Raw genomic sequence first — 111,445 nt, forward strand, 5'->3', positions numbered from 1 at the left:
GGGGGGGGGGGCGGGGGGGGGGCCCCCCCCGGTGTTATCGGGCCCCCCCCCCCCCCGGTGGGGGGGGGGGGGGGGGGGGGCCCCCCCGGGGGGCCCCCCCCCCCACGCCCTGTCCGGCGGTCAGCCGCGTGCCCCCAGCAGGTGGTCCATGGCGAGCTGGTCGAGGTGCTCGAAGGCCATGCCGCGGGCGGCCGCCGCCTCGACGTCGAAGTCCTCGAAGGCCGCGCGGTCGGCGAGCAGGGCCTGAAGGCCGTCGGAGGCGGTGGGCTGGGCCAGCTGGTCCAGGCGGGCGTCGCGCAGGGCCTGCTGCACCTCGGGGTCGGCGCGGAAGGCGGCGGCGCGCTCCTTGAGGATGAGGTAGTTGCGCATGCAGCCCGCGGCGGAGGCCCAGACTCCGTCGAGGTCCTCGGTGCGCGGCGGCTTGAAGTCGAAGTGCCGGGGACCGGCGTAACCGGCGCTCTCCAACAAGTCGACCAGCCAGAACGCGGCACGCAGATCGCCGGCGCCGAAGCGCAGGTCCTGGTCGTACTTGATGCCGGACTGGCCGTTGAGGTCGATGTGGAACAGCTTGCCCGCCCACAGGGCCTGCGCGATGCCGTGCGGGAAGTTCAGCCCGGCCATCTGCTCGTGGCCGACCTCGGGGTTCACGCCGTACAGCTCGGGGCGCTCCAGGCGCTCGATGAACGCGAGGGCATGGCCGACGGTGGGCAGCAGGATGTCGCCGCGCGGCTCGTTGGGCTTGGGCTCGATGGCGAAGCGCAGGTCGTAGCCCTGCTCGGTGACGTACTCGCCCAGGAGGTCGAACGCCTCCTTCATCCGGTCCAGCGCCACCCGCACGTCCTTGGCCGCGCCGGACTCGGCACCTTCGCGGCCGCCCCAGGCGACGTAGACCTGGGCGCCCAGCTCGACGGCGAGGTCGATGTTGCGGATGGTCTTGCGCAGCGCGTAGCGACGCACGTCGCGGTCGTTGGCGGTGAAGGCGCCGTCCTTGAACACCGGGTGGGTGAACAGGTTCGTGGTCGCCATCGGCACCTTCATGCCGGTGGCGTCCAGCGCCTGCCGGAAGCGCTTGACGACCGACTCCCGCTCGGTGTCGGTGGAGCCGAAGGGGATCAGGTCGTCGTCGTGGAAGGTCACCCCGTGGGCGCCCAGCTCGGCAAGGCGCTGCACCGTCTCGACCGGGTCCAGGGCGGCGCGGGTGGCGTCCCCGAAGGGGTCCCTGCCCTGCCAGCCGACGGTCCACAGACCGAACGTGAACCTGTCCTCGGGGGTGGGCTGGTAGCTCATGCCACGGCTCCTTGCTCTTGCTCGCGACTATTTCGTCATGGCGCTTTACAAATTAGTATGCGCACGCACCAGGGGGAAAAGACAAGGGGCACGCCGTCCCGAGCCGCATCGAGAGGGAGAGCACGATGTCAGCAGCCGAGGGTCCGCTCGTCATCGGCGTGGACACGTCCACGCAGTCCACCAAGGCGCTGGTCGTCGACGCCTCCACCGGCCGGGTCGTCGCGAGCGGCCAGGCACCGCACACGGTCTCCTCCGGCACCGGCCGCGAGAGCGATCCGCGGCAGTGGTGGGACGCGCTGTGCGAGGCGCTGCGCCAGTGCGGCGAGCCCGCGCACGAGGCGGCCGCGGTCTCGATCGGCGGGCAGCAGCACGGCCTGGTCACCCTGGACGAGCACGGCGAGCCGGTTCGCCCGGCCCTGCTGTGGAACGACGTGCGCTCGGCGTCGCAGGCGCGCCGGCTCACCGAGGAGCTGGGTGGGCGGCAGTTCTGGGCCGAGCGCACCGGGAGCGTGCCCACCGCGTCGTTCACGGTGACGAAGTGGGCCTGGCTCGCCGAACACGAGCCGGAGGCGGTGCGCGCGACCAGGGCGGTGCGTCTGCCGCACGATTATCTGACCGAGCGGCTCACCGGCCAGGGCACCACCGACCGCGGCGACGTCTCCGGGACCGGCTGGTGGGCGTCGGCCGGCGAGGCGTACGACGAGGAGATCCTCGCGCGCGTGGGCCTGGACCCGGCGCTGCTGCCCCGCGTGGTGCGCCCGGGAGAGATCGCCGGCACGGTCCGCGAACACCACGATCTGCCGTTCTCCAAGGGCACCCTCGTCGCGGCGGGCACCGGCGACAACGCGGCCGCAGCCCTGGGCCTCGGCCTGCGTCCCGGAACGCCGGTGATGAGCCTCGGCACCTCCGGCACGGTGTACGCGGTGTCCCGGCACCGCCCCACCGACCCGACCGGCACCGTGGCGGGCTTCGCCGACGCCCGCGGCGACTGGCTCCCGCTGGCCTGCACCTTGAACTGCACGCTCGCCGTCGACCGCGTCGCCGCCCTGCTGGGCCTGGACCGCGAGGCCGTCGAGCCCGCCGCCGACGTGACCCTGCTGCCCTACCTGGACGGCGAGCGCACACCGAACCTCCCGGACGCCTCCGGCCTGCTACTGGGCCTGCGCCACGACACCACCGCCGGCCAGCTGCTGCAGGCCGCCTACGACGGGGCCGTGCACGCCCTGCTCGGCGCGCTGGAGAGGGTGCTGGACGAGGACGCCGACCCGGCGGCTCCCCTGCTGCTGATCGGCGGCGGCGCCCGCGGCACGGCCTGGCAGCAGACGGTACGACGGCTGTCGGGGCGCCCGGTGCAGGTGCCCGAGGCCAGGGAACTGGTCGCGCTCGGCGCGGCGGCCCAGGCGGCCGGGCTGCTCACCGGGGAGGACCCGGCCGCGGTCGCACGGCGCTGGGACACCGCGCGCGGACCCGTGCTGGAACCCGTGGAGCGGGACGAGGAGACGCTGAGCAGGATCTCCGGGGTACTCTCCGACGCGTCCCCGCTGCTCGGGCGGGAGGCCCACTGACGACATCGACCGAGGACCGGCTTCCGGCATGAGCGCACCCCTGCACGAGACCCACCCGGCGTCCCCGGGGCGCGCGCTGCCCGACACCCAGCAGGGCATGCGCCGCCGCAATCTGGCCCGGGTGATGCACACGGTCAGCGCGCAGGGTCCGCTCTCCCGGGCCGCGGTCGCCTCCCGCATCGGCCTGACGCGCGCGGCGGTGTCCACCCTCGTCGACGAGCTGATACGCACCGGGCTGCTGCAGGAGCTGGGCCCCGAACGGCCCGGGCGGGTGGGCCGGCCGGGATCGGCGCTCGCCGTCAGCGATCGCGGTCCCGCCGGGATCGGCGCGGAGGTCGGCGTCGACCATCTGGCGGTCTGCGCGGTGGACCTGCGCGGCCAGGTGCGGGCCCGGGCCGAGCGGCACGGCACGAACCGGGGCCGCACCCCCGAGCCCGTCCTCGCCGAGCTGGCCGGCCTCGTCCGGCGGGTCGTCGCCGAGGCCGAAGGTGAGGGTCTGTGGCCCGCCGGACTCGCCGTGGCAGTGCCCGGACTCGTCGCCCCGGACGGGCGCACGGTCGTCCGCGCCCCGAACCTGGACTGGCGCGATGCCGACCTCGGCGCGCTGGCCCCGAGCGGCGTCCCGCTGGTCGTGGACAACGAGGCCAACTTCGGCGGCCTGGCCGAGCTGTGGCTCGGCGAGGGCACTCCGCGGGACTTCCTGCACGTCTCGGCCGAGATCGGCATCGGCGCGGCGGTGGTCGTGGACGGGCGGCTGCTGCGCGGGACGCGCGGTTTCGCGGGCGAGCTGGGGCATGTGCCGGTCCACCCGGACGGTCCGGCCTGCGGTTGCGGCGGCCACGGGTGCCTGGAGCAGTACGCCGGTGAGGAGGCGGTCCTGCGGGCGGCCGGTGTGGAGCCGGGCGAGGACCGGGTGGGGCTGCTCGCCGAGCGGGCGGCGGGCGGCGACGAGGCGGTGCGGCGGGCCCTGCGGGAGGCCGGGGTGGCGCTCGGCATCGCCCTGACGGGTGCGGTCAACCTGCTCGATCCCGAAGCCGTCGTGCTGGGCGGCGCGCTGGCCGGTCTCGCGCCGTGGCTGCTGCCGGCGCTCCGTGAGGAACTGGACGGGCGCACGGCCGGACGTGCCTGCCCGGTCTCGGTGTCCCGGCTGGGGCCGCAGGGACCGCTGCTCGGTGCCGCGCACTCGGTGGTGCGGGCGGTACTGGACGACCCGGCGCAGGTGGCGGAGCGGGCCTGACGCGCGGGGAACCGGCACCCCCAACGCTCATCGAACTGAGGTGAGTTCGCCCGAACGGGTGAGCGCGTTGTCCACATTGCGTGTGCTGTCCACCGACCCGGCGCCGTCCTCTTCTGCGCGCCCTCGGACGGCCGTACCGTGAAACCCGGTCGTCGCCCGCTTCTCGCGGCGAACCCGCTTTCCCCGCCGTGCGCATGACGGAGCGTGACCCGATGAGCGACCCAGGATCCCCAGTGCCGCCCCCGGTCTGCCGTACGGCGGCCGGGCACCCTCCCACGCGTCGAAAGGCATCCGCCCATGGAACGGCCACGACCGCTTCCCAGCAGACGACGGCTCCTCACCGGCGCCGCTCTCGCCGCCGCCTCCTCCGCCCTGTTCCCGCCTGCGCGGGCCGGCGCCCAGGCGCAGGCCGTCGACTATCCGCCCGCCGAGTGGCAGCCGGCGAGCAGCTCCAACTACACGGCCTCCAGCCGGCCGTCCGCCTATCCCCTGGATTACGTGATCATCCACGTCACCCAGGAGACGTACGCCACGACCCTGTCCATCTTCCAGAACCCCCAGAAGAAGGTGTCCGCGCACTACGTCGTGCGCTCCTCCGACGGGCATGTGGCCCAGTGCGTCCGCGAGAAGGACATCGCCTGGCACGCGGGGAACTGGGACTACAACACGCGCAGCATCGGCATCGAGCACGAGGGGTGGGTGGACCAGCCGGCCTACTTCACCAACGCCCTGTACGAGCAGTCGGCGAGACTCACGGCGGCGATCTGCGACCGCTACGGCATCCCGAAGGACCGCACGCACATCCTCGGCCACTACCAGGTGCCGGGTACGGACCACACGGACCCGGGACCGGACTGGGACTGGGTGCGCTACATCCGGCTGGTCAACTTCGCCTGAGGTCACGGAGGCATGCACTGCACTCGGGCTCCGTGCCTGCCACGCGGGGCGGTGCCGTCTGGGGCGCTGCCCCGGAATCCTGGGACAGTTGACGTGACATCAGGGGGACTTGTGGCGACACGTCGGAAGAGCCCCGCGCGGGGCAGATCCGTCCTGACGCTCCTGGCGGCACTCGGCACGCTGACCGGAGCAGCCCTGGCGGGCGCGGCGCCGGCCGGTGCCGCCGAGCGGGGAACACCGGTCGCGCCGGGAGTGGTGTACGAGGAGCTGGACATCAAGGGAGCCCAGGGAGTCACGCACGCCCATGTACTGAGCGTGGACCTGCGCAACGCGAAGGTGCGCCTCGGGCTGCTGTACCCGGGCGCGGTGGCCGCGCGGGCGCCCGTCTCACAACTGGCCGACGCCGAGGGCGCCGTCGCGGGCGTCAACGGTGACTTCTTCAACATCACCGAGACGCAGCACCCGGACGCGAACGCGACCGGGGCGAGCGTGGGCCCGGCGATCGCGGCCGGTCACGTGCTCAAGGCGGCTGTGCCGGGCGGACAGCGGTTCGGGCCTGCGCTGCCACCCGGCACCACCACCGAGGAGGTCATCGGTACGGGGACCGACGGGCGGGCCCGGATGGGGCGGTTGAGCCTGCGCGGTTCGGTCCGCACCCCGGACGGCACGCTGCCTCTCGGCGGGCTGAACCAGTACGCCCTGCCGGTCGGTTCCGTCGGCGCTTTCACCGCCGAGTGGGGCAGCGCCTCGCGCAAGCGGGCTACCTGCGGTACGGACACCGAGCGGGCCGCACCGTGCAGCACCGACACCTTTGAGGTGACCCTCCGCCAGGGGCGGGTGGTCGCCGTGTCCGACACGCCGGGCACCGGACCCATCGCACGCGGGACGACCGTGCTGGTGGGCCGGGAGGCCGGTGCGCAGTGGCTGCGGAAGCTGACCGAGGGCGAGAAGGTGAGCGTGACGCACCGGCTGGTCGCCGCCGGGAGCGGGGTGCCGTACCACTTCGCGCTCGGTGGCTATCCGCTGCTCACCGGCGGGCAGCCGCTGCCCGGGCTGGACGACACCACGGCCGCCGTGCGCACCGCCGTGGGGCTTGCCGGCGGCGGTCGGCGGGTGCTGCTGTTCGCCCTGGACGGTGCCGCCGAGTACCGCACGGGGCTGACCGTCGCGGAGGTGGCCGAGGCGCTACGCGGGCTGGGCGCGCGTGAGGGGTTCAGCCTGGACGGCGGCGGCTCCACCACGCTGGTGGCCCGGGCGCCGGGAGAGACGGCCGTGTCCGTGCGCAACCATCCCACTGGTGGCGCCGAGCGGCCCGTCCCGAACGGCATCGGTGTGTTCGTCGGCCGGTGAGGGCCGGTGGGCTCACGGCCGGAGGCTGCCGACGATGTCGGCGGTGGCCGTGAGCCCGCTCTGGATGGTCGGCGCCATGCTGGTGCTGGCGAGGTAGAAACCCAGCAGCAGGCAGACCAGTGCGTGGGTGATCTTCAGTCCGCCGTTGCGGATGAAGATCACCGCCAGGAGCAGGAGCAGCAGCACCACTGAGATGGAAATCGCCATCGTCGGCCTCCTCCGCCACGACGCCGCATGACGCGACGCCACGCCCTTGCACGCCCGTCCGTTTCACGGCGTTCCGCCGCAAGTGTGGCGTAGGCGAGGGTTGACCCGGGTGGCTGACGTGTCCCCCGAACGGGTGGTGTCACCGAGTGCGGTGGGTATCCAGGAAAGTTTCCGCTCCGGCGAGGTCGTCGGTGTTGAGGTAATCGACGCCGGCGGCGAGCAGTTCCGTCCACAGGCCGTCGCGGGCGGGGCCGGGTGTGTCGGTGGTGGCCCAGAACCGCACCTGCTGCCCGCGCGCGTGCGCCTGCGCGACGATGCCCCGCAGCTTGGCCCGCTCGGTGTCGGGGAAGGCGCCGGTCCCCTGCCAGGTGAAGTTCAGCGTCCAGTTGTCGCTGATCAGCGGGATGAGGGAGGCGGTTGCTGAGCCGCCGAAGTCGGTGAGCCGGCCGTCGTAAAAGGCGTGCCGGACGGCCTGTGCCTCCATCGGGATGCGCGCCGCCCGGTCGCCGGAGACGACCGCGGTGACCGGGCCCGGGTGGACGCGGCCGTGGGCGTGGGTGGTGAACAGGTGCCGGTAGCGGCTGAGGTGGCGGTCGAGTTCCCGGTAGGTGGAGGAGCCCTCGGTCTTGATGTCGATGAGCAGTTGCAGCGGCTTGCGGTAACCGCGGTAGACCGAGCCGCCCTGGGCGCGGACGCGGGCGGCGAGCGGGGCGAGGTAGAGGGACTCCAGAGTGCGGGACGGGGCGAGGTCGCCCGGGTCATGGGCGACGAGGAGCTGGTCGCCGACGAGGAAGATGTCGGCCTCGACGCTGCCGAAGCGGTGGTCGAGCGCGTCCAGGAGGGGGCGCGGGTGCTCGTAGTCGTTGTGGGCGTGCGCGTGCCACAACGGGCGCGGGCCGCGGCGCTGTTCACCGGCAGACGCCTGCGTCGCGGGCAGCGCGAGGGTGCCGGCGAGGGCGGCGCCGAGAGTGGTGAGGGCTCTGCGGCGGGTGGTGAGGGCCATGCTCTGCCTCCCATGAGGTCGGATGGGACCGGGGAGAGTATGCGTGCCCTCACGCTGCAAGGTACGTGGGTGAGCGGGGAGTTGGCGCGTTGTTCACTTCTCGTGGCCGGACAGGCGAAAGCCCGCCCCCGGTGAGGGGACGGGCTCCACGCAAGGCGGGCGCGTCAGGGCGCCTGGAGGTCCACCAGAGCGGCCAGCGCCTCGCGGTGCGCCCCGGCCGTGCCGTAGGCGATCGCATCGGCCTTGGCCCGCTTGAGGTACAGGTGGATCGGGTGCTCCCAGGTCATCCCGATACCGCCGTGGAGTTGCAGCGCCTCCTCGGCGGCGTGCACGGCGACGGGCGCGGCGTAGGCCTGGGCGACGGCGACCGCCACGTCGGTGTCCGTACCCGTCGCGAGGGCGTCGGCGGCGCCGCGGGCGGCCGCCCGGAGGTTGACGACCTCCAGCCACAGCTGGGCGAGCCGGTGCTTGAGCGCCTGGAAGCCGCCGACGGGCCGGTTGAACTGCTTGCGCTCCTTCAGGTAGCGCACGGTCTCGGTCAGCGTCCAGTCGGCGACGCCCAGTTGCTCGGAGGCGAGCAGTCCGGCCGCGGCACGCAGGGCCCGGCGTACGGCGGGTCCGGCGTCGCCGAGCCGGCGGCCGGGAGCGCCGTCCAGCCGTACCCTCGCCACCGGGCGGGTCAGGTCAAGCGACACCTGGGCGGTGACCGTGGCGGCGTCCGCGTCCACGGCGTACAGTCCGCCGTCCTCGCCCGGCACGAGCAGGACGTCGGCGGCCGAGGCATCGGCGATGCCCGTCAACTCACCGTGAAGCAGGCCGTCTTCCACGCGTACGGCGGGGAAGACCGCGCCCGGCGCGAGATGCAGGCCGACGGCGAGGGCGCCGATCGTGCGGCCGGAGGCCAGGGCGGCGAGCAGCTCGGCGTCGCCGCAGGCCAGCAGCGCCTCGGTGGCGACGACGGCACTGGTCAGATACGGCACCGGCGCGACCGCGCGACCCAGCTCCTCCAGGACGACGGCCACCTCGCGGTGCGAGGCGCCCTGACCGCCCTGCTCCTCGGGCACCAGCAGTCCGGCCAGGCCCATCGACTCGGCGAGGGACTTCCACAGGGCGCGGTCGTGCGGGGTGTCGCTCTCCACGCGGGTGATCACGTCGGCCGGGGCGCAGTGGTCGGTGAGCAGGTCCCGGACCGCGGCCCGCAGCGCCTCTTCCTCCTCGGAGTAGAGCAGATCCGTCATCGGGCCAGGTCCTTCCAGGCGACGTCCTTGTCGGTGCGCGGCTCGGAGGGCAGCCCGAGGACGCGCTCGGCGACGATGTTGAGCAGGACCTCACTGGTCCCGCCCTCGATGCTGTTGCCCTTGGAGCGCAGATAGCGGTAGCCGGCGTCCCGGCCGGTGAAGTCGACCAGCTCGGGACGGCGCAGGGTCCAGTCGTCGTACAACAGGCCCTCCTCGCCGCGCAGTTCCACTTCCAGACCGCTGATCTCCTGGTTGAGGCGGGCGAAGGCGAGCTTCATGCCGGCGCCCTCGGGGCCGGGCTGGCCGGCGACGAGCTGCTGACGCAGGCGTTCCGCGGTGAGCCGGGAGACCTCGGCCTCGACCCACAGCTTCAGCAGCCGCTGGTGCAGGTCGTGCGTGCGCAGGCCAGGGCGTTCGCGCCAGGTCTTCGCGACCTTGCCGATCATGCCGCCCTCGCGGGGCAGGGCCATGCCGCCGATGGCCACGCGCTCGTTGTTGAGCGTGGTCTGCGCGACCCGCCAGCCGTCGCCGACCTCGCCGAGGCGGTGGGTGTCGGGGATGCGGACGTCGGTGAGGAAGACCTCGTTGAACTCGGCCTCACCGGTGATCTGGCGCAGCGGCCGGACGTCGACGCCGGGGTCGGTCATGTCGCAGGCGAAGTAGGTGATGCCGGCGTGCTTGGGCACGGTCGGGTCGGTGCGGGCGATGAGGATGGCCCAGCGGGCGTTGTGCGCGCCGGACGTCCACACCTTCTGCCCGTTGACGACCCACGTGTCGCCCTCGCGGACGGCACGGGTGCCGAGCGCGGCCAGGTCGGAGCCGGCGCCGGGCTCGCTGAACAGCTGGCACCAGACCTCCTCCCCGGTCCACAGGGGCCTCAGGAAGCGCTGCTTCTGCTCCTCGGTGCCGTACTTGAGGATCGTCGGCGCGGCCATGCCCAGGCCGATGCCGTTGCGGCGCGGCTCGTTGTCGGGGGCGCCCGCGGCGGCCAGTTCGGCGTCCACGACACCCTGGAGGGAGCGGGGGGCGCCGAGACCGCCGAGACCCTCGGGGTAATGGACCCAGGCGAGACCGGCGTCGAAGCGGGCCCGCAGGAAGTCGAGGCGGTCGGTCGTGGCGGGCGGGTGCGCGGCCAGGAACTCCCGGGTCCGGCGGCGCAGTTCCTCGGCGTCGGTCATGCTGCTCCCTCCATCACCACGGCGATCCGGCCGGTGCTCAGGCCGTCCGCCACCTTCTGCACGCCGGCCGCGGCTTCGTCCAGCGGCACCCGCTCGCTCACCAGCGGCTTGATCGCGCCCCGGGCGGCCAGCTCGGTGAGCTGCTCGTGGCACTGCTGCACGAGCTTGGGGTTCTTGGTGTTGTACAGACCCCAGTGCAGGCCGAGGATCGAGTAGTTCTTCACCAGGGCGTGGTTGAGGCCGGGGCTCGGGATGGTGCCGCTCGCGAAGCCGACGACGACGATCCGGCCCTCGAAGGCGACCACCTTGGTGGACTGGGTGTACGCCTCCCCGCCGACCGGGTCGTAGATCACGTCGGCGCCGCGACCGCCGGTGGCCTCCTTGACCGCGGCGACGACGTCCTCGGCGCGCCGGTCGACCACCACGTCACAGCCCAGTTCCCGGGCGACGGCGGCCTTCTCGGCGCCGCCCACGACACCGATGACGGTGGCGCCGGCGGCTTTGCCGAGCTGCACGGCCGCGCTGCCGACCCCTCCGGCGGCGGCGTGGACGAGCAGGGTCTCGCCGGCCTGGAGCGCGGCCCGGCGGTGCAGGCCGAACCAGCCGGTCTGGTAGCCGATGTGCAGGGCGGCCGCCTCCGCGTCGTCCAGGGCGTCGGGCGCGGGCAGCAGGGCGGCGGCCTCCGCGACGGCGTACTCGGCGAAACCGCCGTACGGCAGGGCCGGGTTGGCGATCACGCGGCGGCCGTCCTCGGTCTCGCCGCAGATCTCCACACCCGGCGTGAACGGCAGCGGCGGACGGATCTGGTACTGGCCCCGGCACAGCAGGGCGTCGGGGAAGTTGATGTTCGCGGCGCGCACCCTGAGCAGGACCTGGCCGTCGCCGGGCGTGGGACGCTCGACGTCCTCGAGGCGCATCACCTCGCTCGGCTCACCGTTCTCGTGCACCTGCCATGCCTGCATGCGGAGCCTCCACAAGACTGCGTCGTCCGATCGGTCACCCGCATACTAAGCGGTCGCTTGCCATCAGGGAACAGTCTCGTGCGTCACCCCCGCTTCGGCCTCGCCCGTACGTGCATCCGCTCGCCCTGCGGGCCGAAGAGGCTGAGGAACTCCACCGGCCCCTCCCCCGTCGAGCCGAACCAGTGCGGCACGCGGGTGTCGAACTCGGCGGCCTCCCCCGGCGTGAGCACGACGTCGTGCTCACCCAGCACCAGGCGCAGCTTCCCGGAGAGCACGAACAGCCACTCGTAGCCCTCGTGCGTGCGCGGATCGGGCCGTTCGGCGCGCTGCGGCTCGATCATCTTGTAGGCCTGGAGCCCGCCCGGCTGCCGGCTCAGCGGGTACAGGGTGCGGCCACCACGGGTGATCGGTTTCGCCCGCACCCGGGGGTCGCCGACCGGGGGCGCGCCGACCAGTTCGTCCAGCGGGACCTGGTGCGCCTGCGCGATCGGCAGCAGCAGCTCCAGGCTGGGTCTGCGCAGGCCGGACTCCAGCCGGGACAGCGTGGAGACGGAGATGCCGGTCGCCTCGGAGAGAGCCGCCAGCGTCACCTCCCGCTCCTTGCGGATCCGTCGCAGTCTCGGGCCGACGCCCGCGAGTACCTCGTCCGTCGTCATGCCCCCATTGTGTCTTGCCGAACCGGCAAAGACGTTTGTCGTTTCCGGACCCTCCGGGTCACTGTCGGGGGCGGAGGTGGTCACCATGACCGAGACGTACGAAGTGGTCGTCGTCGGGGGCGGCGCTCCCGGACTGTCCGCCGCGCTGGTGCTGGGCCGGGCCCGGCGCCGCACGCTCGTCGTCGACGCGGGCGAGCCGCGCAACGCACCCGCCGCACACATGCAGGGCTTCCTGTCCCGGGACGGGATGCCGCCCGCCGAGTTCCTGGCCGTAGGCCGTGAGGAGATCGCCCGGTACGGCGTGGAGCTGGTCCGTGACCGGGCGGTGGACGCGACGCGTGAGGACGGCGGCTTCGCCGTACGGATGGCCGGTGGCCGCAGCGTGCGCGCCCGGCACCTGGTGATGGCCACGGGGCTGAAGGACGAGCTGCCGGACGTTCCCGGCGTCGCCGAGCGCTGGGGGCGGGACGTGCTGCACTGCCCGTACTGCCACGGCTGGGAGGTGCGCGACCAGGCGTTCGGCGTGCTGGCCACGAGTGCGCTCAGCGGGCACCAGGCGCTGATGGTCACCCAGTGGTCCAAGGACGTGACGTTCTTCCTGCACCGGGTGGCCGAGGAGGAACTGTCCGGCGACGACCTGCGCCGGCTGGCGGCGGCCGGGGTGGCGGTGGTGCCGGGTGAGGTCGCGGGCCTGGTGATCGAGGACGACCGGCTGACCGGTGTACGACTCGACGACGGCTCGGTGCACGCGCGCGAGGTGGTCTTCGCCGCCCCCCGCGCGGTGCCGCGCACCGATCTCCTCCGGCGGCTCGGCGCCGAGCTGCGCGAGACGCCGTTCGGCTCCTACCCGGTGATCGACGAACGCGGCCTGACGACCGTCCCCGGCCTGTGGGCGGCCGGCAACGCCTCCGGCTTCGCCGAACAGGTCATCAACGCGGCCAGCCGCGGCTACCGCGCGGGCGCGGCGATCAACGGCGAACTGCTCTTCACCGACCTGGACGCGGCGGTACGACGCTGAGGGGGGCGCCGGTGGGGTGTGGCGGTACGACGCTGAGCGGGGCGCCGGCCCGGCCTGGTGGTACGACACTGAGCCTGGCGCCCGGCGCCGAGCGCAGCCGCTGAAGCCGACGCCCGCCGTGCAGGTGTAGCCCGGCCTCCCCCGGTGCACCATGACTGCATGCTGTTGCACCGGCTCGCCCGTGTGTCCCAGGAGGTCGCCGCCACCTCCGCGCGGTCCCGCAAGACGGCCCTGCTGGCCGGGCTGTTCCGGGACGCGGAGGCGGAGGACGTCCCGATCGTCATTCCCTACCTCGCCGGGCGGTTGCCGCAGGGTCGGCTCGGGATCGGCTGGAAAGTGCTGGGCCGGGCCGTCGAACCGGCCGTCGAGCCCCGTCTGACCGTCCGCGAGGTGGACGCCCGGCTCACCGAGCTGGGCACCGTGTCGGGGCCCGGGTCGCAGGCCGAGCGGGCCCGGCTGGTCGGGGAGCTGATGGGCGCGGCCACCGAGGCCGAGCAGCGGTTCCTCGTCGGGCTGCTGACCGGTGAGGTCCGCCAGGGTGCCCTCGACGCGCTCGCCGTGGAGGGGCTGGCGGAGGCCACCGGCGCCCCGCCGGCGGACGTGCGGCGGGCCGTCATGCTGGCCGGTTCGCTGCAGACCGTCGCCGAGGCGCTGCTGGCCGAAGGCCCGGTCGCACTGGAGCGGTTCCGGCTGACCGTCGGCCGCCCGGTGCTGCCGATGCTCGCGCACACCGCGTCCTCGGTCGCCGAGGCGGTCGGCAAGCTGGGCGCCTGCGCGGTCGAGGAGAAACTGGACGGCATCCGGGTGCAGGTGCACCGCGACGGCGACGACGTACGGCTGTACACGCGCACCCTCGACGACATCACCGACCGGCTGCCGGAGCTGTCGCGGGCGGCCCGGGAGCTGCGCGGCGAACGGTTCGTGCTCGACGGGGAGGTCATCGCCTTCGACGCGGACGGCCGTCCGCGCTCCTTCCAGGAGATCGCCGGGCGCGTCGGCTCCCGGGTGGACGTGGCGACGGCCGCCCGCGAGGTCCCCGTCTCCCCCGTCTTCTTCGACGTACTGGCGGTCGACGGCCGCGACCTGCTCGACCTGCCGTTCACCGAACGGCACGCGGAGCTGGCCCGGCTGGTGCCGGAGCCGATGCGGGTGCGGCGCACCGTGACGCAGGGGCCGGACGACGTGCCGGAGGCGGAACGCTTCCTCTCCGAGACCCTGGAACGCGGCCACGAGGGCGTCGTCGTCAAGGCCCTCGACGCTCCCTACAGCGCGGGCCGGCGCGGCGCCGCCTGGCTGAAGGTCAAGCCCGTGCACACCCTGGACCTGGTCGTCCTGGCCGCCGAGTGGGGCCACGGCCGCCGCACCGGCAAGCTGTCCAACCTGCACCTGGGCGCCCGCACCACCGACGGCGGCTACGCCATGCTCGGCAAGACCTTCAAGGGCATGACCGACGCGATGCTCGCCTGGCAGACCGAGCGGCTTCAGGAGCTGGCCGTCGAGCACAAGGGCTGGGGCGTGACCGTGCGCCCCGAACTCGTCGTCGAGATCGCCTACGACGGCCTGCAGCGCTCCACCCGCTACCCGGCCGGCGTCACGCTGCGCTTCGCCCGCGTCCTGCGCTACCGCGAGGACAAGCGCCCCGAGGACGCCGACACCGTCGACATCCTGCTCGCCGCCCACCCGGAGGTGCGCCCGTGACGGCGAAGCACAGCGCCGGACTGCTGCTGTTCCGCCGCACGCCGGACGGCCTCGAAGTGCTCCTCGGTCACATGGGCGGCCCGTACTTCGCGAAGAAGGACGCCGGCGCGTGGACCGTCGTCAAGGGCGAGTACGACCCCGACGAGCCCGCCTGGGACGCCGCGCGCCGCGAGTTCCGGGAGGAGCTGGGCATCGCTCCACCGGACGGGGAGGCCGTACCGCTCGGCGAGGTGCGGCAGACCGGCGGCAAGGTGGTCACGGTGTGGGCGGTCGAGGCGGACCTCGATCCGGCCGGCATCACCCCCGGCACGTTCGTCATGGAGTGGCCGCCACGCTCCGGGAGGATGCGGGAGTTCCCGGAGCTGGACCGGGTGGCGTGGTTCACCCTGGGCACGGCGCGTGAGGTGATCGTCCGCGCCCAGGCGGCGTTTCTCGACCGCTTGGCGGAGCACTCGACCTGAGCAGATGCGTACACGTTGCGGTCGCCCCGGCCGCGCGCGAAGGTCTAAGCACACCCGCTCCGAGGGAGGTCGGTCATGCCCATCGCAACGGTGAATCCTGCGAACGGTGAGACGCTCAAGACGTACGAGGCGATGGACGAGGAGGAGATCGAGCGCCGGCTCCAGCTCGCCGAGGCCACCTTCCGCACCTATCGCACCACCGGCTTCGCCGATCGCGCCCGTCTGCTGACCAAGGCCGCGGACCTGCTGGACGCCGACCAGCAGGAGGCCGGCCGCATGCTGACCACGGAGATGGGCAAGCCGATCAAGCAGGCGCGCGCGGAGGTCGCCAAGTGCGCCAAGGCGATGCGCTGGTACGCCGAGAACGCGGAGGCCCTCCTCGCCGACGAGGAGCCCGCCGACACGGACGTGAAGGACTCCGGGGCGGCACGGGTGCGGGTGCGCTACCGGCCGCTCGGCCCGGTGCTGGCGGTGATGCCGTGGAACTTCCCGCTGTGGCAGGTGGTGCGGTTCGCGGCGCCCGCGCTGATGGCGGGCAACGTCGGGCTGCTCAAGCACGCCTCGAACGTCCCGCAGACGGCCCTGTACCTGGAGGACCTGTTCCACCGGGCGGGCTTCCCGGAGGGCTGCTTCCAGACGCTGCTGATCGGTTCGGCGCAGGTCGACGACGTCCTGCGGGACGAGCGGGTCAGGGCGGCGACGCTCACCGGCAGCGAGCCGGCGGGGCGGGCGGTGGCCTCCACCGCCGGGGAGATGATCAAGAAGACGGTGCTGGAGCTGGGCGGCAGCGACCCGTACGTCGTGATGCCGTCCGCCGATCTGGACCGGGCGGCCGAGGTCGCCGTCACCGCGCGCGTGCAGAACAACGGCCAGTCCTGCATCGCCGCGAAGCGGTTCATCGTGCACACGGACGTCTACGACGCCTTCGCGGAGAAATTCGTGGGCGCGATGCAGGCACTGAAGGTCGGCGACCCGATGGACGAGGACACCGACGTCGGGCCGCTGGCCAGCGAGCAGGGCCGTGACGACCTGGAGGAGCTGGTCGACGACGCCACCCGCAGCGGGGCGAGCGCGCTGTGCGGCGGTCATCGGCTGCGCCGGCCCGAGCTGCCCGGCTGGTACTACCCGCCGACCGTGCTCGCCGGGGTGACGCGGGAGATGCGCATCCACCGTGAGGAGGCGTTCGGACCGGTCGCCACGCTGTACCGGGCGGGCGACCTGGACGAGGCGGTGCTGATCGCCAACGACTCGCCGTTCGGCCTGAGTTCGAACGTGTGGACGCGCGACGAGTCCGAGGTCGACCGGTTCGTCCGGGACCTGGAGGCGGGCAGTGTGTTCGTCAACGGCATGACGGCCTCGCACCCGGCGTTCCCGTTCGGCGGGATCAAACGATCGGGGTACGGGCGTGAGCTGTCCGGGCACGGAATCCGCGAGTTCTGCAACATCACCACCGTGTGGCAGGGTGCGTGAGGCTACGATCCCATTTGTGAACCGCGAAGTGACTCTGCCTCTGATCGTCGACGACCGCGGGAACCTCCAGGTGACCGCGGCCGACGTGAGCAAACTGCTCCGCACGGTCGGCACGCGGTGGGTGCGGCTCGTGGAGGCCGGGGAGAGCGGACTCGACGAGGACACGGTGGCCGCACTGACCATCGAGCTCGCCAAGCTCGCCGATCGCATCGACGTGGCCTGCATCGCGCACAGCAGCGGCGCGCCGTAAGGCTTCCTCGGACGGGCTGCCCGAGCGTCGTGACGGTTGCCCGGGCACCGTACGGAACATCGCCGCGTACGCCTCCGCGGACCCGGATCGGCCGCCGCGCGTTCGGCCGGGCAGCCGAAGACGCGGCGGCCGGCGGGGCCGTGACGTCCTTCCCCGCGGGCTGTTGCCGGAGCCGCTCAGCCGCACGCGTAGCTGACGGGCGGGATCCAGCGCTTGCCGTCGCCGGGTGTGCCCTGGGTGGGGTGGTAGGCGAGCGGGGCCAGCAGTGTTCCGGCCTGGGTCTCGTTGCGGGTGCCGCGCCACAGGTCGACGATCTGCCAGGGCTGCCCGTTGAGGACCGTGACGGTACGGGGCTGACCGCCGCAGGACGTGCCGTTGATGACACGCCGCCCGTAGACGGGGGCGCCCCAGCCGACGTTGCCGGGCGCGGTCCATCCGGAGTACAGCGAGGGCGCGGTGGCGTAACTGGTCGGGGTGCCGGCGCAGTAGCCGCAGCCCTGGTCGGAGTAGGTGAGCACGTAGGTGCGGTGTTCGGCGTTCCAGAAGCCGCCGGGGCCCTCGATGTGGGTGAGGCCGGCGACGCCCTGGACGCCGACGCCAGTGCCGCCGTCGCCCCTGGTGTTGAGTTCCTCGATGTTGAGGGCGGTCTCCCTCGGCATGGTGCACACGATCGCCGGGCGGGTGCCGGACCGTTCGATGATGCCGAAGTCGCCGTTGCCGGCGCAGACGTCGAGCGTCGGCTTGGTGTAGGTGCCGTTCGCGGCGCTCGGCCCGCACGGGCCGGCCGGGCCGGCGCAGGTCATGACGTTGTAGGCGTTGACCTTGAATTCGGTGTGGTGCCGGGGTGCGTTGAACCACAGCAGGAAAGCGCCGTCGTTCAGGCCCCAGCCGGTGCGCCGGATCATGCGCGGGTTGAAGCAGCCCTGTCCGGTCCCACCGCACGTGGCCTGCCAGCTGCGCTTCGCGTACGGGTCCTCGGAGTCGGGGGCGAACAGCGGCCTGGGCGCGCTCCACGGGCCCTGCGGGCGCCTCGCCGTAGAGACGCCGAAGCCGCACCAGGGCGTGTTGTTCACGTACCACTCGAAGCCGCAGGCGTACATCGAGCCGTACATGTAGTAGGTGTCGCCGAAGCGTTTGACGGTGGCGTCGTGCAGGTCCAGCCCCTCGATCACGAAGGGGCGAGGGGTGGCTGCACCGGCGAGCGCCGGGGAACCGGCGCCGAGGAGCGCGGCGGCGGCGAGGATGACCGTGGCCAGGATGGCGCGGACACGAGCGGGCACGCCTGACCTCCTTTCGGGAGGCCGACCCTACCGGCGCTGATCGCTGACTGATCGTCATGAACCGGCAACTGCACCCGTTCCAGCGATGCGTCAGGACTCCGGGGAACCCCGAAGCCCCCCGGCCGTGCCGAGGGGCTGTGGAGGAGGTGTCCGCTGACGGGTGGTCAGCGGATCGGCATCCCGGCGAGGGTGCGGGCGATGACCAGGCGCTGGATCTCGCTCGTGCCCTCGAAGATCGTGTAGATCGCGCTGTCGCGGTGCATGCGCTCCACCGGGTACTCCCGGGTGTAGCCGTTGCCACCGAGGATCTGGATGGCCTGGGCGGTGACCTTCTTGGCGGTCTCGCTGGCGAACAGCTTGGACATGGACCCCTCGGCCGCGGTGAACGGCTTGCCGTTGACCGCCATCCAGGAGGCGCGCCACACCAGCAGCCGGGCGGCGTCGATCTGGGTGCGCATGTCGGCGAGCTGGAAGGCGACGCCCTGGTTGTCGATGATCGGGCGGCCGAACTGCTCGCGGGTCTTCGCGTAGTCGAGGGCGACCTCGTACGCGGCACGGGCGGTGCCGACGGCCATGGCGCCGACGGCCGGGCGGGACGCCTCGAAGGTGGCCATCGCCGCGTTCTTGACGCGCTCACCGCCGCCCTGCTTGGCCTTCTCGCGGGCCCGGGCCAGGCGCTCGTCCAGCTTCTCCTTGCCGCCGAGCAGGCAGGAACCGGGCACGCGCACGTTGTCGAGGATGACCTCGGCGGTGTGCGAGGCGCGGATGCCGTGCTTCTTGAACTTCTGGCCCTGGGCGAGGCCCGGGGTGCCGGGCGGGATGATGAAGGACGCGTGGCCCTTGGAGCCCAGCTCCGGGTCGACGACGGCGACGACGACGTGGACGTTGGCGATGCCGCCGTTGGTCGCCCAGGTCTTCGTGCCGTTGATCACCCACTCGTCCTTGGCCTCGTCGTAGACGGCCCGGGTGCGCATGGAGGCGACGTCGGAGCCGGCGTCGGGCTCGGAGGAGCAGAACGCGGCGACCTTGACGTCGTTGGCATCGCCGTACATCTGCGGGATCCAGGTGCCGATCTGCTCCTCGGTGCCGTTGGCGAGGACGCCCACGGCGGCGAGGCCGGTGCCGACGATCGACAGCGCGATGCCCGCGTCCCCCCAGAACAGCTCCTCCATGGCCATGGGGATGCCGAGGCCGGTGGGGTCGAAGTACTGCTGCGCGTAGAAGTCGAGGGAGTAGATGCCGACCTTCGCGGCCTCCTGGATGACCGGCCAGGGAGTCTCCTCACGCTCGTCCCATTCGGCGGCCGCGGGGCGGATCACATCGGCTGCGAAGCCATGGAGCCATTCCCGGACCTCCTTCTGTTCGTCGTTGAGCTCCATGGTGAACTCGGCCATGTCCCCTCCAGCGGCGACGCACGTGCGTGTTACTTGCGGTAACGCGAGTCTGTTACCGGCGGGTAGGAAAAGTCAACTCCCGATGGCCCGTCGGCAGCCCGTTCGAGGCGAAGGGCGGAGGGTGTTAGTTTGCGCAGGCGTCACCGATTCAGGCATGGGTGGGGAGAGGACATGGACACCACGCAGCGGACCGAGCAGCAGCGGTCCGCCGACCGCCGGCGGCGGGAGCTGCTCGAGGCAGCCGACCGGGTGGTGCTGCGCGACGGCCCCCAGGCCTCGATGAACGCCATCGCCGCCGAGGCCGGGATCACCAAGCCCATCCTCTACCGGCACTTCGGCGACAAGGGCGGGCTGTACGCGGCGCTCGCCAAGCGGCACACGGACGCGCTCCTCGACTCGCTGCGGGCGGCGCTGGACGCCCCGGCCGAGCGCCGGGAGCGCGTGGAGTCCACGCTCGACACCTATCTGGCGGCGATCGAGGCGCGCCCGCAGGTGTACCGGTTCCTGATGCATCCCGCGGAGGGCGGCGGCGCCCCGGGCGACCAGGGTTTCGACGTCGGCAAGCACTCGGCGCCGCTGCTGCGGCGGATGGGCGAGGAGCTGGCCCAGGTCATCGAGGAGCGCGTCGACCTCGGCCCGGACAGCCGCCAGCTCGCCCGGGTCTGGGGCCACGGCATCGTCGGCATGATGCACGCGGCCGGCGACTGGTGGCTCGGCGAACGCCCCTGTGACCGGCGGCAGTTGGTCCGCTCCCTGGCCGACCTGCTGTGGGGCCGCCTGGCAGCGGCGGGCGACAAGGTGGGCGGCCCGGGCTTCTGACGGCACCGCAGGAGACGGCGCTCAGCGGCGCCAGGACGCACGGGCCACCTGGCGCATGAGCCTGCGCCTGCGCCACCCTGTGAGGTGGTCGGCGTACAGCGTCCCCTCCAGGTGGTCCGTCTCATGCTGCAGACACCGGGCGAAGAACCCCGTCCCGTGCACGGTGACCGGCTCCCCGGTAACCGTGCACCCCTCGACCACCGCATGGTCGTAGCGCTCGGTGCCCGCTTCCAGGCCCGGCAGGGACAGACACCCCTCCGGCCCCCGCAGCGACACCCCGTCGGCCTCGACCAGCCGTGGATTCACCATATGTCCCAGATGCCGGACATCGTCGTCGTCCGGGCAGTCGTAGACGAAGACCCTCAGGTCCACCCCGACCTGGTTCGCGGCCAGCCCCACCCCCCGCGCCGCGTACATCGTGGCGAACAAGTCCTCCACCAGGGCGGCCAGTTCCGGACCGAAGTCGGTAACCTCCCGGCACGGCCGGCGCAGAACCGGGTCGCCGAGCAGGGTGAGGGGCCGGACGTGCCCGCGGGCACCCGGGATCGAGCCGTGTCGCATGGCGGAAAGGGTACGGTCACCGGTAGCCCCCGCCCGCCGCGCAGGTGTGGGCCGTGGTTCGGGAGTGCGAATGGATCTCGATAGGCTGATGCCCACACCACGTGGCCGTCAGGCTTCAAAGGCTTCGAGGCGCGGCGCGTACGCAAGGAGGATCGAGAACTGATGGCAGGCAACTCGGACCCGCTCACGCCGCGGGCCAAGCTGGCCGTGACCGCGGGCAAGGCGGTCGCGGCGGCATCGCGCGCAGCGGGGCGCGGCAGCGGTTCGGTGATCGGCGGCCGGGTCGCCCTCAGGCTCGACCCCGACCTGCTCGCCAAGCTCGCCCAGAACCTGGACGTGATCCTTGTCTCGGCGACCAACGGCAAGACCACGACGACCCGGCTCATCGCCGAAGCGCTGCGCGCGGCCGGTCCGGTCGTCTCCAACGCGCTCGGCGCGAACATGCCGGCCGGCATCACCTCCGCCCTCGCGGGCGGTTCGGACGCCCGGTACGGCGTGATCGAGGTCGACGAGAAGTACCTCGCGGGCGTCGCCCGGGACACCGAGCCCAAGTGCATCGCGCTGCTCAACCTCTCCCGCGACCAGCTGGACCGCGCGGCCGAGACCCGGATGCTCGCCGAGAACTGGCGTGAGGGTCTGGCCGGCACGAAGGCCGTCGTCGTCGCGAACTGCGACGACCCGCTGGTGGTGTGGGCCGCGTCCTCCTCCCCCAATGTGATCTGGGTGGCGGCGGGGCAGATGTGGAAGGACGACGCCTGGTCCTGCCCGTCCTGCGGCGGTGTGATGCAGCGCCCCGGTGACGACTGGTTCTGCGGCGAGTGCGGCTTCCGCCGCCCCGCGCCCAGCTGGGCCCTGCACGGCGAGCACGTGCTCGACCCGCACGGCTCCGCCTGGCCGATCCATCTGCAGCTGCCGGGCCGCGCCAACAAGGCCAACGCCGCCAGCTCCGCGGCCGTCGCCGCCGTCTTCGGGGTGCCGCCGCAGGTCGCGCTGGAGCGCATGTACCAGGTGCAGGCGGTCGCCGGACGCTACGACGTGGTCCAGTTCGAGGGCCGTGACCTGCGACTGCTGCTGGCGAAGAACCCGGCCGGCTGGCTGGAGACGTTCTCGCTGATCGACCCGCCGCCGACCCCGGTGATCCTTTCGGTGAACGCGCGCGGCGCCGACGGCACCGACACCTCCTGGCTGTGGGACGTCGACTACACGCGGCTGACCGGGCACCCGATCGTCGTGATCGGCGACCGGCGCCTGGACCTCGCGGTGCGCCTTGAGGTCGCGAACCAGCAGTTCCAGGTGTGCGACACCCTCGACCAGGCCGTGCAGCTGTGCCCGCCGGGCCGTATCGAGGTCATCGCCAACTACACCGCCTTCCAGGACCTGCGCCGCCGCGTCGGCAACTGACACTTCAGGGGACTTTTGTGAGCGACAACAGCCTGCGGGTCGTGTGGGTCTACCCCGACCTGCTCTCCACCTACGGCGACCAGGGCAACGTCCTCGTCGTCGAGCGCCGGGCGCGCCAGCGCGGCCTGGACGTGGCCCGGCTCGACGTGCGCAGCGACCAGCCGATCCCGACCTCCGGCGACATCTACCTGGTCGGCGGCGGCGAGGACCGCCCGCAGCGGCTCGCCGCCGAGCGGCTGCGCCGCGACGGCGGGCTGACCCGGGCGGTGGACAACGGCGCGATCGTGTTCTCCGTCTGCGCCGGCTACCAGATCCTCGGCCACGAGTTCATCAACGACCTCGGCCAGCGCGAGCCCGGCCTCGGCCTGCTCGACGTGGTCTCGGTGCGCGGCGAGGGCGCGCGGTGCGTCGGCGACGTGCTCGGGGACATCGACCCGCAGCTCGGCCTGCCGCCGCTGACCGGCTTCGAGAACCACCAGGGCGTCACCCACCTCGGCCCCACCGCCCGCGCCTTCGCGCAGGTGCGCTTCGGCAACGGCAACGGCACGGGCGACGGCACGGAGGGCGCGTACAACGGCACCGTCTTCGGTACGTACATGCACGGCCCGGTGCTGGCCCGCAACCCGCTGATCGCCGACCTGCTGCTGAAGCTGGCGCTCGACGTCAACGCGCTGCCGCCGGTCGACGACCGCTGGTACGAGGCGCTGCGCGGCGAGCGCATCGCGGCGGCGCAGCAGCCCGCTTAGGTCTTGCCGCCACCCCGGTTTCGGCCGGGGTTCACCAGCCCGTCTGACGCCACGTCCGCACAGGTGAGCGGGGCGTTCCAGCAGGCGGACGCGTAGTGCTCCCCCGCCCCCCTGAGCCGCTAGGGTGGCGGGGATCGAGCCGGACAGCGCGGTCCGGTCCCAGCCCTGGTGGAGAAGGTTGTTTCGGGCTATGCGCATTGGTGTCCTCACGTCCGGCGGCGACTGCCCCGGCCTGAACGCCGTCATCCGGTCGGTCGTGCACCGCGCCGTCGCCGACCACGGCGACGAGGTCATCGGCTTCCGGGACGGCTGGAAGGGCCTCCTGGAGTGCGACTACCTCAAGCTTGATCTCGACGCGGTGGGTGGCATCCTCGCCCGCGGCGGCACCATCCTCGGCTCCTCCCGGGTCCAGCCCTCGCATCTGCGGGACGGTGTGGAGCGGGCGAAGGGGCATGTGGCGGAGCTCGGCCTCGACGCGATCATCCCGATCGGCGGCGAGGGCACGCTCAAGGCGGCGCGGCTGATGTCCGACAGCGGACTGCCGATCGTCGGCGTGCCGAAGACCATCGACAACGACATCGCTGTCACGGACGTCACGTTCGGCTTCGACACGGCGGTCGGGGTGGCGACGGAGGCCCTGGACCGGCTGAAGACCACCGCCGAGTCCCACCAGCGCGTGCTGGTCGTGGAGGTCATGGGCCGCCACACCGGGTGGATCGCCCTGCACTCCGGCATGGCGGCCGGCGCGCACGCGATCGTCGTCCCGGAGCGGCCCTTCGACATCGAGGAGCTGACGGCGCGGGTCGGCGAGCGGTTCGAGGCGGGCAAGCGGTTCGCGATCGTCGTCGCGGCGGAGGGGGCGAAGCCCAAGGCCGGCTCGATGGACTTCGACGAGGGCGCCAAGGACATCTACGGGCACGAGCGGTTCGCCGGCATCGCCCGTCAGCTGTCGGTCGAGCTGGAGCGACGGCTCGGCAAGGAAGCGCGGCCGGTGATCCTCGGGCATGTGCAGCGGGGCGGGACGCCGACGGCGTACGACCGGGTGCTGGCGACGCGGTTCGGGTGGCACGCGGTGGAGGCCGTGCACGCGGGCCGCTTCGGGCAGATGACGGCGTTGCGGGGCACCGACATCGTGATGGTGCCGTTGGCGGAGGCCGTCGAGACGCTGAAGACGGTGCCGGCGGAGCGGTACGTGGAAGCGGAGTGCGTTCTGTAGGGATGGGCATCCCTGACCCCGGTCACAGAGGTGGCCGGGGTTCGCCGTACCCTGAGTGCCGACAGAAAACGCACAACCCCCCACGAATCAGGAGCCGGCGGATGGAGCACAGCGGGCACGGCATGGTCATGGATCTGCCGCCGTTCACGCTGGGACGTGGTCTTCAGTGGTCGGCGGACCCCTTCTTCCTCGTGGCCTGCCTGCTCGGCCTGGCGCTGTACGGCTGCGGGGTCCTGCGGCTGACGCGGCGCGGCGACGACTGGCCGGTGACCCGCACCGTGTCGTACGTGGTCGGTGTGCTGACCGTCGCCCTGATGATGTGCACCAAGCTGAACGACTACGGCATGGTCATGTTCTCCGTGCACATGGTGCAGCACATGGTGATCAGCATGCTGTCGCCGATCCTCATCCTGCTCGGTGCCCCGATCACCCTGGCCCTGCGCGCGCTGCCGACGGCCGGCCGGGGCCGCAAGGGGCCCCGTGAGCTGCTGCTGATGCTGCTGCACAGCCGGTACATGCGGATCATCACGCACCCGGCGTTCACGATCCCGCTGTTCATCGCCAGCCTGTACGCGCTGTACTTCTCGCCCCTGTTCGACTTCCTGATGGGCTCCAGGACGGGGCACGTCGCGATGATGGTGCACTTCCTGATGGTCGGCGTGGTCTTCTTCTGGCCGATCATCGGCGTGGACCCGGGCCCGCACCGGCCGGGGCACCTGATGCGGATGCTGGAGCTCTTCGCGGGCATGCCCTTCCACGCGTTCTTCGGCATCGCGCTGATGATGGCGTCGGAGCCGATGGTGGAGACCTTCAAGAACCCGCCGGCCTCGCTGGGCATCGACGCGCTGTCGGACCAGAACGCGGCCGGCGGCATCGCCTGGGCGTTCAGCGAGATCCCGTCGGTGCTGGTGCTGATCGCGCTGCTCTTCCAGTGGTACGGCTCCGAGCAGCGGCAGGCCCGCCGCACGGACCGCGCCGCCGACCGGGACGGCGACAAGGAGCTGGAGGCGTACAACGCCTACCTGGCGTCGCTGAACGGGCGCACCGACTGACGTGAGCCGAACCGCCGGCACCGACTGATCGGTGCAGCGCCGGGCACCGTCGCGCCGATCGGGGGCACCATGGAGGGGAGCCGACCATGAGGAGGGTGTCGCGATGCCCGGTTCCGTTCCCGGTTCCACGCCCGGTTCCACCAAGGCCATGGGGGCCGTCACCCTGGGCGGGCTGGTCGTCGTGACGGCGTACACGGTGGCCCTCGGAAGCAACGGCTGGCTGTGGTTCGGCTGGGTCGTGCTGGGCCTGATCACCCTCGGGATGGCCGCCACCCGCACCACCTGATCTCCCCCGGCCGCTGAACCCCCGGCGGTCGCCCGCACCCTGGATACAGTGCGGACATGAACAGCAGGCCCACCCCGTTCGACGACCTCGACCGGAAGATCGTCACCGCGCTCATGGACAACGCCCGCACGAGCTTCGCCGAGATCGGCGCGGCCGTCGGGCTGTCGGCGACGGCGGTGAAACGGCGCGTGGACCGGCTGCGCGAGACCGGGGTGATCACCGGGTTCACGGCGACGGTGAAGCCGTCGGCGCTGGGCTGGCGCACGGAGGCCTACGTCGAGGTGTACTGCGAGGGCGCGGCCCCGCCGCGGCGGCTGGCGGAAGTGGTGCGCAACCACCCGGAGATCACGGCGGCCATGACGGTGACCGGTGGGGCGGACGCCCTGCTGCATGTGCGGGCACGGGACGTGGAGCACTTCGAGGAGGTGCTGGAGCGCATCCGTACCGAACCGTTCATCCGCAAGACGATCAGCGTGATGGTGCTGTCCCATCTCATCCCGGAGTCTCCCGAAGCGGGTGCCAACCAGGTCGCGCCGGACGGCGCAGCAGACGTGCGTTGAGCGGCCTCACAACGCAGTGATCCTGCGCGAACACGCAGCCGTTGTTGCTTGTCGTCCGTCCGCGTCAGTTTCTACCTTGGTGTCAACCCTCAGTCGACACCCCAGGAAGCGGAGGGACCCCTCTGTGACCGACACCCGTGTGCCGCGCCGGCGGCGCTTCCTCGTCTGCGAACCCAGACACTTCGCCGTGCAGTACGCGATCAACCCCTGGATGCATCCCGACACACCCGTCGACGTCGACCTCGCCCAGCGGCAGTGGCAGGACCTGATCGGCGCCTACGTGGCCCACGGGCACACCGTCGAGGCGGTCGCCCCCGTCCCGGGCCTGCCCGACATGGTCTTCGCCGCGAACTCCGCGGTCGTCGTCGGCGGCCGCGTCTTCGGCTCGCTCTTCCACGCGGCCGAGCGCCGCCCGGAGTCCACCCACTACGACATGTGGTTCAAGACGGCCGGCTACGACGTCCACCGGCCCGAGAACGTCTGCGAGGGCGAGGGCGACCTCGTCTGGACCGGCCGCTACGTGCTGGCCGGCACCGGGTTCCGCACGACCCGGGAGGCGCACCGCGAGGTGCAGGAGTTCTTCGGGCACCCGGTGATCAGCCTGACGCTGGTGGACCCGCGCTTCTACCACCTGGACACGGCGCTGTTCGTGCTGGACGACGGCCCCGAGGAGAACATCGCGTACTACCCGCAGGCGTTCTCGCCGGGCAGCCGTGAGGTGCTGCAGCGGCTGTACCCGAACGCGGTGCTCGCCACCGAGCAGGACGCCCTCGCCTTCGGCCTGAATTCCGTGTCCGACGGCCGCCACGTCTTCATCGCCCCGCAGGCCGAGACGCTCGCCGCCCGGCTGGACGAGCACGGCTATGTCCCCGTTCCCGTCGACCTGTCGGAGTTCCGCAAGGCAGGCGGCGGCATCAAGTGCTGCACCCAGGAGATCCGCTCATGAGCGCACCCGCCCGCGTCCATACCTCCGCCGAGCTGATCGGCGCGGAGGAGCCCGTCCTCGCGCACAACTACCACCCGCTGCCCGTGGTCGTCGCCCGCGCCGAGGGCGCCTGGGTGGAGGACGTCGAGGGCCGCCGCTATCTGGACATGCTGGCCGGTTACTCGGCGCTCAACTTCGGCCACCGCCACCCGGCGCTGATCGAGGCGGCGCACCGGCAGCTGGACCGGCTGACGCTCACCTCGCGGGCCTTCCACAACGATCAGCTGGCGGAGTTCGCCGAGCGGCTCACCGCGCTGACCGGCCTGGACATGGTCCTGCCGATGAACACCGGCGCCGAGGCCGTGGAGAGCGGCATCAAGGTGGCCCGCAAGTGGGCGTACGACGTGAAGGGCGTCCCGGCCGACTCCGCGACGATCGTGGTCGCGGCGGAGAACTTCCACGGCCGTACGACGACGATCGTCGGGTTCTCCACGGACGAGACCGCCCGCACCGGCTTCGGCCCCTTCGCGCCGGGCTTCAAGGTCGTGCCGTACAACGATCTCGCCGCGATCGAGGCGGCCGTGGACGAGACGACGGCGGCGGTGCTGATCGAGCCGATCCAGGGCGAGGCCGGGGTGATCATCCCGGACGACGGCTACCTGGCCGGTGTGCGGGAGCTGACCCGGCGGACGAACACCCTGTTCGTGGCGGACGAGATCCAGTCGGGCCTGGGCCGCACCGGCCGCACGCTGGCCGTGGAGCACGAGAACGTCATGCCCGACGTCCTGCTGCTGGGCAAGGCGCTCGGCGGCGGGATCGTCCCGGTGTCGGCGGTGGTGGCGACCCGCGAGGTGCTCCGGGTGCTGCACCCGGGGGAGCACGGCTCGACCTTCGGCGGCAACCCGCTGGCGGCGGCGGTCGGCACGGCCGTGGTCGGCCTGCTGGAGTCGGGCGAGTTCCAGCGCCGGGCCGCCGAGCTGGGCGAGGTGCTGCGCGCGGGGCTGTCCGCGCTGGTCGGGCGCGGTGTCGTCGGCTTCCGCGCACGCGGGCTGTGGGCCGGGGTCGACGTGGACCCGGCGATCGGCACCGGGCGCGAGATCAGCGAGCGGCTGATGCGGGAGGGGTTCCTGGTCAAGGACACCCACGGCTCCACGATCCGGCTGGCGCCGCCGCTGACGATCACCCGCGAGGAGCTCGAGTCGGCGCTGGGCGCGCTGGAGAAGGTCGTCGCGCAGTGACGTGAGCCGACGTCCCCCGGCACAGGCGGTGACCCGGATTCCACGTACACGGTGACCGGGTCCGCCCGGAGGCCCGAGGGGGCCGCTCGCTTCGGCGGGCGGCCCTTCACTCGGCATCACGGGCGGTCGTCCCCGTTCCTGGTGCGGTGGCCACCGCACCCCCTTTCAGGCAGGGTGAAGAGGGACGGGGGCGAGAGGTGGTGGACCACTGTCAGGGACAGAGAGGTCGCCGGTGGGTGCTGACGAGGAGCCGGACGTGGCCGGCCGGCGGTTCGACGTGGCGGACGCCGCGCCGGTGCTGCTCGACGCCCAGGGCCTCGTGACGGGCTGGACCCGCCACGCCGAGCGGCTGCTCGGCTACCCGGCCCCGGAAGTGGTCGGCAAGCAGCTCGCGGACCTGCTGACCGGCGCGGACGCGGAGCGCGCGCCCGAGGTGCTGGAGCGCTGCCGGGTGGACGGCGGCTGGGCCGGGCTGCTCACCGCCCGCTGCAAGGGCGGCCCCGCGACCCGGCTCATGGTGCGCGTCACCGCCGCCGAGGAGTCCCGCGGCCCGTCCCGCTGGCTGGCCCTGCTGTCGGAGGTCACCGGCGGCCCCGGCTGGGACATGAGCCGCACGGTGCTGGAACAGATGGTCAAGGGTTCCCCCATCGGCATCGCCATCGTGGACACCGATCTGCGGTTCGTGTGGTCGAACGAGGCGCTGGCCCGGTACGGCGGCGCCCCCGCCGAACAGCGGCTCGGTCTTCGCCTGGCCGACGTGCAGCCCGGCCTGGACACGGCGGCGATCGAGGAGCAGATGCGGCGCGTGCTGGCCACCGGCGAACCGGTGACCGGCTACGAGCACGTCGGCCGCGTCCGCGCCGCCCCACTGCGCGAGACCGCGCACATGATGTCGTTCACCCGGCTCGAGGACGAGCACGGCCGTCCGATGGGCGTGTACTACACGGTCGTCGACATCAGCGAGCGGCGCCGCGCCCAGCAGCGGCTGGCGCTGCTGGACCGGGCGGGCGAGCAGATCGGCCGCAGCCTGGACCTGATGCGCACCGCGCAGGAGCTGGCCGACGTGGCGGTGCCGGCGCTGGCCGACTTCGTCGCCGTCGACCTGCTCGAGGACATCCTGCACGGTGGTGAACCCGCGGGCCCGCCGGCGCCCGGCCAGGAGGCGGTGACGCTGCGCCGGGCCGCGCACCGCTCGGTCTCCCCCGGTGTGCCCGAGGCCGTCGTGGAGCTCGGGCGCGTCGCCTCCTACCGGCCCGGTTCCGCGCCGGTGCGGTGCCTGGCCACCGGCCGCTCGTGGCGGGAGGAACGGCTCGACCCGGCCGGCCGCCCGTGGGCGGCGGACGCATCCGGCAGCCGGGAGGCCACCTTCGGCGAGCTGGCCCTCCACAGCGCGATGGTGGTGCCCTTGCGCGCGCGGGGCGTCACCCTCGGCATCACGACGTTCTACCGGCGCCACCGCCCCGAGTCCTTCGACGCCGACGACCTCAGCCTCGCGGAGGACTTCGTCTCACGGGCCGCGGTCTGCCTCGACAACGCCCGCCGCTACACCCGCGAACGTCAAGCGGCCCTCGTCCTGCAGCGCAGCCTGCTCCCGCACCGGCTGCCCGAGCTGGACGCGGTGGACGTGGCCGCCTGCTACCGCCCGGCCGACGAGCTGACCGGGCTGGGCGGCGACTGGTACGACCTGATCCCGCTGTCCGGCGCCCGGGTGGCCCTGGTGGTGGGCGAGGTGCCCGGCCACGGCATCGACGCGGCCGCCGCGATGGGCCGGCTGCGCACCGCCGTACGGACCCTGGCCGCGCTCGATCTGCCGCCCGAGGAGGTGCTGGCCCACCTCGACGACCTGGTGGCACCGCGCCCGGCCCGCCAGGAGGGCGGCCAGGAGGGCATCGAGGGCGTGGACGGCGCGCAGTCCGTGGGCTCCGGCTGCGTCTATGTGGTGTACGACCCGGTGGACGGGCGGTGTGCGATGGCCGCCGCGGGACATCCGGCACCCGCCGTGGTGCTGCCCGACGGAACGGTGTACTTCGTCGATCTGCCGCAGGGTCCGCCGCTGGGGGCCGGCGGGCCGCCGTTCGAGTCGGTGGAGATGGTGCTCCCCGAGGGCAGCACGCTGGCGCTGCACACGGACGGCCTGCTGGCCGAGGGCCGGCACAGGGCGGGCCAGACCGACCGCTCCCGGCTGCGGCAGGCCCTGCGCCAGGCGGCGCCCTCCCTCGACGTGCGCTGCGGAGCCCTCGTCGACGCGCTGGCGCCGATCCGCCCGCACGACGACGTGGCACTGCTGATGGCCCGCACCAAGCGGCTCAGCGGGCGGCAGGTCGCCGGCTGGGAGCTGCCCCGCGATCCGGCGGCGGTCGCCGACGCACGCCGTACGGCGTGCCGGCAGCTGACGGACTGGGGCCTGGACGAACTGGCGTTCACCACCGAGCTGGTGGTGAGCGAGCTGGTCACCAACGCCATCCGGTACGCCGCGGGCCCGATCCGGCTGCGGCTGATCCGGGAGCGGGCCCTGGTCTGCGAGGTCTTCGACGGCGGCGCCACCGCGCCGCACCTGCGCCATCCGCGCGCGACGGACGAGGGCGGACGGGGGCTGCTGCTGGTCTCGCAGCTCACCCAGCGCTGGGGCACCCGGTTCGTGCCCGACGGAAAGATCATCTGGGCCGAGCAGCCCCTGGCGGGTGCGGAGGCATGACGTGGAGGACGGAATCGACTACGCCGCGGTGTTCCAGGCCCTGCCGGGAGCGGTCTCGATCCTGACGCCCGGGCTGGTCTTCGCCGACGCCAACAGGGAGTTCCTGCGCGGGGCCGGGCGCTCCCGCGAGCAGGTCGTCGGCCGCCACCTGTTCGACGTCTTCCCGGACAACCCCAACGACCCGACGGCGACCGGGCGGCGCAATCTGGCCGCCTCGCTGCACCGGGTGCTCACCACCGGGCAACGCGACGCGATGGCCCTGCAGCGCTACGACGTGGAGAGCGCCGAACGGCCCGGCGAGTGGGAGGAGCGCTACTGGAGTCCGGTCAACGCGCCGGTGTTCGGCCCGGACGGCGAGGTGGTCCTGCTGCTGCACCGGGTGGAGGAGGTCACGGAGCTGATCCGGGCACGCGGTGGTCACTCGGGCAGCCGGGCCCGGGCGCTGGAGGCAGAGCTGTACAGCCGCGCCCGGGAGCTGCAGGAGCTCAACGAGCGGCTGCGGGACGCGCACGCCCGCGAGCGTGAGGTGGCGCTCGCCCTGCAGGAGGCGATGCTGCCCGCCGGCCGGCAGATCCGGCACCGGGGCACCGCGGTGCGCTACCGTCCGGCGGTCGGCGCGCTGAACGTGTGCGGGGACTGGTACGACCTGGTGGACCTGGTGGGCGGCCATCGCCTCGGCGTCTCGGTGGGCGACGTGGTCGGCCACGGACTGGAGGCGGCCGGGGTGATGGGCCAGCTGCGCAGCGCGCTGAGCGCCGCCTCCCGGGTCGCGGCCGGGCCCGCGCAGGCCCTGGACGTGCTGGGGCGGTACGCGGGCGTCGTGAACGGGGCGGAGTCGGCCACGGCGGTCACCACCTTCGTCGACTTCGACACCCGCACCCTCACCTACAGCAGCGCCGGCCATCCCCCGCCGGTGCTCGTGCACGCCGACGGGCGGGTGGAGTTCCTCGACCAGGCCACCGATCCGCCGCTGGACGCGCGGCCCGACCCGCTGCCGCGCATCCAGGCGGCCACGGCGTACACGGACGGAGCCACGCTCGTGCTGTACACCGACGGGCTGATCGAGCGCCGCGGGGAGGACATCGACACCGGTCTGGCCCGCCTCGCCGACTCGCTGCGCCGCCACCGCGCGGACGACCCCGAACGCCTCGCCGACGCCATTCTGCTGGAGTGCCTGCCGCGGGGCGGCGCCACCGACGACACCGCTCTGGTCATCGTGCGGCTGTGACCGACCGTCCTGCCCGGTGACGCGTCCTGGGCCGGTTGCGGCCCGGTGCCGTGTCCCGTCGGACGGCGTCAGGCGGCGACGGCGCTCTCCCGGTCCGGGTGGATGGGGAAGATCTGGTCCAGTCCGACGATCCTGAGGACGCGCAGCGTGTGGGCGGGTACGGCGGCGAGGGCGATGTCCGCCTGCGCCTTCTGGGCGTGGTGGCGTGCGGCGATCAGGGCGGTGATGCCGCTGGAGTCGCAGAATTCCAGGCCGGTGAGGTCCAGGACGAGGCGCTGTCCCGGGCGCAGTGCGAGCGTGGCGACCAGCTCGCGCAGCTCGGTGGCGTTGGCGTAGTCCAGGTCGCCGCCGACGGCCAGCACGGGGCCGGTCGCGGCGTTCGCCGTCGTGATCTTCAGCGGGCTCATCGTCCGTCCGCGGGGCGGGATTCGGTGGCGGGGACGCCGAGGGCGAGCAGGGCGGTGTCGTCGTCGAGGCCGTCGCCGAAGCTGTCCAGCAGTCCGGTGAGGGCCTGGATGAGAGCGGCTGCGGGCCGGCCGGCGTGGCGGGCGGCGAAGGCGAGCAGGTTCTCGTCCCCGTACAGGCTCGTGCGATCGTCCCCGATCCGGGCTTCGGTGAGCCCGTCGGTGTAGAGCAGGAGCGTGTCGCCGGGGCCGAGGACGGTCGTGGCGGCGGTGAAGGGTGCCGAGGGCAGGACGCCGACCAGGACGCCGCCGGGCGTGGGCAGGAAGCCGGCCGTGCCGTCGGCACGCAGGACCACGGCCGGGGGGTGGCCGCCCGAGGCGAGGTGGACAGTGACCTGTCCGGCCTCGGGGCCGGGTTCGAGGGTGCCGAAGATCGCGGTGCAGTAGCGCGGGTCACCGTCGGAGGAGTAGCGCTCGTGCAGCGCCTTGTTCAGGGTCGACAGGGCGGAGACCGGGTCGGGGTCGTGCAGGGCCGCGGCGCGCAGGGTGTACCGGGTCAGCGAGGTGACCACGGCCGCCTGGGGCCCCTTGCCGCACACGTCACCGAGGAAGAAGCCGAAGCGTTTGCCGCCGACGGGGAAGACGTCGTAGAAGTCGCCGCCGAGCCGGTCCGGCGAGGCGGTGTGGTAGTGGGCGGCCGTCTCCACTCCCGGTACGGCCGGCAGGGAGTCCGGGAGCAGCGAGCGCTGGAGTACGGCGAGGGCCTCCTGGAGCCGGGCACGGTCGGCCTCCGCCTGCCTGTGGGCCGCTTCGGCCGCTTCCCGGCGGCGCAGCAGCTCCTCCTCGTAGGCGCGGCGGTCCCGTGCGTCGAAGACCGTGGTGCGGATCAGCAACGGCTCGCCCATGGTGCCGTGCTTGACGACGGAGGAGACCAGCGCGGGCATCCGGCCGCCGCCGGCCTGCTTGATGTCGAGCGCTATGCCGCTGATCTCACCCTGCATCCGCAGCAGCGGCGCGAAGTGCGTCTCGTGATACAGCCTGCCCCCCACGGTCAGCAGGTCGGTGAACCGCATCCGGCCGACCACCGCCTCGCGGTCCAGGCCGAGCCAGTCCAGCAGCGTGGCGTTGATCTTGGCGATGGTGCCGTCCATCAGGGTGGACAGGTATCCGCACGGGGCGCTCTCGTACAGGTCCTCGGCGCTGTCCTCCAGCAGCGCGGCGAACGCCGCTGCCTCGGCCTTGCGGCGGTCGGCGCCGTGGGGGTCCGGCTGCCGGCCGGCCCGGCACATCATCGCAGGCCGGCCAGGAAGGCGGTGATCGCCTCGTTGGTGGCTTCGGGCGCGGACAGGTGCGGGCAGTGCCCGGTGGCGTCGAGGGTGACCAGGGTGGAGCCGGGTATCGCACGGTGGACGAAGGCGCCGACCTCGCGGGGGGCGATGACGTCCTGGGTGCATTCCAGGATCAGCGTCGGCACCGTCACGCCCTTCAGGTCGTCCCTGGAGTCCGACAGGAACGTGGTCCGGGCGAAGACGCGGGCCATGTCCGGGTCGGTGGCGCAGAAGCTGTTCTTCAGTTCCTCGCCCAGCTCGGGCCGCTCGCCGTTGCCCATGATCACCGGGGCCATCGCCGCCGACCAGCCCAGGTAGTTCGCCTCCAGCGACTGAAGCAGCTCGTCGATGTCCTCGGCGTTGAACCCTCCGCGGTACCCGCCGTCGTCGATGTACCGCGGAGACGGGGCGACCATCACCAGCGCGCCGATCCGCTCGGGGGCCGCGCCGGCGGCGAGCACTCCGATCATCGCGCTGACCGAATGCCCCACGAAGACCGCCTCGCGCAGGTCGAGCGCCTCGCACACGTCGACGACGTCGCGGGCGTACCCGTCCAGGGAGGAGTACCGGTCCGCCGAGAACGCCGTCGGGTCCGCCCGGCCGGACCCGACGTAGTCGAAGAGCACGACCCGGTGGTCCTCGGCCAACGCGGGCACCGTCAGCCGCCACATGTTCTGGTCACAGCCGAATCCGTGCGCCAGCACCACCGTGGGCCCCTGCGGGTTGCCCGTTACGGTCACGTTGTTCCTGCGGGCGATGTCCATACCCACAGTCTCTCAGCCCGGAACGGGCTGCTCCGGCGCCCCGGCTTCCTTGCTGCAGGCTCTGCCAGGCACTGGCAGCGGCCGACGCTCTTGTGCCGGTGCTGCTCCAGCTCACCCCCGGGCACGGGAACGGCTCGACGCTCAGCTCGGGCGCTGACGTCCGCCCGCACCGTGCGTAGAGTGTGGTCGGGCGCGGCGAGATCACGAGGAGTCTGTCTTGACCGCGGTCAGCCTTGAGCATGCCACCGTCCCCGCCGACACCGGTGAGGTGACCCTGCTGATAGCCCGCCGGGTGGACCCCGGCCACGAAGCCGCATTCGAGCTGTGGGCGAGGGGCATCCTCGACACCGCGGCGACGTTCCCCGGCCACCTCGGACACGGCCTCTTCCGCTCCTCCGGCGGCGACGCCCCCTGGTTCCTCGTCCACCGATTCCGGGATGCGGAGGCCTGCCGCACCTGGCAGGAGTCGCCCGAGCGTGCCGCCTGGTTCGCCGACTGCGAGGGACACCACCACACGGAGATCGCCCGGCGGAAACTTACCGGCATGGAGACTTGGTTCGCCGAGCCGGGCTCCACTCGGGCCGCGCCGCCCCGGTGGAAGATGGCGATCAGTGCGACGCTGGCCATCTACCCGATCTCCGTCCTGGGCGGCCTTTTTCTCGTGCCCCACCTGACCGCGCTCCCCCTCCTCCTCAGCAGTGCGGTCATGGCCTGCGTCTTCAACGTGCTCATGACGTACGTCTCGATGCCGGCCGTCAGCAGACTCCTGCGCGGCTGGCTCACCTCGTAACGCCGCCCCCGACGTGCCGACGCTCGGCTACGGGTCAGCATGAGACCTGGCGTACCTGGTTACAGATGACTACAGGTGCGCATGGGCCAGTTGCCGTGATCCCCGCACTGACCTGCAGAGGAGAGAGCCGTGTTCTACTTCCTGCTCAAGTACGTGCTGCTGGGTCCGCTGCTGAGAGTGCTGTTCCGCCCGCGCATCGAGGGCCTGGAGCGCGTCCCGGAGTCCGGTGCGGCGATCGTCGCGGGCAACCACCTGTCGTTCTCGGACCACTTCCTGATGCCGGCGGTGCTCAAGCGGCGCATCACGTTCCTGGCGAAAGCCGAGTACTTCACCGGCCCAGGGCTCAAGGGGCGGCTGATCGCGGGGTTCTTCCGCAGCGCGGGCCAGATCCCGGTCGACCGCTCCGGCAAGGAGGCGGGACAGGCCGCCATCCGGGAGGGGCTCGGCGTGCTGCGCGAGGGCGAGCTGCTCGGCATCTACCCCGAGGGCACCCGCTCGCACGACGGCCGGCTGTACAAGGGCAAGGTGGGCGTGGCGGTGATGGCGCTCAGGGCCGGGGTGCCGGTCGTGCCGTGCGCGATGATCGGCACGTTCGAGGCGCAGCCGCCCGGCCGGAAGCTGCCCCGGCTGCACCCGGTGGTGATCCGCTTCGGCGAGCCGCTGGACTTCTCCCGGTACGCCGGCATGGAGAACGAGAAGGCGATCCTGCGTGCCGTCACCGACGAGATCATGTACGCCATCCTGTCGCTGTCGGAACAGGAGTACGTCGACGAGTACGCGGCCGTGGTGAAGGCGCAGCAGGCCGAGAGCGGCGGGCGCCGCTTCCCGCGGATGCCGCTGAGCTGACCTCTGCCGTCGGCAGAACACCCGTGCCGGGGCGGGGCCGGGCGCCTTACGGTCGGGGCATGAAACGTGCGCTGGTGATCGGAGCGACGGGCCAGATCGGACGCCCGACGGTACGGGCTTTGGCGGAGGACGGCTGGGAGGTACTGGCCGCCTCGCGTGGCGGTGGCCGGGACGCCGGATGGCCCGAGGGGGTGCGGCCTTCGCGGCTGGACCGGGAGGACGACGGGGCGCTGGCGTCGGCGGTCGGCGACGGCTGCGAGCTGGTGGTCGACCTGGTCGCCTACGGGGCGCGGCACGCACGGCAGTTGACCGCGCTGGCCGGCCGGGTCGGCTCGGCGGTGGTGGTCTCCAGCGTGGCGGTGTACGAGGACGACCGGGGCCGTTCCTTCGACACGCAGGACAGTCCCGACGGCTTCCCGTGCTACCCGGTGCCGCTGACCGAGGAGCAGCCGACGGTGGCACCGGGAGAGGCCTCCTACAGCACCGGGAAGGTGGCGCTGGAGCGCGAACTGCTCGCAGCGGGCGACAGGTTGCCGACGACGCTGCTGCGCCCGGCTGCGGTGCACGGGCCGTACAGTCCGCTCCCGCGCGAACTGTACTTCGTCAAGCGGAACCTGGACGGCCGGCGCCGCCGGGTGCTGGCCCACCGGGGCGAGAGCCGGTTCCATCCGTCGGGCGCGGGCACGATCGCCGAACTGGTACGGCTCGCGGCGGCCCGTCCGGGCTCGCGGGTGCTCAACGCCTGCGACCCCGAGGCACCCACCGTGGCCGAGATCGGAGCAGCGGTGGACGCGGCGATGGGGGTGGAGACCGACACGGTACTCCTGGACGGTGCGCCGCCCTCGCCGTCCGTGGGCCGCACTCCGTGGTCGACCCAGTGGCCGCTGGTGTGCGACATGTCCGCCGCCGCACGGGAGTTGGGGTACGTCCCGGGGGCGCCGTACGCCGAGAGCGTGCGCGCGTCGGTGGACTGGCTGGTGGAACGGCTGACGGGCCGGGACTGGCGGGAGGAGTTCCCGCTGCTCGCCCGGGCCTACCCCGAGCTGTTCGACTACGCGGCGGAGGACGCCTGGTTCAGGGCGTGAAAAGGGGCGGCCCCGTCGGCCGGGGCCGCCCCTCGTCGTCGTAGGCCTTACGGCTTGGGCGTGGCGTGCGGGCCGCACGTCACGTCGGCCGCGTCCAGCCTGCCGGTGAGCAGGTAGGCGTCGACCCGGGTGTTGATGCAGGAGTTGACCAGACCGGTCACACCGTGCGAGCCCGCGCCCTGCTCGGTGATCAGGCGGGAGCCCTGGAACCGCTTGTGCAGCTCGACGGCGCCGGCGTACGGGGTGGCGGCGTCATTGGTGGACTGCACGATCATCACCTGCGGCAGGCCCTTGCCGGTCTTGACGTTCACCGGGGTCTGCTGCTTGGTGTGCCAGGTGGCGCACGGCAGGTTCATCCAGGCGTTCGCCCAGGTCATGAACGGGTAGTCCTGGTTGAGCCGCGTGTTGTCGCGGTCCCACTTGCGCCAGCTGGTGGGCCACTTGGCGTCGGCGCACTCGACGGCCGTGTAGACGGCGTTGCCGTTCTCCGCGGAGATGTTGCCCGCGGTGTCCGACATGTCCGGAGCCGCGGCGTCGACGAGAGCCTGGGTGTCGCCCGCGAAGTACTTGCCGAACACCGTGGCGACCGGCACCCACGAGGAGTCGTAGTACGGGGCGCTCTGGAAGAAGGAGATCAGCTCGGCCGGGCCGACGACCCCGCCGATGGGGCTCTTCTTCGCGGTGGCACGCAGCTCGAGCCACTTGGCCTGGACGGCGTCGCGGGTGGTGCCGAGGTGGAAGGCGGCGTCGTTCTTGGCGACCCAGTCCTCCCAGTCCTTCCAGCGGCCCTCGAAGGCGACGTCCTGGTCCAGGTTGGCCTGGTACCAGATGTTCTGACGCGCGGGGTTGACCACGCTGTCCACGACCATGCGGCGCAGGTGGTCGGGGAAGAGCGTGCCGTAGACGGCGCCGATGTAGGTGCCGTAGGAGACGCCCAGGTAGTTGAGCTTCTTCTCACCGAGCGCGGCGCGGATGACGTCCAGGTCGCGCACGGTGTTCGGCGTGGTCATGTACGGCAGCATCTCGCCGCTGCGCTCGAAGCAGCCGTCGGCGTACTCGCGGGCCAGCTTGCGCTGGGCGAGCTTGTCGGCCTCCGAGTCGGGCACCGGGTCCATCTTGGGCGCCTTGACGAACTCCTGCGGGTCGACGCAGGAGATGGGCGCGGAGTGGCCGACACCGCGGGGGTCGAAGCCCACGAAGTCATAGGCCTTGGCCACGTTGGCCCAGATCGGGTTCTTGGCGGTGACGCGGGCCGGGAAGCGCATGCCCGACCCGCCGGGGCCGCCGGGGTTGTAGACGAGCGCGCCCTGGCGCTCCTGCTTGGTCCCGGTGTTGCCGATGTGGTCGACGGCGAGCTTGATCTGCTTGCCGAAGGGGTGCGCGTAGTCGAGCGGCACGCTGACCCAGCCGCACTGGATCGGCTTGGCCAGGCCCCAGTCGGCCGGGCAGTCCTGCCAATCGATGCCGGCCTGGGCGGCCCGGGCGGCGGCGATCGCGGCCCCTCGGGCCTCGCGGTCCTGTCCGTGCCCGGCGCTGGCGTTCGCCGCGGGCGCGGCGAACGCGCCGGCTATCAGGGTGGCTGCGGCGACGACACTCGCCGAACCGAGCGTCGCGTTCCGCTTCTTCGCTCTGATGTCCCTCAAGTAGAGCCTCCCCGTACCTTGTGAGTACCTCGTGACGACAGGTAAGGGGATCCTTGCTGCTGTAAGGGCTCTGAGAACAGGGCTTGTTGACCTTCTTTGCCAATCCGATAACCGGAAAATCGTGTACCGCTCAGCGGACCGGGGTCGCGGGCCGTTCGACGAGCGCCAGTGCCGCGTCCAGCGCGCGGCGCAGCAGCAGCCCATCGGGAGCGACGGCGGTGACGAGCGCGGCCGGCCCGGGCAGGGGGACGACGGCGCATCCCTCCCCCACCGTCATCGCCGGCACGGGTGCGTCGGAGAACTCCGGCCGCGCGACGAGGAGTTGTCCGACGGCCCGGTGTCCGGCCAGCACGGCCGGTCCGTCCCAGCCGCCGGGCGCGCCGGGACCGCAGGCCAGTTCCTGGTCGAGGACGGTGCGCCCGCCGATCCGCAGGGTGAGACGGCTGGAGAGCCGGCCGGGTTGCTCGGCGGCCCGGCCGAGGATCTGTTCCTCCCTGAAGACCAGCCGGGCGGACGGGGCCAGGTCCAGCCGGGTCGTGACGGCCAACTCACTGCCGGCGGCCGAGATCAGCGGCTCCGGCAGCCACACCAGCTCGCCGCCGTCGGCCACGCGCAGCTCCACGTCGTAGCGGGCCTCCCCGCCCCTCGCGCCGGGCAGCGCGATGGTGGCGGCGGCCGAGCCGAAGCTCAGCCGGGCCCCGGCGGCCACATCGGCGGCGACGGTGAGGTGGTCGCCGCCGAGCGGGGCGTTCATCGCGCCGACCAGCAGGACCCGCGCCGCGTCACCGGCGCCGCGGGTGCGGCGCAGCGCGAGCGGCCCCTCACCCTCCAGCACGGGCAGCGCGGTGCCGCCGCGCCCGGCGGGCCGGGCGTGGACCCGGGCGACGGCCCGGACCCGGTAGGCGCTCCTCCGGTCGGCGTGGGTGGCCCTGCCCGCGCCGGGCACCGTGTCGCCGTCCGGGCGGGCGGCAGGGCAGGTCGCGCCCGCTGCCCGGGTGGCCGCCCCGGCCCCCGTCGGCGTCACGCCGTCCACGCGGCGAGCCGGCCGCGCACCCAGGCGGCGACGTCGCCGACGCCCTTCTCGCCGCGCAGGGACTGGAAGACCACGGGCAGGTCACCGCGCTGCGCCTTGGCGTCGGCCGCCATCCGGGCGAGGTCGGAGCCGACGTACGGCGCCAGGTCGGTCTTGTTGACGATGAGCAGGTCGGCCGTGGTGACGCCCGGGCCGCCCTTGCGCGGGATGTCGTCGCCGCCTGCCACGTCGATGACGAAGATCTGCGCGTCGACCAGGCCCTTGGAGAAGGTCGCGGTGAGGTTGTCACCGCCGGACTCCACCAAAATCAGGTCGAGCGGGCCGACCTCGTCCTCCAGGTCCTCCACGGCCTCCAGATTGGCGGAGATGTCGTCGCGGATCGCGGTGTGCGGGCAGGCGCCGGTCTCCACGGCGGCGATCCGCTCCGGCGGCAGGACCGCCTCGCGCAGCAGGAACTCGGCGTCCTCCCGCGTGTAGATGTCGTTGGTGACGACGGCGAGGGACAGCTCGTCGCGCAGGGCCCGGCACAGCGCGGCGACGGTGGCGGTCTTGCCGGACCCGACGGGGCCGCCGAGTCCGACGCGCAGCGCGCGGCGGCTGCCGTCGGGGCGGCGGGCGTCCGCGCTGACGGCGGCGGGGCCGTCGTGGGAGTGGTCGAGGTGCATGTACGGCTCCTGTGGTTCGGGGTGCGCCGGGACGGTGGGGGTGGCCCCGGCGGGCGGTGCTGTGGTTCGCGTGCGCTAGGACGCGAACAGGCGGACCGGCCGGCCGGCGTGGGCCTCGGCGCCGATCTCCAGCAGCGGGGCGGAGGCCGCCGGGAGGGCGTCGACACCCTCGTCGGCGACCCGGCGGGCGGCGCGGACGGCCCGCTCGACGACCCGGTCCAGCTCCGGCGCCAGCCGCGCCAGCACGGCCGTGGCGTCGAACGGGTCCAGGCTCAGCAGCCGCACGGTCGCCGAAGCCGGCCCGCCCACGCTCTCGTAGGCGGCGCAGTACGCGGCGTCGTCCGGCCCGCATCCGGCCGCGCGCGCCGTGAGGCCGAGCACGACCGGCTGGTGGGCGCCCTTGGGGAACCGCGCCGCGAGGGCGTCGAGATCGGCGGACGGCCAGGTCGCCCGCGCGGCCCGCATGAGCTGCCGGCCGAGCTTGCGCGCGGCGGTGCGCAGCGCCGGTGAGGGGGTGCGGGCGTCGGCCGCCGCGTCGAGGGTGGCGGGGTCGGCGCCCAGGGCGGCCGCCGCGGCCAGCGCGGCGGACACCAGGCCCGTGGTGTGCAGCCGGCCGCGGCAGAACCGCTCCAGGCCGGCCGCGTCGGTGATCCGTCCGGCCCGGACCGCTTCCTCGGCCCCGCCGGAGTGCGCGTGCCCTCCGGCGGGGAACCGGCCGTCGGCCAGGACGAGTAGTGCTGCTCGTGTCATCGCGCGGCCGTCAGAAGAGGAAGTACCGCTGGGCCATGGGCAGCTCGGTGGCGGGTGTGGACTCCACCAGCTCTCCGTCGACGTGTACGGCGAAGCTGTCGGGGTCGATGTCCACGCGCGGGCGGGCGTCGTTGTTGCGCATGTCCGCCTTGCTCACGCCGCGGGTGGACTCGATCGCGGTGAACCGCTTGCCGAGGCCCAGCCGCTCCGGCAGCCCGTCCTCGAGGGCGAGCGGGGCGACGAAGTTGACCGAGTTCGACGCCGGCGCCCGGCCGATCGCCCCGTACATCGGGCGGGGCAGGATCGGCTGCGGGGTGGGGATGGAGGCGTTGGCGTCGCCCATCTGCGCGTAGGCGATCTGACCGCCCTTGATCACGAGCAGCGGCTTGACGCCGAAGAACGCCGGCTCCCACAGCACCAGGTCGGCGAGCTTGCCGGTCTCCACGGACCCGATCTCGTGGGCCATGCCCTGGGCGAGCGCCGGGTTGATCGTGTACTTGGCGACATAGCGACGTACCCGCTGGTTGTCGGCGCGGTCGTCGCCGGGCAGGGCGCCGCGGCGGCGCTTCATCACATGCGCGGTCTGCCAGGTGCGCATGATCACCTCGCCGACCCGGCCCATGGCCTGGGAGTCGGAGGAGATGATCGAGATCGCGCCCAGGTCGTGCAGAACGTCCTCGGCGCCGATGGTGGAGGGCCGGATCCGGGACTCGGCGAACGCCAGGTCCTCCGGGACGGCCGGGTTGAGGTGGTGACAGACCATCAGCATGTCGAGGTGCTCCTCGACGGTGTTGACGGTGAACGGCCGGGTCGGGTTGGTCGAGCTGGGCAGCACGTGCGGCTCGGAGACGACCGTCATGATGTCCGGTGCGTGCCCGCCGCCCGCACCCTCGGTGTGGTACGAGTGGATGCCGCGCCCGGCGATCGCGGCGAGCGTGTCGCCGACGAAACCGGCCTCGTTGAGGGTGTCGGTGTGGATGGCGACCTGCACGCCGGTCATGTCCGCCACGGTCAGCGCGGCGTCGATGACGGCCGGGGTCGCGCCCCAGTCCTCGTGGATCTTCAGGCCCGCGGCTCCGCCGCGGATCTGGGACAGCATCGCCTCGTGCGAGACGGTGTTGCCCTTGCCGAGGAAGCCGACGTTGACGGGGTAGGCCTCCATCGCCTCGAACATCCGGGCGAGGTGCCAGGGTCCGGGCGTGACGGTGGTCGCCTTGGAGCCCTCGGCGGGTCCGGTGCCACCGCCGACGAGGGTGGTGATGCCGGAGGCGAGGGCCTCGTCGGCGACCTGGGGGCAGATGAAGTGCACGTGCGCGTCGATGGCGCCGGCGGTCAGGATACGCCCGTTGCCCGCGATGACCTCGGTCTCGGGGCCGAGTACGAGGTCGGGGTGGACGCCGTCCATGGTGTCGGGGTTGCCGGCCTTGCCGATGCCGGTGACGCGGCCGTCGCGGATGCCGACGTCGGCCTTGATCACACCCCAGTGGTCGACGATGACGACGCCGGTGATCACGGTGTCGGGGGTGCCGTCCGCGCGGGTCGCCCGGGACTGGCCCATGGACTCGCGGATGACCTTGCCGCCGCCGAAGACGGCCTCGTCGCCGGAGCGTCCGGGGCCGCCCGAGCGGTCCTCCTCGATCTCGATCAGCAGGTCGGTGTCGGCGAGCCGGATGCGGTCGCCGGTGGTCGGGCCGAACAGGTCGGCGTAGGCGCCGCGGGAGATCTCAGGCATCGAGGGCACCTCCGACCTGGCCGCGCAGGCCGGACACCACGCGGGCACCGGCGAGGGGGACGAGTTCGACGTCGGCCGGCAGACCCGGCTCGAAGCGCACGGCGGTGCCGGCGGCGACGTTCAGCCGCTTGCCGTGGGCGGCGGCACGGTCGAACTCCAGGCCGGGGTTGGCCTCGGCGAAGTGGTAGTGGGAGCCGACCTGGACGGGACGGTCGGCGGCGTTGAGGACGGTCAGCCGGGTGACCTCGAGCCCTTCGTTGCACACGACGGGGTCCTCGGCGAAGAGGATCTCTCCGGGAATCATGGCGGGTCCCCCGTCAGATGATCGGCTCGTGGACGGTGACGAGCTTGGTCCCGTCCGGGAAGGTGGCCTCGACCTGTACGTCGTGGATCATCTCGGCGACGCCTTCCATGACGTCGTCCCGGGTGAGCAGCTTGCGTCCGGTGGCCATCAGCTCGGCGACGGTGCGGCCGTCCCGGGCGCCCTCGAGGATGTGGGAGGTGATGAGGGCGACCGCTTCGGGGTGGTTGAGCTTGAGGCCGCGGGCCCGGCGCCTGTCGGCCACATCGGCCGCCACATGGATGAGCAGTCTCTCCTGCTCGTGCGGGGTCAGTTGCACGTCCCACCTCACAGTCCTTGCTCCGGACCGTGCGGGGTCCGGCTGCCGCAGCCACCGCGACGGGACAGGTGTAACACACAGACAAATTTCCCGACCGCGCTCAATTGCGGGCAGAAAAGCCCCTGGTGGCATGGGTCGGGAGGCTAGCCCGCCAGAGTTTCAACGACGTTAACCAGCCTTTGATGATCACATGACCGGCGGTAGACCGTCCCCATACCCGACGAGGACCGCCGGGTCAGTGGGCGCCCTGCCGAGACGGACTGACCGTCTGCTCCTGCGCGGACCCCTCCGCCTCCCGCAGCTCCTCGAGTCGCTCCAGACCCCCGGCCTTCCGCCACTGCCCGCCCACACCCAAGCAGAGCGTGAGTTGATCGACCGTTATCTGGAGGTCGTCGACCTGCTCGGCGGATCAATTCGGCCTGCCCCGCGACACCTACCGGGGACTGCGTGCCGCGCGGGCGCTCGTCGCCGAGGCGGTGGCGCTGCGCGCCGTGCTGACGCTGATGCACCAGCGCACCGTGCCGCCACGGGACGGGAGTTGAGTATGCCCCGAGCTGAGTTCAAACCGACCGAACGACGTACCCACTGTCGGCCTATCCGCACGCCTTTTTTTCGGGGGGTCCGAGTTGCGCAAGAGGCGGGGCGAGAGGGCGGAATGAAGGGTTCCGCCGCTGGTCCGGGGCTCGCCGGACAAGTGGACTCCCCATCGAACACAGGGGTAACCACCCGAACGGGTGAGTGGTGAGGAACACCACAAATACCCGGTTCCGTTGGGATTTTCGGACAGTTGTGGGCCAAGATCCCTGACTGACGACAAGCCCCCGCCACAACGGCGGGGCGATCCGGGCGGACGCCGAGTCCTGCCGCCGCCCGGATGACCGGTCGACAGGAGTGGATCGGCAGGAGTGGAGGACCCAAGCACGACGGGTCGCCGGAACGGTCATGCCACGACCGGACCGAGCTGCCCTTGGGGTGAAGCCGCGTCAGCGGCCGGGCTACTTCGCCAGCCCGAATCCGACAGGTCATCCTTCACAGGCGGCTGACGAAGGGTTGCGCATGACTGCGCTCAATCGTGTCCCGTCGCTCATGGCCCGGGCCGGAACGGCTTCCGCCCTGACCATCGCCGCGTTGGGCGGCTCGATCGTGGTCCCGGGCCTCGCCTCGGAGGCCGCCGCCGCGACGCCGGCGACCAAGGCGCTGCAGATCGCCGCGTCCAAGAAGGGCGCGCCGTACCAGTGGGGCGCCACCGGGCCGCGCCGGTTCGACTGCTCGGGACTCACGCTGTACTCGTTCAAGAAGGCCGGCAAGAAGCTGCCGCGTACGGCCGCCCAGCAGTACAACAGGACGCGCCACATCCCGGCCCGCAGCCGTAAGGCCGGAGACCTGGTGTTCTTCCACTCGGGGTCGAACGTCTACCACGTCGGCATCTACGCCGGGAAGAACAAGATCTGGCACGCCCCGAGGACGGGTGACGTGGTGCGCCTGCAGAAGATCTGGACCAGGAGTGTCTGGTACGGCCGGGTGAGCTGACCGGCCGGCCCTCCTCGGTCGTGCCGTCCGCCGACGCGCCGTGGCTCAGCCGAGGAGGGCCGGCAGCGGCTCCCAGCCGTGCTCAGCGCGTTCCTGCCGCCCCGCCGGACGTCGACGACAGCCGCCCGGCGGGGGGTCCATAGGGCCGATGTGACGTGCCGTCGGCTCAGCAGGGATGTGGCTTCGGTTCCGCCTGGCCCGGCGAGGGGACCGGCTCCGGGGGGAGCGCCCAGGGCAGCTCGATGGCGACCGTCTTGCCGCCCTCGCGGGTGGGGCGGACGCGGAGTCTGCCGCCGCACTCGGCGGCCAGCCAGCGGATGATGACCATGCCGCGGCCGTTGTCCTGCTGGACGGCCGCCGGCAGCCGCTTGGGGAAGCGGGGGTGACTGTCGGTGACGCCGATCCGCAGCAGTTCGTCGCGGTCGAGCACGACGTCCACCGTGAACGTCGGGGATTGCCCGAACGTGTGCTGAACGGAGTTCGTGGCCAGTTCGGAGACGATCAACCGGATGCTGTCCGCCAGCTCCGCGTCCGACGGCAGACCCCATTCCGCCAGGGTGCCGGCCACGAAGCCGCGGGCCGCGGACACCGAGGCGGGATCGCTCGGCAGAGTGATGGATGCTTCCAGGTGGTCTGCCATGGCGACGTCGTCCCTTTCCCACGGGACCGCAGTCCGGCACGGAGCCGGTGGTTCGAGTACGGTCCCGGACTGGTGCTTCGCCGCCAGACTGCCATCACCGCACCGCTCCCGGAGGCGATCCACCGAGTTATGCATATATCTGTCGCTCGAAGCGGTGAACTCTGCCACGGCGGACCGTGTCCGGGCGGCTCGGACGGAGTAAGGAGGGGCGCATGCAGCATGGTCCCGCGGTGCGCCGCCGGAAGCTGGGCGCCGAACTGCGCGCGCTGCGCGCCCGGGCGGGACTCACCAGCGGGGAGGCGGCCCGGCTGGTGGGCTGGCACCAGTCGAAAGTCAGCCGGATCGAGACCGGCTCGAGTGGCGCGAAACCGTCCGACGTGCGCTTACTGCTGGACGCGTACGGCGTCGACGACGACGAACTGCGTGACCTGCTGCTGGTGCTGGCGGGCTCCCAGGTCGGCGGCCGGGAGCACTGGTGGCATGCCTACCGCGGGGTGCTGCCCCCCACGTACCGCGACTTCATCAGTCTGGAGTCGCAGGCCAGCGCGATGCGCACGCTGGAGACCTCGGTCGTGCCGGGGCTGCTGCAGACGCCCGCCTACGCCCGCGCGGTGACCCGGGCGGCCGTCGGCGCGGTGGACGAGGAGCGGCTGGACGCGCTGGTGGAGGTGCGTCTGGCCCGCCAGGACGTGCTGCACGCGCATCCTCCGCTGAGGCTCAGCGCCGTGCTGGACGAAGCGGTGCTGCGCCGGGAGGTGGGCGGTCCGGAGGTGATGGCCCAGCAGTTGCGGCGGCTGCTTCAGGCGGCGCAACTGCCCCAGGTGCGGTTGCAGGTGCTGCCGTTCTCGGCGGGGGCGCATGTCGGCATCACCGGGCCTTTCGTTATTTTCTCATTTCCGAGCACTTCTGATCTGGACGTGGTTGTTCTCGACAACATGACGAGTAGCCTCTACCTCGAACGGAAAGAAGACCTCGGGGCCTACGCGGAGGCCTTCAACTCCCTTCGGATCCACGCCCTTTCCCCCGAGGACTCGTTGGATTTCATCGCCTCACTAGGTGACGGCGCGTAAGGAGGCACCATGACCGCACTGCCTCGGGACGTCTTTTCCAGTACCGATCTGCGCGACGTGCGCTGGCAGCGCAGCAGCTACAGCACCGGAGCGAACAACTGCGTCGAAACAGCCCGGCCGGCCTCGGGGCCATGGGCCGGGCTGCTCGCCGTACGCGATTCCAAGGCCCCGGACGGGCCCGCGCTGCTCTTCTCCCCCGGGAGCTGGGCGACGTTCACGGCCGCCGTGCGCCACGACTGAGCACGGCACACACCGGGCGAGGGCACGGCCGTGCACGCCGACTCATGGCCGCGTCTCGCCGATCACCTGTACAGCGCGTTCGATCTGATCCCCGGTCAGGTCCGCACGGGCGGTCAGCCTGAGCCGTGAGATGCCGTCGGGTACGGAAGGAGGTCGGAAGCAGCCCACGGCCAGGCCGGCCGTTCGGCAGTCGGCCGCCCAGCGCACGGCCAGCTCCGCGGACGGGGCGCGCACCGAGACCACGGCGGCGTCCGGCCGTACCGCCTGATGACCCGCGGCCGTCAGCCGGGCGTGCAACTCGGCGGCCACCGTGCGCGCCAGCGCCGCCCGCTGCGGCTCGCGGCGCAGCAGCCGCAGGGCCGCGAGGGCTGCGCCCGCCGCGGCCGGGGCGAGTCCGGTGTCGAAGATGAAGGTCCGGGCCGCGTTGAGCAGATGCTCGATCACCCGCGCGGGCCCGAGCACGGCCCCGCCCTGGCTGCCGAGCGACTTCGACAGCGTCACCGTCACGACCACGTCGTCCGCCCCGGCGAGCCCCGCCGCGTGCGGCGCGCCGCGCCCGCCGTCGCCCAGGACACCCAGGCCGTGGGCGTCGTCGACCACCAGGCCCGCGCCGGACTCCCGGCACGCCGCGGCGAGCTCGGCCAGCGGCGCGGCGTCGCCGTCCACCGAGAACACGGTGTCCGACACGGCGATCGCGGTGCCCTCGTGCGTGCCGAGCGCCTTGCGTACGGCGTCCGGCTCGGCGTGCGCGACGACCTGGGTGGTGCCGCGGGCCAGCCGGCAGCCGTCGATGAGGGAGGCGTGGTTGCCCGCGTCGGAGACGATCAGCGAGCCGTGCGGGGCCAGCGCGGTGACCGCGGCGAGGTTGGCGGCGTAGCCGGAGGAGAAGACGAGGGCCGCCTCGAAGCCGCAGAACTGCGCGAGCTCACGTTCCAGCTCCGTGTGCAGTTCGGTCGTGCCGGTGACCAGGCGGGAGCCGGTCGCGCCGCCGCCCCACGTCCGCGCGGCCCGTGCCGCGCCCTCGGTGACCTCCGGATGGCGGGCCAGACCCAGGTAGTCGTTGCTCGCCAGGTCCAGCAGCGGCGTGTCGGCGGGGCGGGGACGCAGGGTGCGCACAAGTCCCGCACGGCGGCGCGCGTCCGCCTGCTCGTCGATCCAGCCGAACGCCATGGGTCCTCCGGAGAATTTGTAGGCAGTGGACAGACACTAGCGGGACACACCGCAGCTCAGGATGTGGCAATACCCACACCTCGAACGGCCTTGTTTGTGCGAACTCTCCTTGGCCTGACCTACCCCCGTAAGACAGGATCAGCTCCCATGGACCTGCTGAACACGCTGGTGGACAAGGGACTGCGGCGCGAGCTGCCGACCCGCGAGGAAGCCCTGGCCGTCCTCGCCACGACCGACGACGAACTGCTCGATGTGGTGGCCGCGGCCGGCAAGGTGCGCCGGCACTGGTTCGGCCGACGGGTGAAACTCAACTACCTGGTCAACCTCAAGTCCGGCCTGTGCCCCGAGGACTGCTCCTACTGTTCGCAGCGCCTGGGCTCCAAGGCCGACATCCTGAAGTACACCTGGCTCAAGCCCGACGAGGCCTCCCAGGCCGCCGCCGCGGGCCTGGCCGGCGGCGCCAAGCGGGTCTGCCTGGTGGCCAGTGGACGCGGCCCGACCGACCGGGACGTGGACCGGGTCTCCGAGACCATCAAGACGATCAAGGAGCAGAACGAGGACGTCGAGGTGTGCGCCTGCCTCGGCCTGCTCTCCGACGGTCAGGCCGAGCGGCTGCGCGAGGCGGGCGCTGACGCCTACAACCACAACCTCAACACCTCCGAGGGCACGTACGCGGACATCACGACCACCCACACGTACGCCGACCGTGTCGACACGGTGACCAAGGCGCACGCGGCGGGCCTGTCGGCGTGCTCCGGCCTCATCGCCGGCATGGGCGAGAGCGACGAGGACCTGGTGGACGTGGTCTTCTCGCTGCGCGAGCTGGACCCGGACTCCGTTCCGGTGAACTTCCTGATCCCGTTCGAGGGCACCCCGCTGGCCAAGGAGTGGAACCTCACCCCGCAGCGCTGCCTGCGCATCCTGGCGATGGTCCGCTTCGTCTGCCCGGACGTGGAGGTCCGCATCGCGGGCGGCCGCGAGGTCCATCTGCGCACGATGCAGCCGCTGGCACTGAACCTGGCCAACTCGATCTTCCTCGGCGACTACCTGACCAGCGAGGGCCAGGCCGGCAAGGCCGACCTGGAGATGATCGCGGACGCCGGGTTCGAGGTGGAGGGCGCCGGCGAGGTGACCCTGCCGGAGCACCGGGCGGCCACGGCCGGCGGCTGCGGGTCGCACAAGGCGGCGGGCGGCTGCGGGTCGCACGAGGGCGCGGAGGGCTGCGGCTCGCACGCCTCGGCCGGCGGCTGCGGGTCGCACGAAGGCGGCGGCGTCTGCGGTACGGCCGCCCCCGCGCCGGCGACGGGCGAGCCCCGCACGGACCTCGTCGCCGTGCGCCGGCGCGGCGCGGGCACGGACCTCGCGCCCAATGCCTGACCTGAGCGTGCCCGAGCTGCTGGAGCTCGACCGGCGGCATGTGTGGCACCCGTACGGCCCGATGCCCGGGCAGGTGGAACCGCTCGCCGTGGAGGCGGCGAGCGGGGTACGGCTGAAGCTCGCGGACGGCTCGGGTGAACTGGTCGACGGCATGTCGTCGTGGTGGTCGGCCATCCACGGCTACAACCACCCGGTGCTCAACGAGGCCGCGACCCGACAGCTGGGCCGGATGAGCCATGTGATGTTCGGCGGGCTCACGCACGAGCCCGCCGTGCGGCTCGCCAAGCTCCTTGTCGACATGTCGCCCGACGGCCTGGAACACGTCTTCCTCGCCGACTCCGGTTCGGTCGCGGTCGAGGTCGCGGCCAAGATGTGCCTGCAGTACTGGCGTTCGCTCGGCCGCCCGGAGAAGCACCGGCTGATGACGTGGCGGGGCGGCTACCACGGTGACACCTGGACGCCCATGTCGGTGTGCGACCCCGAGGGCGGCATGCACGAGCTGTGGTCCGGCGTCCTCCCGCGCCAGGTCTTCGCCGACGCACCGCCCGCCGACTACGACGAGGCGTACGCCGGGCATCTGCGCTCGATGGTGGAGCGCCACGCCCATGAACTCGCCGCCGTCGTCGTCGAGCCGGTGGTGCAGGGCGCGGGCGGGATGCGGTTCCACTCCCCCGCCTATCTGCGGGTGCTGCGCGAAGCGTGCGACGCGCACGACGTGCTGCTGGTGTTCGACGAGATCGCGACCGGGTTCGGCCGCACGGGCGCGCTGTTCGCGGCCGGGCATGCGGCGGTGTCCCCGGACGTGATGTGCGTCGGCAAGGCGCTCACCGGCGGATATCTGACCATGGCGGCGACGCTGTGCACCGCGCGCGTGGCGGACGGGATCTCGCGGGGCGAGGTGCCGGTGCTGGCGCACGGGCCGACGTTCATGGGCAATCCGCTCGCCGCCTCCGTCGCCTGCGCCTCGATCGAGCTGCTGCTCGGGCAGGACTGGCTCGCCGAGGTCAAGCGGATCGAGGCCGGACTGCGCGAGGGGCTCGCGGCGGCCTCGGACCTGCCCGGCGTGACGGACGTGCGGGTCCTCGGCGCGATCGGCGTCGTCCAGCTGGACCACCCCGTGGACATGGCCGCCGCGACTCGCGCCGCGGTGCGCGAGGGCGTGTGGCTGCGGCCGTTCCGCGACCTGATCTACACGATGCCGCCGTACGTCACGTCGGACGCGGACGTGGCGCGGATCTGCCGCGCGGTGTGCGCGGCGGCTCGGGAGGGATGACATGCCGGTACTGATGATCACGGGCACGAACACGGACGTCGGCAAGACCGTGGCGACCGCGGCGGTGGCGACCGCGGCGCTCGCGGCCGGCCGCTCGGTGGCCGTGCTGAAGGCCGCGCAGACCGGGGTGGGCCCCGACGAGCGCGGGGACGCCGACGAGGTGGCGCACCTCGCGGGCGCGGTGACGGTGGCCGAAGTCGCCCGCTACCCGGAGCCGTTGGCGCCGGCCACCGCAGCGCGGCGGGCCGGCCGTGCGCCGGTGCATCCGCAGGAGATCGCCGAGGTGGCCGCCAAGCTGGCCACCGAGCACGATCTCGTGCTGGTGGAGGGTGCGGGCGGGCTGCTGGTGCGGTTCGACGCGGCGGGCGGCACGCTCGCGGACGCGGCGGCGCTGCTGCGCGCGCCGGTGCTGCTCGTGGCCTCGCCGGCGCTCGGCACGCTGAACATCACGGAACTGAGCGCGCGGGAACTGCGGCGACGGGACGTGGAACTGCTCGGCGTGGTGATCGGCAGCTGGCCCCGCACACCCGACCTGGCCATGCGCTGCAACCTGGAGGACCTGCCGGTCGTGGCCGGCGCCCCCCTCCTCGGCGCCCTCCCGGAGCGCGCGGGCACGCTGCCCCCGGCCGACTTCCGCACGGCTGCCCCCGGCTGGCTGGCCCCGCGCCTGGACGGTACGTGGGACGCGGAGGCGTTCCGGGTCCGCGAGGCGCCCTGACGGGCAGGGACCGGGCGGACGCGGGGACGCGGCGCGGGCAGAGACGCCCACGGCCGCCTGACCGCGCCGGGACGCAACGGCTGCCCCCGGCCCGCCCCGCCCCGCGTGTCCGGCGGGCGGCAGGTCAGGGCCGTACAACGGATGGGATCCGGTTCGGAAGGGGTGCGTCCGGCCGGGGCGGGGGAGAATCGGCGTAAGGCCCGTCCTGCCGAGGAGGTCTCCCATGCCGTTGCGAGCCGCCGGCTCCGGCAAGGCGCCACCTGACGCCGTCCACCATCCGCTGTTCGCCCGCTACTACGCCCGCGTGAGCGTCGCCATGGAGTCCCGGGTCGGCATGGCCGGCATCCGCCGACGGCTGCTGGCCGGGCTGTCCGGGCGGGTGATCGAGGTCGGCGCGGGCAACGGGCTGAACTTCGCGCACTACCCGGAGACGGTCGCCGAGGTCGTCGCCATCGAACCGGAGCGCACACTGCGCCAGTTGGCGCAGCAGGCCGCCCTGCGCGCCGAGGTGCCGGTCGACGTGGCGCCGGGCGCGGCGGAGGCGCTGCCGGTCAAGAGCGAGGCCTTCGACGCGGCGGTGGTCTCGCTGGTGCTGTGCAGCGTGCGGGACGTGCCCCGCGCGCTGGCCGAGGTGCGGCGTGTGCTGCGCCCGGGCGGGATGGTCCGCTTCTTCGAGCACGGCGCCGGCGGCGGCACGGCGATGCGGTTGACCCAGCGGGTCCTGGACCGCACGGTGTGGCCCGCGCTGAACGGCGGCTGCCACGTCGCGCGCGACCCGGTGGCAGCCCTGCGCGCGGCCGGGTTCGAACTCGGGCCGTACCGGCAGGTGCTGATGCCGGAGGAGGGCCCGAGGCTGCCGCCGTCGTACTGCGTGCTGGGCACCGCGTGGCGGCCGGTGGAGTGACTCACGCGCTCCACTGCCGCAGCTCGCGAGCGATGTCGTCGACGGACGCCTCGCCGCTCTTGACCAGCCGGGCCAGTTCGCGCACCTGCTCGGGGGAGGTGACGACCTTCAGTCCGCTCGCGACCAGGTAGGCGTAGGCCACGGCGGAGGCGAACAGCGCGTTGGAGCGCTCCAGCGCGGGCACGTGGATCAGCAGTTGCAGCAGGGCGGCGGCGCGGTCGTACGGGGTGTCGTAGACGGGGACGTCGAAGATCTCGGCCTGGTGGCGGGCGACGGCGGCGACCAGCGCGCCCCAGTCGGTGACCTGCGGGTCTCCCGGTGTCTGCTGCTCGGCGAGCATCAGCAGCCAGGCGAGATCGATGCGGAGGCCGCTCAACGGATCAGCCGCCGCCTTCCCGGGCCCCGTCCCGCGGGCCCTCCCGCCTCGCGCCGTCCCGGTCGGCGCCGAACTCCTCCGCGAAGACCGACGCATAGCTCTTCATGAAGTCGGCGGCGGCCTCCACGAAGGTGCGCCCCGCCTCACCGGCGTCCTGACGCACCAGTTCCTCGATGTAGCGGTTGACGCTCATCCCGCGGGCCAGCGCACGCTCCCGGGCGGCGCGGGCGGTGTCCTCGTCCACCCGCACGTTCAGCTGGGTCTTCGCCATACCTCGACGCTAGCGCCGAGATGCTAGCAGCCGCAAGGGCGCGCGGGAGACCGGGACGTGTGCCAGGTGTGCGCCGGGTCACACTACGCTCGGCCGGGGACGACCGCCCCGGGATCAGCCACCGGTCCCGGGCCGCCACGAGGAGGCAGCCTTGTCCAGAATTGCTGTGGAGCACCCGCCCGGCTCCGCCCCGGCCGACGTCGCCGCGGCCCGTGCCCGCGGGCTGACCAAGGCCTACGGGCAGGGCGAGGCGGCCGTGCTCGCCCTGGACGCGGTGGACGTGGACATCGCGAGGGGCCGCTTCACCGCGGTGATGGGCCCCTCGGGCTCCGGCAAGTCCACGCTGATGCACTGCCTGGCGGGGCTCGACACCGTCTCGGCCGGACAAGTGTGGCTCGGCGACACCGAGATCACGGGCTTGCGGGAGCGGGAGCTGACCCGGCTGCGGCGGGACCGGATCGGGTTCATGTTCCAGTCGTTCAACCTGATCCCGACGCTGAGCGCGCTGGAGAACATCACCCTGCCGATGGACATCGCGGGCCGCCGGCCGGACCGGCAGTGGCTCGACCGGGTCGTGGACACCCTCGGTCTGCGCGACCGGCTCGGCCATCGCCCGGCCCAGCTCTCCGGCGGCCAGCAGCAGCGTGTCGCGTGTGCGCGGGCGCTGGTCTCCCGGCCGGAGCTGATCTTCGCGGACGAGCCGACCGGGAACCTCGACTCGCGGGCCGGCCTGGAGGTGCTCGGGTTCCTGCGGGAGGCCGTCGACTCCCTCGGCCAGACCGTCGTCATGGTCACCCACGACCCGGGCGCGGCCGCCCACTCCGACGTGGTGCTCTTCCTCGCCGACGGGCGGATCGTGGACCGGATGGAGCATCCGACGGCGGAGGCGGTGCTCGAGCGCATGAAGCGGTTCGACGCCCTGCGCGCCCAGGCCGACACCGCTCTTTCCGTCGAGGAGGCCTGATCCGTGCTCCGCGCCACCCTGCGCAGTTTCCTCGCCCACAAGGGCCGCCTGCTGCTGTCGGCGCTGGCGGTCGTGCTGTCCGTCGCGTTCGTCGCAGGCAGCCTGATCTTCTCCGACACGGTCACGCGCACCTTCGACCGGCTCTTCGCCTCCACCGCCGCCGACGTCACCGTGGCGCCCAAGGAGGACCTGCGCACCTCGGGGCCCAGCGGCGCGGTACAGACCCTGCCCGCCTCGCTCGCCGCCCGCGCGGCGAAGGCTCCGGGGGCCGCTTCGGCGCACCCGGACGTGAGCGTGCAGAACATCACCGTCGTCGACAGCCGCCGGGAGTCCGTGAGCCCGACCACCGGCGCGCCCACCCTCGCGCGGGACTGGCACGTCACCGACCGCAGCCCCGTCCGGCTCACCTCCGGGCACGCCCCGCACGGAGTGCACGAGGCGCTGCTGGACGCGGACACCGCCCGCAAGAAGCACGTGCGGATCGGCGACACGCTGACCGTGCTCGCGCAGCCGGGCACCTTCACGGTCCGCGTGGTCGGCATCGCCACCTTCACCACGACCAACCCCGGCTCGGCCCTGCTGTACCTCGACCCGGCCCACGCGGCCCGGCTGCTGCTCGGGTCCGCCGACCGCGCCACCGCCATCTCCGTCACGGCGGCCCCCGGCGTGCGTGACACCGTGCTCAAGCGCCAGGTCGCGGCAGCGCTGGGGGGCGGGCCGTACACCCTGAAGACGGCTGGTGAGCAGGCGAAGTCGGCGGCGCAGCAGCTCGGCACCTTCCTGAAGGTCATCAAGTACGTCATGGTGGGCTTCGCCGGGATCGCCGTGCTGGTGGGCGTCTTCCTGATCGTCAACACCTTCTCGATGCTGATCGCCCAGCGCACCCGCGAACTGGGGCTGCTGCGCGCCCTGGGCGCAGACCGGCGGCAGGTGCGCCGTTCCGTGCTCACCGAGGCCGTCCTGCTCGGCCTGGTGGGCTCCACGCTGGGCCTGGCGGCCGGGATCGGACTCGCGGTGGGTCTGATCCACCTCATGGCCTCGTTCGGGATGAATCTGACGACGGCCGGGATGGCCGTCGGCTGGGTGACCCCGGTGACGGCCTACGCCGTCGGGGTGGGGGTCACCTTCGTCGCCGCGTATCTCCCGGCCCGGCGGGCCTCCGCCGTCTCCCCTATGACGGCGCTGCAGGACGCCGAGGTCGCCGGGGTGGGCCGGCCGCTGAAGGCGCGCGCGATCGCGGGGGCGGTGGTGGGCGCGCTGGGCGCGGCGGCGCTCGCGGGCTGCGCGGCGTCGTCCCGGACGGCGACGGCGGCCTCGCTGCTCGGTCTCGGTGTGGTCCTCAGCCTGATCGCGACCGTCGTCGCGGGGCCGCTGCTGGTGCGCCCGGTGATCCGGGTGCTCGGCGCGGCCTTCCCGGCCGTGTTCGGTTCCGTCGGCCGGATGAGCCAGCGCAACGCCCTGCGCAACCCGCGCCGGACGGGGGCGACCGCGGCCGCCCTGATGGTCGGGCTCGCCCTGGTCGGCGGCCTGTCGGTGGCGAGCGCCTCGATGTCCCGTTCGTTCGACGAGCGGATCGACAAGACGCTCGGCGCCGACTTCGTGGTGCAGAGCGGCCGGTACACGGCGTTCTCCAAGGACGTCACCGCCCAGGTGCGCGCCACGAAGGGCGTGGGCCTGGTCGTACGGCAGCGGTTCGCGCCGGTCGCCGTGCGGCTGCCGGACGGGCAGCGCGTCGTCTCGACGGCTTCGGGTTACGACCCGCGGCTCGACGACGTCGCCCACCTGACGTACGCCGCGGGCGGCACGGCGGGCGCGCTGGCCCCCGGCGGCATCGGCATGGACTCCGGGTTCGCGCGCGACCACGGCGTCCGGCTGGGCAGTGTGCTGCCGGTGGAGTTCCCGGGCGGGCGCCGCACCGAGCTGCGGGTCGGCGCGCTCACCGACCAGGAGGCGAGCGAGGGCTTCGGCATGCGCGGTGGGCTGTTCCTCGGGATCGGCACGGTGGAGCGGTACGTGCCCGGCGGCCAGGACGCGGCGCTGTACGTCAACGCCGCCCCCGGTACGGGCCCCGACGCGCTGCGCTCCCGGCTGGAGCGGTCGCTGGCCGCGTATCCGCAGGTGCAGGTACGCGACCAGGCCGACTACAAGAAACTAGTGCACGACCAGATCGCGGTGCTGCTGTACCTCGTGTACGCGCTGCTCGGGCTGGCGATCGTCATCGCGGTGCTCGGTGTGGTGAACACGCTGGCGCTGTCGGTGGTGGAGCGCACCCGGGAGATCGGGCTGCTGCGGGCGATCGGGCTGAGCCGGCGTCAGCTGCGACGGATGATCCGCCTGGAGTCGGTGGTCATCGCGGTGTTCGGTGCGGTGCTGGGGCTCGGCCTCGGTCTCGTGTGGGGGCTGTGCATGCAGCGGGTGCTGGCCCTGCAGGGCATGAAGGCGCTGGCGGTCCCGTGGTCGACGATCGTCGCGGTGGTGGTCGGATCGGCGGTCGTCGGGGTCGTCGCCGCACTGCTCCCGGCGCTGCGTGCCTCACGCATGAATGTGCTGGCGGCGATCGCGCACGAGTGATGGGGCCGCGAAGTCCCCTGCTACCGCGGAGAGTCGTTTCCCCGCCGGTTCCGCTGCGGTGTCGGTTCGCTCGATCCGTCGTCCGCGGGTGAGTGGCGGGCGAAGTGCCGCCGCGCCGAGGAGTTCGGCCACGTGCTCTGCGGCGCCGATCAGCCGCTCCAGCAGCGGCCGGGCCGCCGCCTCCGCATCGCCGGCGATCACGGCGGACCGGATCAGCAGGTTCGGCTCCGCGGGCTCCTTGCGGCCGGCCGCGAACGCGCGGTACGCACCACCCGCTCGTCCAGCTCCCCCGCGCCGACCGGCCCCGGCCGCCCCGTCGTCCCGCACGGCACGGTCCGCGCGCCCGTCAACGCGCCACACCCGCGTGTTCGGCGGTCAGCCTGAGCTTCGGTCACCGTTGCCGCCGATGTACAGCGGCACCCGCGGCTGCTGCGCGGGCCGCGGCCGGGGCCCGGCGGAACCCGGCAGCCCATCCAGCTCCTCCACCGTGCGCCGCAGGTGGTCCACCCACTCGCGCGGCGAGCCGAACGGCAGCCCCGTGTCCTGCCGCGCGGCCGGTGACCGTCCGGATCGTGGAATTCCGGGTCGGCGGGCATCCCACCTGATGTGATCGTCGTATGTCTGATCTTCGGATACGGGCCGCGGCGCCCGACGACCTGGACACCGTGCTGGCCTTCTGGAAGACGGCCGCCGAGGGCACGAGCATCAGCGACGACCGGGAGGGGGTGGAGCGGCTCCTCGCCCGCGACGCCGAGGCGCTGATCCTGGCCGAGGAGGACGAGGAGCTGGTCGGCACGGTGATCGCGGGATTCGACGGCTGGCGCTGCCATCTCTACCGGCTCGCCGTCCACCCCGAGCGACGGCGCCGGGGTATCGGCTCGGCGCTGCTGGCGGCGGCCGAGGAGCGGTTCACGGCGCTGGGCGGGCGACGCGCGGACGCGATGGTGCTGGTGCGCAACGAGACCGCCCGGCACGCCTGGAGCGCGGCCGGATACGGGCCCGAGGAACACTGGCGGCGCTGGGTCAAACCGCTCCCCTCCTGAGTGTTTTTGCCCATCCTTTACTATTGGTGGACCACTCGGTCCACCATGAAAGGTCGTGAGCTCCGCCCATGGGCGAGCCCCCCGGTAGCCGACACAGCCGACATCGCGCGATCCTTCCTGCCCTGTCCGACCATGGGACGGAGGTGACCCGATGATCGAAGTGCTTCTGCTGCTCGTCGCCGTGCTGCTGTCACTCGCCTGCGGCGCCTTCGTCGCGGCCGAGTTCTCGCTGACCACGGTCGAACGCAGCGAGCTGGAGCGGGCCGTGGAGCGCGGCGAGCGGGGCGCCGCGGGCGCGCTGAAGGCCGTGCGGAACCTCACCTTCCAGCTGTCCGGGGCCCAGCTCGGCATCACCGTCACCAACCTGGTCGTCGGCATGCTCGCCGAGCCCTCGATCGCGAAGCTGCTGGCCGGGCCGATGGAAAGTCTCGGCCTGTCCGCCGGGGCGGCGAGCTCGGTCGCGCTCGTGGTGGGCACGGCCCTGTCCACGGTGTTCCTCATGGTCGTCGGCGAGCTGGTGCCCAAGAACTGGGCGATCTCAGCGCCGCTGGCCATGGCCAAGCGGGTGGGGACTCCGCAGCGCTGGTTCAGCGCCGCGTTCCGCCCCTTCATCACCCACCTGAACAACACCGCCAACCGCGTGGTGCGCCGCTTCGGCATCGAGCCGGCCGAGGAGCTGGCCTCCGCGCGCGGCCCGCAGGAGCTGGCCGCGCTGGCCCGGCACTCCGCCAAGGCGGGCGCCCTGGAGCCGGACACCGCCGAGCTGTTCGTGCGCACGCTCAACCTCGCCGACCTCACCGCGGAGAACGTCATGACCCCGCGCGTGCAGGTCATCGCCCTGGACGCGCAGGCGACCTGCCAGGACGTGGCGAACGCGACCCGGGCGACCGGCCTGTCCCGCTTCCCGGTCTACCGCGGCAGCCTCGACACGGTCGTCGGCACCGCCCACGTCAAGGACGTGCTGGCCGTCCCGGCCGATCGGCGCACGCGGGTGCCGGTGTCGGAGCTGATGCGCGAGCCGCTGCTCGTGCCCGAGTCGCTGACCGTGGACCGGCTGCTGGACCGGCTGTCCGGCAAGCGGACGATGGCCGTGGTCATCGACGAGTACGGCGGTACGGCGGGCGTCGCGACACTGGAGGACATCGTCGAGGAGGTCGTCGGCGAGGTCCGCGACGAGCACGACCCGCACGAGACGCCCGACCTGGCCCCGGCCGGCACCGACGAGGACGGCCGCGCGGTGTTCTCCGCCGACGGCGCCGCCCGCGTCGATCAGCTGGCCCGGGTGGGCCTGAGGGCGCCGGACGGGCCGTACGAGACGCTGGCCGGGCTGGTTGCCACCGAGCTGGGGCGGATACCGGCCGTCGGTGACGTCGTGCAGGTCGCCGGGTGGCGGATGGACGTGGTGGACGCCTCCGGGCGCAGGGCGGCGCGGGTGCTGCTGCACGCGCCGCTGGACGACGAGCAGCCGCACGGCCGGAAGGGGGCGCCACGGTGACCGCGGTGCAATTGCTGATCGGTCTGGCGACACTCGTCGTCAACGCCTTCTTCGTCGGCGCCGAGTTCGCGCTGATCTCGGTGCGGCGCTCGCAGGTGGAACCGCACGCGGAGGCCGGCGACCGGCGGGCGCGCAGTGTGCTGTGGGGGCTGCAGCACGTCTCGGCGCTGATGGCCGCCGCCCAGCTCGGTATCACGCTGTGCACGCTGGTGCTGGGTGTGGTCGCCGAGCCTGCGATCGCGCATCTGCTGGAGCCGGTGTTCCACGCGGTGGGCGTGGCGCAGAGCGCCGGCCACGCGGTGTCCTTCGTGATCGCGCTGGCCCTCGCGACGTATCTGCACATGCTGCTCGGCGAGATGGTGCCGAAGAACATCGCCCTCGCCGAGCCGGTACGCAGCGCCCTGGTGCTCGGGCCGCCGCTGGTGGCGGTGGCTCGGGCGCTGAAGCCGGTGATCTTCGCGGTCAACGCCTTCGCGAACGCGCTGCTGAAGCTGATGCGGGTCGAAACCAAGGACGAGGTGACGGCCAGCTTCTCGGACGCGGAGCTGGCGCAGATCGTCAAGGACGCCGGTGAGGCCGGTCTGCTCGACGACCGCGCCACGGAGCGGCTGCACGACGCGCTGGAGCTGGGCAGCCGCCCGGTGCGCGACGTGGTGATGCCGCTGGAACGGGTCGTCTACGCGCACGTGGGCGTCACGCCGGAGCAGCTGGAAGGGCTGTCGGCCGAGTCCGGGTTCTCCCGCTTCCCGGTGGTGGACGAGGGACGGCGGATCGTCGGCTATCTGCACGTCAAGGACGCGCTGGACGCCTCGCCACGGGATCTGCCGTTCCGGCTGCGGGACATGCGGCCCATCGCGCGGGTGCGGGAGACGACGCCGCTGGACGACGTGCTCACCGCGATGCGGGGCAGCCGGACCCATCTGGCGGCGGTGCTGGGCGCGGACGGGCGGCTGGCCGGGCTGGTGACGATGGAGGACGTCCTGCGGGAGCTGTTCGGGCAGCGGGCCTGACGCCCGGCCGTACGCGGCGCGGACACCGGTGACGCGGGAGCGGCGTCCCGGTGCGGCCGAGGGCGACCGACCGCTGGGTATGCCGCGCGGGTTACCATCGCTGACGCCATGGACACGAACCCCGCCTACACCAGCCTGGTCGCCGTCGGCGACTCCTTCACCGAAGGCATGTCGGACCTGCTGCCGGACGGCTCCTACCGCGGCTGGGCCGACCTCCTCGCGGCCCGCATGGCCGCCCGCACGCCCGGCTTCCGGTACGCCAACCTGGCCGTGCGCGGCAAGCTCATCGGGCAGATCGTCGAGGAACAGGTGCCCGTGGCGGCCGCGATGGACGCCGATGTGATCACCCTGGTCGGCGGCCTCAACGACACACTGCGGCCCAAGTGCGACATGGGCCGGGTCAAGGGGCTGCTGACCGAGGCGGTGGAGCGCCTCGCGCCGTCCTGCAAGCAGCTCGTGCTCATGCACAGCCCCGGCCGGCAGGGCCCGGTGCTGGAGCGCTTCCGGCCGCGCATGGAGGAACTCTTCGCCTGCGTCGACGACCTGGCCGCCCGGCACGGCGCGCTGGTGGTCGACCTGTACAGGGCACCCGGGCTGAGCGACCCGCGGATGTGGGACGTCGACCGCCTGCATCTGACCGCCGAGGGGCACCGGCGAGTCGCGGAGGCGGTGTGGCAGGCCCTCGGTCACGAGGCGGAGGACGCCGACTGGCACGCCGCGCTGCCCACGGCGCTCCCGCCGAACTGGATCGCCCGCCGCATCGCCGACGCCCGCTTCACCCGGCAGCACCTGCTCCCGTGGATAGGCCGCCGCCTCACGGGCCGCTCCTCGGGCGACGGCCGCCCGCCGAAGCGCCCGGAACTGCTGCCGTACGACCGGTCGGGGACGTAAGCGGGGCGCCTCCCGCCGGGGCCGGTTTCCACGGCGTCTGTGCTGCCGCGTGCGGTGGTCTGCCGGGTGCGGGCCGGTGGGGGCTGACCGCGCAGTCCCCGCGTCCCTTTTCGGGTCGGCCATCGCATCCGGCACGCGGCGGCAGGCTCCCCGGGCGGTCCGCCCCTTGGGCCCCGGACGCCCGAACCCCCGGCCCCCGAAGTCCCACCCCCCACCTGACCTGGTCCCCGGCCGCGCACCGTCCGTCGCAGCGGTCGGCCCGGGGTGGCGGTCATCGCGGCGGTCCCGGCACGTGACCGGCGTCTCGTAGTTTCCGCCGATCGGTACCGCGGCGCTGGCCTGCACGAATCGCCAGTAGAATCTGGACACGTGACTTCTGCGCCCGCCAAGCCCCGCATCCCCAACGTCCTCGCCGGACGCTACGCCTCCGCCGAGCTCGCCACGCTCTGGTCGCCCGAGCAGAAGGTGAAACTGGAGCGTCAGCTCTGGCTCGCCGTGCTGCGCGCCCAGAAGGACCTCGGGATCGAGGTTCCGGACGAGGCGATCGCCGACTACGAGCGCGTCCTCGACACCGTCGACCTGGCCTCCATCGCCGAGCGCGAGAAGGTCACGCGGCACGACGTGAAGGCCCGTATCGAGGAGTTCAACGACCTCGCCGGGCACGAGCACGTGCACAAGGGCATGACGTCCCGCGACCTCACCGAGAACGTCGAGCAGCTGCAGATCCGGCTCTCGCTGGAGCTGGTGCGCGACCGCACGGTGGCGGTGCTGGCGCGCCTCGGCAAGCTCGCGGGTGAGTACGGCGAGCTGGTCATGGCCGGCCGCTCCCACAACGTCGCCGCCCAGGCCACCACCCTCGGCAAGCGTTTCGCGACCGCCGCCGACGAGCTGCTGGTCGCCTACGGCCGCCTCGAGGAGCTGCTCGGCCGCTACCCGCTGCGCGGCATCAAGGGCCCGGTCGGCACCGCGCAGGACATGCTGGACCTGCTCGGCGGTGACGCCGCGAAGCTGGCCGACCTGGAGAACCGGATCGCCCGGCACCTCGGCTTCTCGCAGGCCTTCACCTCCGTCGGCCAGGTCTACCCGCGTTCGCTGGACTACGAGGTCGTCACCGCGCTGGTGCAGCTGGCCGCCGCGCCGTCGTCGCTGGCCAAGACGATCCGCCTGATGGCAGGGCACGAGCTGGTCACCGAGGGCTTCAAGCCGGGCCAGGTCGGTTCCTCCGCGATGCCGCACAAGATGAACACCCGCTCCTGCGAGCGCGTCAACGGCCTCATGGTGATCCTGCGCGGCTACGCCTCGATGACGGGCGAGCTGGCCGGTGACCAGTGGAACGAGGGCGACGTGTCCTGCTCCGTGGTGCGCCGCGTCGCGCTGCCGGACGCGTTCTTCGCGCTGGACGGCCTGCTGGAGACGTTCCTGACCGTCCTGGACGAGTTCGGCGCCTTCCCGGCGGTCGTGGCCCGCGAGCTGGACCGCTACCTGCCGTTCCTCGCCACCACCAAGGTGCTGATGGGCGCGGTGCGCGCGGGCGTCGGCCGCGAGATGGCGCACGAGGCGATCAAGGAGAACGCCGTCGCCACCGCCCTGGCGATGCGCGAGCAGGGCGCGGACCGCAACGACCTGCTGGACAAGTTCGCCGCCGACGAGCGCCTGCCGCTCGACCGCGAGCAGCTCGCCGCGCTGATGGCGGACAAGCTGTCCTTCACCGGCGCCGCCGCCGACCAGGTCGCCATGATCGTCGGCCGCGTCGAGGAGATCGTCAAGCAGCACCCCGAGGCCGCGGGCTACACGCCCGGCGCGATCCTCTGACCCTGCGCCTCACGATGCCCCGTTTCACTCAGGCGGAGCTGGAGGCCGCCCGCGACCGCCCGGTACCGGACGTGGTCGCGGACGGCCTCCGCGTGCTCTTCTGCGGCATCAACCCCGGGCTGATGACCGCCGCTACGGGCCATCACTTCGCCCGCCCCGGCAACCGCTTCTGGCCCGTTCTGCACCTGTCCGGCTTCACTCCCCGGCTGCTCAAGCCCGCGGAGCAGCACGAACTGCCGCGATACGGGCTCGGCATCACCAACGTGGTCGCCCGGCCGACGGCACGCGCCGACGAACTGAGCGCCGAGGAGTACCGGGAGGGCGGCCTGCTGCTGAGGGCCAAGGTCGAGCGACTGCGGCCACGCTGGCTGGCCGTCGTCGGCATCACCGCCTACCGGGCCGCCTTCGCCGACCGCACGGCGCAGGTGGGACCGCAGGAGGGCACGATCGGGGACACCCGTGTGTGGGTGCTGCCGAATCCGAGCGGGCTGAACGCGCACTGGACCGTGACGACCATGGCCGAGGAATTCGCCCGGCTGCGGCGGGCCGCCGAGGAGTAGCCGGTAGCCGCCCGGCCGGTCAGGGCGGGTCGATCTCGGTGACGACGGCGATCAGTTGGATCTCGTCGTGTGTGTCCCGGTCGGCCACCCCCAGGGCGACCCAGCGGCCCGTCTCGTCCGGGTCCCACAGGTCCAGTTCGTCCACCCGGACGCTGACCGTGGCCCAGGGCTCCGGTATCTCCTCCCCCCGCGCGGCCCGCACCCGCAGGCCCTGCATGCCCAGGGGCGGCGGATGCGCGCCGTCACGCCGGTCCAGCTCCCGGGCCACACGGTCCTTCAGGGCGTGGAAGTCCGCGGCCGCCGGCGCCCGCTCCGCCGGGTCGCCCTCCCGCAGCCCGTGGCTGGTCATCAACTCCGCTATGAAGTAACCCGGCCCGGCCGCGCCCACGTCCGTCCGGCCGCGCTGCCCGGGAAACACCCGGCAGCGCAGCCGGTCGATCACGCCGAGATGCTGCGCGCTGTCCATGTGACCCAGTAAAGCGGCCCCCACTGACAATTGGCGGGGCGTCAGCGTGCGGCCCGGCTCGGACACCGTGCGCAGCGCTGTGCGGTCTCAGGCGTCACGGCGCAGCAGGCTCCAGGCGCCCGCTCCCAGCGCGGCCGACACCCAGGCCGCGGTCACCGCGAGTCCGGGCCACGGGCCGAGCAGCCCGCCGGAACTGTGGTGAAGCACGGCCTGACCGGCGCGGTCCGGCAGGAAGTCGGCGACGCCGCCGGACGTGTCGCCGATGACGAAGGAGACGATGAGCAGGAACGGGACGAGGATGCTCAGCGTCGCCACGCCACTGCGCAGCACCGCGGTGAGCCCGGCCGCGAAGAGGGCCATGAGCATCAGATAGATCCCGCAGCCCACGACGGCGCGCAGCTGTTCACCGGCGGACAGCGCTGCCGCCTTGTCGCCCAGGGCGGCCCGGCCCACCGCCAGGGTGACCAGCCCGGTGACCAGGCCGACGGCCAGCGCGGGCGCGGCTACCGCCGTCGCCTTCGCGGCGAACCAGCGGCCCCGGCGCGGTACGGCGGCCAGGGAGACGCGGAGCGCGCCGCCCTGGAACTCCGCCGCCACGGCCGTCGTACCGAAAGCGATGGCCGCGATCTGGCCGAAGCTGACGCCGAAGAAGGCCGAGAAGAGGGGGTCGAAGTCCGCACCGCCGGTGTCCAGCGTGGCGAGCGCGGAGAAGACGGCGGTGGCGGCCAGGACCGCGCCCAGGCTCGCGAGCTGTGAGCGCAGCGTCCGGATCTTGATCCACTCGGCGTGCAGGGCGGGGGTGAATCCCATGGTCAGGCCTCCTGACGGGGTGCGGTGAACTCGGCTTCGGCCGCGGTGAGATCGAGGTAGGCCTGCTCCAGCGTGCCCTCCTCGGCGGCCAGTTCGAGGAGCGGTACGCCCGTCGCGGACGCGATCCGGCCGATGTCCTCCACGCGCGCGTGCGGCACGCTCCACGCCCCGTCGTCCGTCTCGGCGGCGTCGTGGCCGTGCCGGGCGAGCGCCTCCTTCAGCGCGACGCCGTCCGTGGTGCGCACCCGGACGCGGGGCTGGACGCGCGCGTCGATGAAGGCGCGCATCGGCAGGTCGGCGAGCAGCCGTCCCCGGCCGAGGACCAGGAGGTGATCGGCGAAGGACGCCGTCTCGTTCATCAGATGGCTGGAGACCAGCACCGTGCGCCCCTCGGCGGCGAGCCGGCGCAGCAGTCGGCGGATCCAGACGATGCCCTCGGGGTCGAGGCCGTTGGCGGGCTCGTCGAGCATCACCACGGGCGGATCACCGAGCAGCGCGGCCGCGATGCCGAGGCGCTGACGCATGCCCAGCGAGTACGTTCTCACCCTGCGGTGCGCGACCGGGGCGAGCCCGGTCTCCTCCAGCACCTGCTCGACCCGGCGCGGTGCGATGCGGTTGCTCGCGGCGAGGGCGAGCAGGTGGGCGCGGGCGGTGCGGGAGCCGTGCGCGGACTGCGCGTCCAGCAGCGCGCCGACCTCGCGGAGCGGTTCGCCGAGCGTGGCGTAGGGACGGCCGCCGACGGTCGCGGTGCCGGCGGTCGGCCGGTCCAGGCCGAGGACGAGCCGCATGGTGGTGGACTTGCCGGCGCCGTTGGGGCCGAGGAAGCCGGTCACGCGGCCGGGTTCGACGCGGAAGGTGAGGTCGTCGACGGCGCGCCGGGAGCCGTACTCCTTGGTGAGGTCGTGGACGTCGATGCGGGTCATGTCCCTCACCCTGACGGACCGTCGGGCTCCGGCTCCTCCCCCGCCGGTGGAGATCGTCTCCCCCGTGCGAGGGAGGTGTGTTGTCAGTGGCGGCTGGCACGATGGCGTCATGATCCGCTGGCTGCGCCCGTTCGCACGGGCGGTCACGTACACACGGTGGCTGCATCTGTTCGTGGCCGTCGTGTGGCCGGCGATGTGGCTGTTCATCGACGAGGCCTGGTGGGCGCCGGCCACGGCGGCCGTGGTGCTGGGCCTGTCCGGGCTGCTCCCCGTCATGCGGACCGTGGAGGGCTTCCAGGCCCGGCTGTTGCTGCTCGGCGGCCGCCAGGACGGCGGAACGCCGGTGATCGTCACCGAGCCGGCGAAGACGTGGGGCGACCGCGGGCGGATCGTGCTCTGGCTGGAGGCCCGGCTGCTGCTGGGAGCCGTGGTCTCCCAGCTGACCGTCCAACTGCTCCTCATCACCGCGGACCTGGTCCGGGCCGTGCTGGGCGGGCGGCCGAACAGCGGCGGTTGGATGCCCGTGACCGGCCATCACTGGTGGTACGCCGTCCTCGCGCCGCTGCCGCTGATTCTGCTGGCGGCGGTCGTCCTGGCCGGCGGCGAGCTGATCACCCGTGTCGCCCTGCGGCTGCTCGGGCCCTCCCCCGCCGAGCGGCTCGCCGCGCTGGAGGAGCGCACCGAACAACTGCTGGAGCGCAACCGCATCGCCCGCGAGCTGCACGACTCGATCGGGCACGCGCTGACCGTGGCGGTCGTCCAGGCGGGCGCGGCCCGGGCGGCGGGCGATCCGGAGTTCACCGACCGGGCACTGGCCGCGATCGAGGACACCGGCCGGGCGGCGCTGGAGGACCTGGAGCGGGTGCTCGGTGTGCTGCGGGAGGCGGAGCGGCCGGTGAGCAGCCGGCCGACGCTCGCCGACGCCGGGCGGCTGCTGGAGTCCGCGCGGGCGTCCGGCGCCGAGGTCGACGCCGAGCTGAGCGGCCCTCTGGAGACGGTGCCCGGGCCGGTCTCCCGCGAGGGCTACCGCATGTTGCAGGAGTCCCTGACCAACGTGCTGCGCCACGCGGGCTCGGTGCCGGTGCGGGTGAGGGTCGCCGCGGACGGCGCGCGGCTGCTGCTGGAGGTGCGCAATCCGCTCCCCGGCGAGATACCGGGGCCCGGCCGGGGCAGCGGGTTGCGCGGCATCCGCGAGCGTGCGGCCCTCCTCGGCGGCCGGGCCCGCGCAGGCCCCGACGGCGGCGACTGGCAGGTGCACGTCGAGCTGCCGGTGGGGTGATCTAGGGTCTTTCGTTTGGATCAGGCCGGATCAGGGAGCGGGGTCTGGCAACGCGGCGAGGCGCGGCACCAGACCCCGTGAGCCCGGCACAAACGAGAGGCCCTAGGCTGGTCGGGTGCCCGTGCGTGTGCTCCTCGTCGACGATGAACCGCTGGTCCGCGCGGGTCTGCGGGCCGTGCTCGAGGCCCAGCCCGACATCGAGGTCGTCGGGGAGGCGGCCGACGGGGCCTCGGTGATCCCGCTGGTGCGGCAGTTGCGGCCGGACGTCGTCGCCATGGACGTACGGATGCCTCTGCTGGACGGTATCGAGGCCACCCGGGCGGTGCTGCGTACCGTGGCCGACCCGCCGAAGATCCTCGTGGTGACGACGTTCGAGAACGACGAGTACGTGTACGGGGCGCTGCGTGCGGGCGCGGACGGGTTCCTGCTGAAGCGGGCGCGACCGGCGGAGATCGTGCACGCCGTGCGGCTCGTGGCGGAGGGCGAGTCGCTGCTCTTCCCCGCCTCGGTGCGGCGCATGGCAGCCGAGTACGGGGACAGCGGCGGCAACCGCGCGGCCCGTGACCTGCTGGAGCGGGCGCGACTGACCGAACGGGAGGGCGAAGTGCTCCGCTTGATGGCCCGCGGGCTGTCGAACGCGGAGATCGCCGCCCGGCTCGTCGTCGGCACCGAGACCGTGAAGTCGCATGTGAGCGCCGTCCTGGCGAAGCTGGGGGCGCGGGACCGCACGCAGGCGGTCATCGTGGCCTACGAGTCGGGCTTCGTCACCCCCGGCTGAGCGTGGCCGCGGTGCCTCGGAGCGGGTCCCTGGCGGCCCGTGTCTCGCCGGTGCCCGATGTGCCGAGTACGATCCCGCCAACACGCGCACGAGCTGGGAGGACGGACGGTGGGGCGGCTGACCGGCGGGGATCCCTCGCTGCTGCGAAGGATCAATTCCGCGGTGGTGCTGCACGCGCTGCGGGCCACGGACTGCGCGACGCTGACGGAGGTCACCCGGGTGACCGGGCTGTCCCGGCCGACCGTCGAGGGCGTCGTGGACGATCTCATCCAGGCCGGCCTGGTCGTCGAGAAGGCGGCCGAGGAGGGCACGGCACGGCGGCAGGGCCGTCCGGCGCGCAGATTCCGGTTCCGCGCGGAGGCCGGATATCTGCTGGGCGTGGAGATCGGCGCGCACCGGGTGGCCGCGCTGCTGGCGGACCTCGACGGGCGGGTGGTGGGCGCGCAGGCCAAGGACGTCGAGGAGACGGCCGGGGCGGACGAGCGGCTGGAGCGGCTGCGGACGACGGTGGCGGAGCTGCTGCGCCGCGCCGGGGTGCCGCGCAGTTCGCTGCGCGCGGTCGGCGTGGCGACGCCAGGGATCGTGGAGGCCGACGGGACGGTACGGCTGGGCACCGCGCTGCCGGGGTGGACCGGGCTGCGGCTGGGTGAGCGGCTCAGCCGTTCCTTCAAGTGCCCGGTGCTGGTGGAGAACGACGCGAACGCGGCGGCCGTGGCCGAGCACTGGAAGGGCGCCGCCACCGAGTCCGACGACATCGTGTTCGTCCTGGCGGGGCTGAGCCCGGGTGCGGGTGCGCTGATCGGCGGGCGGCTGCACCGCGGTTACGGCGGCGCGGCCGGCGAGATCGGAGCGCTGCACCTGCTGGGGCGTGAGGCGACACCGGAGACCCTGCTGTCGACTACCGACGAGCCGCTGCACCCGCTGGACGAGCAGGCCGTGGCCGCGGTGTTCACCCAGGCCCGCGAGGGCGACCGGCGGGCCCGTGCGGCGGTGGACCGTTTCATCCAGCGTCTCGTGCACGACGTGGCCGCGCTGGTGCTGGCGCTGGACCCGGAGCTGGTCGTCATCGGCGGCTGGGCGGCCGGTCTGGACGGCGTCCTCGCCCCGCTGAGCAAGGAGCTGTCCCGCTACTGCCTGCGGCCGCCGAAGGTGACCCTGTCCCTCCTCGGTGAGGCCGCGGTGGCGACGGGCGCGCTGCGGCTGGCTCTGGACCATGTGGAGGAGCAGCTGTTCGCAGTGGACGGCACGGTGACCGCCCGCCGCTGACCCCGCGACGGCCGTACGGCACCGACCGCGCGCCATCGAGCCCCGGCCGCCCGGGCTCACGCGTGCGGGCGACGCCGGGTCAGGACGCGCGGCGCTCCGGGGTGTGGTGGATCTCGACGCCGCCCGCGTCGCCGAAGGTGAGCCGGCAGGTGTCGGCGCGGTAGGTGGCGACGGACAGCGCGGCGGTGCGGCCCTCGGCGAAGTACCGGGTGGTGACGACGAGGACGGGCGCCCCCGGGAGCCGGTCCAGCGCCTTGGCGTCGTCGGCGCCGGCCGAGCCCAGCTCGACGGCGCGGTCCTGGCCGGTTGCCTCGCGCCGCTGCAGTTCGCGCAGCACGGCACGCGCGCGGGCCGGACCGGAGGGCGCGTCGATACCGGTCAGCTCGGGCACGGATGCCTGCGGGATGTAGAGCAGCTCGGCGGCGACCGTCTGACCGTTGTTCACACGGGTGCGGCGCACGATGTGCACCGCCTCGCCGTGGCCGGTCTCCAGGGCGTCGGCGACCGCGGCCGGCGGCACGGCGAACTCGCAGTCGGCCGGCTCCCAGGCGTCGCCGCCGACGCTCGGCCAGGCGTGTTCCTCGGTGCCGACGGCCACGCCCATGCGGGGCGGCGCGACGGTGGTGCCCACGCCGCGGCGGCGCTGGAGCCGGCCTTCCAGTTCGAGCTGCTCCAGGGCCTGCCGGAGGGTGGCGCGGGCGACGCCGAAGCGGGCGGCCAGCTCACGCTCGTTGGGCAGGATCTCACCGACCGTGAATTCGGAGTCGAGCGCCTCGGTGAGCACGGTCTTGAGGTGCCAGTACTTGGGTTCCGGCACCGTCTGCAGCTGCGTGGTCCCCACCCTGTCCTCCGCGATGCCTGTCCGGCGGCGTTTTAGCGCCCTTGTTTATTAAAGGTTGTTGCACTTGTCTGCGACCATAGGACGCCCCACACCCTTGGTCAAGACCAATCCTCGCGCTCTCGGCTGGTTCGGCGACGCTCCGGAGCCGCCCCTGGGGGCTACCCGCCAGTAGCAATTACTGACAAGCTGTCTACTCGGCGTCCGTCAGTGAGTCCCGAGGAGCCCCGCATGTCCGCCACGCTCTCCTTCAAGGCCCCCTCCCCGCACGGCCCGCAGCCGGTGACCGTCTCCTACGCGCGCGCAGGTCGCGGTGCCCCGCTGCTCCTGCTGCACGGCATCGGTCATCACCGGCAGGCCTGGGACCCCGTCGTGGACATCCTCGCCGCCGACCGCGACGTGATCGCCGTGGACCTGCCGGGCTTCGGTGCCTCACCCGCGCTGCCGCAGGCGCTGGCGTACGACCTGCCGACGACGACCGCCGTGTTCGGCGCGCTGTGCGAGGCCCTGGAGCTGGACCGCCCGCACGTGGCGGGCAACTCCCTGGGCGGGCTGATCGCTCTGCAACTCGGCCGTGAGCGGCTGGTGCGGTCGGTCACCGCGCTGTCCCCGGCCGGCTTCTGGTCCGAGGCCGAGCGGCGGTACGCGTTCGGCGTCCTGCTGGCCATGCGCGGCATCTCCCGCCGGCTGCCCCTGCCGCTCGTCGAGCAGCTGTCCCGCTCGACGGCCGGCCGCACGGTCCTGACGAGCACCATCTACGCCCGCCCCGGCCGCCGCACCCCGCAGGCCGTGGTCGCAGAGACCCGGGCACTGGCCGAGGCGACGGGGTTCGCGGCGACGCTCGCCGCCGGGGCCACCGTCCGGTTCGACGACGACATTCCCGACATACCGGTCACCGTGGCCTGGGGCAGCCGGGACCGGCTGCTGGTGCCCCGTCAGGGGGTGCGCGCCAAGCAGATCATGCCGCGGGCCCGGCTGGTGCGGCTGCCCGGCTGCGGGCACTGCCCGATGAACGACGACCCGGCCCTGGTCGCGCGGGTCATCCTCGACGGCAGCCGAGACTGACGCCACACCGGCGCGGTGAAGGGGCTGACGTCACGTCAGCCCCTTCACCGCGCCGGGAGATGGAAAGCACTACGGCGACCGGCCGCGCCCAGGCGCCGCTTGCCGCTCTCGCGCCAGGGGCAGTTGTTCACTTGTGGTTTCCGTGTGCGCCGGGGAGCGCCAGTAGGTGTGGGGTGCACATCGGCTGATTCCCGCCCCTGGAGGCCCTCCATGTCGCACCGTCCGCACCCCGGCCGCCGCAGCGTGCTGCGCGGCTCGCTGGCCGCGTCCGCGGCCCTGCCCCTGCCCGCCGGGCTCGGCGCCGCGCCGGCCTTCGCCCTCTCCGGGCGCCCCGAGGCGGGCTGGGGCGTGCAGGCGGGAGACGTGACCTCCGACTCCGGTCTGATCTGGGTGCGTTCCGACCGGCCCGCCCGCATGATCGTCGAGACGTCGGCGACCGAGTCGTTCCGCAACCCGCGCCGCCGGTACGGACCGCTGCTCGGTCCGGACACCGACTTCACCGGCACGACCCGGCTGCACGGGCTGCCACCGGGCGAGCAGATCCACTACCGGGTGCGGCTCGCCGACCCGGACGACCCCCGCCGTACCGGGGAAGGAGTGGCCGGAACCTTCCGTACGGCGCCCGTGCGGCGCCGGCAGGGCGTGCGGTTCGTGTGGTCCGGCGACCTCGCCGGCCAGGGCTGGGGCATCAACGAGTCCATCGGCGGCTACCGCATCTTCGACGCCATGGCGAAACTGGACCCGGACTTCTTCCTGTGCAGCGGCGACAACATCTACGCCGACGGCCCCATCGCGGCCACCGCGGCGCTGCCGGACGGCTCGGTGTACCGGTCGGTGACCAGCGAGGAGAAGTCCCACGTCGCCGTGACCCTGGCCGACTACCGCGGCAACTTCCGCTACAACCTGCTCGATCCGGCGCTGCGCCGCTTCAACGCGCAGGTGCCGAACATCGTCCAGTGGGACGACCACGAGGTCCGCAACAACTGGTACCCGGGCGAGGTCATCACCTCCGGCACCCCGTACCCGGCCGGCACCCGACTGGACGACCTAGCGTCGCGCGCCCGGCGCGCCTTCGCCGAGTACTTCCCGCTCTCCCCCCTGACCGCCCGCGGCGACGGCCGCATCTACCGGGTCGTCCACCACGGCCCGCTGCTGGACGTGTTCGTGCTGGACATGCGCACCTACCGCGACGCCAACTCCCCCGACGACCAGACCACCGACCCGCAGGGCATCCTCGGCCGTGAGCAGCTGGACTGGCTCAAGCGGGAGCTGGCCCGTTCCCGCGCGGTGTGGAAGGTGATCGCCGCGGACATGCCGCTCGGGCTGGTCGTGCCCGACGGGGTGGAGGGCAGGCCGAACTTCGAGGCCGTGGCGCAGGGTGATCCGGGCGTCCCGCTCGGCCGTGAGCTGCAGATCGCCGAGCTGCTGCGGTTCGTCAAGCACCGGCGGATCACGGGCACGGTGTGGCTGACGGCGGATGTGCACCACACCTCGGCCCAGCACTACGACCCGTCGCGGGCCGCGTTCAAGGACTTCGAGCCGTTCTGGGAGTTCGTGTCCGGACCGCTCAACGCGGGCTCCTTCCCGGCCGGCGCGCTCGACGGCACCTTCGGCCCCGACCGGGTGTTCGTGAAGGCCCCGGCCAGGGCGAACGTGTCCCCTGCCGAGGGCTACCAATTCTTCGGCGAGGTCGACATCGACGGCGACAGCGGCGAGCTGACGGTCCGGCTGCGCGAGCAGGACGGCACCGTGCTGTTCACCCAGGTGCTCCAGCCGGGCCGCGTCGGCCAGTGAGAACGCTGTGAGGGGTCGCGTACCCTCGGTGTCCGTGCCGCGCCCCGGCGTCATCCCCCGGAGCGCGGCACGGGTCAACTTCCCACCGGGGGGCGGCCGTCGGCGCCCCTGCAACGCAACTGTGACACAACGGACAAAGACTTTAGAAGCACGCTTTACCCATCGGTCACAAGACGTTCGTGATCACGCAACACCGTTCCTTCACAGTGGGTGCATGAGGAGAGAGATTCCCGATGTGAAGCGTGCCCGGCACGGCCGGCCCGTCCACCACTGGCGACGCGACGTGGTCGAGCTGGCCGCGATGTTCACGGCCGTGGCGGTCGCCGACGGCGTGGCGAACCTGATCGGGCACGGCCCCGACGGACCGGTGCTGCTGATGGCGTCGGCGGTGGTGCTGACGGCCACGGCCGGTTTCCACACATGGTGGTCACGCAGGCACGGACACGCCCCGCCGACCGGTGATACCGGCGCCCGGCCGGGCTCGGCAGAGCCGGCGGCCGGGCAGCACTCACCGGCGCCGCGGTCCGCGGACGCGGCGGGCGGTGAGAGCGCCCTGTGGCGCATGCGCACCACAGTGCGGGACGAGCCGGGCTCGCTGGCCGCGCTGTGCACGGCCCTGGCCGGGCACCGGGTCGACATCCTGAGCCTGCAGGCGCACCCGCTGGGCGACACGGCGGTGGACGAGTTCCTGCTGCGCTCCCCCGGCACGCTGACGGCGGCCGAGCTGACCCGGGTGGTGGCCCTGGCCGGCGGCACCGGCACCTGGATCGAGCGCGCGGACGCCCACGATCTGGTGGACGCCCCCACCCGGGTCCTGGGCCTGGCCACCCGCACCGCCCTGGACACCGCCGAACTGCCGCTGGCGTTGCGCCAGCTGCTCGGCCGCTGCACCATCCGGTCGCTGCCCGCGGCCTCGGCCGGCGGCGCCGACGCCGTTCCCGAAGAGGGCGTGCTGGAGGACACCGTGCTGCGGCTGCGGGCGCCCGAGGGCGGCGTCCTCACCGTGGAGCGGCCGTATCTGCCGTTCACCCCGACCGAGTTCGCGCGGGCCCGCGCCCTGGTGGAGCTGGACGCGCGGCTCGGGCCGCGGGTCCCGGTCGGCTCGGACGTGCTGACGCTGCCGGAGGGCAACCCGATCACCGTGCGGCGGGCCGACACAGGTGACCTCAGGGCCGCGAAGGCGATGCACGAGCGGTGCTCGGCGCGGACGCTGTCCCTGCGCTACCACGGGCCGGTCAGGGACGCGGACCGCTATCTGAACCATCTGCTCAGCCCGCGCTTCGGGCGCACGCTCGCCGTGCAGACCGCCTCCGGCCGCATCGTCGGCCTCGGCCATCTGCTGTGGGACGGCGACGAGACCGAGGTCGCCCTGCTCGTCGAGGACGAGTGGCAGCGGCGCGGCATCGGCGGCGAACTGCTCGGCCGGCTGGTGACCATGGCCGTCGATGCGGGGTGCGAGAGCGTCTACGCGGTCACCCAGGCCTCCAACACCGGGATGGTCGCCGCGATGCGCGGCCTCGGGCTGCCCCTCGACTACCAGATCGAGGAGGGCACCCTGGTCATCACCGCCCGCCTGCACGCGACCCCGGTCGGCTCCCGGCTGCCGCACGACCGGCAGCGGCTGGGCGTCGAGCGGTACGACGAGAGCGTCGCCCGGGACTGAGACGCCCCGGCGAGGCGGCGTGAGCACGGGCTGAGACGCCCCCGGCGAAGCGGCGTGAGGGACGATCGGCGAGGTGGCCCGGCGGTGTTCCGCCGGGCCACCTCTGCGTCGGGCGTCGGGGCAAGCGCCCGGCGGCGCTCTGTGCCTCGGTTTCACCGCATGGCCACCCCCTCCGCCTCGGTTTCAGTGCGCGGCGGCCGTGTGCCTCCCGGCCCGGTCCGCCGCCCCGTCGAGCGCCCCGTCCAGGTCCGCCCACAGGTCGTCCACGTCCTCCAGGCCCACCGACATCCGCAGCAGGCGGTCGCTCACGCCGGCGCCGCGACGGTCGTCGGCGTCGACTATGCGGTGGCTGATGGACGCGGGGTGCTGGATGAGCGTGTCGACGCTGCCGAGGCTCACCGCCGGGGTGATCAGCCGTACCCCGGCGATGACCTCGTGCGGGTCGCCGTGCACCTCGAAGGCGACCATCGCGCCGCCGATGCGCGGATAGTGGACGCGGGCCACGCGCGGGTCGGCGGCGAGCCGGCGGGCGAGTTCGGCGGCGTTCGCGGAGGCGGCGCGCACCCGGACCGGCAGGGTGGACAGGCCGCGCAGCAGCAGATAGCCGGCCAACGGGTGCAGGACGCCTCCGGTGGCGAACCGCACCTGGCGCAGGCGCCCGGCGAACTCCTCGTCGCAGGCCACCACACCCGCCATCACGTCACCGTGGCCGCCGAGGTACTTGGTGGCGCTGTGCAGCACGAGCCGCGCGCCCTGCTCCACGGGCCGCTGGAGCACCGGCGTGGCGAAGGTGTTGTCGGCGAGCAGCGGCACCGAGCCGCAGGCGTGGGCGACGGCGCGCAGGTCGATCTCGGCGAGGGTGGGGTTCGCCGGTGTCTCGACCATGACCAGGCCGGTGTCCGGGCGCAGCGCGTCGGCGATGCCGGCCGGGTCGGTCCAGGTCACCTCGGTGCCGAGCAGTCCGGCGGTGAGCAGGTGGTCACTGCAGCCGTACAGCGGCCGTACGGCGACGACGTGCCGCAGCCCCATCGAGGCGCGTACCAGCAGGACGGCGCTCAGCGCGGCCATGCCGCTGGCGAACGCGACCGCGGACTCGGTGCCCTCCAGCTTGGCCAGCGCGGTCTCGAAGCGGGCGACGGTCGGGTTGCCGAGCCGGGCGTAGACCGGGGGGCCGTCCAGGTCGGCGCCGGTCGTGGCGAAGGCGTCGATCCGGGCGGCCTCACCACGGCTGTCGTACGACGGGTACGTGGTCGACAGATCGATGGGCGGGGCGTGCAGGCCCTGGCGGGCGAGGTCGTCGCGGCCGGCGTGCACGGCCTCCGTGGCCAGTGCTCTGCGGGTCGTACGGGCGGTGTCCACGGGCGCCTCCACAGGGGTCTCCTCGGGGTCCACGCGGGCACCCCTGGGTGTCCAGGGGTCCCCCGGGCGGGACGGCTCGGTCAGCTCGGCCCTGGAGGGAAAGGGTGAACAGCGACCGGGCCGGTGTGGCTGAAAGCCGTGCTACGTTCGGCGCATGGCCGAATCCGTCGTACTGGATCCGGTCGATCTGCATCTGCTGCGGCTGCTGCAGAACGACGCCCGGACCACCTATCGGGACCTCGCCGCGCAGGTCGGGGTCGCACCGTCGACCTGCCTTGACCGGGTGACGCGGCTGCGCCGCTCCGGCGTGATCCTCGGCCATCAGCTGCGGCTCAACCCGGCCAAGCTGGGCCGCGGCCTGGAAGCGCTGCTGTCGGTGCAGGTCAGACCGCACCGGCGGGAGCTGGTGGGACCGTTCGTGGAGCGCATCCGTGCTTTGCCGGAGTCCCGGACCGTCTTCCACCTCACCGGTCCCGACGACTACCTCGTGCACGTCGCGGTCGCGGACATGACGGATCTGCAACGCCTGGTCCTCGACGAGTTCACGGCCCACCGCGAGGTGGCCCGGGTGGAGACCCGGCTGATCTTCCAGCAGTGGGACTGCGGGCCCCTGTTGCCGCCGGAGCGCCCGGGGACGCCCTGACGCACCGGCGGGCAGGAGACCGGACCCGCCGTGCGGCCCCTGGGCGCAATCCGGCCGCCGCCGGTATCCGTAGGGGAAACCCGGCAGACGCGGTGGCGGGACGCGTACGAGGATGTCGGCATGTCAGAGATCAAGAGCCCGCTGCCCCGCGAGGTCGCCGACGCCTACGTCGACGAGCTCATCGCCCTCGACCCGATCACCGGTACCTACCTCGGCGTACCGGAGAGTTCGCGCCGGATGCCCGACACCTCGCCGGCGGGCGCCGACGCGCGAGCCGGGCTGGCGCGGGCCACCCTGGCGAAGCTGGACGAGGCGGAGCGCCGGCCCGGCGCCGACAGCGACATCGAGCGGCGCTGCGCGCGGCTGCTGCGCGAACGGCTCACCGCGGAACTCGCCGTCCACGAGGCCGACGAGCACCTGCGCGCCGTGGGCAACCTGCACACCATGCCGCACCAGGTGCGCGAGGTGTTCACGGTGACCCCGCAGGAGACCGAGGAGGACTGGGCGGCGATCGCCGAGCGGCTGCGCGCGGTGCCGCGGGCGCTGGCCGGGTACCGCGAGTCCCTGGCGCTCGGCCTCGAGCGCAAGCTGTACGCGGCGCCCCGCCCGACCGCCACGTTCGTCGGGCAGCTCACCGAGTGGGCGGACACCGGGCAGGGCCGCGGCTGGTTCGAGGACTTCGCCGCTGCCGGTCCCGAGTCGCTGCGCGGCGAGCTGGACGAGGCGGCGCGCGCCGCGACCGCGGCGGTGGCCGAACTGCGCGACTGGATGCGCAACACGTACGCGCCCGCCGTCGAAGGCGCCCCGGACACGGTGGGCCGCGAGCGCTACGCGCTGTCGTCGCGCTACTTCAACGGCACCGACATCGACCTGGACGAGGCGTACGCGTACGGCTGGGCCGAGTACCACCGCCTGCTCGGCGAGATGCGGCAGGAGGCGGAGAAGATCCTGCCCGGTGCCGCGACCCCGTGGGTGGCGCTCGCGCACCTCGACGAGCACGGCCGGCACATCGAGGGCGTCGAAGAGGTCCGCGCGTGGCTGCAGGGCCTGATGGACGAGGCCATCGACGCGCTGGACGGCACCCACTTCGAACTCGCCGAACGGGTGCGGCGGGTGGAGTCCCACATCGCGCCGCCCGGCGGTGCGGCGGCGCCGTACTACACGTCCCCGTCGGAGGACTTCTCCCGCCCCGGGCGCACCTGGCTGCCGACGATGGGCCAGACCCGCTTCCCGGTGTACGACCTCGTGTCGACCTGGTACCACGAGGGTGTCCCCGGCCACCATCTGCAGCTCGCCCAGTGGACGCACGTGGCCGGGGACCTGTCCCGCTACCAGTCCTCCGTGGGCATGGTGAGCGCCAACGCCGAGGGCTGGGCGCTGTACGCGGAGCGCCTGATGGACGAGCTGGGCTTCCTCAAGGACGCCGAGGAGCGCATCGGCTACCTGGACGCGCAGATGATGCGCGCCCTGCGGGTCATCGTCGACATCGGCATGCACCTGGAGCTGGACATCCCGGCGGACTCGCCGTTCCACCCGGGTGAGCGCTGGACTCCGGAACTGGCGCAGGAGTTCTTCGGCTCGCACAGCAGCCGGCCGGCGGACTTCGTGGAGAGCGAGCTGACCCGCTATCTGACGATGCCGGGCCAGGCCATCGGCTACAAGCTGGGTGAGCGGGCATGGCTCACCGGCCGGGAGAACGCCCGCGCGCGGCACGGTGACGCCTTCGACCTCAAGGTGTGGCACATGGCAGCCCTCTCCCAGGGCTCGCTGGGCCTGGACGACCTGGTGGAGGAGCTGTCCCGGCTGTGACGCGGCGGGTCACCGCCGGCCCGCCTTCAGGGGCGGTGACCTGCCCGGCGGGCAAGCGGGCCGCGACGGCGGCCGGACCGCGCCGGTGGCCCGTGACGGTGTGGGCGTGCGGCCGGGGTCACGGTGTTCACCTGACCCCGGCCCGGCGAGCGCCACAAGGTCAGCAGCCGCAGTCCTCCGCGTCCACCGGCGCGGTCAAGGAGTCGGCGGCGCGCTGCTCGTGGCCCTGCCAGGTCTCGTAGGCGAACCCCTCGCGCACCCAGTACTCGAAGCCGCCGAGCATCTCCTTGACCTGGTAGCCGAGTTCGGCCAGGGCGAGCGCGGCGCGGGTGGCGCCATTGCAGCCGGGGCCCCAGCAGTAGGTCACGACCGGCGTCTTCCTGTCGAGGAGCTGCTCGGCCTGCTCGGGGATCAGCGCCGTGGGCAGGTGGACCGCGCCGGGGATGTGGCCCTGGTCCCAGGATGCGGTGGAGCGGGAGTCCAGGACGACGAAGCCGGGGTCGGCGCCGGCTTCCAGCGCGGCGGCGACGTCGGAGACGTCGGCGTGGAAGGTGAGCGAGGCGCGGAAGTAGGCGGCCGCCTCGGCGGGAGCGGCGGGCGCGACGCGCAGGACGGGGTTGGCGGCGGTCGTGGTGGTCATGGGCCGGCCCTTCGCTGGAGTTCGTCGATGCGACGGAGACTGTCGTCGATGTCCTGAAATCTACGGCTGCTTGATCATCTTCCTGAAGGAGCCTTCCACGGCGTGAGCCTTGTGCGACCGTCGATTCTCCTGCTATCCCTCGGGGATGACCGCGTTTTCCCCGGACGCCACCGACTGGCGCATCCTCGACGTCCTCCAGCGCGACGGGCGCGCCAGCTTCGCCGAGCTGGCACGCGCCGTCTCCATGTCCGCGAGCGCGGTCACCGAGCGGGTGCGCCGGCTGGAGGAGGCCGGGGTGATCAGGGGGTACGCCGCGGTGGTGGACCCCGAGCGGCTGGGGCTCGGGATCCTGGCGTTCGTGCGCCTGCGCTACCCCAACGGCAACTACAAGCCGTTCCACGATCTGGTCGCCGTGACCCCGGAGATCCTGGAGGCACATCACGTGACGGGCGACGACTGTTTCGTCATCAAGGTCGCCGCCCGGTCCATGCGGCATCTGGAGGAGGTGTCGGGCCGGATCGGCGCGCTCGGTTCGGTGACGACGAGCGTGGTCTACTCCTCGCCGCTCGCCCGCCGCGCGCTGGGTCAGTGACCGCGCCGCCGCAGCACCGACCCGGATCTGTCCTTGACCACCTCGAGCTGGGCGTGGATGCGGCGGCGCAGGTCGGGCACATGGCTGACGATGCCGACGCTGCGGTCCCGCTCACGCAGTGAGTCGAGCACGTCCAGGACCTCGTCGAGCGTCTGGTCGTCGAGGCTGCCGAAGCCCTCGTCGATGAAGAGGGTGTCCAGCCGCACCCCGCCCGCCTCGTCGGTGACGACGTCCGCGAGGCCGAGCGCGAGCGCGAGGGAGGCGAAGAAGGTCTCGCCGCCGGACAGGGTCGCGGTGTCGCGTTCGCGGCCGGTCCAGGCGTCGACGACGTGCAGGCCGAGACCGCTGCGGCCGCGCCCGGTGCGGTCGTCGGAGTGGACGAGGGTGTAGCGGCCGGACGACATGCGCTGCAGCCGTGCCGTCGCCGCGGCGGCGACCTGTTCCAGCCGGGCCGCGAGCACATAGGACTCCAGGCGCATCCGGCGTTCGTTGTCGGCGGAGGTGCCGGCCGCGAGGGCGGCCAGCCGGGCCACCCGGTCGTACTCCTCGCGCAGCGGGGCGAGCCGGCGCACGCCCTGCGCGGCGCGCGCGGAGAGGCGGTCCAGTTCGGTGCAGCGGCGGGCGGCGGCGTCGCACGCGGAGGCGGCGGCACGCAGCCGCTCGGCGGCCGCGGCGGCGGCCCGCTCGGCGGTGGCGAGGTCGGCGGGCGGCTGCCGGTCGGCGGCCGCGGTGTCGGTCTCGGCGAGCACCGCGCGGACGGCGGCCTCCTCGGCCTGCCAGGCGTCCAGCCGCCGTTGCACCTCACGGTGCTCGGCGTCGGTGAGCAGCGCCTCGGCGGCGGCCTGCGGGGTGTCGAACCCGGCGCGGAACGCGGCGTCCGCGAGCCGCGCGTCGGCGTCCTTGAGCCGCTGGGCGGCGTCCTCGGCGGCGCGTACGGCCTCGGCGGCGTCGGTGAGCAGGGCCGCCCGGCGCTCCAGCTGCGCGGCGCGCGCGGCGACGCTGTCCGCACTGCCGCGGGCCTGCGCCAACTCCTCCTCCAGCAGTGCCCGTTCGCCCTCGAGGCGCTCGCGGTGGCCGACGCGGGCGGCGGCGCGCACGGCCGCCTCCTGCCGGTCGGCGCTGCGTCGCTCGCGTTCCTGCTCCGCCCGGCGCAGTTCCTCCTGGGCGGCGTGCAGCGCGGAGGCGTCCCGTCGGGCCGTGGCGAAGAGACGCTCCACCTCGTCGGCCTCCCGGGCGAGCCGGTCGGCCGGTTCGTCGCCGGCCTCCGCGGTGGCGGCGGCCAGCGCCTCGCGTACGGCGGCCAGGCGCCGCTCGGCGTCGCCCTGCGCCTGCTGCGCCTGCTGGTAGGCGGCCAGAGCCGCTTCCTCGGCCTCCCGGTCGACGTGCCCGGCGTCCTTGCGGGCGGGCGCGGGGTGCTCGGTCGCCCCGCACACCGCGCAGGGTTCGCCGTCGGTGAGGCGGGCGGCGAGTTCGGCGGCGATGCCGTCGAGCCGCCGTTCCTTGACGTCCAGCCAGCGCGCCTTGGCCGCGAGCACGGCCTGTTCGGCCTCGCGGATCCGTCCGGCGGCCGCCTCGGTCTCCTCGGCCAGCCGGTCGCGTTCGCGGGCGGCGCGCAGCCGTCGCTGGGCGGGCTCGCGCCGCTCGGCGAGCTGCTCGGCGCGGGTCGCGGCCTCCTGGGCGGCGTCGATACGGCCCTGCAGGCCGGCGCGGGTCTCCTCCCACCCGGCGAGCCACTGCTCGGCGTCGGCGAGGACGTCGTCGTCGGCGCGCTCCTGACGGTCCAGGCCGGCGCGTTCGGCGAGGAGGGTGGCGAGGCGCTGCTCGGCGCGGCGGGCGGACTCGAGGCCGCCCAGCTCCTCGGCGGCCCGGCGCGCGGCGGCGGCGAGCCCGGCCGCCCCGGCGTCCGCGTACGTCTCGGGCAGCAGGGCCAGCGTGCGTGTCTCCTGGCGTGCGGCACGGTCGTGCTCGGCCTCGGCGTCGGCCCGAAGGTGCAGCGCGGGGGCCACGGCCTCCGCCTTGCGCGACCGCTCCATGCGCGCCTGTGCCGCGTGGTACGCCTCGGCTCGCTCCTCCAGCAGCCGGGCCCGCTCCCGGGCCTGCGTGAACCGGGCCTGGAGCCGGGCCAGTTCCCGTGTGTCCGCCAGCGCGCGGTCGGCGGCGGCCTGCGCGGACTCGGCGGCCGCCAGGCGGCAGCGGGCGACGGCGAGCTGCTCGCGGGCGGTGGAGCGGGCGACGGCGGCGGCGCTCAGCACGGCATCGGCCAGGCCGGGCTCGCCCGGCGTCAGCTCGGGCAGCTCCATGGCGTCGCCGGCGGCCTGCTGCATGCGGTGGGCGTCGGCGAGCAGCGCCGCGTCGCCCTCGCGCACCCGCGCCTCGGTGGTGCGGCGGCGTTCGGCGAGCCGCTTCTCGACGTCGGCGAAGCGCTGGGTGTCGAAGAGCCGGCCGAGCAGACGGCCGCGGGCCTCGGCGTCGGCGCGCAGGAAGCGGGCGAAGTCGCCCTGGGGCAGCAGGACGACCTGGCAGAACTGCTCGCGGCTCATGCCGAGCAGCTGGGTGACCTCCTCGCCGATCTCCTGGTGGGAGCGGCTGCGGTCCTTCCAGGTGGCGGCCACGGGGTCGTACTCGCGCAGCGAGGTCTGCGCCTTGTCGACGGTGGTGCCCTTGCCGCGCAACTTGGGGCGCTCCCAGGGCGGCTGCCGGGTGATCTCCAGCCGTCGTCCTGCGACGGTCAGATCGAGGGTGACCTGGGTACGGGTGCGCGGGTCGGCGTGGTCGCTGCGCAGGGTCATGCCCTGGCGGGCGCCCGGCACGGAGCCGTACAGCGCGTAGCAGACGGCGTCGAGCACCGACGTCTTGCCGGCGCCCGTCGGCCCGTGCAGCAGGAAGAGACCGGCGGCGGAGAGGGCGTCGAAGTCGACGCTCTGCTCGCCGCCGAACGGCCCGAAGGCCGTGATGGCCAGCCGGTGCAGCCTCACCGGGCCACCTCCCCCATCGTCGCCTCACGGGACCCCGCCGTCACCGCGCGCCCGTTCACCGCGTGACCTCCCGCACCGCCGCGTCGGCGCGCACGGTGTCGAACGCCTCGCGCAGGACGGCCTGTTCGTCGGCGTCCGGTCCCGCGCCGCGCACATGGGCGACGAAGTCCTCCGCGATCTGCTGGTCGCTGCGCCCGGCGAGCCGGCGGGCGTAGGTCACCTGGGGGTCCTCGGGCGCCCTCTCGGGTGCGAAGACCAGGCTGAGGGTGTGCGGGAAGCGCTCGGCGAGCCGGGCCATGGGGTCGGCGGGGCGGACTGCGTCGGTCAGGGTGGCCTCGACCCACGCCTCCTGGTGCCGGTCGAGGGAGCGATCGGCGAGCAGTTCCTCCAGGGTGCCGCGCAGCCGGGCCAGCGGGCGCGGCACCGGGCAGTCGATCCGCTCGGCGGTGAGCGCGCCGCCCTCGCCCAGGTCGATCAGCCACATGCTCTTGCGGTGGTCGGCCTCGGAGAAGGAGTAGGCCAGCGGGGAGCCGGAGTAGCGCACGCGCTCGGTGATGGTCTGGCAGCCGTGCAGATGGCCGAGGGCCACGTAGTCCACCCCGTCGAAGACGGCGGCGGGCACCGCGGCCACGCCGCCGACGGTGATGTCCCGCTCGCTGTCGCTGGCCTGCCCGCCGGTGACGAACGCGTGGGCGAGGACGACGGAGCGGGTGCCGGGCGCGCGGTGGGCGAGGTCGGCGCGGACGCGGTCCATGGCGGCGGCGAGCACCGCCTCGTGGCCGGCCTTCTCGACCCCGAACTCGTCCTTGACCAAGGCGGGTTCGAGGTAGGGCAGCCCGTAGAAGGCGACGTCGCCGAACGCGTCGCGCAGCACCACCGGGGTGGCGCAGCCCGAGGGGTCGGTGCGCAGGTGTACACCGGCGCGGTCGATGAGCCCGGCGCCCACGCCGAGGCGGCGGGCCGAGTCGTGGTTGCCGGAGATCATGACCGTGGGCACGCCGAGGTCGGCGAGCCGGTGCAGGGCGTCGTCGAACAGCTCGACGGCGGCGAGCGGCGGCACCGCGCGGTCGTACACGTCTCCCGACACGACCACCGCGTCGACGCCGCGCTCACGCACGGTGGCGACGAGATGACCGACGAACCCGGCTTGGGCGTCGAGCATGTTCGCCCGGTGGAACGCCCGGCCGAGATGCCAGTCGGACGTGTGCAGCAGCCTCATGATCCCCGAGACTAACGGCCGGGTCTGACATCACGGGCGGTTACTCCCGTAACGGCCCGCCACGACCGTTCCCCAGCGGGCCAGTTACAGGGCTTTTGCCCGAATTGTCATGCGTCCCCGTAGGCCTCTCCGCCCAGTTCGAAACCGGCTGTGCCCGCCGTCACGTCCGCAAGCCAGGCGCGGAAGGCGTCCACGTCCGCGTCCGGCAGGCCGATCTCGATGGTGACCTCCTCGCCGTAGCGCACGTCCCGCACCTCGCGGCCGGTGGCCCGCAGGTCGTTCTGCACCTTGCCGGCCCGCTGGTGGTCGACGGTCACGGTGGCCAGGCGGAATCGCCGGCGGGTGATCGTCCCGAGCGCGTCCAGGGCCTCGCCGACCGCGCCGCCGTAGGCGCGGATCAGTCCGCCGGCGCCCAGCTTGACGCCGCCGTAGTACCGGGTGACGACGGCGACGACGTAGCGCATGTCACGGCGCAGCAGCATCTGCAGCATCGGCACGCCCGCCGTGCCGCCGGGTTCCCCGTCGTCGCTCGCCTTCTGGGTCGAGGCGTCGGCTCCGATGACGTACGCCCAGCAGTTGTGTGTGGCGTCGGCGTGCTCCTTGCGGACCGCGGCGATGAAGGCCTGCGCCTCCCGCTCGGTGGCCGCCGGGGCCAGCGCACACAGAAAACGGGAGCGGTTGACCTCGGTCTCGTGCACCCCGGCGCGGCCGATCGTGCGGTACTCGTCCTGCATCCGGCCAGCCTATGCGCACCGCGGGACGCCCTGACCCGCGCTACTTCCTCCTCCCCCGGGGCACGATCACCGAGGTCAGCAGCGCCGCGCCTGCGACGAGGCCGGACCAGTGGCGGCCGTACCAGGTCAGGACCGCGATCGCCGAGGTGGGGAACTTCACCCGGACCCGCTGCAGGGTGTCGTCGACCCCGTCCCCGGCCAGTGTCAGGACGAGGTCCTCCAGGCCGGGGTTGTGTCCGACGAGCAGGAGGGTCTGCACCACGGGCGGGGTTTCGCGGGCGACCTCGAGCAGGTCGTCCGCGCCGGCCGCGTACAGGCGCCGCTCGTAGCGCACCGGCGGCGGGGTGCCCCACTGCGCGGCCGCCAGCTCCCAGGTCTGCCGGGCGCGCAGCGCGGTGGAGCACACGGCGAGGTCCGGCATGAGGTCCGCCCCGGCGAGCGCCAGTCCGGCGGCCGGCGCGTCGCGGCGGCCGCGCGGGCCCAGCGGGCGGTCGTGATCGGGGACGCCCTCCGGCCGTGCCGACTTGGCGTGCCGCAGGGCGACCAGCCGGCGCAGCGGCCCGGCACCGGAGCGAGCGGCGCTCATCCCGGCCACCTCTCTCTCACGCCGCCCCCAGATCACGGACGAGGTCCAGACCGAGCAGCCGGTCGGCGTAGGCGTACGTCTCGAAGCGGGCGCCCTCGGGCAGGTCGGGCCCGGCCGCCTCGACCCGGCGCAGCACGTCCAGCACGGCGGGCATGTCCAGGTCGTCCTCCCAGGCGGTGCGCAGGTCGCCGCGCACGTCTTCGGGGATGGGCCGGGAGGGGTGGCGCGCCCAGTCGGCGACGGCGCGGCGCCACCGGGTGAGGGTGCCGCGGGCGGCGGCCAGGGTGTCCGGGTCCAGCCGGGCCGGCCCGGTGCGCGGCTCCGACAGCAGCGCGAGGCGTACGGCGTCGGCGTCCGCCCGCAGCCAGTCCGCGGGGAGGCCGTCCGCCGGTGTCACGGGCCCGACGGCGAGCCGGACGCCGTCGGGGGCACCACCACCCTCCGCCACCACATGGATGACCTGGGCCTCGCCCAGGCCGGCCCCCACGTCATGGCTGTCCTCCAGCGGCCTGATGCCGAGGGCCGCCGCGCTCGCGCGCAGCTCCGCCTGGCCGCTGCGGCCTGCCAACAGCGCCCATACGGGTGTACCCCCCAGTTCGAGGGCGCGCATGAGCAGGTCGGTGACGAGCAGAACCCGCAGGGACGCGGTGTCGTCCCCGGGCGCGTGTGCCTCGATGCGGGTCAGGCCGCGGCGTACGGGGGCGGCCTCGAGGGACTCGCCGGTTCGGGCGTCGGTGATGCGCAGCACGCAGCGAGCCTAGGCCCGTCACCGTCCGCGCGCAGGTGGAATCCCGGCCGCCCCTCGTCCGTTGTGGTCCACACAGGCGTTTCACTTCCACTTCCGAGGCCGAGGGAGGCCGCCGGTGTACGGCGACGAGGCAACCATCCGCAAGATCCTCACCGAGCTGGGGGACACCTGGGCCGTGGTCGGCCTGTCCGCGAACCGCGACCGCGCCGCGTACGGCGTGGCGCAGGTGCTCCAGCGGTTCGGCAAGCGGATCGTTCCGGTGCACCCGAAGGCGGAGACGGTGCACGGCGAGCAGGGGTACGCCACGCTCGCGGACATTCCCTTCGACGTGGATGTCGTCGACGTCTTCGTCAACAGCGACCTGGCCGGGGGCGTCGCGGACGAGGCCGTCGCCAAGGGCGCCCGGGCTGTCTGGTTCCAGCTGGGGGTGATCGACGAGGAAGCCTGCGCGCGCGTACGCGACGCGGGCCTGGAGATGGTGATGGACCGCTGCCCCGCCATCGAGATCCCCAGGCTGCGCTGACCGGCCGGGCCGCCGCCATAATGACGGGGTGACCCCCAACTCCCCTGCCCTGGAGCACGTTCCCGTCGTCGTCGTGGGCGCCGGACCCGCCGGCCTGACGGTCGCCAACCTCCTCTCCGCCGCCGGCGTGCGGTGCGTGGTACTGGAGACCGAGACCCGGCAGTTCGTCGAACGGCGCCCCAGAGCGGGCGTCCTCGAGGAGTGGGCGGTCCGCGAGCTGGAGAAGCGGGGCCTCGGCGAGAGGCTGCTGGCCGGCGCCCGGCGGCACACGGCGTGCGAGTTCCGCTTCGACGGCGGCCGGTACCGCTTCGCCTACGAGGAGCTGACCGGGCTTCACCACTGGGTGTACCCGCAGCCGTTGCTGGTGAGCGACCTGCTGCGCGCCTACGCCGACGAGCGCGGCGGGGACGTCCGGTTCGCGGTGCGGGACGTGGCCGTCCACGACGTCGCCTTCGACCGGCCGTCGGTGTCGTACACCTGTCCCGACACGGGTGAACGACGGCTGCTGCGCTGCGAGTTCGTCGCCGGGTGCGACGGGGCGCGCGGGGTGACGCGGACCGCGCTGGCGGGCGGCCGGGCCCGGGTGGCCCGGCACGATTACGGCATCGGCTGGCTGGCGCTGCTCGCCGAGGCGCCGCCGTCCACGGACTGTGTGCTGTTCGGCGTGCATCCGCAAGGCTTCGCCGGGCAGATGCCCCGCAGCCCCGAGATGACCCGCTACTACCTGCAGTGCCCGCCGGGCGACGACCCGGAGAACTGGTCGCACGCGCGCGTGTGGGACGCGTTGCGGCTGCGGCTCGCCGCCGAGGGCGCGCCGGAGCCGGTCGAGGGGCCGCTGATCGAGAAGCGCGTGCTGGACATGCACGACTATGTCGTGGAGCCGATGGCGTCCGGCCGGCTGTTCCTGGCCGGGGACGCCGCCCATCTCGTCGCGCCGATCGCCGCGAAGGGCATGAACCTGGCGCTGCACGACGCCTTCCTGCTCGGCGACGCGCTTCTCGCGCGGCTGACGCGGGGCGACGACAGCGGGCTCGCGGGCTACTCCGAGGCGTGCCTGCGCCGGGTGTGGGACTACCAGGAGTTCTCGCAGTGGCTGTCGGAGGTGTACCACGGGGCGGCGGCGGGCGACGCGTTCCGCGCGGGCACCGCACTGGCCCGGCTGCGGCGGCTGTTCAGCTCGCCGGTGGCGGCCGCCGCGTTCGCGGAGCAGTACCTGGGCGGCGCGGAGCGCTACTGACACCCGGCGTTCAGTCGTGCGGGGGCCGGTCGGTGAGCCGGTGGTCGGCGACGCTGAGCGCCTCGTCGACCAGGCGGCGCAGATGGCCGTCGCGCAGGGCGTAGATCACCCGCCGCCCCTCCTTGCGGGTGGTCACCAGTCCGGCCAGGCGCAGCCGGGCCAGGTGCTGGCTGACCGCCGGACGGGCCGCCCCGCACACCTCGGTGAGCGTGGTGACGTCGGCCTCCTCGGCGGCCAGGGCGTGCAGGAGGGCCAGCCGGGTGCGGTCGCCGAGCAGCGCGAGCAGTTCGGCCGCGAGCGCGAACTGTTCCTCGCCGGGGGTGCGCGGGTGCGCATCGTCCGCAGGTGAGAGGTGCATGCGTGCGCTCATACGCACATAATGGCGCCGTGGGCGGGGTACGTCCACCTCCGTACACCGGAAGGGGTCAGGCGTGAGCGAACGGCACCACCACGAGCACCGCCACGAGCGGCACGGCGAGCACCCGCGGGACGGGCACGCACCCCACTCGCACGACGGGCACGCGCCCCACTCGCACCAGCACGCTGCCTTCCGTCACCGCCTCGCCCACCTGCTCACCCCCCATTCCCACGAGAGCGCCGACAAGGTGGACGCCGCCCTGGAGTCCTCCGCCCGCGGTATGCGCGCACTGTGGGTCTCGCTGGCGGTGCTCAGTGTGACGGCGCTCGCACAGGCGCTGGTGGTGGCCGTGTCCGGTTCGGTGGCGCTGCTCGGCGACACGGTGCACAACGCGGCGGACGCGCTGACGGCCGTACCCCTCGGGATCGCGTTCGTGCTGGGCCGCCGCGCGGCGACCCGGCGCTTCACCTACGGCTTCGGGCGCGCCGAGGATCTGGCCGGACTGGTGATCGTGCTGACGATCGCGGCGTCGGCGGCGTTCGCCGGGTGGACGGCGCTCGGGCGGCTGCTCGATCCGCGGCCGGTGGAGCACGTCGGCGCGGTCACGGTGGCCGCGCTCGTCGGGTTCGCGGGCAACGAGTGGGTGGCCCGGTACCGGATCCGGGTGGGCCGGGAGATCGGCTCGGCCGCACTGGTCGCCGACGGGCTGCACGCCCGCACCGACGGGTTCACGTCGCTCGCCGTGCTGGTGGGCGCGGGCGGCTCGGCGCTGGGCTGGGACCTGGCCGATCCGCTCGTGGGTGTGGCGATCACCGCGGCGATCGCGCTGGTGCTGCGGGACGCGGGCCGCGAGGTGTTCCGGCGGGTGATGGACGCCGTCGACCCGGCCCTGGTGGACCGGGCGGAGGCGGCGCTGCGCACGGTGCCCGGCGTGCGCGGGGTGGGTGAGCTGCGGCTGCGCTGGATCGGGCACCGGCTGCGGGCCGAGGTCGCGGTCGTCGTGGACGGCGAGGTGTCGGTGCGCCGGGCGCACGCGATCGCCGTGGACGCCGAACACGCCCTGCTGCACGCGGTGCCGCGGCTGACGGCGGCCCTGGTGCACGCGGACCCGGCGCCGGTGCCGGGCGAGACGGACCCGCACCTGGCGCTGGCCCACCACGCACGGGTGTCCTGAGACCGGACCGAGGACGCCTCAGGCGGCGCCCAGCCCCTCCAGCACCACCGCGCCGGGCAGTTCGGCGAACGCCTTGCCCGGCACCAGCAGCTTGCCACGCCGCCGTCCGCTGCCGACCAGCACGTAGGGCAGGTCGACGACGGCCGCGTCCACCAGCAGGGGCCAGTCTGCGGGAAGCCCGACCGGTGTGATGCCGCCGTACTCCATGCCGGTCTCCCCGGTCGCCGTGTCCATGGACGCGAAGGAGGCCTTGCGCACGCCGAGATGGCGGCGGACCACGCCGTTGACGTCGACCCGGGTGGTGGAGAGGACCACGCAGGCGGCGAGCGTGGTGTCACCGCCGCGCTTGCCGGCCACGACGACGCAGTTCGCGCTCTGCTCCAGCAGCTCCCGGCCGTAGTGCTCGACGAAGACGGCGGTGTCGGCCCACTGCGGGTCGGTGTCGACATAGACGATCTGCTCGGCGGGAACGCTGCCGCGCCAGTGCCGTACGGCGTCGGCGACGGGGCGGGTCAGCTCGTCGAGGCAGTCGGGGGCGGGAGTGGCCTGGTCGAAGTGTCCGATGGGTGCCTGCATGACCGCACGCTAGCAAGTGCGGCACACCGGGCGCGGGGGCGTCTCAGCGCACGAGAGGCACCGACACGGCCATGATCATCTCCATCGGCTTCTCGCCCTCGTTGCCGTAGGTGTGCGGGGTGTTGGCCTCGAAGGAGGCGCTGGCTCCGGCCGGGATCCGATGGGCGGCGCCGTCGACGGTGAGGGTCAGCTCGCCGGTGGTGACATGGACCAGCTCGACCGTGCCGGCCGGGTGCGGGTCGGACGGGCTGGACTCGCCCGGCATCAGCCGCCAGTCCCACATCTCCAGCGGGCCGGGAGCCTCGGTGCCGGCGAGGAGGCGGTTGTAGCTGCCCGCGTCGGTGTGCCACAGCCGTACGGCCTGCTCCTCGGGAACGATGCGCACCTTCGGGCCCTGCCCGTAGTCGAGCAGGGTGGTGATGCTGATGCCCAGCGCGTCACCGATCTTGACGACCGTGCCGATGCTCGGGTTGGTGCGAGCCTGCTCGATCTGGATGAGCATGCCGCGGCTGACGCCGGCCCGGGCGGCGAGCGCGTCCAGCGTGAAGCCGCGCTCGTTACGCCAGCGCTTGACGTTGCGCGCCAGGGACTGGGTCAGCAGGTCGAGGTCTGACACATTCCGTCCAATATCCGGGAAGTCAAATATTCTGAATGACAGCGTTCACTGCACTGAACTACGGTGGGCTGCACCCGATCGTCCACCGAACTGTACTGCGAGGCGCACCGTGACAGCACTCTTCGCCCTGGCCACCAGCCTGCTGTGGGGTCTGGCGGACTTCGGCGGCGGGGTGCTCACGCGACGCGCCCCGGCCCTGACCGTGGTGGTCGTCTCGCAGACCGTCGCGGCGGCCGTACTCGGCGCGATCGTGGTCGCCACGGGCGGCTGGAGCGAGGCGGGACCGCGGCTGTGGTTCGCCGTCGCGGCCGGGCTGGTGGGCCCGGTTGCGATGATCTGCTTCTACCAGGCGCTCGCCCGCGGCCCTATGGGCGTCGTCTCCCCGCTCGCGTCGCTGAGCGTGGCCGTGCCGATCGGCGTGGGGCTGGTGCTCGGCGAGCGGCCCGGGCTGATGCAGGTCGCGGGTGCCGCCGTCGCCGTCGGCGGCGTCGTCCTGGCGGGCGGACCGCAGCGCACGGGGGCACCCGTGCAGCGGCAGACCATCGTGCTGACACTGGTCGCGGCGCTCGGCTTCGGCGCGGTGTTCGCGCTGATCGCGGAGGCGTCGACCACCGTCACCGGACTTTTCCTCGCGCTGTTCGTCCAGCGGCTGACCAACGTGGCCGCGGGCGGCACCGCCCTGTACGTCTCGGTCAAGCGGGGCGCGCCCGCGCTGCCCGAGGGCCGCTTCCCGTGGGACGCCCTGCCCGCGCTGGCCTTCGTGGGGCTGGCGGACGTCTCCGCCAACGGCACGTACTCGGTCGCCGCCCAGCATGGACCGGTCACCGTGGCCGCGGTGCTCGCCTCGCTCTACCCGGTGGTGACCGCGCTCGCCGCCCGCGGCTTCCTGCGCGAACGCCTGCGGGGCGTGCAGGCGGCGGGAGCGGGCCTGGCGCTGCTGGGCACGCTGCTGCTGGCCACCGGGTGAGCCGGGCTGCGTGAGCTCAGGCGTCCGTCTCCAGGCGGGCCAGCCCCGCCGCCTCTTCCTCGTCCAGCTCGGCGAGGCGCGCCGCCGTCTCCTCGTCCAGCCCGGACAGCGCCAGCAACTGCTCCGGCGTGACCCCTGCCGGTATCGGCACCGGCGCCGGGGTGCGCAGCGGCGGCTGCCAGCCGTCCTCGGGCGTCCAGCGCCGTACGACCCGGGCGGGCGCCCCCGCGACCACCGCGTGGTCGGGCACCGCGCCGCGGACCACGGCGCCGGCCGCGACCACGACGTTCCGGCCGATCCGCGCACCCGGCAGGATCACCGCGCCGGTGCCGATCCAGCAGCCCGGCCCGATCTCCACCGGCTCCATCCGCGGCCACTGCCGTCCGATGGGCTCGTGCGGGTCGTCGTAGGAGTGGTTCGTCGAGGTGACATAGACATACGGCCCGAAGTAGCAGTCGCTGCCGATCGTGACCGTGGTGTCGGCGATGACATGACTGCCGCGGCCCAGCACCACGCCGTCCCCGATGCGCAGGATCGGCTCGGAGCCGAGGTCGAGATCGGGCATCAGACCGGCGGTGAGGGTGACCTGCTCGCCTACGATGCAGTGCGCGCCCAGCTGGATCCACGGTTCGCCGAAGACCGTGCCGAGCGGGAAGGCGAGCCTGGTACCTGTTCCCATCGCGCCGAAGCGGAACCGCCCGGGCTGCTCCGCCGTCACCGAGCCCGTGCGCTGCACCCAGGCCCAGCCGGCGTGGACGGCGCGCTGCGCGAGGCGGCGCCGCCAGGACGAGAACGTGTTCTTGCGCGTAAGCACCCGCTCACCGTAAACCTCGCACCGGACCCCCATCAGCTCCGAACCCTGTGATCTTCACCCCACCGGGTGGCGTACGGTGCTCCCGAACGACGATCGAGGAGGCACCCATGGCGCACCAGGCGCTGATCACCGGCATCGGCGGCAAGGAACCGAAGGTCGACGACGAGGCGTTCGTGGCGCCGACGGCGTCGGTGATCGGTGACGTGACGCTGCGGGCGGGCGCGAGCGTCTGGTACGGCGCGGTGCTGCGCGGCGACGTCGAGCGGATCGGCGTCGGCGCGCAGAGCAACATCCAGGACAACTGCACCCTGCACGCCGACCCCGGTTTCCCGGTCACGATCGGCGAGCGCGTCTCGGTGGGCCACAACGCCGTCGTGCACGGGGCGACCGTCGAGGACGACTGCCTGATCGGCATGGGCGCGACGGTCCTGAACGGCGCGGTGATCGGCGCGGGCTCACTGGTCGCGGCGCAGGCCCTCGTGCCGCAGGGGATGGTCGTACCGCCGGGTTCCCTGGTGGCGGGCGTCCCGGCGAAGGTACGGCGGGAGTTGAGCGAGGAGGAACGGCAGGGCGTGACGCTGAACGGCACGATGTACGCGGAACTCGGGCGGGCACACCGGGACGCACTGGGGTCGTGAGGGTCGCCCGCGGTCTGCGGGGGGGGCGCGGAGTACCCCGCGCCCCTGAGGTGGGGCTACTCGCCGGCGCCCACGGGTTCCGGCTCCTGCTGGGCCGGCTGCGCCTTCCTGGCCTTGCGCTTGAGGACCAGCATCGAGCCCAGGCCGATCAGCACCGCCAGGACCAGGCCCAGCCAGGAGAACTTCTTCAGCCAGGACTCGGCGACGACACCGACGTAGTAGATGACGGCGGTCGTGCCGCCCGCCCAGACGACACCGCCGAGGAGGTTCGCGGTGAGGAACTTCCAGTACGGCATGTGCAGCACGCCCGCGAGCGGCCCGGCGAAGATGCGCAGCAGGGCGACGAAGCGGCCGAAGAAGACCGCCCACATGCCCCACTTCTCGAAGGACCGCTCGGCGGTCGCGATGTGCCCCTCGCTGAAGTGGCTCGGGAACTTCTTTCCGAGCCAGGCCAGCAGCGGCCGTCCGCCCTTGCGGCCGATCGCGTAGCCGATGGAGTCGCCGATCACGGCGCCGGCGCTGGCGCACGCGCCGAGCACGACGGGGTTGATGCCGCCGCTCTGGGAGGACAGCAGCGCCGCCGAGACCAGGACGATCTCGCCGGGCAGCGGGATGCCCAGACTCTCGAGCCCGATGACGAGGGCCACCAACGCGTAGACGGCGCCGGCCGGTACCGTGTCGAGCCATTCCTGGACGTGCACTGCCGGTCCCTCCCGTTTTCGCTGCCCTGCCTGTCCCCGTACGCGCCGCGAAGGCGCACGTCGGGAAGCCTACCGGGTCGGCGGACGACGGCGTCGGGCCGCGGAACGGGCCGACGGCGGGCGCCGGCGCCCCGCACGGCTCATCCGCCGACGTCCGCGCTCGTGCGCAGCCGCAGGTCACGGGAGGACGCGCCGACCCACACCGTGCGGCGGCCCGTGCCGAGCACCCAGTCGTGTCGGGCGGTGTCCCAGCAGGACAGAGTGAGCGGGGCCACCCTCACGGTGACCCGGCGCCGCTCCCCCGGCTCCAGGGTGAGCCTGCGGTAGCCGCCGAGCAGCCGCACCGGCTGGTCGAGGGGCACGTCCGGGGAGGGTCCGACGTACACCTGCGGCACGTCGACGCCGGTGCGCCGGCCGGTGTTGCGGACGGTGAAGTCCACCTCAAGACCGTCCCGGGTCCAGCGCGCGGCCGGATCGCCGTAGGCGAAGGAGGCGTACGACAGTCCGTGGCCGAAGGGGAAGAGCGGGAGCACGCCCTCGGCGTCGTACCAGCGGTAGCCGGCGTGGACGCCCTCGGAGTACTCCTCGACGCCGCCCGTGCCCGGGTAGCGGCGCGGGTCGCCGGCGACGGGGTGGTGGTCGTCGTCGACCGGGAAGGACTGGGTGAGCCGGCCGCCGGGGTCGCAGTCGCCGAAGAGGACGGCGGCGGTGGCGGCCGCGCCCTCCTGGCCCGGGTAGTACATCTGGAGCACCGCGCCGGTGCGCTCCAGCCACGGCATCGCGGTGGCGGAGGAGGTGTTGAGGACGACGGTGGTGCGCGGGTTGGCCGCGGTCACGGCCTCGATCAGCCGGTTCTGGTGACCGGGCAGGGCGATGGTGGTCCGGTCCTGGCCCTCGGTGGCGTCCTCGTAGGCGAACAGGACGACCTGGTGGGCGGCGCGCGCGGCCCGTACCGCTTCGGCGACGTCCGCGTCCCGGGTGGCGCCGGTGCCGTACCGGAGCCGGAACTCCAGGCCCGCGGTTCCGCCGTGTGCGGTGATGCGCAGCCGGTGGGCGCCGGGGGTGAGCCGGAGGGTGGCGCGGCGTACGGCGAGACCGTCCGGGGCGGTGCCGAGCAGGCCACCCAGGAAGGCCTCGCCCCAGCCGGACGCGATCGGGAACAGCTCGGTGCCGTCGAGTTGCACCTTGGGGCGGCCGGTCGCGACCCCGGAGAAATGGAGCACGAAGGTCCACTCGTCGGCCTCACCCACGGTGAGGGTCCCGTCGTACGACCAGGCCGTCCCGGCGTCGACCCGTGTGTGCTCGCTCGTGAAGCCGGGGCTGAGCGCGTCCGTCGGGACCGGCTTGCCGAAGACGTCCTCGCCGAGGGCGTACGTGACCTCGCCGGAGGCCCGTGAGCGCAGGGCGGCCAGCGGGCTGTCGGCGTGGTCGGGGACGACGTGGGCGCTGCCGCCGCCGCTGACGAAGGGCAGGGCGCCGGTCGGGCCGATCACCGCGATGCTGCCGGCGGTGATCGGGAGGGTGCCGTGCGCGTTGTGCAGCAGGGTGGCCCCGGCCTTGGCGACCTCCAGGGCGACGGCGGCGCCCGCAGGCGCGTCCGGCTCGGGACGGGGCGGCGCGCTGCCGTCGAGCAGTCCGAAGCGGTCCATGACGGCCAGGACCCGGCGTACGGCACGGTCGACGTGGGCCTCGGCGACACGGCCGCCGCGCACCGCTGCCGCCAGCGCCGTACCGAAGTACGCGCCGTTCGGCATCTCCATGTCGAGCCCCGCGGTGAGGGCCTTCTCGGTGCTGTGGGCGGCGTACCAGTCCGTCATCACCCAGCCGTCGAAGCCCCACCGGTCGCGCAGGATGCCGGTGAGCAGGGCCTCGTTCTCGCAGGCGTAGGTGCCGTCGACCTTGTTGTAGGCGCCCATCACGACTCCGGCGCCGGCCCGGACGGCGGCCTCGAAGCCGCGCAGCTCGACCTCGTGCAGGGTGCGTTCGTCGACGTGCACGTCGACGGACATGCGGTCCTTCTCCTGGTTGTTCAGCGCGAGGTGCTTGACCGTCGCGATGAGTCCCTCGCGCTGGATGCCCTCGATCTCGGCGGCGACCAGGTCGGCGGCGAGCAGCGGGTCCTCGCTGAAGGTCTCGAAGTTGCGCCCGGCGTAGGGGGTGCGGATGAGGTTGACCATCGGGGAGAGCAGGACGTCCTGGCCGAGGACGCGGCCCTCGCGGCCGATGACCTGGCCGTAGCGGCGGGCCAGCTCGGGGTCGAAGGCGGAGGCGAGGAGGACGGGGGCGGGCAGCGCGGTGGCGTGCCGGGTGACCCGGACCCCGGCCGGGCCGTCGGCCAGGCGCAGCGGCGGGATGCCGAGGCGGGGGACGCCGGGGACGTAGCCGGCCTCGCCGAGCGTGTCCGGGTCGGGGGCGCCGTGCAGCAGGCTGACCTTCTCGTCGAGGGTGAGCGCGCCCAGGAGGTGGTCGACGCGGCGGCCGCGGATGCGGGCGCCGGTTCTGCTCCGCGCGGAGGCGCGGGGAGCGAGGGAGAGGGAACCGGCGGCCGCCGCGACGACCGCGATCGTGCCGCTCAGCGCGGTCAGGGCGGATCGCCGGGAGACCGTGTCGGGCATGGGCCGTCGCTCCTTCGGTGCACGCGTCACGACGAGGGCGTCCGGAGATTGACGACCCGTCAGTAACGCCGTGCGCGTCGGCAACGTACGACTCGGGGTGACCCGAGTCAACGAGGCGAGGCGGGGGTCCGCCGGATGCCGACCGGAGGGCGGTGGGAAGAAGAGGCGGGGGCCGCCGGACGGGTGGCCCCCGCGAGGGGTGGTCGGTGGGTCAGGGTGCCGATACGAGAGGGAGCGGGGCGGTCGGTACGGCAGCCGACGCGATGCGCGGGACTGTGCCGGATACGACGGTGGTCGCGCCGGAGAGGACGGAGGCCGACGCGGCGACGGCGGCGGACGGCCGTCGCGGCACGGCCGGTGGCAGCTCGGCGCAGCAGACGACCGGGACGAATCTCGGCGTGGCGGGTTGGTCGCCGGGGGTGTGGAAGGGGCGGGGTCGTCCGGCCGGCTCACTCGGCCCGCTCGGCCCACCGGGTACGTCGGTCGGGGCGGGGCCGTCCGATCGCGGCCGCGGCAAGCCGCCCTGCGCGGTTCCGGTGTCGAACACCCAACGCCCGCGCGCCGATGCGTCCCGCGGCGCGATGGTGACCGTGGTGGCCGAACCCTCCGCGGGAGCGAGGCCGAGGCCGGCCCGCCCGCGCAGGAGCAACTCGCCGCGGACGGTGAGGTCGTACGCGGCCGCGTCGGCACAGTCGGCGAGTGCGACGCGGCGGTCGAACGGGTCGGCGAGGAGACAAAGGGCGGGGTCTGCGGCGCTGCGCAACCGGCCGTCGGCGCCGAACGTCCAGCGCTGGGAGGCGGCCGGCGAGCAGTCGGCGAGCTCGGCGGCGGCCCCGGACCGTACCCGGCCGGCGTCGGCGTCGAGGCAGCGGCCGGTGGCGGCGTTGCGCAGCCGGCCCTTCAGGAGCGGGGCCGGGCGCACGGCGGAGGCGGCGGTGGGCGAGCCGGGCGACCGCGGAGTGGCGACGGGTCCGGCCGGACGGGTCGAGGCCCCGGTCCCGGCGGCGGGCGGACCCCATGTGCGCGCGGACCGGCGCCCGGGGCCGGCACCGGGGACAGCGTTGTCGCCGGAGCGGCTCTGGGTGGCGAGCACCGTGGCGAGCAGGGCGAGAGCGGCCAGCCCGACACCGGCCAGCACGGCGGCCTTGGTGTGCCGTGCGGAGGCGGTGGGACGGCCCGGCGACGGGGCCCCGCGGTGGCGTCCGCCGCGACGCGTGTGCGCGACGCCGGGGCTCGCGCCGCGCCCGGGCCGGGAGTCGAGGTAGCGCCGGGCGCCCCAGCCGAGCACGGTCTCGGCGAGCAGGACGTCGAGCGCGCCGTCGAAGTGGCTGAGCTGTTCGGCGGCTTGACGGCAGTAGCGGCACTCCGCGAGATGCCGGCGCACGTCGGGCAGCAGATGTCCGCCGCGGCGCAGCGGGGCGTCGAGGAGGCGGGTGTGGAAGCGGCACTCGTCGGTGGGGGCGAGTTCACGGTGGGCGCGGACGCAACCGGCACGGAATTGTTCCCTGGCCTGTTCCAGAGCGGCCGCGGCGGTGCCGGGGTGCACGGCCAGCAGACCGGCGGGTATGGATATCGCTTCGGCCTCGACCTCGGTGTGCCACAAGAGGCATTGGGCGGCGCTGGGAAGGGCACGGAATGCGCGTTCGGCGAGTTGCCGCTTTTCCGGGATGCCGCCTCCGGTCGCGCGCAGTCCGCGGCCGCCGGTGGTTTTGCGCAATTCCGGCAGGAGTGCGGAAAGACCGCGGTCTGCGACCCAGCTGCGGACGGTGTCACGGACGGCGACGAGGATCTGCGGACGCAGGGCGCCGCCGACCCGGCCGGCGGCGAGCCGGTCGAGCACCTGGTGGACCGCCGCGGTGGCCACGAGCTGGGCGGTTTCACCGGGCGAGGCGAGGCAGACGGCGGCGTAGTCACGCGCGGCGGACCAGTGCCGGGCGAGCAGCAGGGCGACGGCGCGGCCGCGCCCGTCCGGGGTGGCCAGCTGGGCGACGAGGTCGCGGTCCGACTCTCCGGGCATCCCTCCCGGGCGGGGCGGATATGGGGGGCGTGGGGGGTGTGGGGACTGCACGGAACCATTTCCTTCCGAGCCGAAGGGTGGCACTGCGTTCCCGCGGGGGGCTCACTTTCGCACATACGGCTCACAGGAAACAAGGAGTTCGGTGACGTCCCCTCAGAAGAAGGCGATTTCCTATTGGTTACCGCCGGTATCACTTTCCGAATTCGCCTGCAATGGGCGTCGGACGGCTTAAACGGCAGGCATGCGGGGCCCGTTGACGTACCGCATACCGCAACCGCGATCCGGGCCCGGCCTGACGGCACCGGCGACAAGGCGCCTCACCCCGGGACGCGCCGGGCGGCCCGGCGGCACGACAAAGGCCGAGGCCCCGCACGGACGCGGACCCTCGGCCCCACTCCAGCGGACGCCTGCTCAGCCGTTGGGCCGCAGAGTCCACACCACCGTCATCTCCCCGGTGACGGCTCCGTCCTCGCGCCGGATCTCGATGGCGACCGGGAACTCGGGCCGCTGCCCCGCGTCCAGCTCCGCCACGACCTCGGCGGCCGGCCGGCCCAGCGTCGCGGTCGCGGTGACGGCCCCCATGGCCAGCTTCTTGTAGGCGATCTCGGCCCGCACGGCCAGCGGCACGGCCCGCGCGAGCTGGTCCCCGAAGGCGGCGAGCACGATGGCCCCGCTGGCCGACTCCCCGAGCGTGAACATCGCACCGGCGTGCGGCCCGCCCACATGGTTGTGGAACTCCCCCTGATCCGGCAGAGCCACCACCGCCCGCTCCGGCGTGGCCTCGACGAACTCGAGCTTCAAGGTCCGGGCCATCGGCACGGTGGCGGCGAGCATCTCGCCGATCGACATCTGATCTGCGCTCATGGCGGCATGTTACCCATGAGTAGCCTCGTCGGGCCAGACCTCCTGGCCGCTCGGCGTGCGGCCGCTCGCCATATGCTTGCCGACCATGTGGCCAGGAGATCAGTCGTCCCCGGGCGGCCAGGACAACCGGTACGGGCAGCCGAACCCCTACCAGCAGCCCGGCTACCACCAGCCCAACCCGTACACCCAGTCCTCCGGCGACCTCTGGAACGCGCCCACCATCACGGCACCGCCGCCGCCCGGCGGTTCGGGCCGCCGGACCAAGGTCATCGCCGTCACGGTCGCTGCGACCGTGGTCGTGGCCGCGGCGGTGACCGGCGCGGTGCTCCTGGGGGGCGGCTCGGACCACAAGGCCGCCCCCGATCCCATCGCCTCCTCCGCGTCGGCCTCGCCTTCTTCCGACGCCGATCCCAGGAACGGCGACGGCGCACCGAAGCCGACGATCGCCGGCTGGAAGGTCGTGGTGAACACCGAGCGGGGGATCGCCTTCGACGTGCCCGCCGGCTGGACGCTCAAGTCGCCCGGTTGGGTCAGCTATGTCTCCGACAAGAACGATCCGAAGGACAAGCCGATCGTCGGCATGAAGGCTCCCGCGCTCCTGAACGAGAAGTGGTGCGGTGAGGACACCGACCGGGACGGCCGCATCGACTACACGCAGCTGGCCAGCGTCGGCAGCCGGGGAAACAACGGGGCCAGGAGTACCGAGGAGATCGCCCGTTCCGACTCGGCGTCCTGGGTCTACGGCGCTTACTCGCAACCGGACCGCAAGAAGATCACCACATCCGCGGTGACGACCTTCACCACGGCTTCCGGTATCACCGGCAGCCTCGCCACCTCACAGTCCTCCGGGGTCGTTCGGCGTCACAAGTGCGACACGGACGGCAAGGCCACGACGTTCGCCTTCAAGGACGCGGAAGGCGACTTCGTCTCCTGGTCCTTCGTCGGCGCGAAAGGGGTCGGTGAGGAGGTTCCGGACACGACAGTCCGGCAGATCCTCAACACCGTCCGTCTGGTGAAGCCGACGGAATCCTGATCTGGTACGTCCCTGACAAGGCCCGGTGACCGGTTCGTGTCCGGGGCGGCACTAGGGTGGGGCGCCATGTGGCCAGGACAGCAGCAGCCGCCCGGGGGCGAGCCGAACCCGAACGCGCAGAACAATCCGTATCAGCAGCCGAGTCAGCCGGGGTACCAGCAGCCGAATCCGTACCAGCAGACCGGTTACCAGCAGCCCAACCCCTACGCGCAGCAGCAGCAGTGGGGGACGCCTACGCCGGCCGGTGTTCCGCAGCCGGCGACGCCGCCGCCCGGGAACCTCGGCAGCGGCAACGGCGGTGGCGGGAACCGGACCAAGCTCGTGGCGATCATCGCGGCCGGCGCGGTGGTGCTGACCGCCGCCGTCACCGGGTTCCTCGTGCTCGGCGGTGACGAGGACGACACCGCGAAGGGCGGCTCGGACAAGCCGACGACCGCGCAGTCGGTGTCGTCGTCGCCGACGCCGTCGCCGCAGCCGACGGCGTCCGGGGGCGGCGACAACCCGCGGGGCGGCGAGGCCGAGAAGGCGACCGTCCCGGGCTGGAAGGTCGTCGTGAACCCCAAGTACGGCACGGCCTTCGACGTACCCGCCGACTGGTACGTGGAGGACCCCGGCACCTTCATGGGCTTCGAGGACACGCAGAAGGGCGACGGCTCGCCCTACATCGGGTTCTCCGCGCCGGCCGTGTTCAAGAAGGACTGGTGCGTGTCCGACGACGACAAGGACGGCCGCAAGGATTCGACGAAGATGGCGGCCGCCGGCACCAAGGGCGAGAACGGTGGCAAGGACACCGCGAGCATCGCCCGCGGGGACGCGGCCGCGTTCGCCTTCGGCGGCTACACCGACCAGAACGAGAAGACCTCACGCAAGTACCTGAAGATCGGTCAGGCCAAGCCGTACAAGACGAAGTCCGGCGTGCAGGGCAGCGTGGCCGTCTCCTACACGCAGGGCGTGCCCAAGCACGGCACCTGCGACAGCGACGGCAAGGCGATCACGTTCGCGTTCAAGAACTCCACGGGCAACTTCGTCTCCTGGAGCATGTACGCCGCCAAGGGCGTCAAGGACGAACTGCCCGATGCGACCATCCAGCAGATCCTCAGCACGGTGCGCCTGCACGGCGACCCGATCGCGAGCTGACCGGCGCGTTCCCCGCCCGCCGCACGGCGGGCGGGCACGGGCCGATGCGAAGTGGCGTGCGCGGAGCCGGTCGGTCATAGTCACCCGGTGACCACCGCCTCCGACCGCCCCCGCTCTCCGCGCCGGCCCGCGTGGGCTGGGCGCAACTACCGTCTTCTCACCGCTGCCGCCTTCCTCACCAACGGCGGGAGCCAGGCCGCCCTCATCGCCTCCGCGTTCGCCGTGCTCGGCGCGGGCGGGGACGCCGGCGACGTGGGTCTGGTGGCGGCCGCGCGGACGGTGCCGCTGGTGCTGTTCCTGCTGATCGGCGGCGCGGTGGCGGACCGGCTGCCGCGTCACCGGGTGATGGTCGCCGCCAACGCCGTCAACTGCCTCTCCCAGGGCGCCTTCGCCGCTCTCGTACTGGCCGGCGACCCGCACGTGTGGCAGATGATGCTGCTGACCGCGCTCGGCGGCGCCGGGCAGGCGTTCTTCAGCCCGGCCGCCGAGGGCATGCTGCTGTCGTCCGTGGAGGGCGAGCACGCGGGGCGGGCGTTCGCCGTGTTCCGGATGGCGATGCAGGGCGCGGCGCTCGGCGGGGCCGCCGCGGGCGGTGCACTGGTCGCCGCGGTCGGGCCGGGCTGGGTACTCGCCGTGGACGCGGCCGCCTTCGCACTCGCCGGCGCCCTGCGCTCCTTCCTCGACGTGCGGCACATCCCTGCGCGCGCTGCGGGCGGCGGCGTCCTGGCCGACCTGAGGGAGGGCTGGCGGGAGTTCACCGGCCGGCCCTGGCTGTGGGGTGTCGTCGCGCAGTTCTCCGTCGCCAACGCGGTCGTCGGTGCCGCCGACGCCGTCTACGGCCCCCTCGTCGCCCGCGACCACCTGGGCGGGGCGGGCCCATGGGGCCTGGCGCTCGGCTTCTTCGGCGCTGGTACGGTCGGCGGCGCCCTGCTGATGACCCGGTGGAAGCCCCGCCGGCTGCTGCTCGCGGGAACCCTGTGCGTCTTCCCGCTGGCCCTGCCGTCGGCCGCTCTCGCCGTACCGGTGCCGCTGGGCGTGCTGTGCGCGGTGATGTTCGCCACCGGGGTCACGCTGGAGGTGTTCGGGGTGTCCTGGATGACGGCGCTGCACCAGGAGATCCCGGAGGAGAAGCTGTCGCGGGTGTCGGCCTACGACTGGTTCGGGTCCATCGCGCTGGTCCCCCTCGCCATGGCCCTGGCGGGCCCCGCGCAGAGCGCCTTCGGACGGACCTCGTCCCTGTGGGGGTGCGCGGCCCTCGTCGTGGCGGTCACCGCGGCCGTGCTGTGCGTGCCGGACGTGCGCCGGCTGCGCCGCCGTACCAGGCCCATGGCGGGGCACAGCGGCGAGAGTGCCTCAGCCGATGCCGAAAGCGCCGTCGGGCGGCACGGGTGAGGGCACCGCGTCCTCGTCCGTGACCGGGCGGGCGTCGCCGGTGAAGTCGCGCAGCGCCCGCCCGTGCTCCACCCGTGCCGGGAAGGCGTCCCCGGCGGTCAGCCGGGCCAGGGCGGCGGTGTCCACGGGGTGGTGCGCGGCGACGAGGATCGCGTTGCCGAAGCGGCGCCCGCGCAGCACGCCCGGCTCCGCGATCAGCGCCAGCTCCTCGAAGAGCGCGCCGAACGTGGCCAGTTGGGAGCGCAGGAACGCGAACGGCGCCGCGTCCGCCAGATTGGCGACGTAGACGCCGTCCGCCCGCAGCACCCGGCCGGCCTCGCGGGCGTAGGCGAGGGTCGTCAGATGCGCCGGGACGCGCGAGCCGCCGAACACATCGGCGACGAGCACGTCGGCGCTGTCCGCCGGCGCCGCCTCCAGCCAGGCCCGCGCGTCCGCCGTGTGCAGCGCGACACCCGAACCGGCGGGCAGCGGCAGCTGTTCCACGACCAGCTCCAGCAGCCCCCGGTCGGCCTCGACGACGTCCTGCCGGGAACCGGGGCGGGTCGCGGCCACGTACCGCGGCAGAGTGAGCGCGCCCCCGCCGAGGTGCAGCACGTCCAGCGGACGCCCCGGTTCCGCGACGGTGTCCAGGACATGCCCGAGCCGCCGTGCGTACTCGAACTCCAGGTACGCCGGCTCGTCGAGGTCCACGTACGACTGGGGCGCACCGTCGACCGTGAGCAGCCAGGCCCGCTCACGGTCGACGTCGGGCATCAGCTTGGCGGTCCCGTGGTCGGTGGTCCGGGTGACGGGTATGGCATCGCTCACGACACCATTGTCACCTCAGCCGACCGAGGTCACCGTCCCCGCGCCCACCGTCCGCCCGCCCTCGCGGACAGCGAACCCGAGCCCAGGCTCCAGCGGCACCTCACGACCCAGGTCGACGGTCACCTCGACCGTCTGACCGGGCCGCGCGAAGGCCGCCTCGCCGAAGTCGAGGCAGCCGACGACGTCGGCGGTGCGGACGTAGAACTGCGGCCGGTAGCCGGTGGCGACCGGCGTCGTACGGCCGCCCTCACGCGCGGAGAGCACGTACAGCCGTGCCGTGAACCGCCGGCTCGGCGCGACGCTGCCCGGCGCGGCGACCACGTGCCCGCGCCGCACCGCGTCCCGGGGCACTCCGCGCAGCAGCAGCGCCACATTGTCCCCGGCCTGCGCCTCCTCCATCGGCTTGCCGAAGGTCTCGAGACCGGTCACGGCCGTGTCGACGTCCGCGCCGAGCACCTCGACCCGGTCGCCGACCCGCACGGTGCCGCGCTCGACGGCGCCGGTGACGACGGTCCCGCGCCCGGTGATGGTGAGCACGTTCTCCACCGGCAGCAGGAACGGCGCGTCCAGGTACCGCTCCGGAATCGGCACATAGGTGTCCACCGCGTCGAGCAGCGCCTCGACGGACGCCGTCCAGCGCGGGTCGCCCTGCAGCGCCTTGAGCCCGGAGACCCGTACGACGGGTGCGGCGTCGCCGCCGTAACCGTGCGCGGTGAGCAGGTCGCGGACCTCCAGCTCGACCAGGTCGGTCAGCTCCTCGTCACCGGCGTCGGCCTTGTTCAACGCGACGACGATGTGGTTCACACCGACCTGACGGGCCAGCAGGACGTGTTCGGCGGTCTGCGGCATGATGCCGTCGAGCGCGGAGACGACGAGGATCGCCCCGTCGAGCTGGGCGGCGCCGGTGACCATGTTCTTGACGTAGTCGGCGTGGCCCGGCATGTCGACGTGGGCGTAGTGCCGGGTGTCGGTCTCGTACTCGACGTGCGCGATGTTGATGGTGATGCCGCGGGCGGCCTCCTCCGGGGCGCGGTCGATACGGTCGAACGGCACGAACGTGCCGGTGCCGCGCTCGGCCAGCACCTTGGTGATGGCGGCGGTCAGCGTCGTCTTGCCATGGTCGACGTGACCCATGGTGCCGATGTTGAGATGCGGTTTGGTGCGCGTGTACGCCGTCTTGGGCATGGCTGTACCTCGAAGCCTCGTGGTAAGGAAGGGGACCCCCAAGGAACCGCCGACCCTCCCCCTGCGGGGTCCGCGGGACGATCCGGGGAGGGTCAGCTTCGGGCGCCGTCGACAGCGGCCAGGAGGACGGGAAGGGCAGCCTTCGGGGCATCCGCGACCGCGGATGCTTCGAGGAGGAAGGCGTACCGGAACATGGCGTCGATCATCGCCGAGCCACGGCACGCCGTCGAATGATTTATCGCTGTACGGCCGGTGCCGCGCGGTCCTTACGGCCTGTCAGGCGCCGATGTTCTTCAGCGCCTCGCGCACCGTCAGCGCCGCGAACCGTCCTCGCTCGCGCGCGAGGAAGGCGCGCACGGCGTCCGGGTCGGTCTTGGCGTACTCGCGCAGGGCCCAGCCGATGGCCTTGCGGATGAAGAAGTCGGGGTGGCCGCTACGACGGAGGCAGTAGCCGAACAGCCGCTCGGTGTCGGTGTCCTCCTTGAACCGCAGCTGGTGCAGCAGGGCGGTGCGGGCCGGCCACAGGTCGTCGTCGGCGATCCAGGCGTCCATGGCGGTGGCGAGGCCCGGATCGGCCGCGACGAGCGGGCCGACGACGTGGGCGGCGAGCAGGTCGACGGTGTCCCACCAGGGGACGGTGGTGATCAGGTGCCGGACCACCGGCAGGAAGGCCGAGGAGCAGCGGCCGACGTGGCGACGCAGGTAGTCGACGGCGAAGTAGTGGTACTCGCGCTCGGGCAGCGCCCAGCAGCGCAGGGCGATCGCCGCGCAGTCGGCCTCGCCGGGGCGCGCCGTGCCCGACAGGACCGTGCGTGACAGGGCGCGGCGCTCGGGGGTGGGGATGCCGAGGAAGGGGGCGACGTCCTTCATGTACGCACGCATGGCCCCGGCCCGTTCCGGGTCGGCGGCGGCGCCGTACACCTCGGTCAGCCGCGGCAGGACGGTGTCGGCGAGCGCGCTGTGCGGCACAGCGCGCGCCGCCTTCCCGGCGACGGTCATGAGCCCGTACCTGTGACCGGTCGTGAGCCCGCACCCATGAAGGTCATGAGACAGACCAACGCCTACCTGTGACGGTCATGAGACAGACCATACGGCGATCAGACACCCGTGTCGGTTACTGTCGCCGGATGCCCGATGCACCCACCCGCTCTGGGGGCACCGCAGTGGCCTCTCCCCCGGCCCCCGCCGTGGAGCTCGCGATCAGCGCGCCGCCCCTGCCCGTACCCGGCACGCTCAGCGCGCGCTGCACCCGTGTCCTGCGCTCACCCTGGTCCCGCTTCTCCCTGCTGGTCGCGCTGCTCGCGGCGGCCGGCTGCTCGGTGCTGCTGTTCGAGCCGCAGCGGCTGCTGGCGCACGGCTGGCCACCCCAGCTCGGCGGTGCGACGGCGGCCGCGGTGTTCACGGTGGCGTACGGGCTGTGCACGGTGGCGTTCGTGCCGCGGCCGCTGCTGAACCTGGCGGGTGGCGCGCTGTTCGGCACCTCCCTGGGGCTCGCCACGTCGCTGGCCGGCACCGTGCTCGGCGCCGGGATCGCCTTCGGTCTGGGCCGGGCGCTCGGGCAGGACGCGCTGCGCCCGCTGCTGCGGGGCCGGGTGCTGAAGGCGGCGGACGGCCAGCTCAGCCGGCACGGTTTCCGCTCCATGCTGATGGCCCGCCTGTTTCCCGGGGTGCCGTTCTGGGCCGCGAACTACTGCGCCGCAGTCTCCCGGATGCGCTGTTGGCCGTTCCTGGTGGCGACGGGGATCGGCTCCATCCCTAACACCGCCGCGTATGCCCTCGCCGGCGCCCGTGCCGGCTCGCCGACCTCCCCGGCCTTCCTGGTCGCGATGGCCGGCATCGGACTGCCGGCGGTGGCCGGGGCGGTGGTGGCCTGGCGCAAACGGCACCATCTGCGCCGCGCCTGACCGGACCGGAGCCGCCGCCCCAGCCAAGAGGCCGTCATACGGGGACGCTACGCTGCCCCCGGCACACGTGATCATCGCGTACGGCGGCCCAGTGCCCCGTCGCCCCTTCCACGACCGGCACTTGGACTGACGTAACTTCATGTCTTGGTTTGAATCGCTCGTCCTCGGACTCGTCCAGGGGCTGACCGAGTTCCTTCCCGTCTCCTCGAGCGCGCATCTGCGGCTGACCGCGGCCTTCTCCGGCTGGCACGACCCGGGTGCGGCCTTCACCGCGATCACCCAGATCGGCACGGAGGCGGCGGTGCTGATCTACTTCCGCAAGGACATCGCGGGCATCCTGTCCGCGTGGTTCCGCTCGCTGTTCGACAAGACCATGCGGCACCACCACGACGCCCAGATGGGCTGGCTGGTCATCGTCGGCTCCCTTCCGATCGGCGTGCTGGGCGTCACGTTCAAGGACCAGATCGAGGGGCCGTTCCGCGATCTGCGGATCACCGCGACGATGCTCATCGTCGTCGGTGCCGTCATAGGCATAGCCGACCGGCTGGCGGCCCGCGACGAGACGGGCGGCCGGCACCGGGCGCCGAAGCAGCGTAAGACGCTCCAGGACCTCGGCGTGAAGGACGGTCTGATCTTCGGCCTCTGCCAGGCCTGCGCGCTCATCCCGGGTGTCTCCCGCTCCGGCGCGACCATCAGCGGCGGGCTGTTCATGGGCTACAGGCGCGAGGCCGCCGCCCGCTACTCCTTCCTCCTCGCCATCCCCGCGGTGCTCGCGTCCGGGCTGTTCGAGCTGAAGGACGCGCTCGAGAGCGATCACGTCTCCTGGGGCCCGACGATCTTCGCGACGGTGATCGCGTTCGGGTCCGGATATGCCGTCATCGCCTGGTTCATGAAATACATTTCCAGCAAGTCCTTCATGCCGTTCGTCTGGTACCGCGTGGTCCTCGGCATCGTGATCATCGCCCTGGTCACGGCGGGCGTGCTCAGTCCGCACGCGGCGGAGTCGGCGGACTGAATCGCCGAGCGGCGGACCGGGGAGGAATGAACCCATGGCTCTCACCCAGCAGTTCGCCCGTGTGACCCCCGAGTACCTGGAACACTGCCGGCAGTCGGCGCTCGACTCCCCGGGTGCCGCCCCCGGCTGGGATCCGCCGGCTTCGGACCTGCTGGACACCGGCTGGGCGAACTGGGGCCTGGCCGCATACTGCCGAGCCGCCGGCGGCGATCCGTCCGTGGCCGACCTGCTCGACCGCGCGGTATCGGCCACGTTCGGCCAGACCGCCGGCTACCTGGACCACGACGAGGTCTACGACGGCTTCACCGACCCGCCGCGCGTGCTCGACCCGGCCGAGGTCGAGAAGATCGCTGGGGATCTGCGGGACGTGGACGTGGACGCGGTGCTCGCCGGCCTGCCGAGCGACGCCGCCGAGGCCGCGGCGCTGTGCGGTCATCTGGAGAGCTTCAGCGGTGACGTGCGCGCTCACCTCGGCGAACAGTTCGCCGCGCTGCGGGAGTTCTACGACGGTGCCGCGCGCCGGGCGCTGTGTGTCGTGGTCTGGATCGACTGACGGCGGGGCCCGCCCCTCGTGGGCCGGTTCGTGACCGACTCCCTACGGGTTGCGTAGCCAATCGGTAGCGCAGTGTCAGTTCTTGCCCCTAGGCTGAGGCACATGTCCCCCGATTCCATGACGTCTGGTTCCGTGCGCTCCGCCGCCGACGTGAACGAGGAGATCCGCGCACTGTGGCTGCGCGCGGGCGGCACCCTGTCGGTGCAGGAGCGCGAGGAGTACGAGTTGCTGGTGGTGCAGTGGGCCGCGGCGGTGCGCGCCGAGGTCGTCGAGGCGGCGTGAGGAAGGGACCGCCGCGCCCGCCGAGGGCGCGTCAGACCGCCCCGCACGCCTGATCCGGACCACCAGCCCCCGCCCCACCGCCCGCCCGACACGCGCTGCACGGCCGCCTCACCGCCCGCCCGACACGCGCAGCACCGCGCCCGAGGTGTACGCGGCGTCCGGGGACAGCAGCCAGGCGATGGCCGCGGCGATCTCCTCCGCCCGGCCGGGGCGGCGCAGCGGAATCGCGGCGGCCGCGCGTTGCGCCCGCCCCGGGTGGCCCATCGCGGCGTGCATCTCGGTGTCGATCATGCCGGGCGCGACGGCGTTGACCCGGATGCCGTCCGGACCCAGTTCCTTGGCCAGCCCCAGGGTGAGGGCGTCCACGGCCGCCTTGGTGGCGGCGTAGTGGACATAGTCGCCGGGGCTGCCGAGCGTCGCGGCGGCCGACGACACGTTCACGATCGCCCCGCTCCTCCGCTCCGTCATCAGCTGGGCGGCGCGGCGCGCGCACAGCAGTACGCCCAGCAGGTTCACCTCGACCACCCGCCGCAGATCGGCGGTGCCGGTGTCGGCGAGCCGGCCGAGCGGCCCGGTGACCCCGGCGTTGTTCACCAGCCCCGTCACCTGCCCCAACTCCGCTTCCACGGTGGTGAAGAGGTGGTCGACGTCTGTCTCCACCGACGTGTCCACCCGTACCGCGACACCGCGCCGCCCGAGGGCCCGGACGCCCTCCACGACCCGCTCGGCGGCCCCGGCGTCCCGTACGTACCCCACCGCCACGTCGTGCCCGTCGGAGGCGAGCCTGAGGCAGGTCGCGGCGCCGATACCCCGGCTGCCGCCGGTGACAACGGTGAGGGGATGCGCCATGACTACCTCCTGAAGGGTATTGATCGATCATCGATCACTCTAGGGGCACAGATGCCTCACCACATCCCCGTCGACCGGGTACGGCCGCTCCACCGGCAGCTTCGCGGACGCGGCGTCGAGTTCCCCCGCCCGCACGTGCGCGTGGATCTCGGTGGCCAGCGGCGTCACGTCCTCGATGCCGACGATCCACTCGTCGGCGTACCGGGCCGCGGCCTGCCCGCCGAGTCCCAGTTGCAGCGAGCGATGCGGCAGCGCCGTGAAGTGCAGGTCGCGTTCCGGATCCCACTGCACCCGCGTCGGTGCCTGCCTCAACTCCCGCTTCCAGGCGTCCCGGTCACCGTGCAGTTCTGGCACATGGTGCGACAGACACGCGTGGCGCAGCGCCCACTCGAATCCCTCGCGGGTGATCTCGACGGCGAGGACGGTCTCCTGGTCCTCCTTCGTCCCCCAGCCGCAGCGGTACATCATCCACAGGAACGACGGCTTGATCCACGTCATGCGCTCCCGCTTCCAACTGGACGGAAAGCGCCCGGCACGGGCCGCCGGGAGGCCGATCTGCGGGCGGTAGGCCTGGTAGACGGTGACCGTGGTGTCCGTGTACCGGGCGCGGATGCGGAATCGGGGTTCGGCCGCGGTGTTCTGATCATTCACGGACGCAAGGCTGCCCTGCCCCGGGCCGTGACGGCCACCGAAATATCCGCGCCGTGGGCGAAGAGTGCCGCGCACCCCTTGGCGGGGTCCGCGCCATGACCAACACTGGGTCGATGACGCAGCGTGTGGAATTCGCCACGGTAAGAGACCGCCTCGCCGTCGACGCCCTGATCACGGACTACGCGGCGGCGGTCGACGACGGCGACTGGGCGGCGTACCGCGCGCTGTTCACGCCGGACGGGCGGGCCGACCACCGCTCGGCCGGCGGTGTCGAGGGGGATGTGGAACAGGTCGCCGCGTGGTTCGCCGAGAGCACGCGGCCGTTCGCGATGCGGCAGCACCTCATCGTCAACCGCCGACTGCGCTTCGGCGTCCTGGACCAGGCGGCCGGTGACACCGCCGAGATGCGGGCCGACTACATCAATCCGATGCGCCGGGCCGGAACCCAGGATGCGCCCACCGCGCCGGACTTCGTGTGCGGCGGCCGGTATGTGTTCGGTGTGCTCCGCATGGACGACGGCTGGCGGTTGCACCGGGTGACCGTCCAGGAGAAATGGCGGCGCACCGACGGCTGAGCCGTGGTCCTCTGTCACCGGATCGCCCGTGGCGCGCACACTGGAGCCCCCACCGGGTAGGAGGGCGGCATATGAAGACGTTCAGGAGTTGGCTCGCCTCCCCCTGGCGGCGCGCGGCCCTCGGTGCGCTGGCCGGCGCCCTGCCCGTGCTCGCGTTCCCGGCGCCCGCCGCCTGGTGGTTCGCGTATGTCGCCCTCGTCCCGTGGATCCTGCTCGCGCGCGGCGCCCCGACCCAGCGCCGGGCGGCGTACGACGGCTGGTGCGGCGGGTTCGGCTTCATGCTGGGCATGCACCACTGGCTGCTGCCGGACCTGCATGTGTTCACGCTGGTCCTGGCCGCCCTGCTGGGCGCGCTGTGGGCGCCCTGGGCGTGGCTGGTGCACCGCTTCCTGGCCGGTGTGCCCTCCCGCGGCCGGGTCGTGGCGGCGCTGCTGGTGCTGCCGTCGGCGTGGCTGATGGTGGAACTGGTGCGGTCCTGGCAGGGGCTCGGCGGGCCGTGGGGCATGCTCGGCGCCAGTCAGTGGCAGGTGGGGCCGGCGCTGCGGCTCGCTTCGGTGGGCGGGGTGTGGCTGCTCAGCTTCCTGGTGGTGGCCGTCAACGTGGCGGCGGCTGTACTGCTGGCGGTGCGGGAGTCGCGGGTGCCCGCCGTGGCCGGGCTGGTCGCCACGGCGGCGGCGACCTCGGCGGCCTGGGTGTGGTCGCCGCGCCCGCACGTGGACGGGCAGGCGCGCATCGCCGTCGTCCAGCCAGGGGTCGTGGACGGCACCGACAGCGGCGACCGGCGCTTCGCCGTCGAGGAGCGGCTGACCCGGCAGCTGGCCGGGCAGGGCGTGGACCTGGTCGTGTGGGGCGAGAGCAGCGTCGGCGTCGACCTGGCCGCGCGGCCCGACCTCGCCCGGCGCATCGCGGCACTGTCGCGGGAAACGGGCGCCGACATCCTGGTCAACGTGGACGCGCGGCGCTCCGACCGGCCCGGGATCTACAAGAGTTCGGTGCTGGTGGGGCCGGAGGGGCTCACCGGGGACCGCTACGACAAGATGCGGCTCGTGCCGTTCGGCGAGTACATCCCCGCGCGCTCGCTGCTCGGTTGGGCGACCTCCGTCGGCAAAGCGGCCGGCGAGGACCGCAGGCGTGGCAGCGAGCAGGTCGTGATGAACGCCGGGCACGGGCTGCGCGTGGGCCCGCTGGTGTGCTTCGAGACGGCGTTCCCGGACATGAGCCGACGGCTCGCCCAGGACGGCGTGGACGTGCTGGTCGGCCAGTCGTCGACGTCGTCGTTCCAGCACAGCTGGGCGCCGGAGCAGCACGCCTCGCTCGCCGCG

General features: G+C 73.2%; 109 protein-coding genes, 1 pseudogene and 1 riboswitch (1 of these 111 running past the window's edge). Of the genes and pseudogenes, 62 read left to right on the forward strand and 48 right to left on the reverse strand.

All coding sequences use genetic code 11. The annotated features are described in order from the left end of the window. Positions 1-120: 120 nt before the first annotated feature. A complete protein-coding gene (xylA, locus tag ACF1GV_RS20125; RefSeq protein WP_391682556.1) occupies positions 121-1,287 on the reverse strand; it encodes a xylose isomerase in 1,167 nt (388 codons plus the stop codon). Between the two features lie 125 nt (positions 1,288-1,412). Between xylA and xylB the strand changes: the two genes are divergently transcribed. The 4 genes from xylB (at position 1,413) to ACF1GV_RS20145 (ending at position 6,336) form a co-directional block, all read left to right on the forward strand. Further along, positions 1,413-2,852: a xylulokinase gene (gene xylB / locus ACF1GV_RS20130; protein WP_391682558.1), complete on the forward strand. Its 1,440-nt coding sequence runs from the start codon at positions 1,413-1,415 to the stop codon at positions 2,850-2,852. 28 nt (positions 2,853-2,880) lie between these two features. After that, the gene (locus ACF1GV_RS20135; RefSeq protein WP_391682561.1) at positions 2,881-4,089 is read left to right on the forward strand and encodes an ROK family protein; all 1,209 of its coding nucleotides are present in this window, start codon (positions 2,881-2,883) and stop codon (positions 4,087-4,089) included. A gap of 297 nt (positions 4,090-4,386) precedes the next feature. Further along, complete coding sequence (locus ACF1GV_RS20140; RefSeq protein WP_391682564.1) at positions 4,387-4,986, forward strand: N-acetylmuramoyl-L-alanine amidase; 600 nt, start codon at positions 4,387-4,389, stop codon at positions 4,984-4,986. A gap of 111 nt (positions 4,987-5,097) precedes the next feature. Then, entirely contained in the window at positions 5,098-6,336 is a 1,239-nt protein-coding gene (locus tag ACF1GV_RS20145) for a phosphodiester glycosidase family protein (RefSeq protein WP_391682567.1), read from the forward strand. 12 nt (positions 6,337-6,348) lie between these two features. On the opposite strand, the gene ACF1GV_RS20150 is transcribed toward ACF1GV_RS20145, so the two are convergent. The 6 genes from ACF1GV_RS20150 to ACF1GV_RS20175 form a co-directional block, all read right to left on the reverse strand. Further along, positions 6,349-6,543, reverse strand: coding sequence for a hypothetical protein (locus tag ACF1GV_RS20150; protein WP_363265555.1), 195 nt, complete (start codon positions 6,541-6,543; stop codon positions 6,349-6,351). Positions 6,544-6,682: 139 nt separating this feature from the next. Continuing rightward, entirely contained in the window at positions 6,683-7,546 is an 864-nt protein-coding gene (locus tag ACF1GV_RS20155) for a phosphatidylinositol-specific phospholipase C/glycerophosphodiester phosphodiesterase family protein (RefSeq protein WP_391682569.1), read from the reverse strand. 164 nt (positions 7,547-7,710) lie between these two features. Beyond that, a complete protein-coding gene (locus tag ACF1GV_RS20160) occupies positions 7,711-8,784 on the reverse strand; it encodes an acyl-CoA dehydrogenase family protein (RefSeq protein ID WP_391682571.1) in 1,074 nt (357 codons plus the stop codon). Further along, entirely contained in the window at positions 8,781-9,962 is a 1,182-nt protein-coding gene (locus ACF1GV_RS20165; protein WP_391682573.1) for an acyl-CoA dehydrogenase family protein, read from the reverse strand. The genes ACF1GV_RS20160 and ACF1GV_RS20165 overlap by 4 nt, the downstream gene beginning before the upstream one ends. Beyond that, positions 9,959-10,924: an NADPH:quinone oxidoreductase family protein gene (locus tag ACF1GV_RS20170; RefSeq protein WP_391682575.1), complete on the reverse strand. Its 966-nt coding sequence runs from the start codon at positions 10,922-10,924 to the stop codon at positions 9,959-9,961. The genes ACF1GV_RS20165 and ACF1GV_RS20170 overlap by 4 nt, the downstream gene beginning before the upstream one ends. 83 nt (positions 10,925-11,007) lie before the next feature. Continuing rightward, positions 11,008-11,580, reverse strand: coding sequence for a helix-turn-helix domain-containing protein (locus tag ACF1GV_RS20175; RefSeq protein WP_391682577.1), 573 nt, complete (start codon positions 11,578-11,580; stop codon positions 11,008-11,010). 85 nt (positions 11,581-11,665) lie between these two features. Between ACF1GV_RS20175 and ACF1GV_RS20180 the strand changes: the two genes are divergently transcribed. From ACF1GV_RS20180 to ACF1GV_RS20200, 5 genes are all read left to right on the forward strand, one after another. Then, complete coding sequence (locus ACF1GV_RS20180) at positions 11,666-12,598, forward strand: NAD(P)/FAD-dependent oxidoreductase (RefSeq protein WP_391682579.1); 933 nt, start codon at positions 11,666-11,668, stop codon at positions 12,596-12,598. 159 nt (positions 12,599-12,757) lie between these two features. Further along, positions 12,758-14,296 carry an ATP-dependent DNA ligase gene (locus ACF1GV_RS20185; protein WP_391682582.1) on the forward strand — a complete coding sequence of 513 codons (1,539 nt, stop codon included), beginning with the start codon at positions 12,758-12,760 and terminating at the stop codon, positions 14,294-14,296. Beyond that, positions 14,293-14,757 carry an NUDIX domain-containing protein gene (locus ACF1GV_RS20190; protein WP_391682585.1) on the forward strand — a complete coding sequence of 155 codons (465 nt, stop codon included), beginning with the start codon at positions 14,293-14,295 and terminating at the stop codon, positions 14,755-14,757. Before ACF1GV_RS20185 ends, ACF1GV_RS20190 begins: the two co-directional genes overlap by 4 nt. A gap of 75 nt (positions 14,758-14,832) precedes the next feature. Next, complete coding sequence (locus ACF1GV_RS20195; protein WP_391682587.1) at positions 14,833-16,227, forward strand: NADP-dependent succinic semialdehyde dehydrogenase; 1,395 nt, start codon at positions 14,833-14,835, stop codon at positions 16,225-16,227. Between the two features lie 16 nt (positions 16,228-16,243). After that, a complete protein-coding gene (locus ACF1GV_RS20200; protein WP_361626307.1) occupies positions 16,244-16,477 on the forward strand; it encodes a DUF6213 family protein in 234 nt (77 codons plus the stop codon). 176 nt (positions 16,478-16,653) lie between these two features. On the opposite strand, the gene ACF1GV_RS20205 is transcribed toward ACF1GV_RS20200, so the two are convergent. Then, complete coding sequence (locus ACF1GV_RS20205) at positions 16,654-17,757, reverse strand: hypothetical protein (protein WP_391682590.1); 1,104 nt, start codon at positions 17,755-17,757, stop codon at positions 16,654-16,656. A gap of 164 nt (positions 17,758-17,921) precedes the next feature. Then, complete coding sequence (locus ACF1GV_RS20210; protein WP_391682593.1) at positions 17,922-19,151, reverse strand: acyl-CoA dehydrogenase family protein; 1,230 nt, start codon at positions 19,149-19,151, stop codon at positions 17,922-17,924. 171 nt (positions 19,152-19,322) lie between these two features. Between ACF1GV_RS20210 and ACF1GV_RS20215 the strand changes: the two genes are divergently transcribed. Beyond that, positions 19,323-19,970 (forward strand): TetR family transcriptional regulator, encoded by a 648-nt coding sequence (locus tag ACF1GV_RS20215; RefSeq protein ID WP_363265567.1) that lies wholly within the window; start codon positions 19,323-19,325, stop codon positions 19,968-19,970. A gap of 21 nt (positions 19,971-19,991) precedes the next feature. Here the strand turns inward: ACF1GV_RS20215 and def are convergent, their stop codons facing one another. Further along, on the reverse strand, positions 19,992-20,531 hold the full coding sequence (gene def, locus ACF1GV_RS20220; RefSeq protein WP_391682596.1) for a peptide deformylase: 540 nt from the start codon (positions 20,529-20,531) through the stop codon (positions 19,992-19,994). Between the two features lie 162 nt (positions 20,532-20,693). On the opposite strand from def, the gene ACF1GV_RS20225 reads away from it, so the two are divergent. The 10 genes from ACF1GV_RS20225 to ACF1GV_RS20270 all read left to right on the forward strand — a co-directional run bounded on the left by ACF1GV_RS20225 (position 20,694) and on the right by ACF1GV_RS20270 (position 31,878). Further along, on the forward strand, positions 20,694-21,932 hold the full coding sequence (locus ACF1GV_RS20225) for a MurT ligase domain-containing protein (protein ID WP_363265569.1): 1,239 nt from the start codon (positions 20,694-20,696) through the stop codon (positions 21,930-21,932). A gap of 17 nt (positions 21,933-21,949) precedes the next feature. Further along, positions 21,950-22,678, forward strand: coding sequence for a type 1 glutamine amidotransferase (locus ACF1GV_RS20230; protein WP_391682599.1), 729 nt, complete (start codon positions 21,950-21,952; stop codon positions 22,676-22,678). 190 nt (positions 22,679-22,868) lie between these two features. Next, positions 22,869-23,894 carry a 6-phosphofructokinase gene (locus tag ACF1GV_RS20235; protein WP_391682601.1) on the forward strand — a complete coding sequence of 342 codons (1,026 nt, stop codon included), beginning with the start codon at positions 22,869-22,871 and terminating at the stop codon, positions 23,892-23,894. A gap of 101 nt (positions 23,895-23,995) precedes the next feature. Next, complete coding sequence (locus tag ACF1GV_RS20240; RefSeq protein ID WP_391682603.1) at positions 23,996-24,946, forward strand: cytochrome c oxidase assembly protein; 951 nt, start codon at positions 23,996-23,998, stop codon at positions 24,944-24,946. A 103-nt stretch (positions 24,947-25,049) separates the two neighbouring features. Further along, on the forward strand, positions 25,050-25,232 hold the full coding sequence (locus ACF1GV_RS20245) for a hypothetical protein (RefSeq protein WP_361626337.1): 183 nt from the start codon (positions 25,050-25,052) through the stop codon (positions 25,230-25,232). Between the two features lie 56 nt (positions 25,233-25,288). After that, on the forward strand, positions 25,289-25,792 hold the full coding sequence (locus ACF1GV_RS20250; protein ID WP_391682606.1) for an Lrp/AsnC family transcriptional regulator: 504 nt from the start codon (positions 25,289-25,291) through the stop codon (positions 25,790-25,792). 124 nt (positions 25,793-25,916) lie between these two features. Next, positions 25,917-26,738, forward strand: coding sequence for a dimethylargininase (gene ddaH / locus ACF1GV_RS20255; protein WP_391682609.1), 822 nt, complete (start codon positions 25,917-25,919; stop codon positions 26,736-26,738). Beyond that, on the forward strand, positions 26,735-27,955 hold the full coding sequence (gene rocD, locus ACF1GV_RS20260) for an ornithine--oxo-acid transaminase (protein ID WP_391682611.1): 1,221 nt from the start codon (positions 26,735-26,737) through the stop codon (positions 27,953-27,955). The genes ddaH and rocD overlap by 4 nt, the downstream gene beginning before the upstream one ends. Before the next feature lie 232 nt (positions 27,956-28,187). Continuing rightward, positions 28,188-30,650, forward strand: a complete 2,463-nt coding sequence (locus ACF1GV_RS20265) for a SpoIIE family protein phosphatase (protein WP_391682614.1) — start codon at positions 28,188-28,190, stop codon at positions 30,648-30,650. A 1-nt stretch (position 30,651) separates the two neighbouring features. Beyond that, the gene (locus tag ACF1GV_RS20270; protein WP_391682616.1) at positions 30,652-31,878 is read left to right on the forward strand and encodes a PP2C family protein-serine/threonine phosphatase; all 1,227 of its coding nucleotides are present in this window, start codon (positions 30,652-30,654) and stop codon (positions 31,876-31,878) included. A 68-nt stretch (positions 31,879-31,946) separates the two neighbouring features. On the opposite strand, the gene ACF1GV_RS20275 is transcribed toward ACF1GV_RS20270, so the two are convergent. From ACF1GV_RS20275 to ACF1GV_RS20285, 3 genes are read right to left on the reverse strand one after another with little or no spacing between them, the layout of a single operon-like run. Then, positions 31,947-32,285: an STAS domain-containing protein gene (locus tag ACF1GV_RS20275; protein ID WP_391682619.1), complete on the reverse strand. Its 339-nt coding sequence runs from the start codon at positions 32,283-32,285 to the stop codon at positions 31,947-31,949. Beyond that, positions 32,282-33,571, reverse strand: coding sequence for a PP2C family protein-serine/threonine phosphatase (locus ACF1GV_RS20280; RefSeq protein WP_391682960.1), 1,290 nt, complete (start codon positions 33,569-33,571; stop codon positions 32,282-32,284). Before ACF1GV_RS20280 ends, ACF1GV_RS20275 begins: the two co-directional genes overlap by 4 nt. Beyond that, entirely contained in the window at positions 33,571-34,374 is an 804-nt protein-coding gene (locus ACF1GV_RS20285; RefSeq protein ID WP_391682621.1) for an alpha/beta fold hydrolase, read from the reverse strand. Before ACF1GV_RS20285 ends, ACF1GV_RS20280 begins: the two co-directional genes overlap by 1 nt. 217 nt (positions 34,375-34,591) lie before the next feature. Here ACF1GV_RS20285 and ACF1GV_RS20290 point away from each other — a divergent pair, with 217 nt between their 5' ends. The 3 genes from ACF1GV_RS20290 (at position 34,592) to ACF1GV_RS20300 (ending at position 37,095) form a co-directional block, all read left to right on the forward strand. After that, complete coding sequence (locus ACF1GV_RS20290; protein WP_391682623.1) at positions 34,592-35,164, forward strand: antibiotic biosynthesis monooxygenase; 573 nt, start codon at positions 34,592-34,594, stop codon at positions 35,162-35,164. Positions 35,165-35,293: 129 nt separating this feature from the next. Further along, positions 35,294-36,010, forward strand: coding sequence for a lysophospholipid acyltransferase family protein (locus tag ACF1GV_RS20295; protein ID WP_391682626.1), 717 nt, complete (start codon positions 35,294-35,296; stop codon positions 36,008-36,010). 59 nt (positions 36,011-36,069) lie between these two features. After that, on the forward strand, positions 36,070-37,095 hold the full coding sequence (locus ACF1GV_RS20300; RefSeq protein ID WP_391682629.1) for an NAD-dependent epimerase/dehydratase family protein: 1,026 nt from the start codon (positions 36,070-36,072) through the stop codon (positions 37,093-37,095). A gap of 47 nt (positions 37,096-37,142) precedes the next feature. Here ACF1GV_RS20300 and ACF1GV_RS20305 read toward each other — a convergent pair whose 3' ends face one another. From ACF1GV_RS20305 to ACF1GV_RS20335, 7 genes are all read right to left on the reverse strand, one after another. After that, on the reverse strand, positions 37,143-38,738 hold the full coding sequence (locus tag ACF1GV_RS20305) for an alpha/beta hydrolase (protein ID WP_391682632.1): 1,596 nt from the start codon (positions 38,736-38,738) through the stop codon (positions 37,143-37,145). A 130-nt stretch (positions 38,739-38,868) separates the two neighbouring features. After that, a complete protein-coding gene (locus ACF1GV_RS20310) occupies positions 38,869-39,684 on the reverse strand; it encodes an urease accessory protein UreD (protein ID WP_391682963.1) in 816 nt (271 codons plus the stop codon). Positions 39,685-39,758: 74 nt separating this feature from the next. Further along, positions 39,759-40,436 carry an urease accessory protein UreG gene (ureG, locus tag ACF1GV_RS20315; protein WP_363265583.1) on the reverse strand — a complete coding sequence of 226 codons (678 nt, stop codon included), beginning with the start codon at positions 40,434-40,436 and terminating at the stop codon, positions 39,759-39,761. Between the two features lie 75 nt (positions 40,437-40,511). Further along, a complete protein-coding gene (locus ACF1GV_RS20320; RefSeq protein ID WP_391682635.1) occupies positions 40,512-41,186 on the reverse strand; it encodes an urease accessory protein UreF in 675 nt (224 codons plus the stop codon). A 10-nt stretch (positions 41,187-41,196) separates the two neighbouring features. Next, positions 41,197-42,918, reverse strand: coding sequence for an urease subunit alpha (locus ACF1GV_RS20325; protein ID WP_391682637.1), 1,722 nt, complete (start codon positions 42,916-42,918; stop codon positions 41,197-41,199). Next, complete coding sequence (locus tag ACF1GV_RS20330) at positions 42,911-43,222, reverse strand: urease subunit beta (RefSeq protein ID WP_391682640.1); 312 nt, start codon at positions 43,220-43,222, stop codon at positions 42,911-42,913. The genes ACF1GV_RS20325 and ACF1GV_RS20330 overlap by 8 nt, the downstream gene beginning before the upstream one ends. A gap of 13 nt (positions 43,223-43,235) precedes the next feature. Beyond that, the gene (locus ACF1GV_RS20335; RefSeq protein WP_391682642.1) at positions 43,236-43,538 is read right to left on the reverse strand and encodes an urease subunit gamma; all 303 of its coding nucleotides are present in this window, start codon (positions 43,536-43,538) and stop codon (positions 43,236-43,238) included. A 274-nt stretch (positions 43,539-43,812) separates the two neighbouring features. Between ACF1GV_RS20335 and ACF1GV_RS20340 the strand changes: the two are divergent. Both ACF1GV_RS20340 and ACF1GV_RS20345 read left to right on the forward strand, forming a co-directional pair. Beyond that, positions 43,813-44,053: pseudogene (locus ACF1GV_RS20340) on the forward strand (hypothetical protein); the annotation flags it as partial. Between the two features lie 326 nt (positions 44,054-44,379). Then, positions 44,380-44,591: riboswitch (cyclic di-AMP (ydaO/yuaA leader) on the forward strand. A gap of 3 nt (positions 44,592-44,594) precedes the next feature. Continuing rightward, positions 44,595-45,068: a C40 family peptidase gene (locus ACF1GV_RS20345; protein ID WP_391682645.1), complete on the forward strand. Its 474-nt coding sequence runs from the start codon at positions 44,595-44,597 to the stop codon at positions 45,066-45,068. A 166-nt stretch (positions 45,069-45,234) separates the two neighbouring features. On the opposite strand, the gene ACF1GV_RS20350 is transcribed toward ACF1GV_RS20345, so the two are convergent. Then, on the reverse strand, positions 45,235-45,708 hold the full coding sequence (locus tag ACF1GV_RS20350) for an ATP-binding protein (protein ID WP_363265589.1): 474 nt from the start codon (positions 45,706-45,708) through the stop codon (positions 45,235-45,237). 212 nt (positions 45,709-45,920) lie between these two features. Between ACF1GV_RS20350 and ACF1GV_RS20355 the strand changes: the two genes are divergently transcribed. Together ACF1GV_RS20355 and ACF1GV_RS20360 are read left to right on the forward strand one after the other, a co-directional pair. Beyond that, on the forward strand, positions 45,921-46,778 hold the full coding sequence (locus ACF1GV_RS20355; protein ID WP_391682647.1) for a helix-turn-helix domain-containing protein: 858 nt from the start codon (positions 45,921-45,923) through the stop codon (positions 46,776-46,778). A gap of 9 nt (positions 46,779-46,787) precedes the next feature. Further along, positions 46,788-47,018 (forward strand): DUF397 domain-containing protein, encoded by a 231-nt coding sequence (locus tag ACF1GV_RS20360; protein ID WP_391682650.1) that lies wholly within the window; start codon positions 46,788-46,790, stop codon positions 47,016-47,018. 42 nt (positions 47,019-47,060) lie between these two features. Here ACF1GV_RS20360 and ACF1GV_RS20365 read toward each other — a convergent pair whose 3' ends face one another. Then, positions 47,061-48,188 carry an 8-amino-7-oxononanoate synthase gene (locus tag ACF1GV_RS20365; RefSeq protein WP_391682653.1) on the reverse strand — a complete coding sequence of 376 codons (1,128 nt, stop codon included), beginning with the start codon at positions 48,186-48,188 and terminating at the stop codon, positions 47,061-47,063. A 147-nt stretch (positions 48,189-48,335) separates the two neighbouring features. On the opposite strand from ACF1GV_RS20365, the gene bioB reads away from it, so the two are divergent. The 4 genes from bioB (at position 48,336) to ACF1GV_RS20385 (ending at position 52,460) form a co-directional block, all read left to right on the forward strand. After that, entirely contained in the window at positions 48,336-49,565 is a 1,230-nt protein-coding gene (gene bioB / locus ACF1GV_RS20370) for a biotin synthase BioB (RefSeq protein ID WP_391682655.1), read from the forward strand. Continuing rightward, positions 49,558-50,838 carry an adenosylmethionine--8-amino-7-oxononanoate transaminase gene (locus ACF1GV_RS20375; RefSeq protein WP_391682657.1) on the forward strand — a complete coding sequence of 427 codons (1,281 nt, stop codon included), beginning with the start codon at positions 49,558-49,560 and terminating at the stop codon, positions 50,836-50,838. Before bioB ends, ACF1GV_RS20375 begins: the two co-directional genes overlap by 8 nt. A gap of 1 nt (position 50,839) precedes the next feature. Further along, positions 50,840-51,556: a dethiobiotin synthase gene (bioD, locus tag ACF1GV_RS20380; RefSeq protein WP_391682659.1), complete on the forward strand. Its 717-nt coding sequence runs from the start codon at positions 50,840-50,842 to the stop codon at positions 51,554-51,556. Positions 51,557-51,779: 223 nt separating this feature from the next. After that, positions 51,780-52,460 (forward strand): class I SAM-dependent methyltransferase, encoded by a 681-nt coding sequence (locus tag ACF1GV_RS20385; protein ID WP_391682662.1) that lies wholly within the window; start codon positions 51,780-51,782, stop codon positions 52,458-52,460. Position 52,461: 1 nt separating this feature from the next. Here ACF1GV_RS20385 and ACF1GV_RS20390 read toward each other — a convergent pair whose 3' ends face one another. After that, positions 52,462-52,836, reverse strand: coding sequence for a fic family toxin-antitoxin system, toxin component (locus ACF1GV_RS20390; RefSeq protein ID WP_391682665.1), 375 nt, complete (start codon positions 52,834-52,836; stop codon positions 52,462-52,464). 4 nt (positions 52,837-52,840) lie between these two features. Beyond that, on the reverse strand, positions 52,841-53,107 hold the full coding sequence (locus tag ACF1GV_RS20395) for an antitoxin (RefSeq protein ID WP_391682668.1): 267 nt from the start codon (positions 53,105-53,107) through the stop codon (positions 52,841-52,843). 151 nt (positions 53,108-53,258) lie between these two features. Here ACF1GV_RS20395 and ACF1GV_RS20400 point away from each other — a divergent pair, with 151 nt between their 5' ends. From ACF1GV_RS20400 to mug, 8 genes are all read left to right on the forward strand, one after another. Then, positions 53,259-54,071: an ABC transporter ATP-binding protein gene (locus ACF1GV_RS20400; RefSeq protein ID WP_391682671.1), complete on the forward strand. Its 813-nt coding sequence runs from the start codon at positions 53,259-53,261 to the stop codon at positions 54,069-54,071. A 3-nt stretch (positions 54,072-54,074) separates the two neighbouring features. Continuing rightward, positions 54,075-56,642, forward strand: coding sequence for an ABC transporter permease (locus ACF1GV_RS20405; RefSeq protein ID WP_391682673.1), 2,568 nt, complete (start codon positions 54,075-54,077; stop codon positions 56,640-56,642). A gap of 617 nt (positions 56,643-57,259) precedes the next feature. Beyond that, a complete protein-coding gene (locus ACF1GV_RS20410; RefSeq protein ID WP_391682676.1) occupies positions 57,260-57,685 on the forward strand; it encodes a GNAT family N-acetyltransferase in 426 nt (141 codons plus the stop codon). Positions 57,686-57,836: 151 nt separating this feature from the next. After that, positions 57,837-59,180 (forward strand): hemolysin family protein, encoded by a 1,344-nt coding sequence (locus ACF1GV_RS20415; protein WP_391682678.1) that lies wholly within the window; start codon positions 57,837-57,839, stop codon positions 59,178-59,180. Continuing rightward, positions 59,177-60,190 (forward strand): hemolysin family protein, encoded by a 1,014-nt coding sequence (locus tag ACF1GV_RS20420; RefSeq protein WP_391682681.1) that lies wholly within the window; start codon positions 59,177-59,179, stop codon positions 60,188-60,190. Before ACF1GV_RS20415 ends, ACF1GV_RS20420 begins: the two co-directional genes overlap by 4 nt. Positions 60,191-60,298: 108 nt before the next feature. Next, complete coding sequence (locus ACF1GV_RS20425; RefSeq protein WP_391682684.1) at positions 60,299-61,081, forward strand: SGNH/GDSL hydrolase family protein; 783 nt, start codon at positions 60,299-60,301, stop codon at positions 61,079-61,081. A 369-nt stretch (positions 61,082-61,450) separates the two neighbouring features. After that, positions 61,451-62,893 (forward strand): adenylosuccinate lyase, encoded by a 1,443-nt coding sequence (gene purB / locus ACF1GV_RS20430; protein ID WP_391682687.1) that lies wholly within the window; start codon positions 61,451-61,453, stop codon positions 62,891-62,893. A 14-nt stretch (positions 62,894-62,907) separates the two neighbouring features. Then, positions 62,908-63,453, forward strand: a complete 546-nt coding sequence (gene mug / locus ACF1GV_RS20435) for a G/U mismatch-specific DNA glycosylase (protein WP_391682690.1) — start codon at positions 62,908-62,910, stop codon at positions 63,451-63,453. Positions 63,454-63,472: 19 nt separating this feature from the next. On the opposite strand, the gene ACF1GV_RS20440 is transcribed toward mug, so the two are convergent. The 3 genes from ACF1GV_RS20440 to ACF1GV_RS20450 form a co-directional block, all read right to left on the reverse strand. Beyond that, positions 63,473-63,919: a hypothetical protein gene (locus tag ACF1GV_RS20440; RefSeq protein WP_391682693.1), complete on the reverse strand. Its 447-nt coding sequence runs from the start codon at positions 63,917-63,919 to the stop codon at positions 63,473-63,475. A gap of 87 nt (positions 63,920-64,006) precedes the next feature. Further along, a complete protein-coding gene (locus ACF1GV_RS20445) occupies positions 64,007-64,729 on the reverse strand; it encodes an ABC transporter permease (RefSeq protein WP_391682696.1) in 723 nt (240 codons plus the stop codon). Positions 64,730-64,731: 2 nt separating this feature from the next. Beyond that, positions 64,732-65,652, reverse strand: coding sequence for an ATP-binding cassette domain-containing protein (locus tag ACF1GV_RS20450; protein WP_391682699.1), 921 nt, complete (start codon positions 65,650-65,652; stop codon positions 64,732-64,734). Between the two features lie 109 nt (positions 65,653-65,761). Here ACF1GV_RS20450 and ACF1GV_RS20455 point away from each other — a divergent pair, with 109 nt between their 5' ends. The 3 genes from ACF1GV_RS20455 (at position 65,762) to ACF1GV_RS20465 (ending at position 68,975) form a co-directional block, all read left to right on the forward strand. Then, on the forward strand, positions 65,762-66,931 hold the full coding sequence (locus ACF1GV_RS20455; protein WP_391682702.1) for a sensor histidine kinase: 1,170 nt from the start codon (positions 65,762-65,764) through the stop codon (positions 66,929-66,931). 115 nt (positions 66,932-67,046) lie between these two features. Continuing rightward, a complete protein-coding gene (locus tag ACF1GV_RS20460) occupies positions 67,047-67,709 on the forward strand; it encodes a response regulator (protein WP_391682705.1) in 663 nt (220 codons plus the stop codon). Between the two features lie 108 nt (positions 67,710-67,817). Beyond that, positions 67,818-68,975: an ROK family transcriptional regulator gene (locus ACF1GV_RS20465; protein ID WP_391682708.1), complete on the forward strand. Its 1,158-nt coding sequence runs from the start codon at positions 67,818-67,820 to the stop codon at positions 68,973-68,975. 79 nt (positions 68,976-69,054) lie between these two features. Here the strand turns inward: ACF1GV_RS20465 and ACF1GV_RS20470 are convergent, their stop codons facing one another. Continuing rightward, positions 69,055-69,816: a GntR family transcriptional regulator gene (locus tag ACF1GV_RS20470; RefSeq protein WP_391682711.1), complete on the reverse strand. Its 762-nt coding sequence runs from the start codon at positions 69,814-69,816 to the stop codon at positions 69,055-69,057. Positions 69,817-70,044: 228 nt separating this feature from the next. On the opposite strand from ACF1GV_RS20470, the gene ACF1GV_RS20475 reads away from it, so the two are divergent. From ACF1GV_RS20475 to ACF1GV_RS20485, 3 genes are all read left to right on the forward strand, one after another. After that, a complete protein-coding gene (locus tag ACF1GV_RS20475; RefSeq protein WP_391682714.1) occupies positions 70,045-70,878 on the forward strand; it encodes an alpha/beta fold hydrolase in 834 nt (277 codons plus the stop codon). Between the two features lie 210 nt (positions 70,879-71,088). Further along, entirely contained in the window at positions 71,089-72,672 is a 1,584-nt protein-coding gene (locus ACF1GV_RS20480; RefSeq protein ID WP_391682717.1) for an alkaline phosphatase D family protein, read from the forward strand. A 214-nt stretch (positions 72,673-72,886) separates the two neighbouring features. Then, positions 72,887-74,335: a GNAT family N-acetyltransferase gene (locus ACF1GV_RS20485; protein WP_391682720.1), complete on the forward strand. Its 1,449-nt coding sequence runs from the start codon at positions 72,887-72,889 to the stop codon at positions 74,333-74,335. A 183-nt stretch (positions 74,336-74,518) separates the two neighbouring features. On the opposite strand, the gene ACF1GV_RS20490 is transcribed toward ACF1GV_RS20485, so the two are convergent. Further along, on the reverse strand, positions 74,519-75,727 hold the full coding sequence (locus ACF1GV_RS20490) for a trans-sulfuration enzyme family protein (RefSeq protein WP_391682723.1): 1,209 nt from the start codon (positions 75,725-75,727) through the stop codon (positions 74,519-74,521). 121 nt (positions 75,728-75,848) lie between these two features. On the opposite strand from ACF1GV_RS20490, the gene ACF1GV_RS20495 reads away from it, so the two are divergent. Together ACF1GV_RS20495 and ACF1GV_RS20500 are read left to right on the forward strand one after the other, a co-directional pair. After that, the gene (locus ACF1GV_RS20495) at positions 75,849-76,337 is read left to right on the forward strand and encodes an Lrp/AsnC family transcriptional regulator (protein ID WP_363265619.1); all 489 of its coding nucleotides are present in this window, start codon (positions 75,849-75,851) and stop codon (positions 76,335-76,337) included. Between the two features lie 120 nt (positions 76,338-76,457). After that, positions 76,458-78,146 (forward strand): DUF885 domain-containing protein, encoded by a 1,689-nt coding sequence (locus ACF1GV_RS20500; protein WP_391682727.1) that lies wholly within the window; start codon positions 76,458-76,460, stop codon positions 78,144-78,146. A 160-nt stretch (positions 78,147-78,306) separates the two neighbouring features. On the opposite strand, the gene ACF1GV_RS20505 is transcribed toward ACF1GV_RS20500, so the two are convergent. Continuing rightward, on the reverse strand, positions 78,307-78,786 hold the full coding sequence (locus ACF1GV_RS20505; RefSeq protein ID WP_391682729.1) for a rhodanese-like domain-containing protein: 480 nt from the start codon (positions 78,784-78,786) through the stop codon (positions 78,307-78,309). A 145-nt stretch (positions 78,787-78,931) separates the two neighbouring features. Here ACF1GV_RS20505 and ACF1GV_RS20510 point away from each other — a divergent pair, with 145 nt between their 5' ends. Beyond that, positions 78,932-79,378 (forward strand): Lrp/AsnC family transcriptional regulator, encoded by a 447-nt coding sequence (locus tag ACF1GV_RS20510; RefSeq protein WP_391682732.1) that lies wholly within the window; start codon positions 78,932-78,934, stop codon positions 79,376-79,378. On the opposite strand, the gene ACF1GV_RS20515 is transcribed toward ACF1GV_RS20510, so the two are convergent. The 5 genes from ACF1GV_RS20515 to ACF1GV_RS20535 all read right to left on the reverse strand — a co-directional run bounded on the left by ACF1GV_RS20515 (position 79,372) and on the right by ACF1GV_RS20535 (position 85,640). Further along, positions 79,372-82,353: an AAA family ATPase gene (locus ACF1GV_RS20515; protein ID WP_391682734.1), complete on the reverse strand. Its 2,982-nt coding sequence runs from the start codon at positions 82,351-82,353 to the stop codon at positions 79,372-79,374. The two genes, ACF1GV_RS20510 and ACF1GV_RS20515, sit on opposite strands and share 7 nt — an antisense overlap. 55 nt (positions 82,354-82,408) lie before the next feature. Next, a complete protein-coding gene (locus tag ACF1GV_RS20520; protein ID WP_391682737.1) occupies positions 82,409-83,572 on the reverse strand; it encodes an exonuclease SbcCD subunit D in 1,164 nt (387 codons plus the stop codon). A 107-nt stretch (positions 83,573-83,679) separates the two neighbouring features. Further along, complete coding sequence (locus ACF1GV_RS20525; protein WP_391682739.1) at positions 83,680-84,306, reverse strand: YigZ family protein; 627 nt, start codon at positions 84,304-84,306, stop codon at positions 83,680-83,682. A gap of 40 nt (positions 84,307-84,346) precedes the next feature. Next, the gene (locus ACF1GV_RS20530; RefSeq protein ID WP_391682741.1) at positions 84,347-84,892 is read right to left on the reverse strand and encodes a SixA phosphatase family protein; all 546 of its coding nucleotides are present in this window, start codon (positions 84,890-84,892) and stop codon (positions 84,347-84,349) included. A gap of 16 nt (positions 84,893-84,908) precedes the next feature. Continuing rightward, positions 84,909-85,640, reverse strand: coding sequence for a hypothetical protein (locus ACF1GV_RS20535; RefSeq protein ID WP_391682744.1), 732 nt, complete (start codon positions 85,638-85,640; stop codon positions 84,909-84,911). A 115-nt stretch (positions 85,641-85,755) separates the two neighbouring features. On the opposite strand from ACF1GV_RS20535, the gene ACF1GV_RS20540 reads away from it, so the two are divergent. Together ACF1GV_RS20540 and ACF1GV_RS20545 are read left to right on the forward strand one after the other, a co-directional pair. Continuing rightward, the gene (locus tag ACF1GV_RS20540; RefSeq protein WP_391682746.1) at positions 85,756-86,163 is read left to right on the forward strand and encodes a CoA-binding protein; all 408 of its coding nucleotides are present in this window, start codon (positions 85,756-85,758) and stop codon (positions 86,161-86,163) included. Between the two features lie 28 nt (positions 86,164-86,191). Beyond that, positions 86,192-87,400: a 4-hydroxybenzoate 3-monooxygenase gene (locus tag ACF1GV_RS20545; RefSeq protein ID WP_391682748.1), complete on the forward strand. Its 1,209-nt coding sequence runs from the start codon at positions 86,192-86,194 to the stop codon at positions 87,398-87,400. A gap of 10 nt (positions 87,401-87,410) precedes the next feature. Here the strand turns inward: ACF1GV_RS20545 and ACF1GV_RS20550 are convergent, their stop codons facing one another. Next, on the reverse strand, positions 87,411-87,770 hold the full coding sequence (locus ACF1GV_RS20550; RefSeq protein WP_391682751.1) for an ArsR/SmtB family transcription factor: 360 nt from the start codon (positions 87,768-87,770) through the stop codon (positions 87,411-87,413). A 61-nt stretch (positions 87,771-87,831) separates the two neighbouring features. Here ACF1GV_RS20550 and ACF1GV_RS20555 point away from each other — a divergent pair, with 61 nt between their 5' ends. Then, on the forward strand, positions 87,832-88,932 hold the full coding sequence (locus ACF1GV_RS20555) for a cation diffusion facilitator family transporter (RefSeq protein WP_391682754.1): 1,101 nt from the start codon (positions 87,832-87,834) through the stop codon (positions 88,930-88,932). Between the two features lie 18 nt (positions 88,933-88,950). On the opposite strand, the gene ACF1GV_RS20560 is transcribed toward ACF1GV_RS20555, so the two are convergent. Both ACF1GV_RS20560 and ACF1GV_RS20565 read right to left on the reverse strand, forming a co-directional pair. Next, positions 88,951-89,508, reverse strand: a complete 558-nt coding sequence (locus ACF1GV_RS20560) for a YbaK/EbsC family protein (protein WP_391682757.1) — start codon at positions 89,506-89,508, stop codon at positions 88,951-88,953. Between the two features lie 43 nt (positions 89,509-89,551). Beyond that, the gene (locus tag ACF1GV_RS20565; RefSeq protein ID WP_391682759.1) at positions 89,552-90,124 is read right to left on the reverse strand and encodes a helix-turn-helix domain-containing protein; all 573 of its coding nucleotides are present in this window, start codon (positions 90,122-90,124) and stop codon (positions 89,552-89,554) included. A gap of 109 nt (positions 90,125-90,233) precedes the next feature. On the opposite strand from ACF1GV_RS20565, the gene ACF1GV_RS20570 reads away from it, so the two are divergent. After that, positions 90,234-91,091, forward strand: a complete 858-nt coding sequence (locus ACF1GV_RS20570) for an EamA family transporter (protein WP_391682761.1) — start codon at positions 90,234-90,236, stop codon at positions 91,089-91,091. 16 nt (positions 91,092-91,107) lie between these two features. Here the strand turns inward: ACF1GV_RS20570 and ACF1GV_RS20575 are convergent, their stop codons facing one another. After that, positions 91,108-91,938, reverse strand: a complete 831-nt coding sequence (locus tag ACF1GV_RS20575; RefSeq protein WP_391682765.1) for an acyltransferase — start codon at positions 91,936-91,938, stop codon at positions 91,108-91,110. 74 nt (positions 91,939-92,012) lie between these two features. On the opposite strand from ACF1GV_RS20575, the gene ACF1GV_RS20580 reads away from it, so the two are divergent. Continuing rightward, positions 92,013-92,543 (forward strand): gamma carbonic anhydrase family protein, encoded by a 531-nt coding sequence (locus tag ACF1GV_RS20580; protein WP_363265636.1) that lies wholly within the window; start codon positions 92,013-92,015, stop codon positions 92,541-92,543. Positions 92,544-92,599: 56 nt separating this feature from the next. Here ACF1GV_RS20580 and ACF1GV_RS20585 read toward each other — a convergent pair whose 3' ends face one another. From ACF1GV_RS20585 to ACF1GV_RS20600, 4 genes are all read right to left on the reverse strand, one after another. Then, positions 92,600-93,244: a DedA family protein gene (locus ACF1GV_RS20585; protein ID WP_391682769.1), complete on the reverse strand. Its 645-nt coding sequence runs from the start codon at positions 93,242-93,244 to the stop codon at positions 92,600-92,602. Positions 93,245-93,384: 140 nt separating this feature from the next. Then, positions 93,385-95,859 (reverse strand): beta-glucosidase, encoded by a 2,475-nt coding sequence (locus tag ACF1GV_RS20590; RefSeq protein WP_391682772.1) that lies wholly within the window; start codon positions 95,857-95,859, stop codon positions 93,385-93,387. 211 nt (positions 95,860-96,070) lie between these two features. Further along, positions 96,071-97,876, reverse strand: coding sequence for a ricin-type beta-trefoil lectin domain protein (locus tag ACF1GV_RS20595; RefSeq protein WP_391682774.1), 1,806 nt, complete (start codon positions 97,874-97,876; stop codon positions 96,071-96,073). 411 nt (positions 97,877-98,287) lie between these two features. Continuing rightward, entirely contained in the window at positions 98,288-98,740 is a 453-nt protein-coding gene (locus ACF1GV_RS20600; RefSeq protein ID WP_391682777.1) for a DUF4442 domain-containing protein, read from the reverse strand. Positions 98,741-98,825: 85 nt separating this feature from the next. On the opposite strand from ACF1GV_RS20600, the gene ACF1GV_RS20605 reads away from it, so the two are divergent. The 3 genes from ACF1GV_RS20605 to ACF1GV_RS20615 all read left to right on the forward strand — a co-directional run bounded on the left by ACF1GV_RS20605 (position 98,826) and on the right by ACF1GV_RS20615 (position 102,302). Further along, positions 98,826-99,773 (forward strand): hypothetical protein, encoded by a 948-nt coding sequence (locus ACF1GV_RS20605; RefSeq protein WP_391682780.1) that lies wholly within the window; start codon positions 98,826-98,828, stop codon positions 99,771-99,773. 66 nt (positions 99,774-99,839) lie between these two features. Further along, complete coding sequence (locus ACF1GV_RS20610) at positions 99,840-100,910, forward strand: hypothetical protein (RefSeq protein WP_391682782.1); 1,071 nt, start codon at positions 99,840-99,842, stop codon at positions 100,908-100,910. An 87-nt stretch (positions 100,911-100,997) separates the two neighbouring features. Then, positions 100,998-102,302, forward strand: coding sequence for an MFS transporter (locus tag ACF1GV_RS20615; RefSeq protein ID WP_391682784.1), 1,305 nt, complete (start codon positions 100,998-101,000; stop codon positions 102,300-102,302). On the opposite strand, the gene ACF1GV_RS20620 is transcribed toward ACF1GV_RS20615, so the two are convergent. The 3 genes from ACF1GV_RS20620 to ACF1GV_RS20630 all read right to left on the reverse strand — a co-directional run bounded on the left by ACF1GV_RS20620 (position 102,264) and on the right by ACF1GV_RS20630 (position 105,293). Further along, positions 102,264-103,109 (reverse strand): spermidine synthase, encoded by an 846-nt coding sequence (locus ACF1GV_RS20620; RefSeq protein WP_391682787.1) that lies wholly within the window; start codon positions 103,107-103,109, stop codon positions 102,264-102,266. The two genes, ACF1GV_RS20615 and ACF1GV_RS20620, sit on opposite strands and share 39 nt — an antisense overlap. Positions 103,110-103,124: 15 nt before the next feature. Continuing rightward, positions 103,125-104,294: an elongation factor Tu gene (gene tuf, locus ACF1GV_RS20625; RefSeq protein WP_391682789.1), complete on the reverse strand. Its 1,170-nt coding sequence runs from the start codon at positions 104,292-104,294 to the stop codon at positions 103,125-103,127. Positions 104,295-104,570: 276 nt separating this feature from the next. Continuing rightward, complete coding sequence (locus ACF1GV_RS20630) at positions 104,571-105,293, reverse strand: DNA alkylation repair protein (protein ID WP_391682791.1); 723 nt, start codon at positions 105,291-105,293, stop codon at positions 104,571-104,573. A gap of 128 nt (positions 105,294-105,421) precedes the next feature. On the opposite strand from ACF1GV_RS20630, the gene ACF1GV_RS20635 reads away from it, so the two are divergent. From ACF1GV_RS20635 to ACF1GV_RS20650, 4 genes are all read left to right on the forward strand, one after another. Further along, positions 105,422-106,198: a TVP38/TMEM64 family protein gene (locus ACF1GV_RS20635; protein WP_391682794.1), complete on the forward strand. Its 777-nt coding sequence runs from the start codon at positions 105,422-105,424 to the stop codon at positions 106,196-106,198. A gap of 139 nt (positions 106,199-106,337) precedes the next feature. Continuing rightward, positions 106,338-107,213 carry an undecaprenyl-diphosphate phosphatase gene (locus ACF1GV_RS20640; protein WP_391682797.1) on the forward strand — a complete coding sequence of 292 codons (876 nt, stop codon included), beginning with the start codon at positions 106,338-106,340 and terminating at the stop codon, positions 107,211-107,213. A 34-nt stretch (positions 107,214-107,247) separates the two neighbouring features. Further along, positions 107,248-107,766, forward strand: coding sequence for a DUF1877 domain-containing protein (locus tag ACF1GV_RS20645; RefSeq protein WP_391682799.1), 519 nt, complete (start codon positions 107,248-107,250; stop codon positions 107,764-107,766). Positions 107,767-107,868: 102 nt separating this feature from the next. Next, positions 107,869-108,048, forward strand: a complete 180-nt coding sequence (locus tag ACF1GV_RS20650; RefSeq protein ID WP_391682801.1) for a hypothetical protein — start codon at positions 107,869-107,871, stop codon at positions 108,046-108,048. A 108-nt stretch (positions 108,049-108,156) separates the two neighbouring features. On the opposite strand, the gene ACF1GV_RS20655 is transcribed toward ACF1GV_RS20650, so the two are convergent. Beyond that, the gene (locus ACF1GV_RS20655; RefSeq protein WP_391682804.1) at positions 108,157-108,897 is read right to left on the reverse strand and encodes an SDR family oxidoreductase; all 741 of its coding nucleotides are present in this window, start codon (positions 108,895-108,897) and stop codon (positions 108,157-108,159) included. A 39-nt stretch (positions 108,898-108,936) separates the two neighbouring features. After that, positions 108,937-109,548 carry a DUF4291 domain-containing protein gene (locus ACF1GV_RS20660; RefSeq protein WP_391682807.1) on the reverse strand — a complete coding sequence of 204 codons (612 nt, stop codon included), beginning with the start codon at positions 109,546-109,548 and terminating at the stop codon, positions 108,937-108,939. Between the two features lie 113 nt (positions 109,549-109,661). Here ACF1GV_RS20660 and ACF1GV_RS20665 point away from each other — a divergent pair, with 113 nt between their 5' ends. Together ACF1GV_RS20665 and lnt are read left to right on the forward strand one after the other, a co-directional pair. Next, entirely contained in the window at positions 109,662-110,123 is a 462-nt protein-coding gene (locus ACF1GV_RS20665) for a nuclear transport factor 2 family protein (RefSeq protein ID WP_391682810.1), read from the forward strand. A gap of 71 nt (positions 110,124-110,194) precedes the next feature. Further along, positions 110,195-111,445 carry the 5' portion of an apolipoprotein N-acyltransferase gene (gene lnt / locus ACF1GV_RS20670; RefSeq protein WP_391682813.1) on the forward strand. The gene runs 324 nt beyond the window's last position, so 1,251 of the gene's 1,575 nt are visible here — the first part of the coding sequence; it begins with the start codon at positions 110,195-110,197; the stop codon falls past the right edge of the window.

This window comes from Streptomyces sp. NPDC014006 (assembly GCF_043088925.1).
Lineage (GTDB): Bacteria > Actinomycetota > Actinomycetes > Streptomycetales > Streptomycetaceae > Streptomyces.

Coding starts and splice junctions, on each gene's coding strand:
- ACF1GV_RS20450 (WP_391682699.1), bottom strand. CDS start 65,652: ATGACCCGCATCGACGTCCACGACCTCACCAAGGAGTACGGCTCCCGG.
- ACF1GV_RS20250 (WP_391682606.1), top strand. CDS start 25,289: ATGAACAGCAGGCCCACCCCGTTCGACGACCTCGACCGGAAGATCGTC.
- ACF1GV_RS20210 (WP_391682593.1), bottom strand. CDS start 19,151: ATGGCCGAGTTCACCATGGAGCTCAACGACGAACAGAAGGAGGTCCGG.
- ACF1GV_RS20155 (WP_391682569.1), bottom strand. CDS start 7,546: ATGGCCCTCACCACCCGCCGCAGAGCCCTCACCACTCTCGGCGCCGCC.
- ACF1GV_RS20330 (WP_391682640.1), bottom strand. CDS start 43,222: ATGATTCCCGGAGAGATCCTCTTCGCCGAGGACCCCGTCGTGTGCAAC.
- ACF1GV_RS20505 (WP_391682729.1), bottom strand. CDS start 78,786: ATGACCACCACGACCGCCGCCAACCCCGTCCTGCGCGTCGCGCCCGCC.
- ACF1GV_RS20150 (WP_363265555.1), bottom strand. CDS start 6,543: ATGGCGATTTCCATCTCAGTGGTGCTGCTGCTCCTGCTCCTGGCGGTG.
- ACF1GV_RS20135 (WP_391682561.1), top strand. CDS start 2,881: ATGAGCGCACCCCTGCACGAGACCCACCCGGCGTCCCCGGGGCGCGCG.
- rocD (WP_391682611.1), top strand. CDS start 26,735: ATGAGCGCACCCGCCCGCGTCCATACCTCCGCCGAGCTGATCGGCGCG.
- ACF1GV_RS20395 (WP_391682668.1), bottom strand. CDS start 53,107: ATGGCGAAGACCCAGCTGAACGTGCGGGTGGACGAGGACACCGCCCGC.
- ACF1GV_RS20480 (WP_391682717.1), top strand. CDS start 71,089: ATGTCGCACCGTCCGCACCCCGGCCGCCGCAGCGTGCTGCGCGGCTCG.
- ACF1GV_RS20635 (WP_391682794.1), top strand. CDS start 105,422: ATGCCCGATGCACCCACCCGCTCTGGGGGCACCGCAGTGGCCTCTCCC.
- ACF1GV_RS20630 (WP_391682791.1), bottom strand. CDS start 105,293: ATGACCGTCGCCGGGAAGGCGGCGCGCGCTGTGCCGCACAGCGCGCTC.
- xylB (WP_391682558.1), top strand. CDS start 1,413: ATGTCAGCAGCCGAGGGTCCGCTCGTCATCGGCGTGGACACGTCCACG.
- ACF1GV_RS20275 (WP_391682619.1), bottom strand. CDS start 32,285: ATGAGCCCGCTGAAGATCACGACGGCGAACGCCGCGACCGGCCCCGTG.
- ACF1GV_RS20485 (WP_391682720.1), top strand. CDS start 72,887: ATGAGGAGAGAGATTCCCGATGTGAAGCGTGCCCGGCACGGCCGGCCC.
- def (WP_391682596.1), bottom strand. CDS start 20,531: ATGCGACACGGCTCGATCCCGGGTGCCCGCGGGCACGTCCGGCCCCTC.
- ACF1GV_RS20440 (WP_391682693.1), bottom strand. CDS start 63,919: ATGGACAGCGCGCAGCATCTCGGCGTGATCGACCGGCTGCGCTGCCGG.
- ACF1GV_RS20225 (WP_363265569.1), top strand. CDS start 20,694: ATGGCAGGCAACTCGGACCCGCTCACGCCGCGGGCCAAGCTGGCCGTG.
- ACF1GV_RS20280 (WP_391682960.1), bottom strand. CDS start 33,571: ATGTGCCGGGCCGGCCGGCAGCCGGACCCCCACGGCGCCGACCGCCGC.
- ACF1GV_RS20180 (WP_391682579.1), top strand. CDS start 11,666: ATGACCGAGACGTACGAAGTGGTCGTCGTCGGGGGCGGCGCTCCCGGA.
- ACF1GV_RS20350 (WP_363265589.1), bottom strand. CDS start 45,708: ATGGCAGACCACCTGGAAGCATCCATCACTCTGCCGAGCGATCCCGCC.
- ACF1GV_RS20500 (WP_391682727.1), top strand. CDS start 76,458: ATGTCAGAGATCAAGAGCCCGCTGCCCCGCGAGGTCGCCGACGCCTAC.
- ACF1GV_RS20445 (WP_391682696.1), bottom strand. CDS start 64,729: ATGGGATTCACCCCCGCCCTGCACGCCGAGTGGATCAAGATCCGGACG.
- ACF1GV_RS20165 (WP_391682573.1), bottom strand. CDS start 9,962: ATGACCGACGCCGAGGAACTGCGCCGCCGGACCCGGGAGTTCCTGGCC.
- mug (WP_391682690.1), top strand. CDS start 62,908: ATGCCCCGTTTCACTCAGGCGGAGCTGGAGGCCGCCCGCGACCGCCCG.
- ACF1GV_RS20475 (WP_391682714.1), top strand. CDS start 70,045: ATGTCCGCCACGCTCTCCTTCAAGGCCCCCTCCCCGCACGGCCCGCAG.
- ACF1GV_RS20355 (WP_391682647.1), top strand. CDS start 45,921: ATGCAGCATGGTCCCGCGGTGCGCCGCCGGAAGCTGGGCGCCGAACTG.
- ACF1GV_RS20325 (WP_391682637.1), bottom strand. CDS start 42,918: ATGCCTGAGATCTCCCGCGGCGCCTACGCCGACCTGTTCGGCCCGACC.
- ACF1GV_RS20495 (WP_363265619.1), top strand. CDS start 75,849: ATGGCCGAATCCGTCGTACTGGATCCGGTCGATCTGCATCTGCTGCGG.
- ACF1GV_RS20595 (WP_391682774.1), bottom strand. CDS start 97,876: ATGCCCGGAGAGTCGGACCGCGACCTCGTCGCCCAGCTGGCCACCCCG.
- ACF1GV_RS20530 (WP_391682741.1), bottom strand. CDS start 84,892: ATGAGCGCCGCTCGCTCCGGTGCCGGGCCGCTGCGCCGGCTGGTCGCC.
- ACF1GV_RS20285 (WP_391682621.1), bottom strand. CDS start 34,374: ATGGACATCGCCCGCAGGAACAACGTGACCGTAACGGGCAACCCGCAG.
- ACF1GV_RS20375 (WP_391682657.1), top strand. CDS start 49,558: ATGCCTGACCTGAGCGTGCCCGAGCTGCTGGAGCTCGACCGGCGGCAT.
- ACF1GV_RS20320 (WP_391682635.1), bottom strand. CDS start 41,186: ATGACACGAGCAGCACTACTCGTCCTGGCCGACGGCCGGTTCCCCGCC.
- ACF1GV_RS20645 (WP_391682799.1), top strand. CDS start 107,248: ATGGCTCTCACCCAGCAGTTCGCCCGTGTGACCCCCGAGTACCTGGAA.
- ACF1GV_RS20665 (WP_391682810.1), top strand. CDS start 109,662: ATGACGCAGCGTGTGGAATTCGCCACGGTAAGAGACCGCCTCGCCGTC.
- ACF1GV_RS20385 (WP_391682662.1), top strand. CDS start 51,780: ATGCCGTTGCGAGCCGCCGGCTCCGGCAAGGCGCCACCTGACGCCGTC.
- ACF1GV_RS20510 (WP_391682732.1), top strand. CDS start 78,932: ATGACCGCGTTTTCCCCGGACGCCACCGACTGGCGCATCCTCGACGTC.
- ACF1GV_RS20640 (WP_391682797.1), top strand. CDS start 106,338: ATGTCTTGGTTTGAATCGCTCGTCCTCGGACTCGTCCAGGGGCTGACC.
- ACF1GV_RS20415 (WP_391682678.1), top strand. CDS start 57,837: ATGATCGAAGTGCTTCTGCTGCTCGTCGCCGTGCTGCTGTCACTCGCC.
- ACF1GV_RS20655 (WP_391682804.1), bottom strand. CDS start 108,897: ATGGCGCATCCCCTCACCGTTGTCACCGGCGGCAGCCGGGGTATCGGC.
- ACF1GV_RS20650 (WP_391682801.1), top strand. CDS start 107,869: ATGTCCCCCGATTCCATGACGTCTGGTTCCGTGCGCTCCGCCGCCGAC.
- bioB (WP_391682655.1), top strand. CDS start 48,336: ATGGACCTGCTGAACACGCTGGTGGACAAGGGACTGCGGCGCGAGCTG.
- bioD (WP_391682659.1), top strand. CDS start 50,840: ATGCCGGTACTGATGATCACGGGCACGAACACGGACGTCGGCAAGACC.
- ACF1GV_RS20455 (WP_391682702.1), top strand. CDS start 65,762: ATGATCCGCTGGCTGCGCCCGTTCGCACGGGCGGTCACGTACACACGG.
- ACF1GV_RS20600 (WP_391682777.1), bottom strand. CDS start 98,740: ATGAGCGCAGATCAGATGTCGATCGGCGAGATGCTCGCCGCCACCGTG.
- ACF1GV_RS20215 (WP_363265567.1), top strand. CDS start 19,323: ATGGACACCACGCAGCGGACCGAGCAGCAGCGGTCCGCCGACCGCCGG.
- ACF1GV_RS20175 (WP_391682577.1), bottom strand. CDS start 11,580: ATGACGACGGACGAGGTACTCGCGGGCGTCGGCCCGAGACTGCGACGG.
- ACF1GV_RS20560 (WP_391682757.1), bottom strand. CDS start 89,508: ATGCAGGCACCCATCGGACACTTCGACCAGGCCACTCCCGCCCCCGAC.
- ACF1GV_RS20575 (WP_391682765.1), bottom strand. CDS start 91,938: ATGGGGGTCCGGTGCGAGGTTTACGGTGAGCGGGTGCTTACGCGCAAG.
- ACF1GV_RS20245 (WP_361626337.1), top strand. CDS start 25,050: ATGCCCGGTTCCGTTCCCGGTTCCACGCCCGGTTCCACCAAGGCCATG.
- ACF1GV_RS20550 (WP_391682751.1), bottom strand. CDS start 87,770: ATGAGCGCACGCATGCACCTCTCACCTGCGGACGATGCGCACCCGCGC.
- ACF1GV_RS20605 (WP_391682780.1), top strand. CDS start 98,826: ATGTGGCCAGGAGATCAGTCGTCCCCGGGCGGCCAGGACAACCGGTAC.
- ACF1GV_RS20300 (WP_391682629.1), top strand. CDS start 36,070: ATGAAACGTGCGCTGGTGATCGGAGCGACGGGCCAGATCGGACGCCCG.
- tuf (WP_391682789.1), bottom strand. CDS start 104,294: ATGCCCAAGACGGCGTACACGCGCACCAAACCGCATCTCAACATCGGC.
- ACF1GV_RS20410 (WP_391682676.1), top strand. CDS start 57,260: ATGTCTGATCTTCGGATACGGGCCGCGGCGCCCGACGACCTGGACACC.
- ACF1GV_RS20240 (WP_391682603.1), top strand. CDS start 23,996: ATGGAGCACAGCGGGCACGGCATGGTCATGGATCTGCCGCCGTTCACG.
- ACF1GV_RS20140 (WP_391682564.1), top strand. CDS start 4,387: ATGGAACGGCCACGACCGCTTCCCAGCAGACGACGGCTCCTCACCGGC.
- ACF1GV_RS20195 (WP_391682587.1), top strand. CDS start 14,833: ATGCCCATCGCAACGGTGAATCCTGCGAACGGTGAGACGCTCAAGACG.
- ACF1GV_RS20520 (WP_391682737.1), bottom strand. CDS start 83,572: ATGAGGCTGCTGCACACGTCCGACTGGCATCTCGGCCGGGCGTTCCAC.
- xylA (WP_391682556.1), bottom strand. CDS start 1,287: ATGAGCTACCAGCCCACCCCCGAGGACAGGTTCACGTTCGGTCTGTGG.
- ACF1GV_RS20185 (WP_391682582.1), top strand. CDS start 12,758: ATGCTGTTGCACCGGCTCGCCCGTGTGTCCCAGGAGGTCGCCGCCACC.
- ACF1GV_RS20360 (WP_391682650.1), top strand. CDS start 46,788: ATGACCGCACTGCCTCGGGACGTCTTTTCCAGTACCGATCTGCGCGAC.
- ACF1GV_RS20345 (WP_391682645.1), top strand. CDS start 44,595: ATGACTGCGCTCAATCGTGTCCCGTCGCTCATGGCCCGGGCCGGAACG.
- ACF1GV_RS20235 (WP_391682601.1), top strand. CDS start 22,869: ATGCGCATTGGTGTCCTCACGTCCGGCGGCGACTGCCCCGGCCTGAAC.
- ACF1GV_RS20160 (WP_391682571.1), bottom strand. CDS start 8,784: ATGACGGATCTGCTCTACTCCGAGGAGGAAGAGGCGCTGCGGGCCGCG.
- ACF1GV_RS20525 (WP_391682739.1), bottom strand. CDS start 84,306: ATGCAGGACGAGTACCGCACGATCGGCCGCGCCGGGGTGCACGAGACC.
- ACF1GV_RS20425 (WP_391682684.1), top strand. CDS start 60,299: ATGGACACGAACCCCGCCTACACCAGCCTGGTCGCCGTCGGCGACTCC.
- ACF1GV_RS20610 (WP_391682782.1), top strand. CDS start 99,840: ATGTGGCCAGGACAGCAGCAGCCGCCCGGGGGCGAGCCGAACCCGAAC.
- ACF1GV_RS20590 (WP_391682772.1), bottom strand. CDS start 95,859: ATGCCCGACACGGTCTCCCGGCGATCCGCCCTGACCGCGCTGAGCGGC.
- ACF1GV_RS20170 (WP_391682575.1), bottom strand. CDS start 10,924: ATGCAGGCATGGCAGGTGCACGAGAACGGTGAGCCGAGCGAGGTGATG.
- ACF1GV_RS20580 (WP_363265636.1), top strand. CDS start 92,013: ATGGCGCACCAGGCGCTGATCACCGGCATCGGCGGCAAGGAACCGAAG.
- ACF1GV_RS20365 (WP_391682653.1), bottom strand. CDS start 48,188: ATGGCGTTCGGCTGGATCGACGAGCAGGCGGACGCGCGCCGCCGTGCG.
- ureG (WP_363265583.1), bottom strand. CDS start 40,436: ATGCACCTCGACCACTCCCACGACGGCCCCGCCGCCGTCAGCGCGGAC.